This window comes from Streptomyces sp. NBC_01267 (assembly GCF_036241575.1).
GTDB lineage: Bacteria > Actinomycetota > Actinomycetes > Streptomycetales > Streptomycetaceae > Streptomyces.
In genome coordinates this window covers 1,185,114-1,298,384 of record NZ_CP108455.1, presented here as the reverse complement: position 1 = coordinate 1,298,384, position 113,271 = coordinate 1,185,114, and the positions used below count along the sequence as shown (strand labels likewise).

Sequence of the window (113,271 nt, the reverse complement as noted above, 5' to 3'; positions counted from 1 at the left end):
TGACCGAGGACCTTTCGCCCGCTGAGCGATACGCAGCCGCCCGCGTCCGAGCTGCCGAGGAGGCCACTTCGCTGGCCCCCTTCCGTGGCATGTACGACTTCGAGCTCGACCCCTTCCAGATCGAGGCGTGCCAGGCCCTGGAGGCGGGCAAGGGCGTGCTCGTCGCGGCGCCCACCGGCTCCGGCAAGACGATCGTCGGCGAGTTCGCCGTGCACCTGGCCCTGGAGCAGGGCCGCAAGTGCTTCTACACCACGCCGATCAAGGCGCTCTCCAACCAGAAGTACGCGGATCTGGCCAAGCGTTACGGCGCGGACAAGGTCGGCCTGCTGACCGGCGACAACAGCGTGAACGCGGACGCCCCGGTGGTCGTCATGACCACCGAGGTCCTGCGGAACATGCTGTACGCGGGCTCGCAGGCGCTCCTCGGGCTCGGCCATGTGGTGATGGACGAGGTGCACTACCTCTCCGACCGCTTCCGCGGCGCGGTGTGGGAGGAAGTGATCATCCACCTCCCGGAGTCCGTGACCCTGGTCTCGCTCTCGGCGACCGTCTCCAACGCCGAGGAGTTCGGTGACTGGCTGGACACCGTCCGCGGCGACACCGAAGTGATCGTCTCCGAGCACCGGCCCGTGCCGCTCTGGCAGCACGTGCTGGCCGGGCGCCGGATGTACGACCTCTTCGAGGAGTCGACCGACCACGGCGGCCGGGGCGGCGCCAAGCGCGAGGTCAACCCGGATCTGCTGCGGATGGCCCGGCAGGAGAACCAGCGCACCTACAACCCGCGCGACCGCCGCCGCGGCAAGATGGTGCGCGAGGCGGACCGGGAGCGCGAGCGGCGCTCCCGCAGCCGGATCTGGACCCCGAGCAGGGCCGAGGTCATCGCACGGCTGGACGCCGAGGGGCTGCTGCCCGCGATCACCTTCATCTTCAGCCGGGCCGGCTGCGAGGCCGCCGTACAGCAGTGTCTGTACGCGGGACTGCGGCTCAACAGCGAGGAGGCGCGCACGACCGTGCGCGAGCTCGTCGAGGAGCGCACCGCCTCGATCCCCCGCGAGGACCTGCACGTCCTCGGCTACTACGAGTGGCTGGAGGGTCTGGAGCGGGGCATCGCCGCACACCACGCCGGGATGCTGCCGACCTTCAAGGAGGTCGTCGAGGAGCTCTTCGTACGCGGCCTGGTCAAGGCCGTGTTCGCGACGGAGACCCTGGCACTCGGCATCAACATGCCGGCCCGTTCGGTGGTGCTGGAGAAGCTGGTCAAATGGAACGGCGAGCAGCACGCCGACATCACCCCCGGTGAGTACACCCAGCTCACCGGCCGGGCCGGGCGGCGCGGCATCGATGTCGAGGGGCACGCGCTGGTGCTGTGGCAGCGCGGCATGGACCCGGGCGCGCTCGCGGGCCTGGCCGGTACCCGTACGTACCCGCTGCGCTCCAGCTTCCGGCCCTCCTACAACATGGCCGTGAACCTGGTGCAGCAGTTCGGACGGCACCGCTCGCGCGAACTGCTCGAAACCTCCTTCGCCCAGTTCCAGGCCGACAAGTCGGTCGTCGGCATCTCCAAGCAGGTGCAGAAGAACGAGGAGGGCATCGCGGGCTACCGCGAGGGCATGACCTGCCACCTCGGCGACTTCGAGGAGTACGCGCGGCTGCGCCGTGAGCTCAAGGACCGCGAGACCGAGCTGGCCAAGCAGGGCGCCGTGCAGCGCCGGGCCGCCGCCGCGGACTCGCTGGAGAAGCTGAAGCCCGGCGATGTGATCCATGTGCCGACCGGCAAGTTCGCGGGTCTCGCCCTCGTCCTCGACCCGGGACTGCCGGCCGGGCGGGCCAACGGGCACCGCGGCTTCGAGACGTTCGACGGGCCGAGGCCGCTGGTACTCACCGCCGAGCGGCAGGTCAAGCGGCTGGCCCCGATGGACTTCCCGGTTCCGGTCGAGTCGCTGGAGCGGATGCGCATCCCGAAGTCGTTCAACGCCAGGTCGCCCCAGTCCCGGCGGGATCTGGCGTCGGCGCTGCGTACCAAGGCCGGGCACATCGTGCCCGAGCGGCACCGCAAGCAGCGTGCCGCGGCGGCCGACGACCGGGAGATCGCCCGGCTGCGGTCCGAGCTGCGCGCGCACCCCTGCCACGGCTGCGACGAGCGCGAGGACCACGCCCGCTGGGCCGAGCGCTACCACCGGCTCCGGCGCGACACCCAGCAGCTGGAGCGCCGGATCGAGGGCCGGACGAACACCATCGCCCGTACCTTCGACCGGATCTACGCGTTGCTGACCGAGCTGGACTATCTGCGCGGCGACGAGGCGACGGTGCACGGCAAGCGGCTCGCCAGGCTCTACGGAGAGCTGGACCTGCTGGCCTCGGAGTGCCTGCGGGCCGGTGTCTGGGAGGGGCTCAGCCCCGCGGAACTGGCCGCGTGCGCCTCGGCGTTGGTCTTCGAGGCCCGCCAGTCCGACGACGCGGTCGCGCCCAAGGTGCCGTCGGGGGCGGCGAAGACCGCGCTGGGCGAGATGGTCCACATCTGGGGCAGGCTCGATGCCCTGGAGGAGGACTTCAAGATCAACCAGACGGAGGGCGTCGGCCAGCGCGAGCCCGACCTCGGCTTCGCCTGGGCCGCCTACCAGTGGGCGTCCGGCAAGGGACTCGACGAGGTGCTGCGCGACGCCGAGATGCCCGCAGGCGACTTCGTGCGCTGGTGCAAGCAGGTCATCGACGTCCTGGGGCAGATCGCGGCAGCGGCGCCGGGCGAGGGCAGCACGGTCTCGCGGAACGCCCGCAAGGCGGTCGACGCGGTGCGCCGGGGCGTGGTGGCGTACAGCTCGGTGGGCTGACCGCCCGGGTGAGCGGTGAGTGTGCGGCCCCCGCCGGGAATTCCCGGCGGGGGCCGCTCTCCTGTCAGGGGCGGCCCGCGGCCCACTCCTCGTACGACGTCCAGGCCAGCAGCGTGCGACCGCTCTCGAAGCGGTGCTCCTTCCCGGTCACCGGATCGGTGAACTCCAGTACCCGCGAGAGCAGTTGGAGGGGGCGGGTGAAGTCGTCCGGCGGGGGATCGGTGACCACCGGGTAGAACGGGTCTCCGAGCAGCGGAACACCCAGCGCGTTCATGTGGACCCGCAGCTGGTGCGTCCGGCCGGTGACCGGGGTGAGACGGTAGCGCCCGAGTCCCCCGGTGTGCGCCAGGAGTTCCACCCGGGTCTCGCTGTTGGGCTCGCCGGGTGTCTCGAAGGCGGCGACGATCCCCGGTACCTTCTCGATCCGGCTGCGCGAGGTGTGCGGCAGGACCAGCGCGGGCCGGTAGGGCGCGACCGCCTCGTACTCCTTGCGTACCTTCCGGTCCCGGAACAGCGTCTGGTACGCGCCGCGTTCCCCTGGCTGTACACAGAACAGCACCAGCCCCGCGGTCAGCCGGTCCAGCCGGTGGGCGGGGCTGAGCGCGGGCAGCCCGAGGTCGTGGCGGAGCCGGGCCAGCGCGGTCTGGGTGACATGGCTGCCCCGGGGGGTGGTGGCGAGGAAGTGCGGCTTGTCGGCGACGAGGATGTGGTCGTCCCGGTAGCGGACGTCGATGGGGTACGGGACGGGCACCTCGTCGGGGAAGTCCCGGTGGAACCAGACCGAGGTGCCGGGTGCGTACGGGGTGGCCGCGCCGACCGGCCCGTCGGCGCCGACGAACGCACCCTCGCGCAGCATCGCGTCGACCGCCGCGGCCCCGCCCGGCAGCCGCTCCACCAGGTGGTCGCGCACGGTCGCCCACGCGCCGTCGAGCGGGAGCCTCAGCCGGACCGGATCGATTCCCTCGCGCTGCGGCAGCGGCGCCGGGGGCCGGGATGTCTTGCGTCTCATCGTGCTCAAGGGTACGAGGGAGCGAGGGGGCGACCGCCGGCCGGACCGGTTCTCTGCCGTAGCGCCTGATCGCCGTACCGGGTGCGCGCGGGCCGCCGCACGGAAGCGCGGCGGCCCGGAGCGTTCGGTGCACGGCACCCGAAGGATCAGGTCGGATCAGGTGTTACTTCGGCATCAGCACCGTGTCGACGATGTAGACGGTGGCGTTGGACGTCGGGACGTTGCCGCAGACGACGCTCGACACGTCGTTGACCTTGTACGACACACCGGAGCCCGCCGTGGTGAGCGTGCCCTTCTCCAGGGTCGGGTACGAGCCGTTCTCCAGCTGCTTCGGCGCGAGCTTCCGGCCCACCACGTGGTAGGTGAGGATCTTGGTCAGCATCGCCTTGTCAGCCAGCACCTTGTCCAGCTGGGCCTTCGGGATCTTGTCGAAGGCATCGTTGGTCGGCGCGAACACGGTGATGTTCTGGGCGTTGTTGAGCGTGTCGACCAGACCGGCCTTCTTGACGGCGGTCACCAGGGTGGACAGCGCCGGGTTGTGCGAAGCGGCGGTCGCGACCGGGTCCTGGGCCATGCCGTTGAAGCTGCCCGCACCGCTCTTCGGCACGGTGGCACAGCCCGGCCCGAAGGGCTTGCTGGTGTCCATGGCGTCGGACTTGGGCGCCGAAGCCGAACTGGCGGGCTTGCTGTCCGACTTGTCCTTGGAGCTGTCCTTCGAGCTGTCGCTGGAACAGGCGGACAGCGCCAGCGGCAGCACGACCGCACCCGCGACGACGAGGGCGACACGGGGGAAGCGGAAGGTGTTCATGAAGGTCTCCTTGAAGGGGTTTACGTACAGCGGCCGAAGGGGTCGGGGCACCACGGCGTGAGCCGCCGCGACGCGGGGCGTCGCGCGACCGGTGATCTGTCCGCCCGGGGCGGCCTCAGCTCTCCGAAGTGCACTCACGACGGCTATTCGGGGCCGGTGTGCCCGCGGATTGGTCCGGACGGGCCCCTCATCCGATCGAGTGAGGGACCAATCCCCAGGGGCAGTGGCCCCGAATGCCTGGTGAGGGGCGGTGCCCGAAATGACTTCCGGAGGGAGCGGCATGGCGGACCAGAGGCGTCGGACGGCAGTGGTGGGAAGCGGAATCGCGGGGCTGACCGCCGCGCACGTCCTGCGGCGCGCACACGAGGTCTCGCTGTACGAGGCGGACGACCGGCTCGGCGGTCACGCCCACACCCACGACCTGGCGTCGGCCGACGGCCGGGTGTACCAGGTCGACTCCGGGTTCATCGTCCACAACGAGCGCACCTATCCGCTGCTGCTCCGGCTCTTCGCCGAACTCGGCGTCACCACCCAGGAGTCGGAGATGAGCATGTCCGTACGGTGCGAGGGGTGCGGACTCGAATACGCCGGTGCGCGCGGCCTGCCGGGCCTCCTCGCCCAGCCGCGCAACCTCTTCCGCGCCCGCTATCTGCGGATGCTCGCCGAGGTGCCCCGCTTCCACCGCAGGGCCCGGCAGGTGCTCGCCGCGCCCGGCAGCGCCGGGCGGCTGACACTGGGCGAGTTCCTCGCCCGCGGTGACTTCTCCCCGTACTTCGTCTCGCACTTCATGACGCCGCTCGTCTCGGCCGTCTGGTCCTGCGACCCCACCACCGCGCTGGGCCACCCCGCGGTCCCGCTCTTCCGCTTCCTGGCGCACCACGGCATGCTCGCGGTGACCGGATCCCCCACCTGGCGCACGGTCACCGGCGGCTCGCGTACCTACGTCGAGCGGGTCGGCAAGGAACTCACCGCACTGCACACCTCGACCCCGGTCCGCAGCGTGCGCCGTACCGAGGACGGTGTCGAACTCACCACGGACGGCGGGAGCACCGCGCGGTACGACTCGGTGGTCATAGCCGTGCACCCCGACCAGGCGCTCCGGATACTGGCCGACCCCACCGCGCGGGAGACCGAACTGCTCGGCGCCTTCCGCTACTCGCGCAACCCCACCCTGCTGCACACGGACACCTCGGTGCTGCCCCGCAGCCCCGGGGCCCGCGCCTCCTGGAACTACCTGATGCCGCAGTGCTCCAGCGGCGCCGACCGCGTGCAGGTCAGCTACGACATGAACCGCCTCCAGCGCCTCGACGCCCCCGAGACCTATCTGGTCACCCTGAACGGCTCCGACCTGATCGACGAGGCCCAGGTGCTCGACCGCATGGTGTACGAACACCCGGTCCAGACCGTCCAATCGGTGGCCGCGCAGCGCCTGTTGCCCGAGCTGAACGGCCCGGTCACCGCATACGCCGGGGCCTACCACGGCGCGGGGTTCCACGAGGACGGCTGCCGCTCGGGCGCCGAGGCGGCGGCAGCGCTGGGGGTGATGTGGTGAACGCCGTCTATCCGTCCACGATCACCCACGTGCGGACCGCGCCCGTGCGGCACACCCTGCACCACCACACCTACATGTGGCTGATCGACCCCGACCGGCCGCCCCGGCTGCCGTACCCGCTGCGTCCGCTCGCCCGGTTCGAGGGCCGCGACCACTTCGGCGGCGGTGACCGGACCATCAGGGCGGGTCTGGACAGGTTCCTGGCCGCCCGGGGAGTCGACCTCACCGGTGGCAGCGTGCTGATGCTCGCGCACGCGCGGGTCCTGGGACACGTCTTCAACCCGCTCACCGTCTACTGGTGCCGCGACGCCGACGGCCGGCCGCTCTGCGTCGTCGCCGAGGTGCACAACACCTACGGGGAACGGCACTGCTATCTGCTCCGTCCCGACACCGCGGGGCGGGACGTGGTGGAGAAGGAGTTCTACGTCTCGCCGTTCTTCCCGGTGGACGGCGACTACCGGATGCGACTGCCCGAGCCCGACGACCGGTTGAACCTCACGGTCCAGCTGGAACGGAACGGCACCCGCCCCTTCACGGCGACCGTGCGCGGCGAGCGCAGGCCCGCCACCACCGCCGTCCTGCTGCTGGCGGCGCTCCGCCATCCGTGGTCCACCATGGCCGTCTCCCTCGCGATCCGGGTACACGGCATATGGCTCTATCTGCGGGGGCTGCCCGTCCGGCCCCGTCCCCGTCACCAGTCCCAGGAGGGCGTGAAGTGAGTGTGTCCGTCTCCCCGGCGTCTCCCGGATCACCCGGATCACCCGGGTCCGCGACCACCCCGCCGACCTGCCCGCGTGCGGCGGTCGACGCCGTCCGCTGGCCCGATGTGGCGCGGCTGCCCCGCGCCTCGTGGCTCCGTACGGCCCTCGCTGAGCGGATCGTCCGGCGGGCACTGTCCGGGCTCGAACTCCGGGTGCGTCTCGGGACCACCGAAACATTGGGGCTCGGCGGTCCGGTACTCGACGTGCACGAGCCGAAGGCGTTCTTCCGGCGGATCGGCGCGGGCGGCCTGATCGGCTTCGGCGAGTCCTACATGGCGGGCGAGTGGTCGGCCACCGACCTGGTGGGTGTGCTGACCGTGCTGGCCGACCGGGCCGCGAGCCTGATCCCCGCGCCGCTGCAGAAGCTGCGCGCCCTCTGGGCCAGGAAACAGCCCGCCGCACAGCGCAACACCCCCGAGGGGTCACGGGAGAACATCCGTCACCACTACGACCTCTCGAACGACCTGTTCGCCCTCTTCCTCGACGAGACGCTCTCGTACTCCTCCGCGCTCTTCCGCGGTTTCCCCGCCGACCGGTCCCTGCTGGCCGCCGCCCAGCACCGCAAGATCGACCGGCTGCTCGACGAGGCACGGGTCGGCCCCGGCACCCGGCTCCTGGAGATCGGCACCGGATGGGGCGAGCTGGCCGTCCGGGCCGCCGGACGCGGCGCCCGGGTGCACACCGTGACGCTCTCCCAGGAGCAGCGGCAGCTGGCCGTGGAGCGGATCCGCGATGCGGGTTTCGAGGACCGGGTCACCGTCGAACTCCTCGACTACCGCCGGGTCGTCGGGGAGTACGACGCGGTCGTGAGCGTCGAGATGATCGAAGCCGTGGGCGCCGAGTTCTGGCCGGAGTACTTCATGATCCTGGACCGGCTCCTCGCGCCGGACGGCCGCATCGCCCTCCAGGCGATCACCATGCCGCACGAGCGGATGCTCGCCAGCAAGAACACCTTCACCTGGATCCAGAAGTACGTCTTCCCCGGCGGACTGCTGCCCTCGTCCGAGGCGATCGAGCAGATCACCACGGAACGCACGGCGCTGCGCGTCCGGGGGCGCGAGGGCTTCGGGCCGCACTACGCGGAAACCCTCAGGCTCTGGCGCGAACGCTTCGAGGAACAGGCCCCGGAGGTCGGCGCCCTCGGCTTCGACCAGACCTTCCGGCGGCTCTGGACCTTCTATCTCGCCTACTCCGAAGCGGGTTTCCGATCCGGCTATCTCGATGTGCAGCAACTGCTGCTGACCAAGGAGACCTCCCGATGACGCGCCTTCAGACGCGGACCGGCGCTGCTCAGCAGCTGTTCCCGCTCGCCGAACAACTACTCGGCGGGCGGCTCCCGCTGCGCCTGCGCGCCTGGGACGGCACCACCGCGGGTCCCGCGGGCGCGCCCCTGGTCGTCCTGCGCTCGCGCCGGGCACTGCGGCGGCTCGTCTGGCAGCCCGACGAACTCGGCCTGGCCCAGGCATACATCACCGGTGAGCTCGACATCGAGGGCGATCTCGCCGACGGGCTGCGTACGGTGTGGGGCGCGGTACGCACCCGTGGGCTGCGCCCGCCGCAGCTCACCGTCGGCGACCGGGCCCGCGCCGTACGCACCGCGCTCCGCCTCGGGGCGCTCGGCCCGCGCCCCGCCGCACCGGCCGCCGAGGCCCGGCTGCGCGGTGCCCTGCACAGCAAGGCCCGGGACCGGGCGGCCATCAGCCACCACTACGACCTCTCCAACGACTTCTACGCGCTGCTGCTCGACGGGACGATGGCGTACTCCTGCGGGTACTGGACGAGCGACGACCCCGGATACGGTCCGGCCGACGCCCAGCGCGACAAGCTGGAACTCATCTGCCGCAAGCTTCAACTGGAGCCCGGATCACGGCTGCTGGACATCGGCTGCGGCTGGGGATCGCTCACCCTGTACGCCGCGCAGGAGTACAAGGCGAGGGTCACCGCCGTCACCCTCGCCCGGGAGCAGGCGGAGCACGTCAGGCGCCAGGTCGAGGAACGGGGACTGACCGAGCTGGTCGAGGTACGCCACTGCGACTACCGCGACATCCACGGAGGCGACTACGACGCGGTGTCCACGGTCGAGATGGGCGAACACGTCGGCGACGCCGAGTACCCCGGCTTCGCCGCCACGCTGTACGGGATGCTCCGTCCGGAGGGCCGGGTACTGGTCCAGCAGATGTCCCGGGGCGCTGTCGCACCCGGCGGCGGCGCGTTCATCGAGGCGTACATCGCGCCTGACATGCACATGCGCCCGCTCGGAGAGACGGTCTCGCTGCTGGAGGGCGCGGGGCTCGAAGTGCGGCACGTGGAGTCCCTTCGTGAGCACTACGTCCGGACGGTCGCCGCCTGGCAGGACACCCTGGAGAAGCGCTGGGAGGAATTCCGCGCGCTGGTCGGTGAGGAGACCGCCCGGGTCTGGCGGCTGTACCTGGCGGGCGGCCGACTGGCCTTCGAGGAACGCAGAATGGGCGTCGACCAACTCCTCGCGGTACGGCCCGGGGACGGCGGCCGCAGCGGGATGCCCGCCACCCCGGGGGAGTGGTACGAGAGGGCCCGGCGGTGAACGGCTACCCGTGGGGGGCGTTCGGCCAGGGCGTCGGCGCCGCCGCGGCCACCGCGCTCACCGTCATGCTCCTCACCTTCGCCCTCGCCGTCGCCAGGGGACTGCACCGGATCGTCGACATCGCCTGGGGCGCGGCCTTCGCGGCGGTGGCGCTCGTCGCGTACGCCGTGTCGGCGGGGGAGGGCGACGGCGTACGGCGGCTCCTGGTGACCGTGCTGACCGTCGTGTGGGGGCTGCGGCTCGCCGTGCACATCGCCCTCCGCGGGCGCGGCCACGGCGAGGACGCCCGGTACGAGGCGATGCTCGCCAGGGCGCCGGGCCACCGGAACCTCTACGCGCTGCGTATGGTCTATCTGCTCCAGGGCCTGCTGGTCCTGCTGGTCTCGCTGCCGGTGCAGGCCGCGATGTACCTGCCGGGGAAGCTGGGGCCCGCCGGCTACGCCGGGTGCGTGCTCTGGCTGACCGGTCTGCTCTTCGAAGCGGTGGGGGACCGGCAGCTGGCCCGGTTCAAGGCCGATCCCGCGAACCGTGGCCGGATCATGGACCGCGGCCTCTGGTCCTGGACCAGGCACCCCAACTACTTCGGTGACTTCTGTGTCTGGTGGGGGCTTTTCCTGATCGTCTGTGACGACCCGGTGGTGGCCGCCGTGACCGTGGTCAGCCCGCTGGTCATGAGTTTCCTGCTGATCGGCGGCAGCGGAAAACGGCTCCTGGAGCGGCACATGGCCGACCGGCCCGGCTTCGCCGCGTACACGGCGCGTACCAGCGGCTTCTTCCCACTCCCGCCGAAGCGGAGCTGAGATCACGGACCACGGGGGGCCTGCCCGGCCGACCGGGCAGGCCCCCCGTGCCGTACGTTCCCGGGCTCAGGCGGAGAACGTCATCAGCGCGAGGGGAGCGGTGGTCGGGGCCGCCGAACCGCCCGCCGGTTCGACCGTGAGGCCCATGCCCTGCGCGGAGTCCACCGGGCCGTCGAGGACCGTCCCGGCCGCGGCGGAAGCCGAATTCAGCAGACCGGCGGAGCGCATGGTGCCGTGGTCGTCGAACCAGAGCTGATACGTCTTGCCGCTCGGCGGTTTCGGCAGTCCGGATGCCAGGAACGCCGCCTTGTTCCTGCTGTGCGAGACCACGACCGTGCCGGTCGCGCCGCCCTTCAGCTTCCCCGTGGTGACCTTCGCGTCCGGGGCGGCGAGCACCGAGGCCAGCGCCTGGGCCTGCTGTTCGGACCGTGCCGCGCTGGTCCTCGCGTCGCCCGCCTCCTGGTGCTGCCACACCGCGATCCCGCCGAAGCCGACGGCGGCGGCCAGGCAGGCGGCCAGCGCGAAGCGCGACAGTGCGCGCCCACCGCGGGCGCCACCGCCACGCGAGTGCCGCCGCAACAGTGGCGCCTCCTGCCGCTCGGTGGCGATCCGCCGCATGACCTGTACTTTGAGAGCGGGGGGCGGGGTGACCGTGACGGCGAGTCCCAACCTGCCCGCGGTGGCGATCAGTTCGTCCACCTCCTGGGTGCAGGCCGGGCACGCCCGGAGGTGTTCCTCGAACGCGGCGCGCTCGTCCGGCTCCAGTGCGTGGAGCGCGTACGCGCCGGTGAGCGTGTGCAGATCCGCCGTCATCATGCGCTGACCCCCAGGCAGTCGCGCATCCGGATGAGTCCGTCGCGCAGTCGAGTCTTGATGGTGCCGAGTGGTACGGAGAGCAGCTCGGCCACTTCCCGGTAGGCGAGCCCCCGGTAGTACGCGAGCGTCACCGACTCGCGCTGCACCTCGGTGAGAGAGCCCATGCAGCGCCGTACCTGTTCCCGTTCCAGCCGGGCCTCCACCTGCTCGGTGACCTCGTCGAAGGCAGGTGTCCGGTCCAGCAGGGCGGCTTTGTGCTCGCGGTCCGACGCGGCCTGGGCGGAGCGCACCCGGTCGACCGCCCTGCGGTGGGCGAGCATCAGCACCCAGTTCATCGCGGAACCGCGGTCGGTACGGAAACGGGCCGCGGTGCGCCACACCTCCAGGAGTACTTCCTGGGCCACTTCCTCCGACTGGGCGGGGTCACGAAGCACCGTGCGCACCAGCCCGAGAACGGGGCCGCACACGGCGTCGTACAGACGCGAGAAGGCGTCCTGGTCCCCACGCGCGACCTGGGCGAGCAACTGCTGCAGATCAGGGCCGGCCGAGGCGGCTCCGCTGATGTGCACGGCTTCTTTCACGCGACGTTCCTCCATGGTGCGGACAGGGGGCATGTGGGTTCCCGGTCACTATTCGGAGCCGTGGACGGCACGGATTGGTCAGTTGTCCGCACAACTGACCAACGGGGGGCGGACTTCTGGCCGGACGGCCTCTCCACGGCCACGTGGGCCGAGCGGACACCTACCCTCCTCGGGCCTGCCGCCGACGGTCCGCGCCGGGAATTCCCCCGAAACGGAGAACCCCCGGCCGTCGTTGACGGCCGGGGGTTCGCGGGGGTTCTCTTCTCGTGACGAGGTCAGGCAGTCTGCTCCTGCTCGGCCTCCACCTGCGCGTTCCACTCCCGCTTGGCCGCCCGCCAGGTCTCGTCGTCCTGGCCGAGCCGCCAGTAACCGGAGATCGACAGCCGCTCGCGGGGCACTCCGTGGTCCATCCGCAGATGGCGCCGGAGCTCCTTCACACAGCCCGCCTCACCGTGCACGAAGGCGCTGACGTCACCGGCCGGGAAGTCCAGGCCGCGCACCGCCTCGACGAGCGCCTCACCGACCGGGCGGTCACCGCGGTGCAGCCAGGTGACCTCGACGCCCTCGGGGGTGAGGAACTTCTGCTCCTCCTCGGCGCCCGACACCTCGACGAAGGCATGCACCACCGCGCCCGCGGGCATCCGCTCCAGCGCGGCGGCGATGGCGGGCAGCGCGCTCTCGTCGCCCGCCAGCAGGTGCCAGTCGGCGGCCGGGTCCGGGGCGTACCCGCCACCGGGGCCCAGGAAGCGCACCGTCTCGCCGGTCCGGGCCCTGGCCGCCCACGGACCCGCCAGACCCGCGTCGCCGTGGACCACGAAGTCGACGGTCAGCTCGCGCAGCGCCGGGTCCCAGGCCCGCACCGTGTACGTCCGGGTGACCGGCCACTGCTCGCGCGGGAACTCCTCACGGATCCGGGCCATGTCGAACGGCTCCGGATAGCTCACGCCCTCGGGCGCGAACAGCACCTTGATGTAGTGGTCGGTGAACTCCGTTGCGTCGAACGTCTCCAGCCCCTCACCGCCGAGGACGAGACGCACCATGTGCGGAGTGATCCGCTCGACGCGCACCACCTGTGCCTCGCGGGCCTGCGGTGTCTTACGGGCCGGTTGTTCTGCCACGGACAGCTCCCTGATCAAGGTTTCTTAGGTTCACCTAAGTTAGCACCTCAGGGATGCAGAGTGGAGAGCAGCCGCTGGAGCGATCCACCCAGACCCCACCGGGCGGCGAGTTCGTCCAGGGCCGCAGGATCGCGCGGCTCGACGGGCAGCTCCGGGTCGAACGGGGGCAGCGGTACGTCGGAGGCGACCCGCACCACCGTCGGCGCCACCGCCACGTAGGGGCGGGACTCGTCGAGCTTCCGGCGCTGCGAGGGCGTCAGCCCGGACGCCGGATCGTCGACGGCGGCCATGATCCCGGCCAGATCACCGAACGCGTCGAGCAGCTTGGCGGCGGTCTTCTCGCCGATTCCCGGCACCCCGGGCAGCCCGTCGCTCGGATCGCCGCGCAGCAGCGCCAGATCCACGTACCCCCGGCCGTCCACCCCGTACTTCTCGCGCAGCAGCGCCTCATCGGTGAGCTGGAGGTTCCCGACGCCCTTCAGGGGATAGAGCACCCGCACACCGCGTGCGTCGTCCACCAGCTGGTAGAGGTCGCGGTCGCCGGTGACGATGTCCACCGGGCCCGTCGCCAGCCCGGCCAGGGTGCCGATGACGTCGTCCGCCTCGTACCCCTCCACGCCGACCCGGGCGATGCCCAGGGCGTCCAGCACCTGCTCGATCACCGGGACCTGCGGGGCCAGGGTGTCCGGGGTCTCCTCCTCGTCGGGCCCCTCCGCCGTCAGCTGCGCGACCCGGTGCGCCTTGTACGAAGGGATCAGGTCGACCCGCCACTGCGGGCGCCAGTCGGCGTCCATGCAGGCGACCAGATCGTCCGGCCGGTGGTCCTGCACCAGCCGGGCGATGAAGTCGAGCAGCCCGCGGACGGCATTGACCGGGGTGCCGTCCGGGGCCCGTACGGAGTCGGGGACCCCGAAGTAGGCCCGGTAGTAGAGGGAAGCGGAATCGAGGAGCATCAGGCGTCGCGTCACGCTCCGATGATGCCGTACCCCACCGACAGTCACCCGTGGTGAGCTGAGTCACTGATTTGTTTGGACCGCATAAGGGTGGGCAGGCGCCGCCACGGAGCGGAACCAGTAGCAGATTCAAGTATTGCGAGGGTGAAGCGGACAGATCCCGCGCCGCTCCACGACCTGTCGACACGGGGGTGACGGGTCGTTTTCGTTCCAACGCGTGAGGTATATGTGTCCAGGCTGCAAGCCGACCGCTTGTACAAAGTGTTCGGCAGACGACCCGATGAAGCCGTGCGGAAACTCGAGAACGGCACCGGCCGCGATGAGCTGCGCGGTGAAGGGACGACTGCTGCGGTGATCGACGCATCCTTCACCGTCGAACCGGGCCAGATCTTCGTCGTGATGGGGCTCTCCGGATCCGGCAAGTCCACGTTGCTGCGCATGCTCAACGGGCTGCTGGAGCCGACCTCCGGCCGGGTGCTCTTCGACGGTGAGGACCTGACCGCGCTGAGCGACCGCGAGCTGCGGGCGGTGCGTTCGAAGAAGATCAGCATGGTCTTCCAGCACTTCGCGCTCTTCCCGCACCGCAGTGTGCTGGAGAACGCGGGCTACGGCCTCGAAGTACAGGGAGTGCCTCGCGCGGAACGCGAGAAGCGGGCGGCCGAGGCCCTGGAACTGACGGGTCTCGCCGGCTGGGAGAACTCCTGGCCCGACGAGCTGTCCGGCGGTATGCAGCAGCGCGTGGGTCTGGCCCGTGCGCTCGCCACCGACGCGGACCTGCTGCTGATGGACGAGTCCTTCAGCGCGCTCGACCCGCTGATCCGCCGTGACATGCAGGACCAGCTGCTCGAACTCCAGAAGCGGCTGAAGAAGACCATCGTCTTCATCACCCACGACCTCAACGAGGCCATGCGTCTCGGCGACGGCATCGCGGTCATGCGGGACGGTGAGATCGTCCAGCTCGGCACCGCCGAGGACATCCTCATCACGCCAGCCAACGACTACGTCGCCTCGTTCACCAAGGACGTGGACCGCACCCGGGTCCTCACCGCCGCGGCGATGATGACCGACACCCACCGCCCCGACGCGGCGGAGTGCGGCTGCGAGACGGTCACCCCCGACACGACCTTCGCCGACCTGTGCGGCGTGAGCGCGCGCGTACCGCACCCGGTGGCCGTGAAGAACGCCCAGGGCAAGGTCGTCGGAGTCGTCCCCCAGTCCCGGCTCATAGGCTTCCTCGGCGAATACGCCGAGGCCCCCCTGGCTTGCGACGCAGCTCCCGAGAACAAGGCGGTCGCAAGTGCCTAGGTTCCATTTCGGCAACGGGGTCGAAAGCCTCGTCCACTGGTTCCAGAACCACGTGGGCTGGCTCTTCGACTTCATCAACAGTGTGCTCACGCACCTGTACGACGGTGTCAACACCGTACTGAGCGGCGGTGAACCCCTGCTGATGGCGGGCATCTTCACCGTCCTCGCCTTCTGGCTGCGCGGTCTGCTGCCCGCGGTGCTCACCTTCGTCGGCTTCGCCCTGATCGACTCACTTGCCCTGTGGGACGAGGCGATGGCCACGCTGTCACTGGTGATCGTCGCGGCGGTCATCACGATCGTGATCGCGGTACCGCTGGGCATCTGGGCGGCGCGCAACAAGAGGGTCGGGGCCACGGTCCGCCCGGTGCTCGACGTCATGCAGACGATGCCCGCCTTCGTCTACCTGATCCCGGGCGTCATGTTCTTCGGCGTCGGGGTCACTCCCGGCGTGATCGCCACGATCGTCTTCGCCATGCCCCCGGGCGTACGGATGACCGAGCTCGGCATCCGGCAGGTGGACGGCGAACTGGTCGAGGCGGCCGAGGCGTTCGGCACCGCCCCGCGCGACATCCTGCGACGCGTGCAGCTTCCCCTCGCCCTGCCGACGATCATGGCCGGTGTCAACCAGGTCATCATGCTGGCGCTGTCGATGGTGGTCATCGGCGGTATGGCCGGTGCGGGCGGTCTCGGTGAGAAGGTCTACGGCGCCATCACCCAGCTCCAGGTCGGTCTCGCCGCCGAGAGCGGTGTGGCCGTGGTCATCCTGGCCATCTACCTGGACCGGATGACCGGAGCCCTCAACCAGCGGGTCTCCCCGCTCGGCCGCCGAGCCGCCGCCAAGGCGCAGGCCATGGCGCAGCGGTGGAGCTTCACGCACTACCGGCCCGGCACCACGGTCGCCGTGATCGGCGTCGTGATCCTCGGGCTCGTCGCGGGCGGCATGAACCTCGGTTCGTCCTCCGACAGCAAGAGCTCGTCACAGGCGAGCACGGACGTCGGCAAGGGCAAGAAGATCAACATGGGCTACATCCCCTGGGACGAGGGCATCGCCTCCACGTTCCTGTGGAAGGAGCTCCTGGAGGAGCGCGGCTACACGACCGACGTCAAGCAGCTCGACGCCGGCCCGCTCTACTCCGGGGTGGCCCGCGGTGACATCGACTTCCAGACCGACTCCTGGCTGCCGACGACCCACGCGGACTACTGGAACAAGTACAAGTCGCAGCTGGAGGACATGGGCCAGTGGTACGGGCCGACGTCGCTGGAGCTGACGGTGCCCTCGTACGTGAAGGGCATCAAGTCCCTCGCCGATCTCAAGGGCAAGGGCAAGGAGTTCAAGGGCAAGATCATCGGCATCGAGTCCAGCGCAGGAATGATGGGCACCCTCAACAAGAGTGTCCTGAAGGCGTACGGGCTGGAGGGCGAGTACAAGGTCGTCTCGTCGAGCACCTCGTCGATGCTGGCCCAGCTGGACCGCTCCATCAAGAAGAAGGAGCCGGTGGTCGTCACGCTGTGGTCGCCGCACTGGGCGTACGGCAAGTACGACCTGACGAAGCTCAAGGACCCGAAGGGCGCCTGGGGCAAGGGCGACCTGATCCACACCGTCGCGCACAAGGGCTTCGACAAGAAGGACCCGACGGTCGCCAAGTGGCTGAAGGACTTCAAGCTCACCGAGAAGCAGCTCACCGGCCTGGAGAACGCCATCCAGGGGGCCGGTGAAGGCCACGAGCAGGACGGCGTGCGCACCTGGCTGAAGCAGAACCCCGGTGTGGTCGACAAGCTCGCCCCCGTCCCGGGCGGCACGCACACCCAGCAGGGCAAGGACGCGGGCAAGTCCGTCAACCTCGGGTTCTTCCCGTGGGACGAGGCCATCGCGAGCACGTATCTCTGGGACAACATCCTGGAGGACCGCGGGTACAAGCCCAGCGTCAAGCAGCTCGACCCGGGCCCGTTGTACACCGCGCTCGCGCAGGGCCAGATGGATGTCCAGTTCGACTCCTGGCTGCCCACGACGCACCAGCAGTACTGGGACAGATACAAGGACAACCTCACCGACATCGGGTCCTGGTACGGGCCCACGTCGCTGGAGCTGTCCGTGCCCTCGTACGTGAAGGGCGTCACGTCCCTCGCGGATCTGAAGGGCAAGGGCAAGGAGTTCAACGGCAAGATCATCGGCATCGAGTCCAGCGCCGGTGAAATGGGCCTGCTGAACAAGAAGGTGCTCAAGGCCTACGGGCTGCAGGGCGAGTACAAGGTCGTCTCGTCGAGCACCTCGTCGATGCTGGCCCAGCTGGACCGCTCCATCAAGAAGAAGGAGCCGGTGGTCGTCGTGCTGTGGTCGCCGCACTGGGCGTACGGCAAGTACGACCTGACGAAGCTCAAGGACCCGAAGGGCGCCTGGGGCAAGAGCGACTCGATCCACACCGTCGCCCGCAAGGACTTCGGCAAGGATCTGCCCGAACTGAACGGCTGGCTGGAGAAGTTCAAGCTCAGCGAGGACCAGCTCAACTCCCTCGAAGTGGCGATCCAGGACGGCGGTCCGGGCAACGAGAAGAAGTCCGCCCGCACATGGCTGACCGCACACCCCGAGATGGAGGACCAGCTGGCCCCCGTCGGCGGCTGATCCGTCAGCGCTCCGTGAGGGGGTGGTCAACGCCGGTGGCGTCGACCACCCCCTCGCTGCTGTCTGCCCGCGGTGCGCCGGGCCGGGCGGCCCGTACCCGCAGGTCGGTGCACCGGATCCGGCCCGGTGGCGGCGGGCCGGGGGGTCTGCGCGCAGATGTGCGGATGAAAGGTTGTGCGACGCAGGTGTGACAGGAGTGCCCAGCGGTGGGCCGAAGCTGCGTAAGGTGCTTGCAGCAGACACCACTGGCGATACGGCAAGGGGAGGGTATCCGGGAGATGGACAAGGACGAGAAGGAAACACTCCGGGTGGGCGCCGCGGTTCGCAGGCGCCGCCGTGCTCTGGGGCTCACCCTCGCCAAGGTCTCGGCGCGCAGCGGACTCTCCGTGCCCTTCCTCAGCCAGATCGAGAACGAGCGGGCCCGGCCGAGCGTGCGCTCGCTCCAGCGGGTCGCCGAGGCACTGGAGTCCACGGCGAAGGAACTGCTCGCCGACTCCGACGCGGCCCGCACCGTCGACATCGTCCGCGCGGTGACCGCCCCCGGGGCCGTGCCGGATCCCGAGCCGCAGATCCGGCCGCTGGTGCGCGGACACCACCAGTTGCACGCCATGGAGTTCACCGGCGAGCAGGACACCGGGCGGGAGTTCCAGCACCGCAACGACGAGGTGCTGTACGTCGCCGAGGGCGCGGCCGACGTGGAGGCCGAAGGGCGGGCCTACCGCCTGGAGCGCGGCGACACCCTGTTCCTGTCGGGCGGCGTGCGTCACCGCTGGCGTGCCACCGCCCCCGAGACCCGGATCGTGGTCGTCGCCGTGGCCGAACACGTCGACGCGACCGCCGAACAGCGGTACTGAGCGGTCCCGATGCGCGTCGTCTCGCTCGTCCCCTCCCTGACCGAGACCGTCGCCGTCAGTGCTCCCGAGGTTCTGGCCGGCGCGACCGACTGGTGCAGCCACCCCGCGGACCTGGACGTCACGCGGATCGGGGGCACCAAGAATCCAGATGTGCGGGCGATCGTCCGGCTGCGGCCCGACCTGGTGCTCGCCAACGAGGAGGAGAACCGGGCCGTCGACCTCGACGCGCTGCGGGCGTCCGGCCTGCGGGTCCTGGTCACCGAAGTGCGGGGCCTGCCCCAGGCGTTCAGCGAACTGGAGCGGGTGCTCGCGGCCTGCGGTCTCGGCCGTCCCGGCTGGCTCGACGCGGCGCGGGCCTCCTGGGCCGGGGTCGTCCCGTACCGGCGCCGCACCGCGATCGTGCCGATCTGGCGCAGGCCCTGGATGGTCCTCGGCAGGGACACCTTCGCCGGGGATCTGCTGGCCAGGCTCGGGGTGCACCAGGTGTACGCGGAGCACCCCGAGCGGTATCCGAGGATCGCCCTCGGCGAGCTGACGGCCTCGGGCGCCGATCTCGTCGTCCTGCCCGACGAGCCCTACCGCTTCACCGCCGACGACGGCCCCGAAGCCTTCCCCGGTCTCCCCTCGGCGCTCGTCAGCGGGCGCCATCTCACCTGGTACGGGCCCTCGTTGGCCGAGGCCCCCGCGGTGCTGGGAGCGGCGCTCCGCTGACCGGCCCCGGCCTCGGGATCAGGCGTGCGCCCGGCCTCGGGATCAGGCGTGCGCCTGGGCGTACGGCAGGAAGTCGTCCAGCATGACGACCCACCCCTCCGTACGGAAGAGCCGCGTTCCCTCGTCGGCCAGCTCCGGATCCTTCGACGCACGGTCCACCCAGGTCTGCGGATCGGGACCCAGCAGTTCGTGCAGCCGCGGGGACGCCGCCAGTAGTTCGGCGAGCAGCGCCGCCTGCTCCGGTGGCGCCGGGCGGGGCTGGCCGTCCGGCCCCGCCAGCACACCCATGGCACTCGCGTAGAGGTGGACGTCAGCCACCGGCAGACCGTTGGGAAGCTCTGCCGGGAAATCCCCCGACGGCAGCAAGACCCTTTGGTAGTAAGGGAGTTCGGTCTCGTCCACGGCAGCCATCTGATCGTCGTCCAGCCAGGTGACGACCAGCGAGAGGACCGAGTCCCGGTCGATGTACGGCGCGGTGGCGACGTAACCGGCGGGGTAGATGTGGGCGCAGCAACCGATGGCGATGCCTTCGATCCGCACCGGAACCATCGGGACGGTCCCCGAGATCCCACGGCTCAGCAGTTTGTTGCTGAGCTGCGCGGGAGAGGCGTTGGAGCCGACCGAGACGGCGGGGTGGCGCTCCCGCAGCAGGGGCAGGCCCTGGCCGGACAGGTACGTGTCCAGGGGGACCGGTCCGCTCCGCGCGGCGACGTTCCAGGTCTCCACCGGGCCTGGGCCCGGGGCGAGCCCGAGCAAGGTGCGCCCGTCGAGGAGCGAGGGCTCCGGAATGGGCAGTCCTGGATAGCTGAGCGGCTCCTTTGCCGGTACGACAGCGAGCCCGAGTGCTTCGAGTGAACGGTCCTGCACAGCGCTTCCCTTCGCCGACGACACCCTCCGCCTGCTGAGCTTGCCACAGGTGGGCCGTGCGCAGGTGAACGCCGGGCGAGACAGTGGGAGCCCGGCCGCCCGTCACTGGTTAGGATTCCGCTGCAACAGGTCAACTGGCCCAGGGGGAAAGCGGTTTGCTGATGCTGACACGTGCGATGGTGACCGGTCGGGGACATCCCCGGTTCCGTACTTCGCTGCGCTGGTGGATCGCCGAACGCACGGTCCTGGGACTCTTCGTCATCGCTTTCGGCTGTCTCGTCCTGCTCTCGGCGGCCATCGCGGTGGGCCTGACCCTCACGCTGGACTCGCCGCGCGGTCTGGGGGCGCGGATGGGCGATGTGCACCAGCTGGCGGACCTGACGCTGCACTCGCTGCGGGCCTGCGTCGGCACCGACAACATCGACCCGCAGGACGGCAACAGCGCCCACGAGGTGCTGTCCACCATCGCCTCGGTCGTCGGCGCCGTGGTGCCCGCGACACTGGTCGGCGTCGTCTTCATCAAGATGTTCTCCGTACGGCCCTTCGTCTGGCGGGACCGGGTGAGCGTCAGCTACGCGCACCAGGCGGACGCCCAGAACTTCGCCGAGCAGCATGTCGGCAGCGACCACCGGATACTCGCCGTACGGTTCTACAACCGGATGGAGAACCTCGCCATCATCGATCTCTCGGCCCGTGTCTACCTCTGGTACCTGCGCCCTTCGCCGCACGACGGCACCCCGGTCTTCTACAAGCAGCAGCTCCATGTGCTGGACCAGCACGGCCGGCAGGCCCAGGAACGCACCTGGTTCATCATGGACCGGGGGTCGCCGCTCACCGTGTGGATACCGGTGGAGGCGGCCGTGCCCGACCTGCCCATCAGGGAGATCCAGGGGAACCGGCTCGACGGCGCGCAGTCGGTACGGATGCTGGTGCGGCTCACGGCCAAGGCGGCGGGGCTGGGCACGGAGGTCTTCGGGGAGCGCTGGTTCGACCTGGACGGGGACGATTTCGAGCTGGGCCGGTTCGCCCCCATCAGACCGGACGTGCACGCGGACATAAAGACCTGGGAGGGTTGGCGGACCTTCGACTCCCTGCTGGGGGCGGGTGATCCGCTGGTCGGCGAGCGCGGCACGGATCTGCCGCCGCTGTTCGTGGAGAAGGTGACGAAGCCGCCGAAGGCCCTCTACCCGGGGCGCCGGTTCACCGGCCGCCGCCGAAGGACCGCTGCCCCGGCCCCGGGTTCCGGGCGCTGAACACAGGAGTGACCGGATGACCTCTTCGACCCCGCCCGGCTGGTACCCGGACGCCGGCCTGCCCGCCACCGAACGGTGGTGGGACGGCACGGCCTGGACCGCGCACACCCGCCCGCGGGACCTGGCGCCGCAGCAGTTCGGACCGCCGCCGGCGCCCGCCCCGCCCGTACCCCCGCGGGGCGGCAGCGGTCCACGGACCGCCGTACTGGCCGCCGTCGGGGCCGTCCTGGTCGCCGCGGTCGTGGCCGGGGCGGTGGTCGTGGGCCGGGGCGGCGGGGACGACCGGCCGAGGACCGCGACCAGCGGTCCCGCCCGTACCCCCACGTCCGACGCGTCCGACGGGTCCGACGGCAAGGGCACCCCGACGAGCAGCGCGCCGCCGGCTGCCGACCCCTCGCTGCTCGTCGACGAACTCGACGGCATCACGCTGCCGGTCCCGGACGGCTGGGAGAAGCCGTCGAGCACGGTCGAGGACGTGACGACCATGCGGACCGAGCACTCCTACGACTGCCCCGGCGACTCGGCCTCGTTCTGCTATCACGCCACGGTGACCTCGCGTACCGCCACGCAGACCGAACTCACCTCCGCCGAGGCCGTCGCCAAGGCGGACATCAAGGACGCCGCCAACAGTTCGTACGACCGGGACCTCGTCGGAAACCGGAACTACGACGGCATCACCTCGCACACGCAGCTCGCGTCGAAGTCCCTGTCCGTCGCGGGCCGCACCGGCTATCTGGTGCGCTGGCGGGTCAGAACCAGTGCGGGGCCCGGCGGTTACGTCGAGACGGTCGCCTTCCCCTCGCCCCTCGGCACCGAATCGATGGTCGTCGTCCGCCTCGCCTTCGACGCCGGGGCGGCCGGACCGCCGCTCGGCACCATGGACACGATCACCCGCGGGATCCGTCCCATCGGGGACGCCACCAGCGGCGGTGTCGGCAGCAGCATCGGCCGGTGACCGCCGCGAGGTGACGCACCGCCGGACAGGTCCTACAGGAAGGTGTGGCCCTCGCCGCGGTACGTCGGCACCGTCGCACTCACCCGGTCGCCCTCCACCAGCTGAAGGGCGTCGAAGCGCTCGCACAGCTCCCCGGCCTTCGCGTGCCGGAACCACACCTTGTCGCCGATGAGCAGATCGTCGGCCGGGGAGCCGAGCAGCGGGGTCTGCACCTCACCGGGGCCCTCCTGCGCGTCGTAACGCAGCCCCTCGGGGAGATACGGAACGGGCAGCCGGTCCGCTCCCGCCGCCCCCGAAGCGGGATAGCCGCCGCCGAGTACCGTCACCACGCCGACGCCCGGCCGCCGTACGACAGGCAGTGCGAAGAGCGCCGCCGGACGGCCGGTGAACGACGTGTAGTTGTCGAAGAGGCGCGGCACGTACAGCCCGGAACCCGCGGCGATCTCGGTCACCGCGTCCTCCGCCGCCGTGTGCTGGACGCTTCCCGTGCCGCCGCCGTTGACGAACTCCAGGTCCGGCGCCACCGCCCGCACCGCGCGCACCACGGCCGCACGCCGGGCCGCCAGTTCCCTGCGGGCCGCCGACTGCATCAGCCGGATCGCCCGGGAGCGCAGCGGCCGTCCCGCGAGCGAGTCACCGACCCCGGCCACATGGCCCTCGTACGCCATCAGGCCCACCAGCCGGAACCCGGGACGGCGCGCCACCGACCGTGCCAGCTCGGCGAGTTGGGCGGGTTCGCGCAGCGGGGACCTGAGTGCCCCGACCCGCACCCGCCCGCCGAGCATGCGCAGCGAGGTGTCCAGTTCCAGACAGACCCGGATCTCCTCACGGCCGCCCGCCCGCGCCGCGTCGATCAGTGTCAGCTGCGCCGGGTCGTCGACCATCACCGTCACGGCGGCGGCGAGTTTCGGATCGGCCGCGAGCTCGGCGTATCCGGCACGGTCGGCCGACGGGTAGGCGAGCAGGACGTCGTCGAAGCCGGAGCGGGCCAGCCACAGCGACTCGGCCAGCGTGAAGGACATCAGCCCGGCGAAACCGTCCCGCTCCAACACCCGGTCGAGGAGGGCCCGGCAGCGTACGGACTTGCTGGCCACCCGGATCGGTTTGCCTGCGGCGCGGCGTACCAGATCGTCGGCATTCGCGTCGAAGGCCTCGACGTCGACGATCGCCAGCGGGGCGTCGAGATGTGCGGTTGCCCGGTCGTACCGGGTCCGGTCTGCAGCACGGGGCGTCATGGCCGAAGCCTGCCAGACATGATTACCGGAGGGTAAGGGCTGTCCCGCCGGAAATTGCGGGACACCCCTTCAGCCGGACCTTTTGGGCAGATGCCTCGTGCGTACCTTCCGGTGCCCACCGGGGCGGTGCCAGCCCGTAGAGTGACGAACGGACCCGCCGGGAAGGCGCGTCGGCGGTGTCGCGCGCGAGGCACCCGCACCACGACCGGCAGACGCACTGGGGGGCGGATGAGCACCGAAGCGCGACGTGCGCCCTTCCCGTCCTTCCCTCCGCGCCCGCCCGAACCACCGTCCTCGTCCGGCCCGGCGGAGGCCCCGGTCGAGACGACCACCCGGCTGCGCCCCGTCGTCGATGCTCCGGCCGATGAGCCCCCCGCTGCGGAATCGTCCGCCGGGAACCCGCCGGTCGCACCCGGGAGCCCCGTGGAGCCCGGGGCCGCCGAGGCTCAGGTCGCCGCCGCCCCGGCCGTACAGCCTCCGGCCCGCCCGCCCGTCCCACCGCGGCCCGCCGCCCCGCCGCCCACCCGCCGCAGGCCGGTCGGGGCGGTCGACCTCACACCGCGCCCCGGCGCGGGCCGCCCCACGGTGTACGCCCCGCCCCGTCCCGACGCCGCGGAGACCCCGTCGGAGACGACCACCCGGCTGCGGCCCGTGGCGGCGCGGCACCCGGCCAGGACCGCGGCCGTCGCGGCCTGCGCGGTGCTGGGACTCGGGCTGATCGGCGGAGCGGTCGCCGGGAGCGTGCTCAGCGGGAGCACCGCGGCGGCCGACTCCCGTACCGGATTCACCGAGTCGCGCGGCCTGTGGCACAGCACCCCGGTCGACACCCTCTTCCCGCGCACCATCGAGGGACACGGCGCGGGCCCCGGCGGCGCCGACCGTACCTGGACCCGGCTGGCCGTCGCACCGGACGCCGACTGCGCGGGCGGACTGGACCCGTTGCTGCTCAGGGCGCTCCAACCGGTCGGCTGCGTCCGGCTGTTGCGCGCCACCTACACCGACGCGACCAGCAGCAGCGTGACCACGGTCGGCATGCTCTTCACCGAGGCCGACCCCGCCGCCATGACGGCCCTGCACCAGCGATTCGTCACGGAACGGCTCGGCGGGCGCACCGATCTGATGCCCCGCACCTACCCCGTGAAGTCCACCGTCGCCGCGGACTTCGGCGACGCTCAGCGGGCGAGCTGGGCGGTGAGCGTCCTCACCGACGCGCCGGTCGTCGTCTACGCGGTCTCGGGCTTCGCCGACGGACGTACCGTCACCGACCCGGAGCCCGCCGACGAGGCCGTGCAGGAATCCCGTACAACAGCCGCCGCCCAGGCCGGACTCGGCTACGAGGCCAAGGGCATCGAGGAGCGCGTCGAGCGCGCGCTGCGGAAGAACGCCACCGCCACCGGGAAACCCTGATGCGCCGCCGGGAAACCGTGACGCGCCGCCACCGGGAGGCCCCGGTGCGCCGCCGCCGAGAAGCCCTGACGAGTCGCCGCCACGGAGAATCCTGATGAGACGCCAAGGACCCACCGCAGTCACGGCCGCGCTGGCCGCCGCGGCCTTCGCCGTACTGCCCGCCGCACCCGCGCGCGCCGACTCCATCCGCGCCCAGCAGTGGGAACTGGACGCCATGCACACCCAGCAGGCCTGGCGGACGACCAAGGGCAAGGGCATCACGGTCGCCGTCCTGGACACCGGCGTCGACGCCACCAACCCCGACCTCGCGGGACAGGTACTGCCCGCCAAGGACCTGATCGGTTTCGGGGCGGGGCCCGGCGACCGGTCCTGGGCCCGGCACGGCACCGCCATGGCCGGGATCATCGCGGGCCACGGCCACGGCCCGGACGACAGCGAAGGCGTCCTGGGCATCGCCCCCGAGGCACGCATCCTGCCGGTCCGGGTCATCCTCGAAGGCAGCGACCCGGCCATCAAGAAGGCCCGTGAGTCCCGCGGCGGCGCCCTCGCCGACGGCATCCGCTGGGCGGCCGACCACCACGCCGACGTCATCAACCTCTCGCTCGGCGACGACAGCGCGTCCGCCCGCCCGGAAGCGGGCCAGGACGACGCCATCCAGTACGCCCTCTCCAAGGGCGCGGTCGTGGTCGCGTCGGCGGGCAACGGCGGGGAGAAGGGCGACCACATCTCCTACCCGGCCGCCTACCCGGGAGTGATCGCGGTGGCGGCCGTCGACCGGTACGGCACGCACGCCTCGTTCTCCACCCGCCGCTGGTACGCCACCGTGAGCGCCCCGGGGGTCGACGTGGTGATCGCCGACCCCGACCACAAGTACTACGAGGGCTGGGGCACCAGCGCCGCCTCGGCTTTCGTCTCCGGAGCGGTCGCGCTGGTACGCGCCGCGCACCCGGATCTGACCCCCGCCCAGATCAAGAAGCTGCTCACGGACACCGCCCGCAGCGCTCCCCGGGGCGGGCGCGACGACGCCCACGGCTACGGCATCATCGACCCGGCGGCAGCGCTCAGGGCTGCGGCGCGGAAGGCGCCCGACAGCATCCGTACGGACTCCGCCGCCTACGGGAGGAAGTACTTCGGCCCCGGCCCGGAATCCGCGTCCGGCGACGACGGTCCGGCGGGCTGGCTCGTGCCGCTCGCGGGCAGCGTGGGCGTACTGCTGCTGGCGGCCGGCGTGGTGCTGTGGCGCGGCGGTCCCGGCGGAGCGGGAAGGGTGCGCGGCGCGGGCTTCAGCCGTTATCGCCGACGGCCGTGACGGCGGCCGTGCCGCACTCCCGACCACCGGGACACCGGCGGCCCGGGTGGCCTGCCCCGGCGATCAGACAGCCGCGGCCCCCTGAACGAACCGCAGCCCCGTGAAGCAGCCGCGGCCCCGGCGGCTAGGCTCGGGGCGTGGCGCTCAAGAACATTCCGGACCCCGGATTCTCCGAAGACGACGGCACCGCCGACCCCGGGCTGGCCGCGGCGCTCGCCGCCTGGTCGCAGGACAGGGCGGCGGAGCCCCAGGTGCTGGAGGCCCTGAAGGGCGCCCGGCTGCTGGTCCCGGTCGTGGCGATCCTGGGGGAGGCGGAGACCGGCGAGGACGGGCTGCGCCGCGAGAAGTCCAGCGACATGGCGGTCCCCACGCTCCAGGCCGGTGACCGCAGGGCGCTCCCCGCCTTCACCTCGACCGAGTCGCTGGCCCGCTGGGACCCGCAGGCCCGGCCGGTCGCCGTACCGCTGCACCAGGCGCTCCAGGCCGCCGCCCACGAGCGGGCCGACACCCTGCTGCTCGACCTGGCGGGGCCCGTCCCGTACGAGCTGACGGGTCCGGCGCTGCTGGCCCTGGCCGAGGGCCGCACCAGCGCGGACCCGCTCGACGACCCGGCCGTCGTGGAAGCGGTACGGGGTGTGGTCGCCGCACATCCCGGCGTACTCCGCGCCCACCTCGGCCCCGGCCGGGCCGACGGCACGCTGGCCCTGGTGCTGACGCCGGGCACGGAGCAGGCGGCGGCGGGCGCCGTCGCGACGGCGCTGGCGGCCGACGAGGTGCTGCGGGCACGGCTGGTGCGCGGGCTGGATCTGGCACTGCTGCCGGCCGACGCGCCCGCGCCCAACGCCCCGCTCTTCGCGCGCTGACCCGGGGCCCGCTCCGACCTTGACGGGTGGCGCCCGCTCCGGCCTTGACGGGCGGAGATACGGCCCCGACAGGCAGAGACGCCTCACTCGACGAATAATTGCGGAGAAATCCGACAATCTTCGTGAGGTGTGAGGTATGGAGACGGAGACGCGGAGGATAGGCGCGGAGTTCCTGGGAACTCTGCTGCTGGTGTTCGTCGCCGTGGGCGCCGCGGTTCTCGCCGCCGAGTACATCGGCGCCTTCGGTATCGCGCTCACCTTCGGATTCACCATGCTGGCGCTGTCCTACTCGCTGGGCGCGATCTCGGGCTGCCACATCAACCCGGCCGTGACGATGGGCATGCTGGTGGCCGGGCGGATGAAGGTGCGCACGGCGGTGGAGTACTGGGTGGCGCAGCTGGCCGGCGGCATCGTCGGCGCGGCGCTCCTCTTCCTGCTCGCCAAGCAGGTGCCGGGGCTCAAGACCCACGGGCTGTTCGGCAGCAACGGCTACGACAGCCGCTCGGCCGTGCACCTCAACCTGGGCGGCGCCTTCCTGGTGGAAGTGGCGCTCACCTTCGTGTTCGTCTTCGTCGTGCTGGCCGTCACGCACAAGGTGGCGGTCACGGGCTTCGACGGGCTCCCCATCGGCCTGGCGCTCGGCGCCGTCCACCTGGTCGGCATCCCGCTGACCGGCACCTCGGTGAACCCGGCGCGGAGTCTGGGTCCGGCCATCTTCGCCGGAAGTCCCGCGCTCTCCCAGGTGTGGCTGTTCATCGTCGCCCCGCTGATCGGCGGGGCGCTCGCGGCGCTCGTCCACCGGTTCACCCACCCCGCGGGATTCACCGGCCACGACGAGGAGTCCCCGTCCCCGGCGGGCGGGGCCCCGGCCGGGGAAGCCCTCGCCGGGGAGGCTCCGGCCGGTCCGCGCGGGACCCTGTGGCCCCGGCGCGGCTCCCGGCCGCAGTCGTAAGAAGGAACCGGGTCGGTCCCTCAGCCGTAGACCGGCCCGGTGTACTTCTCGCCGGGGCCCTGGCCGGGCTCGTCGGGTACGACCGACGCCTCGCGGAACGCCAACTGGAGCGACTTCAGGCCGTCGCGCAGCGGAGCCGCGTGGAAGGAGCTGATCTCCGTGGCGCTGGCCGTCACCAGTCCGGCCAGCGCCTGGATCAGCTTCCGCGCCTCGTCCAGGTCCTTGTGCTTCTCGCCGTCCTCGGCGAGGCCGAGGTTGACGGCTGCCGAGCTCATCAGATGCACTGCGACCGTCGTGATCACCTCGACCGCGGGGACGTCCGCGATGTCGCGGGTCATGGAGTCGAAGCCGGGGGCTTCTTCGGGGGTAGGGGTCGCGTCGCTCATGACGCACACGATATGCGGTGGCGTCCCGGCCCCCGCGCGGAGGCCGGGGGAGCGCGGGATTGGCCCGGATACGGGCGAGCTGCTAACCTTGTGTAACGACCGGCCGGACACCTATGTGCTCGGCCCACAAGTGGAGGCTCCGATCTCCCACCTGACTGTCCTCCGGGACGGCGGGTCACCGGTCAGGCGGCGCCCATCGTTCCGTACGGACGATGGAAGCCACCCGATGTGCGCCCCGCGGTTGACGCGGCGGTGCTCCGGTATGTGAGGAGCTCCCGCCTGTGTCCCGTCCGGGGCGTTTTTCATGTTCCAGTGCGGTTGGTCTGTCGATACAGACGTTACGCGGCTGTCTGCCAGAGAGCCGTGTGGTGCTACCGAGGAGGATCCATCAGCGCCGAGCCCCGCATCAACGACCGGATTCGCGTTCCCGAGGTGCGACTTGTCGGACCCAGTGGCGAGCAGGTCGGCATCGTGCCGCTTGCCAAGGCCCTGGAGCTGGCACAGGAGTACGACCTCGACCTGGTCGAGGTCGCGGCGACCGCCCGTCCGCCCGTGTGCAAGCTCATGGATTACGGGAAGTTCAAGTACGAGTCGGCCATGAAGGCCCGTGAGGCGCGCAAGAACCAGGCGCACACGGTCATCAAGGAGATGAAGCTCCGGCCGAAGATCGACCCGCACGACTACGACACCAAAAAGGGTCACGTCGTGCGCTTCCTCAAGCAGGGCGACAAGGTCAAGATCACGATCATGTTCCGTGGCCGTGAGCAGTCCCGTCCCGAACTGGGCTTCCGGCTGCTCCAGCGTCTCGCTTCGGACGTCGAGGACCTCGGGTTCATCGAGTCGAACCCGAAGCAGGACGGCCGAAACATGATCATGGTTCTTGGCCCGCACAAGAAGAAGACCGAGGCCATGGCCGAGGCGCGCGAGGCTCAGGCCGCCCGCAAGGCGGAGCGCCAGGGCTACGCGACCGAGGGGTCCGCGGACGAGGCCACCGAGGCTCCGGCCGAGGCGGAGGCCGAAGCACCGGCCGAGACCACCTCCGAAGCGTGACCAGGGGGGCCGCCACCCAGGCGGCCCCGGGGTTCCGCCCGGAACACATACCAACGATCTGACGCTCCTGGCTGCCGGTGCCCGCACCGGGGGAGCGTCACTGACGAGGAGAGAACGGCGCGATGCCGAAGAACAAGACGCACAGCGGTGCCAGCAAGCGCTTCAAGATCACCGGCTCCGGCAAGGTGCTCCGTGAGCGCGCCGGCAAGCGCCACCTGCTTGAGCACAAGTCGTCCAAGAAGACGCGTTCGCTGACCGGCACCGTCGTGGTGGCCCCGGCCGACGCCAAGAAGATCAAGAAGCTTCTCGGCAAGTGATGTCGCAGCCCCCGGTGACCGTCGGGGGCGCGATATCGGGACCGGGACCAATTCGTTTCCGGGCCGTGTGAGTTCACCCACGGCCCCGCTACAAGGAGTCAACTAGTGGCACGCGTCAAGCGGGCAGTCAACGCCCACAAGAAGCGCCGGGCAATTCTCGAAGCGGCCAAGGGCTACCGCGGTCAGCGTTCGCGCCTGTACCGCAAGGCCAAGGAGCAGGTCACCCACTCCCTGGTCTACAACTACAACGACCGCAAGAAGCGCAAGGGCGACTTCCGTCAGCTGTGGATCCAGCGCATCAACGCCGCTGCCCGCCAGAACGGCATGACGTACAACCGCCTCATCCAGGGTCTGAAGGCCGCCAACATCGAGGTGGACCGCAAGATCCTCGCCGAGCTGGCCGTCAACGACACCAACGCGTTCGCCGCGCTGGTCGAGGTCGCGCAGAAGGCGCTCCCGAGCGACGTCAACGCGCCGAAGACCGCTGCCTGATCCAGGCAAGCTCTTCAACGGAGGACCCGCAGGCGGACACCGCCTGCGGGTCCGCTGTGTTCCACACTCCGGACGCACCGCCGTCCGGACGCTCCGCAGTTCCGTACGTACGTAAGGTGAAACGCCGACCATGGGCACCCCCGCCGAGCTGATCTCCCCGCGTTCCCCGCGCGTCGCCGCCGCCAAGCGGCTCGCCCGGCGCAACTTCCGTACCAAGGAACGCCGGTTCATCGCCGAGGGGCCGCAGGCCGTGCGTGAGGCGGTCCGGCACCGGGTGGGCGGCGAGCCGACCCTGACCGAGCTGTTCACCACCGTCGAGGCCGCCGAACGGTACGAGTCCATCGTCGAGGCGGCCCGGTCCGGCGGCGCACGGATCCATCTCGCCGCCGACGAGGTGCTCGCCGAACTCTCCCAGACCGTCACCCCGCAGGGCCTCGTCGGCGTCTGCCGCTTCCTGGACTCGCCGTTCGAGGAGATCCTCGCCGCGCGCCCCAGGCTGGTGGCGGTCCTCGCGAACGTCCGCGACCCGGGGAACGCCGGGACGGTGCTGCGCTGCGCGGACGCCGCCGGGGCCGACGCCGTTGTCCTCACCGACGCCTCCGTCGACCTGTACAACCCCAAGTCCGTCCGGGCGTCGGTCGGTTCGCACTTCCATCTGCCGGTCGCGGTGGGCGTCCCCGTCGAGCAGGCCGTCGCCGGGCTGAAGGCCGCGGGCGTACGGATCCTCGCGGCCGACGGCGCGGGCGACGACGACCTGGACGCCGAACTCGACGCGGGCACCATGGGCGGGCCGAGCGCCTGGGTGTTCGGCAACGAGGCGTGGGGGCTGCCCGAGGAGACCAGGGCGCTCGCCGACGCCGTGGTCCGCGTCCCCATCCACGGCAGGGCGGAGAGCCTCAACCTCGCGACGGCCGCCGCCGTGTGCCTCTACGCGTCCGCCCGTGCGCAGCGTGCTGCGGGAGGGTGCCGCTCCGTCACCTCCAGCTAGTAGGGTGGCCAACTCGGGGGCCCACTGCGCTATTCGGAGAGGTGGGATACGGGGATGGCCGTCTCAGCGGACAGTACGTCGGCGCACGGACACGGATCGCCACCGGACGGGTACGGCGGACCGGGCGAGGTACAGGCGTACCAGGGCGTGGCCCCGGACGACCTGCCCGACGGCCTCGTCGTCGCCGACGAGAACGGCCGGGTCGTCTGCTTCAACACCGCCGCCGCACGGATCACCGCCGTACCGAAGGAAGCCGCACTCGGCTCCCCGCTGGAGCAGGCGCTGCCCCTGGAGGACCTCAAGGGCCGCCGCTGGTGGACGCTGACCGATCCGTACGGCGGACTCGCCATCCGGCACGGACAGCCCGAGCGCAATCTGCTCCTGCCCGGCGGCCGGGAGGTGCTGGTCTCCGCACGCTACATACGGGAGCACCCCACCGGGCCCGTGCGGCGGCTGGTGATCTCGCTCCGGGGCACCGAGGCCCGGCGGCGCACCGAGCGCAGCCACGCCGAGCTGATAGCCACCGTCGCGCACGAACTGCGCTCCCCGCTGACCTCGGTCAAAGGCTTCACCGCGACCCTGCTCGCCAAATGGGAGCGCTTCACCGACGCCCAGAAGCGGCTCATGCTGGAGACCGTCGACGCCGACGCCAACCGCGTGACCCGGCTGATCGCCGAGCTGCTCGACATCTCCCGCATCGACTCGGGCCGCCTGGAGCTGCGCCGCCAGCCGGTGGACATCGGCGCCGCAGTGGACCGGCACATCCAGGCACACACCGCGTCCGGACAGGACCCCGACCGGTTCGTGGTCCGCATCCAGCAGCCGCTGCCCGATCTGTGGGCGGACCCGGACAAGGTCGACCAGGTGCTGGGCAACCTGCTGGAAAACGCGGTGCGCCACGGCGAGGGAACCGTCACCATCGAGGTGGCGCCGGCCGCCGCGAAGGACGACGAGAAGGGAACGGGTGTCACCGTGACCGACGAAGGCCCCGGTATCCCCGAGGAGTCGATGAGCCGTGTCTTCACCCGGTTCTGGCGGGGCAGCAAACGCGGTGGGACCGGGCTCGGCCTGTACATCGTCAAGGGCATCATCGAGGCGCACGGCGGGACGATCACCGTGGGCCGCGGGCCCGGCGGCGGCGCCGAATTCCGATTTATCCTGCCCGTGGGTACTCCGGCCCACCTGAAATAGGGACCCGTCGCACGGCATCACGCCGGGGCGACGGGAGAGCCGGAACGGACCGCGGGCTTCTTCGCCCCCCTGAGACCTCTAGACTCGACCTTTGGCACGTTTGCGTCCTTGACGTCGCTGTCGGCGAGGTGGTCGCCTCAGCCAGCCAATCGGAAGTACGGGAAGAGATGTCGGCACCGAACAAGTCGTACGACCCAGTTGAGGTCGAGGCACTGAAACCGGAAGAGATCGAGCGCATGCGGAGCGAGGCGCTCGCCGCCTTCGCCGCCGCGGGCGACCTCGACGCGCTCGCACACGCGAAGACGGCGCACACCGGCGGCACCTCGCCGCTGGCGCTCGCCAACCGCGAGATCGGTGCGCTGCCGCCCCAGGCCAAGGCCGAGGCGGGCAAGCGCGTGGGCATGGCGCGCGGCGCGGTGAACAAGGCCCTCGCGGCCCGCCAGGCCGAGCTGGAGACCGAGCGCGACGAGCGCGTCCTGGTCGAGGAGGCAGTGGACGTCACACTGCCCCACGACCGCACGCCCGCCGGCGCCCGCCACCCGCTGACCACGTTCATGGAGCGGGTCGCGGACATCTTCGTCGCCATGGGGTACGAGGTCGCCGAGGGCCCGGAGGTCGAGGCGGAGTGGTTCAACTTCGACGCCCTGAACTTCACCCCGGACCACCCGGCCCGGCAGATGCAGGACACCTTCTTCGTCCAGGGCCCGGAGGGCACCGAGGGCGACGAGTCCGGTGTCGTGCTGCGCACCCACACCTCGCCCGTCCAGGCCCGTACGCTGCTCGACCGTGAGCCGCCCGTCTACGTCGTCTGCCCGGGGCGGGTCTACCGCACCGACGAGCTGGACGCCACGCACACCCCGGTCTTCCACCAGATCGAGCTGCTCGCCGTGGACGAGGGCCTGACCATGGCCGACCTCAAGGGCACCCTGGACCACATGGTGCAGTCGCTCTTCGGCCAGGACATGACCACCCGGCTGCGCCCGAACTACTTCCCGTTCACCGAGCCGTCCGCCGAGATGGACATGCAGTGCTACGTCTGCCGCGGCGCGTCGGTGGGCAACCCCGACCGCCCGTGCCGTACCTGCTCCAGCGAGGGCTGGATCGAGCTGGGCGGCTGCGGGATGGTCAACCCCAAGGTGCTGACCGCCTGTGGCGTCGACCCCGGGAAGTACAGCGGATTCGCCTTCGGGTTCGGCATCGAACGGATGCTGATGTTCCGCCACAACGTCGAAGACATGCGAGACATGGTCGAGGGTGACATCCGTTTCACCCGGCCGTTCGGGATGGAGATCTGATGCGGGTCCCGCTTTCCTGGCTGCGGGAGTACGTCGATCTCCCCGCCACCGAGACCGGCCGTGACGTACAGGCCAAGCTCATCGGCGTCGGTCTGGAGGTCGAGACGGTCGAGCAGATCGGCGCCGGCCTCAAGGGCCCGCTGGTCGTCGGCAAGGTCCTCACCATCGAGGAGCTGGAGGGCTTCAAGAAGCCGATCCGGTTCTGCACCGTCGACGTCGGCACGGCCAACGGCACCGGCGAGCCGCAGGAGATCGTCTGCGGCGCCCGGAACTTCGCCGTCGGCGACAAGGTCGTCGTGGTCCTGCCGGGCGCGGTCCTGCCCGGTGACTTCGCCATCGCCGCGCGCAAGACGTACGGCAAGACCTCGCACGGCATGATCTGCTCCGGCGACGAGCTGGGCATGGGCGACGACGGCTCGCACGGCATCATCGTGCTGCCGCCCGAGCACGAGGTCGGCACCGACGCCATCGCGCTGCTCGAACTGGTCGACGAGGTCCTGGACATCGCCGTCACCCCGGACCGCGGGTACGCCCTGTCGATCCGCGGCGTGGCCCGGGAGACCGCCACCGCCTACGGCCTGCCGCTGAGCGACCCGGCGCTGCTGGACGTGCCCGCGCCGAACGCGGACGGATACCCGGTGCGGATCGCCGCCCCCGACGGCTGCGACCGCTTCACCGCGCGTACGGTCGTCGGTCTCGACCCCGAGGCCCGTTCCCCGATCTGGCTGCAGCGCCGTCTGCAGAAGGCCGGGATGCGCCCGATCTCGCTCGCCGTCGACATCACCAACTACGTGATGCTGGAGCTCGGCCAGCCGCTGCACGCCTACGACCGGACCCGGATCGACGGGCCGATCGGGGTGCGCAGGGCGGAGCCCGGCGAGAAGTTCACCACGCTCGACGGCGTCGCACGCGTCCTCGACGCGGGCGACCTCGTCATCACCGACAACCGCGGCCCCATCGGCCTGGCCGGGGTGATGGGCGGCGCCAACACCGAGATCGCCGACGCGCAGCCCGACCCCGCCACCGGACAGGTCCGGGGCACCACCGAGGTCGTCATCGAGGCCGCGCACTTCGACGCGCTCTCCATCTCGCGCACCGCCCGCCGTCAGAAGCTGGCCTCCGAGGCGTCCAAGCGCTTCGAGCGGGGCGTCGACCCGGAGGCCGCCTCGGCAGCCGCCCAGCGGACCGTCGACCTCCTCGTGCTGCTCGCGGGCGGCACCGCGGAGCCCGGCGTCACCGAGATCATCGCGCCGTCCGCGCCGCGCACCATCTCGATGCCCGCCGACCACCCCGACCGGGTGGCCGGCGTCGCCTACGGCCGCGAGACCGTCGTACGCCGCCTCCAGCAGGTCGGCTGTGACGTCTACGGGCAGGACGAACTGGTCGTCACCGTGCCGTCCTGGCGCCCCGACCTCGCCTACCCCAACGACCTGGCCGAAGAGGTCATCCGCCTGGAGGGGTACGAGAACCTCCCCTCGACGCTGCCCAGGCCCCCGGCGGGCCGCGGGCTGACCGCGCGGCAGCGGCTGCACCGCAGGGTCGGCCGCGCGCTGGCCGGTGTCGGCTTCGTCGAGGCACTGAGCTACCCGTTCCTCGGCGACGCGGCGTTCGACCAGCTCGGCCTGGCCGCCGACGACCCCCGCCGTGACACGGTCAAGCTGGTCAACCCGCTCTCCGACGAGGAGCCCGCGCTGCGCACCACGCTGCTGCCGGGTCTGCTCGGCGCGCTGCGGCGCAACACCGGACGCGGCTCGCACGACCTCGCGCTCTTCGAGACCGGCCTGGTCTTCGTCCCCCGGCCCGCAGAGAACGACGGCCAGGGCGTGCCCGCGCGGCTGCCCGTCGACCGCAGGCCCACGGACGAGGAGATCGCCGGGCTCGACGCCGCACTGCCGCACCAGCCGCGCCGCATCGCCGCCGTTCTGACCGGTGCGCGCGAGCAGTCCGGCTGGTGGGGCAAGGGCCGCCCGGCCGACTGGGCGGACGCCGTCGAGGCGGCCCGTACCGTCGCCCGCGAGGCCGGTGTCGAGCTGACCGTCCGCGGTGACCGCAACGAGCCGTGGCACCCCGGCCGTTGCGCCGCGCTGTACGTCACCGTGGACGGCGAGGACGTACTCGCCGGTCACGCGGGCGAACTGCACCCGCGCGTCATCAAGGCGTTCCATCTCCCGGAGCGCACCTGCGCGATGGAGATCGAGCTGGATGTGCTGGAGCGGGCGACCACCGTGCTCGTCGCGCCCCGGATCTCCGTCTTCCCGGTGGCGACCCAGGACGTCGCGCTGATCGTCCCGGCGGGTGTGCCTGCCGCCGACGTCGAGGCGGCGCTGCGCGAGGGCGCGGGTGAACTCCTCGAGTCGCTGCGGCTGTTCGACGTCTTCACCGGTGACCAGATCGGTGCGGGCAAGAAGTCCCTGGCGTACGCGCTGCGCTTCCGCGCGGCGGACCGCACGCTCACCGTGGACGAGGCGACGACCGCGCGGGACGCGGCTGTCGCACTCGCCACGGAGCGGACCGGGGCGGTGCTGCGCGGGGCGTAGGTCCTGCCGGGCCACCGTGCCGGTCGGCGGAGGTGGCGCAGAGCGATCTGCTGAGGGGCGTGTCCGGACCACCGGACACGCCCCTCACTCGTCCGGGTCAGGAGTACGGGTAGAAGCCCGACCCCGTCTTACGGCCGAGCCGTCCGGCGTCCACCATCCGCTGGAGCAGCGGGGGAGCGGCGTACAGCGGCTCCTTGTACTCGGCGTACATCGAGTCCGCGACCGAAGCGACCGTGTCCAGGCCGATCAGGTCGGAGAGCTTCAGCGGACCCATCGGATGGGCGCAGCCCATCTCCATGCCGTTGTCGATGTCCTCGCGGCTCGCGATGCCCGACTCGAACATCCGGATCGCGGAGAGCAGATACGGGATGAGGAGCGCGTTGACCACGAAACCGGAGCGGTCCTGGGCGCGGATCGCGTGCTTGCCGAGCACGTCCTGCACCAGCGCCTCGGAGCGCCGGACGGTCTCGTCGGAGGTGGTCAGCGCCGGGATCAGCTCGACGAGCTGCTGCACGGGGGCCGGGTTGAAGAAGTGGATGCCCATGACCTGGTCCGGCCTGGACGTCGCGACGGCCAGCTTCACCAGCGGGATGGAGGAGGTGTTGGAGGCCAGGATGGCGTCCTGGCTGGTCACGACCTGGTCGAGGACCTGGAAGATCTCGGTCTTGACCTGCTCGTTCTCCACGACGGCCTCGATGACGAGATCGCGGTCGGCGAACTCCCCGAGGTCGGTGGTGAAGCTCAGCCGGCCGAGCGTCGCGTCGCGCTCCTCCTCGGTGATCTTGCCGCGCTCCGCGGCCTTCGAGAGGGAGTTGTGGAGCCGGGTGCGGCCTATCTCCAGAGCCTCACCGGTGGTCTCGGCGACCTTCACCTCCAGGCCGCTACGGGCGCAGACCTCTGCAATACCCGCGCCCATCTGGCCGCAGCCCACCACTCCGACGCGTTCGATGTCGGTCACATCCAGCCTTTCGCAGATCGTCGCGGGCGAGTTCCCCGTATGCTCCCGGCGCCCGCCCGGCCCCCAGACGTTACCTCTGACCGGTGGGTGGTCTGGGGGCCGGGTTAACAGTCGCTCACTGGACAAATCGCAACATCAGGGTCTATCCGGTCTTTACTCGCTGGGTGACCGCGATGCACACGAGGACCGCGACGGCCGCCACCGGAGCGGCGACCGGCAGCTGTTCGCCGAGCAGGAGGACCGAGGAGACCAGGGTCAGCAGCGGCTGTGCGAGCTGGAGCTGGCTGGCCTTGGCGACCCCGATCTCCGCCATCGCCCGGTACCAGACGATCAGGCCCAGGAACTGCGATCCGGCCGCCAGCCAGAGCAGTCCGGCGATGCTGTGCCCGGTGAGACGGACCGGCTCGACGGCCAGCGTCACGGCCGCGACGGGCAGGGCCAGGGGCAGGCACAGCACCAGTGCCCAGCCGATCACCCGCCAGCCCGGCATCTCCCTGGCCAGCCGGCCGCCCTCGGAGTAGCCCGCGGCGCAGATCAGCAGGGCCCCGAAGAGATACATGTCACCAGTGGACAGTGCCCCGCCGGACTGCTGCACGGTGAAGGCGATCACCACGGCGGCCCCGGCGAGCGCGGCGATCCAGAAGGTGCGGGAGGGCCGGGCCCCGGTCCGTACGGCGGAGTACGTGGCTGTGGTGAGCGGCAGCAGCCCCACCACCACGGCGGCGTGGGAGGTCGTGGAGGTCTGCAGTGCCAGCGTGGTGAGCAGCGGGAAGCCCACGACCACCCCGCTGGCCACCACGGCGAGACCGGCCCACTGGCGGCGCTCGGGCAGCGGGGCGCGCAGTGCGAGCAGGCAACCGCCCGCGATCAGTGCGGCGAGCGCGCAGCGCACGGAGACGAGCGACCAGGGCCCGAAGCCTTCGAGCCCCCAGGCCGTCGCGGGGAACGTCAGTGAGAAGGAGGCGACGGCCAGCACGCCGAGCAGCGTTCCGCTTCTGCTGACTGCTATCGACGTCTCGGGAGTAGCGCTATCCTGTGCTGTCATGAATCAGCGTAGCAGTGTGGCCGAACTGGTGGCATCGTTGAAGGCGGAGCTGAACCGCTATCCGATTGGTGGAAAGCTGCCGTCCAGTCGGGCCATGGTCGAGACCCATCGGGTGAGTCCCGTGACGGTCTCCCGCGCGCTTGCCCAGCTGGCAGCCGAAGGGCTCGTCGTGACCCGTCCGGGCGCGGGAGTGTTCCGCGCGCAGCCGCGTAACGACACCCAGGCCCCCGGCGACACCTCCTGGCAGGAGGTCGCGCTCAGCGCGGACGGGGCCACGGACGCGGCCCCCCGCGCGGTCGACGCCTCCGGCGTGCTGGTCACACTCGCGGCTCCGCCCTCGGGCGTCATCGAGTTCAACAGCGGCTATCTGCACTCCTCGCTCCGGCCGGAACGGGCCATGGCCGCCGCCCTCGCACGCGCGGGCCGCAGGCCGGGAGCGTGGGGGCGACCACCCGTGGACGGCATCCCCGAACTGCGCGAGTGGTTCGCCCGTGGCATCGGCGGGCCGGTCACGGAGGCCGAGGTGCTCGTCACCGCGGGCGGCCAGAGCGCGCTCACCACCGCACTGCGCGCCCTCGCTCCGCCGGGCGCCCCCGTCCTCGTCGAGTCACCCACCTATCCCGGCATGCTGGCCATCGCCCGTGCGGCGGGGCTGCGTCCGGTCCCGGTGCCGGTGGACCCCGACGGCGTACGCCCGGAGCTGCTCGCCGCGGCCTTCCGGGCCACCGGGGCCCGCGTCTTCGTCTGCCAGCCGCTCTTCCAGAACCCGACCGGCGCGGTGCTCAGCGCCGAGCGCCGGCCCGAGGTACTGCGCATCGCCCGCGAGGCGGGGGCGTTCGTCGTCGAGGACGACTTCGTCCGCCGGCTGGTGCACGAGGACGCGGGGCCGCTGCCGAAACCGCTGGCCACCGACGACCAGGACGGCGTGGTCGTCCACGTCTGCTCACTCACCAAGGCCACGTCGCCCAGCCTGCGGGTGGGCGCACTCGCCGCTCGCGGTCCCGTACTGGAACGGCTGCGCTCCATCCAGATCGTCGAGAGCTTCTTCGTCCCCCGCCCCCTCCAGGAGGCCACCGTCGAGCTGGTCGGCTCGCCCGCCTGGAACCGTCATCTGCGCTCTGTGGCCATGGAGTTGAGGGACCGGAGGGACACGCTCACCGCGGCGCTCCGCGGCAGCCTCCCCGAACTGGAACTCCCGCACGTACCCACCGGCGGCTACCACCTCTGGCTGCGGCTGCCCGACAGGTCGGACGAGGGCGCCGTCGTCTCCGCGGCTCTCCGCGCGGGCGTCGCCGTCGCACCGGGCCGCCCCTACTTCCCGGCCGAGCCGCCGGCCCCGCACCTGCGGCTGAGCTTCGCCGGGGTGGCGAGCCGGGGTGAGATCACCGAGGGGGTACGGCGGTTGCGCACGGCCTGCGACGAGGCGCTCGGCTGACGGCACACCGGGGCCGCGGTACGGGACGGGCGCCGTCCGCCCGCTCCCGGACTCCGGCCGGTGGTTCGGGTCAGGACTCTTGACCTGCCCGGGTTTCAGTCGCACGATCGCGGCCATGAGCGTTCGCGTCACGCTGGTCACCGCTGCGCGCAGTTCCTCCCGGCTCGCCGAGCGGTTCGACGACGACCGGCCACTCGATCAGACGGGCTGGCACGAGGTGCAGCTCTCCGCGAGTGCCCTGGTGCCGCTCGCGGCGGCCGAACTGCGGTACTGCTCGCCCACCGCCCGCAGTCGTGCCACCGGCGACGCGCTCGGGTTCGCGCCGCTGCTGCAACCCGCGCTGAGCGACTGCGACATGGGCCGCTGGCGGGGGTTCACCCTGGCGGAGGTGGCGGCGCGCGAACCGGCGGCGGTCGACGCCTGGCTCGCCGACCCGCGCTCGGCCCCGCACGGCGGCGAGTCGCTGCTGCGCTTCATCTCGCGGATAGGGGGCTGGCTGGAGACCAGGCCCGCCTGCGACGGTTCGATCGTCGCGGTCGCGGAGCCGTCCGTCGTCCGGGCCGCCCTGGTCTACGCGCTCAAGGCCCCGCCGTCGACGTACTGGAACGTCGATGTCCGGCCGCTGTCCACCGTGACGTTGACCGGACTGCCGGGCCGCTGGAGTCTGCGGCTGGAGACCGGCGTTCGCTGAGAGCGCGAGGGGCCGGAACAGCTCGACGCGGCCGACGGAATTGTGCAGGATCAAGGGCGTGGGGGCCGTCACTCATCGGCGAGCGCCGGCCCATCGAGTCGGGTGTGCGGTACGGGGCTGCGAGGCGGGGGAGACCATGGGCGACCATTTCCAGACGGTCATCGATGTCGAGGCGACGCAGGAGGAAGCCGAACGGCTCGCCCCCCGGCTGGTCGACTGGCTCGTCGAACAGGGCATCGTCACCCGCGAACTCACCCGCGACGGCATGTACAGCATGGGCACCGATGTCGGCCATCTGCCGGGCCCGCACTGGGCGCGAGCGGTCTCCGACGCGTCGGACGAGCCGGACGCGCCGGGGCCGGTGGCGGTGATCGTCGGCCGGAACCAGTACTGCGGCGGTCAGGGCGCCTCCGAGGCGGTGTCGGCCGTCTGTCCACGCTGCGCGCGGGAGATCAGGTTCATCGACTACCAGAGCCTCGTCCACGCAGTGGACGAGGACGCCTGGCGGCCCTTCTGCCAGGGCATCGAGGCCTGGCGGGCGACCGGGCACGCCGGTGTCAGCTGCCCCTCCTGCGTGAAGCCGATCCCGATGACGGAGTGGCTCTGGGCCCCCGGCTTCGCGCTGGGCAGTCTGGCCGTCGACTTCTGGAACTGGCCCCGGCTCAGCCGGGAGTTCGTCGCGGAAGCCGAGCGGCAGACGGGGCACCGGATCGAGGAGCTGACAGGGAAGTTCTGAGCGGCGGTCAACTGCCCGGAACGGGCCGGTCCGAGGAACTGCGGGCGGAGCGCGGGTACGGTGCCACGGGCGTGTTCAGGACCGAGGGGCGGACGGCGGCCGGTCAGTCCGTCGTACCGGTGGTGGTGTCGTTCCCCGCGGAGCCGTTGATGTGGCGCTGCTGCGCCGCGGTGAGCGCGCGGACGACGAAGATGCCTGCCGCCGCCGCGCCGATGACAGCCGCGTCGGCGACCAGGAGCATGGGTACGTCCGTGTAGGTGCGGGCGATGACCTGGTCCGTGGAGCCCGTGTACATCAGGCCCACCCCGCTCAGCGTCCCGGCGAGCCACAGGCCCCACCACCAGTTCACGGCGCGCGGCAGCCGCTCTCCCGGGGCGCACCGGCGGTGGATGTCGGCGACGATCCCGCGGGGCACCCACAGGTTCGCGACGGGCACGATCCAGCCCGCGTACACCCACGGCAAGGCGTAGCGCGGCGGTTTCCCCGAGAGGGTACGGGCGTTGTCCCGGGCGTTGAGCAGCCAGGCCAGGAACGCGATCACGCAGAGCGCCGTGGCTGCGTCTCCCAGGCGGCTGACCAGGTGGTAACTGTCCTCCAGGGCGGTCAGCGGGCGGTGTCGGCCGTCGCCCTGGTCCGGCGGCCCGGCGGCAGGCACCCCGGACGCGGCGAGCCGAAGCTGCCACAGCGCTCGGACCAGCCAGGTGGCACCCGAGAGGGCGAAGGCGGCGACGGCACAGTGGGCGGCGCCCCGGACAGGGCGCAGGGCGGGCGGCGCTATGGGATCGTTCACCCCGCCATCCTTCCACGGACGACCACGTACACCGGCCGTGCCACCGAACGCCTCCACCGGTGCGAACTCCGTCTGTCGGCAAGGGAGATGCGCGAGGTCATGCTGAGGGAGCCTGACCCCCGCAACCGCTGTCTCTTCACACGCGCCCGCGTCGACCACGCCACCTCCGTACAACCGGCACCGGCTGTGACCGGACGTGGAGTAAACGCGCCGCCTCCCGTGTTGTGACGGCGACGACGGCGGGGTGGCCCGCGGTCCACCGCAGGGAGGGGACGGGAGCCGATGAGCCTTCGTCAGTACGAGTACGCCCTGGCCATTGCCGAGGAGGGTTCGGTGACCGCGGCGGCGGAGCGGCTGCACGTCGCCCAGCCGTCGGTGTCCCAGCAGATCCGCGGCCTGGAGCGGGAACTCGGCGTGAAGCTGTTCGCCCGCACACCGACCGGGCTGGTGCCCACGGTGGTCGGCCGCGCGTTCCTGCGGGAGGCTGAGGTCGCGGTGAGCGCGTCGCGGCGGGCGAGGGCGACGGCGCGGGCCGGTGCCGATGACGTGGTGGGCGAGCTGGTGGTCGCGGTGCAGATGGGCTTCGGCACGCGGCAACTGCCGGGCGCGCTGAGCGCGTTGCGCCGCCGCTTCCCGCGGCTGGAGGTCACGGTCTTCGAGGAGCCGAGCTCCGCCGAGCTGGAGCGGCTGTGCCGCCGGGGCGTGCTGGACCTCGCCCTGATGGCGGCGTGCGAGCGGAGCCCCGCCGACGCCCACCACCTCGGTGACGAGGAATTCGTCGTGGTGCTGGGCGCCGGGCACCGGCTGCTCGCCGCGGACCGGGTCCCACTGCGCGAGCTGGAGGGGGAGCCGTGGGTGAGGTTCGACCGCGACAGCGCGCTCGACGGCGTACTGCTGAACGTGCTGCGGAACAACGATCCGACCCCGACCACGGCCGCCCGCGTCTCCCAGACGGCGACGGCCGTGCGCTGGGCCGCCCACGGGCTGGGGGCGACGCTCGTCCCGGCCTCCGCGGTGCCCCAGGGCCACGAGCACCTCGCCCGCCCGGTGCTCCCGGTCGTGGCCCAGCCCGTCATCGCCGTGGTCCGGCAGGGCGCGGGCCCGGCGGAGACGGCCCTGCTCGAACTCCTTCGTCAGGAGAGCTGGTCCGAGTCCGCTTTCTCCTCACCGGTTTCCTGACGGCGCCGACGACGGACGACGGACGACAGACGGACGCGCGGGCGCCCGCGTCATTCTTTCTCCCGGCTGTGAGGAGAACGGAATTCCGGCATTCCGGTATTCCGGAATACCGTGCGTGTCAGCCCCTGGGGAATTCACCGCCGTCCACGACGAGATTGCTCGCCGTCAGCCAGCTCGCCCGGTCGGACAGGAGGAACAGCACCGCGTGCGCAATGTCCTCGGGCAGGCCGTCGCGGCCCAGCGGCGTGGTGTCGTCGGCATTGGTCCGGGCCGGCGCCCCGCCCGTGCGCGCGGACACCTCCGCCCACTGCTCCCGCGTCGCTTCGCCTCCGGGGGTGGCGGTCCTGCCGGGAGACACGGTGTTGACCCGGATTCCGAACGGGGCCAGCTCCAGGGCCAGTCCCTGGCTGTAGGTCTCCAGTGCGGCCTTCGCCGCCACGTAGTGCAGGAACGGTCCCAGCGGGGTGAGGACGGCGGCCGAGGAGACGTGCACGATCCTCCCCGAACGCCGTTCCCGCATCCCCGGTGTCAGCAGCGAGTCCAACCGCACCGACGCCAGGAAGTTCAGGTCCAGCGCGTCCTGCCACTCCTCGTCGGGGATGGCCGAGGCGCCTTCGTGAGGTCGGGCCCCGCCCGCGTTGTGGACCAGGATGTCCACCCCGCCGAGCACCTCCTGCGCGGCTGCGGCGAGCGCCTCCACTCCGGCCCGTGTCCGTACGTCGGCCTCCACGAAGGCGGCCCCCTCCGGCGCCGAGCTCGTCGCCGACCTGGCGGTCGTGAGTACCTCGGCACCCGCGTCCAGGAGCTGGCGCACGACGGCCGCTCCGATTCCGCGTGTACCACCTGTGACCAGGGCCCGCTTTCCCGCGAGTTCGCGCGTTCCCGATCCGTTCTCGATCGTGGTCATGCCACCGGTCCTCTCGATTGCGCCATTGCCCGCTCGACGGAAGAAGGATCGAAGTGCGCATCGCGCGAATCCTCGGAGAATTCGCGGTGAGCACTTCGTCGAGCGGTTTCACGGGATTCACGGTAGGTCCGGAAAAGAACGAGAGGCAAAGACGAAATGTCAGCAGGTCCTATAGGGAACCCCTATGGCGAAGGGTTCTGCCGCTCTGGTCAGCCGTGCTCGGGCTCCACCGGCAGCCACAGTTCGGCGTCGGCGTGGGTCTTTTCCGGCGACAGGCGGGTGCGCAGGATCTCAGGGCCGGTACGGGTGCGGTACGGGTTCGACGGGAACCACTCGGTGAACACGTCCCGCCACAGCTCCTGGATGGCCTGCGGCGCCGGCCCGGAGGTGGTGAAGACCGCCCAGGTGCCGGCCGGGACGGCCGATGCGGTCGTGCCCTCCGGGGCGCCCGCGGAGGTGATCACACCGTGGTGGTAGTCGAGTTCGGTGCCCTCGGCGCGGCTGGGGTCCAGGTCGTCGCAGACCGCGACGATGCCGTGCGGCTCCTGGTCCGACAGTTCCTCCAGGCGCTCCAGAGTCTGCGGCTCGATCCCTCGGACGAAGTCCGTGATCGCCTGGTTCGGCCCCGCATGCACCAGCGGTACCCGGGTCTTGAGCCCGACGACGGCGAAGTCCGCCTTGTCCACGACGCGGTACCGCAGGGTGCTGCTCCCTTCGATGGTGAGGCGGAAGGACATCCGGGACCGGGAGTTGAGCGCGGCGCCGGTACGCCGGGCCTCGCCCGGTCCGATGCCGTGCATGGCACGGAACGCCCGCGCGAACGCCTCGCCGGAGCTGTACCCGTAGCGCACCGCGATCTCCAGCAGCGTCTCGCGCCCCGCCAGTACTTCGGCGCCCGCGAGGGTGAGCCGACGGCGCCGGATGTACTCCGACAGCGGTATGCCCGCGAGCGCGGAGAACATCCGACGCAGGTGGTACTCCGAGGTGGCCGCGATGCGTGCCAGTTCCTTCACCTCGATGTCCTGGTCGAGATGGCTCTCGATGTGCTCCATGGCCTGGTTCAGCCGCTCCAGCATGCCCGGCCTCCTTCTTCCTGACGGCCACCTCGCTGGGCAGCGATGACGTAGGTCCACTGGCTACCCGGCGCTGCAGCCCGCGCCGTCCCCGTCCGGACCCGGGGTGTCCTGTCCCAGGCCCCGGCGGATCGCGATCTCCACGGGGGAGTACGCGCTGTCGGCCCGCTCCAGCTCGTACGGCGCGGCCGGCATCAGCGGCGGCTGAGCCATGAAACGGGGCCGCACCCCGTGGTGCGGTTGCGCCGCGTGCACCAGGAACGGATGACACAGGAAGACGTCGCCAGGAGACCCCGTGGCGAGGGTAAGCGGCCGGTGCTCGGACGCCGCCACCAGACCGGGCGCGAGGGTCAGCCCGCTCGCCCCGTCCTCCCCGTACTTCTCCAGCACCTTCGGCACGTCGAGGTGTGAGCCGACCCGGATCCGGGTCGGAGCGTCCTCCTCGCCGACTTCGCTGAACAGGAACAGCATCAGCAGCGACCGCCCCCGGGATCGCAGATTGGTGAAGTACCAGCTCTCGCCCTCCGGCAGATAGCTCCCCTCGATGTGCCAGCCCGCGTCGTCCGGCTCCTCCTCGTGCGGGAAGCGCAGCGGGAACGTGCCCAGTGAGTAGCGCGGTTCCCAGCGCCCCGCGCCGACGAGCAGGTCGTACGCGCGCTGCAGGAACGGGGAGTTGGGCGCGGCGGCGAACGGCCCCTGCGCCATGCCGGCCACCCAGTGCACGGGCTGCGTCCATGTCGCTGGATCGTCCGGGTCGCAGCCCGTCTCCCGCCACAGCAGCCGCGCGCAGTCAGCGGCCACGCGCGGTGCGACGGCGCCCTCCAACTTCACGAAGCCGTCGCGGAGGAAGCGGGTTACCAAGGTCGTGTCATCCATGCCCCCATCGTGCAGCGACATCGGTCCCGATCACCCGACTTTCTCCGCACCGCCTTTGTCGGGTGCTCGCCGAGCCCGTTGTCGGCCCTCCGGGACCCGGCTGACCATGACCGAAGCCGGTCAAGTCGGGGGCGCGCGAGGTACGTACGTGCCTTTTGGGGCAACGTGCCGTTAGGGGTGTCGCGGACGCACTCGGCGTCCAGGCCGGAAGGATGCTCGATGCCCACGAAGCGCGTTGCCCGCCGTCTGCTGGTGCTGACAGCCACGGCGGCTGCCGGTACAGGTGCCTTGAGCGTTCCGGCGGTCGCGAGCACGAACGTTCTGGCGGCCGGCAATGCCGCTCACGACACCACGATGATCAACAAGGATCGTGACATCACGGCGGTCGGCGTGACGGCTCACGGCAGCGGGGTGGGCAACGGCCTGGTCCAACTGCCGGTGAACAGCCCTGAGAACCGCGGTGGTGGGGGCAGCCTGCTCTTCTCGGATCGTGGGCTGAAGACCGAGGTCACCGCAGTGGTCTGGGAGCGATGAGCTACCGGCGGTTGAAAGAGCACGTGGCCAGGGCCTGGATGCCGGCCCTGGTCAGGATGCGCCCCCGGCAGGGTGCCTCTGCGGCCGGTCTGGCGTCCGATGCCGTGTCCGGTGCGGTGCACGGTAGCGATCCGGTCAACGGTTACCAGGTGCTGGAGCAGGTGGTGCGGCTGCCGGTCAGCACGTGGCGGTACCACTGGGACCCGCCACACGTACGCCATCTGGGCCCGATGGCGCAGGACTGGTGGAAAGCGTTCGGAGTCGGTGAGAACGACCGGACGATCTGCTGCACCGATGCCAACGGAGTGGCCGTCGTCGCGATCCAGGCACTGCACCGGGAACTGACCGAGCTGCGAAACGAGGTCGCGGCCCTACGAGCCCAGAGTCCACCGGCACACCACCCCAGCGGTCCCGGAGCCGCCGACCCGGGATGAAGGGCCGCCCCGGGGCAGGAGCTGACGTGCGTACCAGCGAAATCCGCCGAGCCCCGGTCCCGGGACCCACGTGATCCGTGGTCAGCTGGGAGATCCGGATCCGCACCCGTCCGTGGCGGCGGATGTGCCCGGTTTCCGTCCACGATGTCCGGGCGGGTGGGTCGCTGCGGTCAGCCGCGCACCGCAGTCAGGCACTCGTCGGGAAAGGATCGTCTCCTCGGCCCAGGACGTCCCGCTCCGACTCGGCCGCTCGGTCACCACGACGCCGCCTTCTCCGCCGCGACCTTTGCATAAAAGTGCATAGCTGCGTATAGTCATGCCATCGACGAGGAGGATTCCGATGGCGGTACGTGCAGCAGTGGCAGGGGCAAGCGGATACGCCGGCGGGGAACTGCTCCGTCTGCTGCTGGTCCACCCGGAGGTCGAGATCGGGGCCCTCACCGGCAACTCCAACGCGGGACAGCCGCTCGGCGCGCTGCAGCCGCATCTGCGTCCGCTCGCCGACCGGGTGCTCCAGCCGACCACCGCCGATGTGCTCGCCGGTCATGACGTCGTCTTCCTCGCGCTGCCGCACGGACAGTCCGCCGCCGTCGCCGAGCAGCTCGGCGACGAGGTCCTTGTCGTCGACATGGGCGCCGACTTCCGGCTGAAGGACGCGGGCGACTGGGAGAAGTTCTACGGCTCCCCGCACGCCGGGACCTGGCCGTACGGTCTGCCCGAGCTGCCCGGTGGCCGTGCCGCGCTCGCGGGGTCCCGGCGCATCGCCGTACCCGGGTGCTATCCGACGGCCGTGTCCCTCGCCCTCTTCCCGGCGTACGCGGCCGGCCTGGCCGAGCCCGAAGCGGTGATCGTGGCAGCTTCCGGCACCTCCGGTGCGGGCAAGGCCGCCAAGCCGCATCTGCTCGGCTCGGAGGTGATGGGCTCGATGTCCCCGTACGGCGTCGGCGGCGTCCACCGGCACACCCCGGAGATGATCCAGAACCTCAGCGCGGCGGCGGGCGAGCCGGTCACGGTCTCGTTCACGCCGACCCTCGCGCCCATGCCCCGCGGCATCCTCGCCACCTGCACCGCGAAGCTGAAGCCCGGCGTGGGCGCCGACGCGCTCCGCGCGGCGTACGTGAAGGCGTTCGCGGACGAGCCGTTCGTCGACCTGCTCCCCGAGGGGCAGTGGCCGTCGACGGCCGCCGTGTACGGCTCCAACGCCGTGCAGATCCAGCTCGCGTACGACGAGGCGGCCGGGCGCGCCGTCGTCATCAGCGCCATCGACAATCTCGCCAAGGGCACCGCGGGCGGCGCCCTGCAGAGCATGAACATTGCCCTCGGACTTCCCGAGGACACAGGTCTTTCCACGATCGGAGTGGCACCGTGAGCGTCACGGCAGCGAAGGGATTCACGGCGGCGGGTATCGCCGCCGGAATCAAGGAGAGCGGCAATCCGGATCTGGCCCTCGTGGTCAACAACGGGCCCCGACTGGCCGCTGCGGGCGTCTTCACCTCCAACCGCGTCAAGGCCGCACCGGTCCTCTGGTCCGAGCAGGTGCTCAAGGGCGGCGCCGTCGGCGCGGTCGTCCTCAACTCCGGTGGTGCCAACGCCTGTACGGGCCCCAAGGGGTTCCAGGACACCCACGCCACCGCGGAGAAGGCCGCCGAGGTCCTCGGCGGGAACGCGGGCGAGGTGGCCGTCGCGTCGACCGGCCTCATCGGGCTGCTGCTGCCCATGGACAAGCTCCTGCCGGGCATCGAGAAGGCCGCCACCGAACTCTCCGCGCACGGCGGCGAGAAGGCGGCCATCGCCATCAAGACCACCGACACCGTCCACAAGACGGCCGTCGCGGGCGGCGTGGGCTGGAGCGTCGGCGGAATGGCCAAGGGCGCGGGCATGCTCGCCCCCGGGCTCGCCACCATGCTGGTCGTCCTCACCACCGACGCCGACCTGGAGAGCGCGGTCCTGGACCGGGCGCTGCGCGACGCCACCCGGCAGACCTTCGACCGGATCGACTCCGACGGCTGCATGTCGACCAACGACACGGTGCTGCTGCTCGCCTCCGGCGCCTCCGAAGTGGTGCCCGGGTACGAGGAGTTCGCCCAGGCTGTCCGCACGGTCTGCGACGACCTCGCCCGTCAGCTGATCGGTGACGCGGAAGGGGCCAGCAAGGACATCCGCATCGAGGTCGTCAACGCCGCGACCGAGGACGACGCGGTCGAGGTGGGCCGCTCCATCGCCCGTAACAATCTGCTCAAGTGCGCCATCCACGGCGAGGACCCGAACTGGGGCCGGGTGCTGTCCGCGATCGGTACCACCGGGGCTGCCTTCGAGCCCGATGAGCTCAATGTCGCCATCAACGGCGTCTGGGTCTGCAAGAAGGGCTGTGTCGGCGAGGACCGTGATCTCGTCGACATGCGCTACCGCGAGGTGAAGATCACCGCCGATCTCGCCGCGGGCAGTGCGTCCGCCGTGATCTGGGCCAACGACCTCACCGCCGACTACGTCCACGAGAACAGCGCGTACAGCTCATGAGTACCCGTAAGCACACCGCGCTGCCCAAGGCCCAGACCCTCATCGAGGCGCTGCCCTGGCTGACCCGCCACCACGGCAAGACCGTCGTCATCAAGTTCGGCGGCAACGCCATGGTCGACGAGGAGCTGAAGTCCGCCTTCGCCCAGGACGTCGTCTTCCTGCGGCACGCCGGGCTCAAGCCGGTCGTCGTGCACGGTGGCGGTCCGCAGATCAGCGCGCAGCTCGACCGGCACGGCCTGGTCAGCGAGTTCAAGGCCGGACTGCGGGTGACCACCCCCGAGGCGATGGACGTCGTACGGATGGTCCTCGCCGGTCAGGTCCAGCGCGAACTCGTCGGGCTGCTCAACCAGCACGGCCCGCTCGCCGTCGGGATGACCGGCGAGGACGCGAACACGATCACCGCGGTCCAGCACTTCCCGCAGATCGACGGGGAGCCCGTGGACATCGGCCGGGTCGGTGAGATCACCGAGATCAACATCGGTGCGATCGAGGCCCTCCTCGACGACGGCCGGATCCCGGTCGTCTCCTCCATCGCGCGCAGCGCCGACGACAACCACGTCTTCAACGTGAACGCCGACACCGCCGCCGCCGCACTGGCCGCCGCGCTGAACGCGGAGACGCTGATGGTGCTCACCGATGTCGAGGGGCTGTACGAGGACTGGCCGAACAGCGACGAGGTGATCAGCAGGCTCACGGCGAAGGAGCTGGAGAAGCTGCTGCCCGAGCTGGCCAGCGGCATGGTCCCCAAGATGCAGGGCTGCCTGTTCGCCGTGCGCAACGGCGTCACCACCGCCCGGGTGATCGACGGACGGGTCCAGCACTCGATCCTGCTGGAGATCTTCACCGACGAGGGCATCGGCACGATGGTCGTGCCGGACGCAGAAGGCGCAGAAGCCGCAAAAGTCACCGAACGCACCGTCACCGAGGGGGAGTCATGAGCAACCAGGATCTCGCGCAGCGCTGGCAGGGCGCTCTGATGGACAACTACGGCACCCCGAAACTCTCCCTGGTGCGCGGCGCGGGTGCCAGGGTCTGGGATGCCGACGGCACGGCGTACACCGACTTCGTCGGCGGCATCGCGGTCAACGCGCTCGGCCACGCCCACCCCGCGGTCGTCGACGCGGTCTCCCGGCAGATCGCCTCGCTCGGCCATGTCTCCAACCTCTACATCGCCGAACCGCCGGTCGCCCTCGCGGAGCGGCTGCTCCAGCTCTTCGGCCGCCCCGGCCGCGTGTACTTCGCCAACTCGGGCGCCGAGGCCAACGAAGCCGCCTTCAAGATCGGCCGGCTCACCGGGCGTACCCACATGGTCGCCACCCAGGGCGCCTTCCACGGCCGCACCATGGGCGCGCTCTCGCTGACCGGCCAGCCCGGCAAGCAGAACGGCTTCGAGCCGCTGCCCGGCGTGGTCACCCATGTTCCGTACGGTGACGTGGAAGCGCTGCGCGCGGTCGTCACCGAGAACACCGCCTTCGTGATCATCGAGCCGGTCCAGGGGGAGAACGGCGTCGTCGTCCCGCCCAAGGGCTATCTCCAGGCCGCCCGCGCGATCACCCGCGCCACCGGCACCCTGCTGGTGCTCGACGAGGTCCAGACCGGGGTCGGGCGCACCGGCAGCTGGTTCGAGCACCAGGCGCACGACGGCGTCGACCCCGATGTCGTCACGCTCGCCAAGGGACTGGGCGGCGGGCTGCCGCTGGGCGCCGCTGTGGCGTTCGGCCCGGCGGCCGATCTGCTCCACCCCGGGCAGCACGGTTCGACGTTCGGCGGCAACCCCGTCGCCTGCGCCGCCGGACTCGCGGTGCTCGACACGATCGCCGCCGACGGAATCCTCGACAACGTGAAGCGGATGGGGGAGCGGCTGCGGAGCGGAATCGAGGCCCTGGGACACCCGTTGGTCGGGCAGGTCCGTGGTGCCGGACTGCTGCTGGGTATCGTGCTCACCGAGTCCCGCGCGCACCAGGTGCAGAAGGCGGCTCAGGACGCCGGCTTCCTGGTGAACGTGACCGGTCCCGATGTCGTACGACTGATGCCCCCACTGATCATCGGCGACGACGAGGTGGACGCGTTCCTCCAGGCGCTGCCCGGCGTTCTCGACCAGGCCAACGGGGAAGAGCGATCCGCAGAATGAGGCAAGGATGACCGAGGCGCAGGAAACCGAGCACGGTGGGCCGTCAGTCCCGCAGACCCGCACGGCCCGCCACCGCCGGATCGTGGACATCCTCAACCGGCAGCCGGTCCGCTCGCAGAGCCAGCTCGCCAAGCTGCTCGCCGACGACGGGCTGAGCGTCACGCAGGCGACGCTCTCCCGGGACCTCGACGAGCTGGGCGCGGTGAAGATCCGCAACACCGGCGGCGAGCTGATCTACGCGGTGCCCAGCGAGGGCGGTTACCGCACGCCGCAGGCCCCGCTCGGCGAGTCCGCCAAGGAGGAGCGGATGCGCAGGCTCTCCTCCGAGCTGCTGATCTCGGCGGAGGCCTCGGCCAATCTGGTGGTGCTGCGGACGCCTCCGGGCGCGGCCCAGTTCCTCGCCTCGGCCATCGACCAGGCCGAACTGCACGACATCCTCGGCACGATCGCCGGTGACGACACGCTGATGCTGATCAGCCGCGACCCGGCGGGCGGGCAGGCGCTCGCGGACCATCTGCTGCGGCTGGCGCAGAACCCGCGGTAGCGACCCCCGGATCTTTCACGTGCGCACATCCGGGCCATACATCGGACCTGTACCGGCTGCCGGTGCGGCCCCGTTCGGTTCCGGTCCCCGTCCGATGGCTGCGGAACCTGCGCAGTCATCGGACTATTGACCCCTGCTCGACCGACGGGCTACCGTCCCGTCGAGTGCTGTCCGCATGTGCGAACGCCGTTCACAGGGGCGGCTGGGGAGTCGTGCGCGCCGCCGGACGGCACTGCTGTCGTCCCGGTCGTCGCCCGCTTCTCCCGGCGCTCCTTCGTACCCGACGAAATGGAGTCCCCACCCGTGAGCGCGCCCGTGGACACCACCTGGTTCACCCACGACCGGTTCGGCATGTTCGTCCACTGGGGGCTGTACGCACTCCCGGCCCGGCACGAGTGGGTCAAGAACCGGGAGAAGCTGACCGACGAGCAGTACCAGGTCTACTTCGACCACTTCGACCCCGACCGCTACGACCCGGCCGAGTGGGCCAGAACCGCCAGGGCCGCCGGTATGCGGTACGTCGTCCTCACCACCAAGCACCACGACGGTTTCTGCCTCTGGGACAGCGCGCTGACCGACTACCAGGTCACCAGGACCCCGTACGGCCGTGACCTGCTCGGCCCGTTCGTCGACGCCTGCCGTGCCGAGGGGCTGAAGGTCGGGTTCTACTACTCGCTGATCGACTGGCATCACCCCTCCTTCCCCGTCGACGGCACCCATCCGCGCCGTGACGACGCCGCCTACATCGAGGCCGCGGCCGACCGGGACATCCGGGTGTACCAGGAGTACCTGCACGGCCAGGTACGGGAGTTGCTCACCTCCTACGGAACCATCGACTACCTGTTCTTCGACTTCTCCTACGCCGACCGCGACGAATGGTGGGGCGGCAAGGGGCCCGACGACTGGGACTCGCGCGCGCTGCTCGACCTCGTACGGGAACTCCAGCCCGGCATCCTCGTCAACGACCGGACCGGACTCCCGGGGGACTTCGTCACTCCGGAGCAGTACCAGCCCGCGGGGCCGATGAGCGCGGGCGGCCGGCCGGTGGTCTGGGAGGCCTGCCAGACGCTGAACGGGAGTTGGGGCTACGACCGGGACAATCTGGACGACAAGAGCGCCGACCTGCTCGTACGGATGCTGGTCGACGGTGTGTCCAAGGACGGCAATCTGCTGCTCAACGTGGGCCCGACCGGGCGGGGCGACATCGATCCGGGGGCGCGGGCCGTACTCGCCGACATCGGGCGGTGGATGGACCTGCACGAACGGTCCGTCCGTGGGTGCGGGCCCGCTTCGTACACCCCGCCGCCCGACTGCAGGTACACCCGGCGCGGGGACCGGCTGTACCTGCACCTGTTCTCCTGGCCGCTGAGCCATGTGCATCTGCCCGGACTCGCAGGCCGGGTCCGGTACGCCCAACTGCTCAACGACGCGTCCGAGATCGTCCGGGTCCGGACGGACCCCGACCTGCCCGCCCACAACGCCCGGATGGGCGGCCAGCCCGCGGACACACTGACCCTGGAGCTGCCGGTACGGCGGCCCGACGCCCTGGTACCGGTCATCGAGCTCTTCCTCATGCCGTCCGCGTAACAGCACGGCGGCACAACTGCACAGCGACACACCCGCAGAGCGACTCGCAGACACAACGGCAGATCAGCGCAATCATCGGCACGTCCGTCCGCTCAGCACTCTGGAGGCGCCATGCACCGCCGCACGTTCCTCACGGGGACCGCACTCGGAGCAGCCCTGACCGCCCTGCCGTCGACCGCGCGGGCGGCGACGCCCGTCACGTCGCTGGCCGCCCTGCAGACCGCGATCGACGCTGCCGCACCCGGCGCGGTGATCACGCTGGCCGACGGCACCTACACGGTGCCGAGCGGTCAGCCGGTCACGTTCAAGGACAAGCACGGCACCGAGGCCGCGCCCATCACCGTCGTCGCGCAGTCCCGGGGCGGCGCGGTCCTCAAGGGGAAGCAGAGCTTCGCCTTCCAGAACTCCGACAACATCACCCTCAGCGGCTTCTCGTTCCGGCAGAGCGAGACGCTGGACGTGCCCCCGGACTGCACCCGGATCCGGCTGACCCGTAACGACTTCCAGCTCGCCGACATCGAGGGCGTGCACTGGGTCATGGTGCGGGCCGACTACAGCAAGGTCGACCGCAACCACTTCCACGGCAAGTCCACGCTTGGCATCTTCCTCGGCATCGAGGGGGCCGGCACGGACGGGATGGCCCAGCACGTCCAGGTCCTGAAGAACTACTTCTCCGACCACTCCTACGCCGGGGACAACGGCGGCGAGCCGATCCGCCTCGGCGTCAGCCCGCGCGCGCTCAGCAGCGCCCACGCGGTCATCGAGCAGAACCTGTTCGAGCGGACCAACGGCGATCCCGAGGCCATCTCGGTCAAGTCGTCGGACAACGTCGTACGGCACAACACCCTCCGCGACAGCCGGGGCGGCATCGTCCTGCGCCACGGCAACGGCACCCAGGTGGACAGCAACTGGCTCCTCGGCGGCCAGGAGGGCGTACGCATCTACGGCAACGACCACCTGATCGTGAACAACTACCTGTCCGGTCTCACCGGCCGGGCGCTGGTGATCGGCAGCGGCACGGAACGCGACCATCTGCCCGGTGAACCCGCCGACTCCCGGCGCGGGAACGACGCTCCGGACCGCGTGGTCATCGTGTACAACACGCTGCTGGACAACGCCGACGGGATCTCGGGCGAGAGCCAGCGCCCCGAGGAGCCCAGGGACGTCGTCGTGGCGGACAACCTACTGGTGGGCGGGGCCGGGAAGCTGGTGGCGATGGCGAAGACCGTCCGGTTCACCTGGCAGAGCAACATCCTGTTCGGCGCCGCGGCCGACGGCAACATCCCTGCCACGGGCTTCACCCGTGTCGACCCGAAGCTGGTGGCCGGCTCGGACGGCATCTCCCGGCTGTCGGCGGGCAGCCCCGCGATCGACGCGGCCACCCTGCAGCAGACGGTCGTCACCTACGACATCGAGGGCAACACGCGCGGCAAGGCCCCGGACATCGGCTGTGACGAGTACACGACCGAGGCGCCGGTGTACCGGCCGCTGACCCCGGCCGATGTCGGCCCCGACGCGGCCTGAACCGCCGGTACGCCCGCGGTCAGTAGCGGACGAGCGCGGTCGGACCCGAACGGGTCCCGATCGCGAGGTGTGGACGGCGTGCCGGGTCGGCCCAGGCCATGATCCGGTCCATCGCGGCTGCCGGCACGGACACACAGCCGGCGGTCGCGCCCTGCCCGTCGACGTGCAGGAAGATCCCGGCGCCCCGGCCCCGCACCGGCCGCGCGTAGTTGAAGCCGACGACGAAGGTGTGGGCGTACTGCGTGGGGTACGCGTCGAGCCGCTCCGCGTCCGCTGCACGGCAGTCGGCGGGCAGCGGCTCCACCCAGCGGTTGTAGGCGCGGGCCGCGTTGTCCTCGCACCACCACGAACGGGAGTTGACCCGCCGGTAGGGGTAGCGGCTGCCCTTCGGGGCGGCCTTGATCCCGAAGGCGTACGGCAGGTCGTACAGGCCGGTGGGCGTGGTGTCGGTGCCCTGCTTGCGCCGTGCCCCCTCGACCAGTCCCCCCGCGCCGAACCGGGCGGGGGCGGACCCGCTCGCCCGCCAGGTCCCGGACCGCAGGTCCCACCAGGTGAGGGTGCCCGTGGTGGAACTGGTACCCATGGCCTCGGCGGTGATCAGCTGGGTGCCGTCACCGGGATCCGCGAGGGCCGCCGCCGGGAGCGGCGGGGGTGCGAGGGACGGCCGAGGGGCGAGCGAGCCCGTCAGGGCGAGCAGAACCGAACCGGTCACCAGTGATCCGCGCATATTTCGGACCGTACGCCGGGACAACGGGTGCCACCCGGGCCACTGCTCCGTACGGCCCCGTGACCGCCCGTCGTGCTCAGCGGAGCTTGATCGCCCCGCCGTCGGCCATCAGCGTCTGGCCGGTCATGTAGCGGGAGTCGTCGCTCGCCAGGAACGCGATCACCGGGGCGACGTCCTGCCGCGGGTCGCCGAAGCGGCCGAGCGGGACCTTGGCGGCGGAGGTCGCGTACTGCTCGGGGTTGGCCTCGGCCCACTGCTCGACCCCGGCCGTCAGCGCCATCGGCGCGACGACATTGACCCGGATCGCGTCGGCGGCCCACTCGTTGGCCACCACCCGGCTGAGGCCGCGGATGGCCTCCTTCGCCGCCGCGTACGACGCCTGGTTCGGCTGCCCGTCCAGTCCGGCTCCCGAGGCGAAGTTGACCACCGAGCCCTGTGCCTTCCTCAGCTCGGGGTACGCGGCGAGCATGAAGTTACGGGTGGCGAAGAGACCGGTGTCCAGTGCGAGCTTCCAGTCGTCGTCGGTCTGCTGGATGAAGGGCCGCACCCGTGAGGCGCTGGCGTTGTTGACCAGGACGTCGAGCTTCCCGAAGCGGCTCACGGCGGTCTCCACGGCCAGGTCGGCCACGGCCCGGTCCGAGACGTCGCCGCGGAGGAAGGCGACCGAGTCCCCCAGTTCGGCCACGAGGGCGTCGCCCGCCGCCTGCTGGAGGTCGACCATCACGACCCGCGCGCCGCGTTCGACGAAAACCCGGGTGACGGCCTCGCCGATGCCGGAGGCTCCGCCCGTGACGACCGCGACCTTGTTCTGAAGTGTCATTGCCCTGTTCCTTCGGCTCTGGATTCCGGCCCCGATATGTATCGTACATGCAATGTGTGCCGTACATATCGCGGAGCAGTCGGAGCAGTCGGAGGAGTCGGAGGATCCACGGGGGGGGATCCGGGAGGGGATTCTCACCCCGCGTCCGCCAGGGGTGGCAACGGCAGCGGCAGCCCCGGGAGGCCGTCGATGCTCCGGGCGATGTGTTCCTTCTTCTCGAAGTACCGGCTCAGTGACGTGTCGTCCTCGCGCGCGAACCGTTTGGCGTGCAGGTCGCGGTCCTCGTCGTACGTCATGAACGGCACCGCGTAACCGCAGGTGTCCCGGATCAGCTCGGCCGTCACGACGACGATCGCGCGCAGGCCGTGCGGGGTGTGGTCGACGGGGAAGTGGCTCAGCAGCCCGGCGAACCGCGGGTCGTCACGGAAGACGGGCTCGCCCCGGCCGTGCACCCGCACGATGTTGGGCGGCCCCTGGAAGGCGCACCACATCAGGGTGATGCGGCCGTTCTCGCGGAGGTGGGCGACGGTCTCCGCGTTGCTGCCCGCGAAGTCCAGGTAGGCCACGGTGTGTTCGTCGACGACGGCGAACGAGCCGCTGACACCCTTGGGGGAGAGGTTGATCGTGCCGTCGCCGTCGAGGGGGGCGGTCGCCGTGAAGAAGATGTGCTGTTCCTCGATGAAGGTCCTGAGCCGTCCGTCTATGCGCTCGTACGTCTTTCCCATAGCGGCGATTATCGCCGCGCTCCGCTCCGTGCGGAACGTCATTTCGGCGGTGCTGCCCGCCTGCGCGCCCTTCATCGACGGCTTTGACAAAACATACGGACCACTGCATAGTTATGCCTAGCGATGAGTGCGCGACCGTACATGTCACCCACCCACTTGAGGAGCAGCCCAGTGAGCAGCAATACCGGTGACGTCCGGCTCTGGGGCGGCCGTTTCGCCGACGGTCCTGCCGAGGCGCTGGCCCAGCTGTCCGCGTCCGTCCACTTCGACTGGCGGCTCGCCCCGTACGACATCGCCGGATCCCGCGCCCACGCCCGCGCGCTGCACGAGGCGGGGCTGCTCACCGAGGACGAGCTGACCCGGATGCTCGACGGTCTCGACCGGCTCGAAGCGGACGTCGCCGACGGCTCGTTCACCGGCACCGTCGCCGACGAGGACGTTCACACCGCCCTGGAACGCGGACTCCTGGAGCGCCTCGGTCCCGACCTCGGCGGCAAACTGCGTGCGGGCCGGTCCCGCAACGACCAGATCGCGACCCTCTTCCGGATGTACCTCCGCGACCACGCCCGGATCATCGGCGGCCTGATCGCCGAACTCCAGGACGCGCTGGTCGGTCTTGCCGAAGCCCACCCGGACGTCGCGATGCCGGGACGTACCCACCTCCAGCACGCCCAGCCGGTCCTCTTCTCGCACCACGTGCTGGCCCATGCCCAGTCCCTGTCCCGGGACGCCGAGCGGCTGCGGCAGTGGGACGACCGTACGGCCGTGTCGCCCTACGGTTCGGGCGCGCTGGCCGGATCCTCGCTGGGGCTCGACCCGGAGGCGGTCGCCGCGGACCTCGGCTTCGAGCACGGCTCGGTGGGCAACTCCATGGACGGCACGGCCGCCCGTGACTTCGCGGCCGAGTTCGCCTTCATCACGGCGATGATCGGCGTCAACCTCTCGCGGATCGCGGAGGAGATCATCATCTGGAACACGAAGGAGTTCTCCTTCGTGACGCTGCACGACGCCTTCTCGACCGGGTCGTCGATCATGCCGCAGAAGAAGAACCCGGACATCGCGGAGCTGGCGCGCGGCAAGTCCGGGCGCCTGATCGGCAACCTGACCGGGCTGATGGCCACGCTCAAGGCCCTCCCGCTCGCGTACAACCGCGACCTCCAGGAGGACAAGGAGCCGGTCTTCGACTCCTGCGACCAGCTGGAGGTCCTGCTCCCGGCGTTCACCGGCATGATGGCGACGCTGACCGTGCACCGCGAGCGCCTGGAGGAGCTGGCCCCGGCCGGATTCTCGCTCGCCACCGACATCGCCGAGTGGCTGGTCAGGCAGGGCGTGCCGTTCCGGGTCGCGCACGAGGTGGCCGGTGAGTGCGTCAAGGAGTGCGAGCAGCACGGCATCGAGCTCGACCAGCTCACGGACGAGCAGTTCGCGAAGATCTCCGAGCACCTCACACCCGAGGTGCGTACGGTGCTGAACGTCCCGGGCGCCCTGGCGTCCCGCAACGGGCGCGGCGGCACGGCGCCGTCGGCCGTCGCCGTACAGCTCGTCGAGGTCAAGGCGAACCTGGTCGTCCAGCACGCCTGGGCCACGGCGAAGAAGTAGGGCTCTCGTCCGACCCCGGCTCCGCCCCCACCGGCGCCCGGCACCTTTCCACACAGGTGCCGGGCGCTGTCGTGCGTGATCGCGGGTACAGGTGTCAGGGACCGCACTCTCCGACCCGCGCAGGGAGACCCCGATGCCCTTCGCCCGCCTCACGGCAGCGACCACCCCCACGGCCCACATCGGACTCGGCCTCGCGGCCGTAGGCAGACCGGGGTACATCAACCTCGGTCGCGACCGCGATCTGCCGGCCGAACGCACCCCCGAGACCCTGCTCGCCCGTACGCATGAACTTCTGGACGCCGCCTACGCGCAGGGCGTCCGCTACTTCGATGTCGCGCGTTCCTACGGCCGCGCGGAAGCGTTCCTCGCCGAATGGCTGCGGGCCCGCCCCGCCGTCCAGGACGTGGTGATCGGCAGCAAGTGGGGCTACACCTACACCGCCGACTGGCGCACCGACGCCGACGTCCACGAGGTCAAGGACCACGGCCTCACCACCTTCGAACGGCAGCGCACCGAGACCGGCATGCTGCTGGGGGAGCGCCTCGACCTCTACCAGGTGCACTCGCTCACCGCGGACAGCCCGGCCCTCACCGACACGGGGCTGCACACCCGGCTGGCGGCGCTCGCCGCGGAGGGCGTGACGGTCGGCTTCTCCACGAGCGGCCCGGACCAGGCGGACACCGTCCGGGCCGCGCTCGCTGTCACCGTCGACGGGGAGCCCCTCTTCCGGGCGGTCCAGAGCACCTACAACCTGCTGGACACCGCGGTGGGCGAGGCCCTGGCGGAGGCTCATGAAGCGGGCCTGGGTGTGATCGTCAAGGAAGCGGTCGCCAACGGGCGCCTCGCGGGAGCAGCGGCGCCCGCCCTGCTGCGCGACATCGCGGAGGAGACCGGCGCGACCGCGGACGCCGTCGCCCTGGCCGCGATCCTGCGCCGTCCCTGGGTGGACGTGGTGCTCTCCGGCGCCGCGACCACGCTCCAGCTGTCGGCCAATCTGCACGCCGCGGTGGTCGACCTCGACGAGGAGCAGCTGGAGCGGCTGGCCGGGCTGCGGGAGGAGCCCTCCGCGTACTGGCAGCAGCGCGCGAAACTGCCCTGGAACTGAGCGGCCGGCCGCCCGTACGTGTGACGTGCGCGTACGGGCGGCCGGGCTCAGGACGGGTCGAACAGGGCGCTGACCGATTCCCCGTTGTGGATCCGCCGCATCGCCTCGGCCAGGGCCGGAGCGATGGAGAGGACCGTCAGCTTGTCGGTGTGCTCCGCGACCGGTATCGGCACGGTGTTCGTGCAGACGATCTCCAGTACGTCGGGCTGGTCCGAGAGCCGCTTGAGCGCCCCGGCGGCGAAGAGTCCGTGCGTACAGGCCACCCGGATCGAACGCGCCCCCAACTCGCGCAGCCGCTCCAGGAGTTCCAGTACCGTGCTGCCCTTGGCGATCTCGTCGTCCAGCACGATGACATCGCGCCCGGCGACCTCACCGATGACGGAACTGATGGCCACCCGGTCGTCCGCGAACCGCTGCTTGGCACCGGCGGCGACCTGGACCCCGAGCATCCGGGCGAACGCCGCGGCCTCCTTGGCGTTGCCGAGGTCGGGTGAGACGACGGTGGTGCGGGACAGGTCGTAGCCGCTGAAGTGCTCGGCCAGTTCCCGCAGGGCGTGCAGATGGTCCACGGGGACGGAGAAGAATCCGTGGACCTGGGGGGAGTGCAGGGTCAGGGCCAGGACCCGGCTCGCGCCGGAGTTCACCAGCAGATCGGCCACCAGGCGTCCGCCGATGGAGATCCGCGGCGCGTCCTTCTTGTCCGAACGGGCATAGGCGTAGTGCGGCATCACCACGGTGATCCGGCCCGCCGAGGCGCCGCGGGCCGCGTCGCACATCAGGAGAAGCTCGACGAGGTTCTCCTGCACCGGTGTGACCAGCGGCTGGATCAGGAAAACGTCCCGCTCGCGGCAGTTGGCCTGGAGCTGGACCTCCAGGCAGTCGTTGGCGAACCGGTTGATCCGCACCGGGCTCAGCGGGACCCCCAGATGTGTGGTGACCTCCGCTGCCAATTCGGGGTGGGCGCTACCGCTGAATACAGCGATGTCTCGCACGTACCGCTCCTCGTTCCGTCGAGTTCCGTCGAACCGGTATGTCGGTCACATCGTAGTGGCCGAGGACGAGGCGCGACGCGCCCAGTCGTATCGGATGAGACATTGATGTCTCATGTCGAGTATGGTCGTCTCATGACTGTCGACCGGGACCAGGTGCTGCGCACCGCCGCCGCCCTCCTCACCCGCAGGGCGACCGCCACGATGGATGAGGTGGCGCGCGCCGCCGGGATCGGCCGGGCCACCCTGCACCGGCACTTCGCCGGCCGGGACGCGCTGGTCAGAGCGCTGGAGGAGCTCGGTATCGCGGAGTTCGAGTCGGCGCTCGACGCGGCGAGGATAGACGAGGGACCGGCTGCCGCCGCGCTGCGCCGGTTCATCACGGAAGTCGAGTCGGCCGCCGGACTGCTCGCCTTCCTCGTCACCGAGAACGAGCTCTTCGAGGGCGAGGAGCTGAACGAGGGCTGGGCCAGGCTCGACGCCCGGGTCTCCGCCCTGTTCCGCCGGGGCCAGGAAGCCGGTGAGTTCCGGATCGACCTCACCCCCGCCTGGCTGACCGAGGCGCTGTACGGGCTCATCGGCAGCGGTGCCTGGGCCGTGCAGGACGGCCGGGTCGCGGCCAAGGACTTTTCGTACATGATCGCCGAGCTGCTGCTCGGCGGCGCACAGCGGAGTGTGGAGAAATGACCAGTACCGTCCGGCCCGCGAAGGACTCCGGGGCCGCCCCCAGCCGTAGCCGCTGGCTGGCCCTCGCCGTTCTCGTCCTCGCCGTGCTGCTGGTGGCCGTCGACGCCACCGTGCTCGGCCTCGCCACACCGTTCCTGAGCGAGGACCTCAAACCCTCGGGCACCCAACTGCTGTGGATCGGGGACATCTACTCGTTCGTCATCGCCGGCCTGCTGGTCTCGATGGGCAGCCTCGGCGACCGGATCGGCCGTAAGAAGCTGCTGCTCACCGGCGCTGTCGCCTTCGGCGGGGTCTCCGTGCTCAACGCCTATGCGAGCAGTCCGGAAATGATGATCGCCGCCAGGGCCCTGCTCGGCGTCGCCGGTGCGACGCTGATGCCCTCCACCCTCGCGCTGATCCGCAACATCTTCCACGACCCGAAGGAACGCAGCCTGGCCGTCGGGATCTGGGGCGCCGCCGCATCGGCGGGTACGGCCGTCGGCCCGGTGGTCGGCGGGTTCCTGCTGGAGAACTTCTGGTGGGGGTCGGTCTTCCTCATCAACCTGCCGGTGATGCTGGTGCTCGTCCTGGTCGGTATGAAGCTGCTGCCGGAGTCGCGCGACCCGGCCCCCGGCCCGTGGGACCTGGTCAGTGTGGCCCTCTCACTGGTCGGCGTGATGGCGGTGGTGTACGCGGTGAAGGAGGCGGCTGCCAACGGATTCCGCTGGGACATCCTGGCGTCCGCGATCGTCGGAGTACTCGCCCTGCTCTGGTTCGCGCGCCGCCAGCTGACCCTGAAGTCGCCGCTGCTCGACATGCGCCTGTTCCACCACCGCGGCTTCTCCGGCGCCGTGCTGGCCGACCTGCTGACCATTCTCGGACTGTCCGGTCTGGTCTTCTTCCTCTCGCAGTTCCTCCAATTGGTCCAGGGGCGTTCCCCGCTGGAGGCCGGGCTCATCGAACTCCCCGCCGCCGTAGGAGCGGTCGGCACGGGCCTGATGGCCGGACGCGTGGCGCGCAGGGCATCGGTACGGAGCGCGGTGGCCGGCGGTCTGGCGGCGGTGGCGGTGGCCCTCGCGGGCTGTGTGGCGGTCAGCGCGTCGACGGGGGTCGTGGCCCTGGGGCTGGCCCTGTTCTTCGGCGGCCTCGGAGCGGGTCTGGCCTTCACCGTGACCTCCGACGTCATCCTCTCCAGCGTCCCGAAGAACCAGGCGGGGGCGGCGTCCGCGGTGTCCGAGACCGCGTACGAACTGGGCGCGGCGCTCGGGATCGCCCTGCTCGGCTCGGTGGTCACCGGGATCTACCGGGGCTTCTCCATCCCGCACGGAGTCCCGTCCGGTGCCGCCACCGAGGCGCACGATTCGCTCGGCGGCGCCGTCGAGGCGGCGAAGACACTGCCGCACGACCAGGGCGCCGCCCTGCTCTCCTCCGCCCAGGAGGCCTTCACCCATGGCTTCCAGGCGGCGGCCGGAGTCGGCTCCGCCGTCCTGTTCGCCACAGCGGTGACGTCGTGGTTCCTGCTCAAGGGGCAGAAGCTCGACATCTGACGCGTACCGGCGCGCACATGACCGAGGGCCACCCGGAGCGTCCCGGGTGGCCCTCGGCCGAAAGTTCCTACGGTCAGGCGGCCTTGGCCTTCGTCGCGTACATGTCCACGTACTCCTGGCCCGACAGGCGCATGACCTCGGTCATCACCGAGTCCGTCACCGCGCGCAGTACATAGCGGTCGCGGTCCATGCCGTCGTAGCGGGAGAACTCCATCGGCTCACCGAAGCGGACCGTGACCTTCCCGGGCCGCGGCAGACCCGAGCCGCTCGGCTGGAGCTTGTCGGTGCCGATCATCGCGAACGGCACCACCGGCGCGCCCGTCATCAGCGTCAGACGCGCGATGCCCGTACGGCCGCGGTACAGCCGTCCGTCGGGGGAGCGGGTGCCCTCCGGGTAGATGGAGAACGCCTTGCCGTCCTCCAGCACCTGGCGGCCGGTCATCAGCGCGGCGACACCGCCGCGTCCACCGTCGCGGTCCACCGGAATCATCCCGACACCGGTGAAGAACCAGGCCATCAGACGGCCCTTCAGCCCCTTGCCCGTGACGTACTCGTCCTTGCCGATGAAGAACACCTGACGCTGCAGACAGATCGGCATGATCATCGAGTCGATGAACGTCAGATGGTTGCCGGCGAGGATGACCGGGCCCGTACCGGGGATGTTCTCGACGCCCTCCACCCGCGGGCGGAACATCAGACGCATGATCGGTCCGAGCACTGCCTTGATGAGCGCGAGTCGGGACAACGGTTCCTCCGGAGTCGTGGCTGGGCAGCCGCTATGAAGTATGTGCAGGTGAGTACGGTACTCGCGAGCTGTGTCCGCGCGCACATCGGGTTCATCGAACACATACGCAGTGTTGACGTATGTTCCCGCTGTGTTGCGCGGAGTTCCACCCCCGTGCGGGCCCCGGATGCCTACGATCAGGCACTTCAGAGTTGACAGGTGCGGGACATCACAGTCAGGAGTGCTCATGCGTCACAGCACGGAGACAGGACCCGGACGGCGGACGCTGCTCGGCGCGGCGGTGCTCGGTACGGCGGCTCTCGGTCTGTCCGGTACGGCGCGGGCCGACGCACGCGGCACCGGACACGGCACCTCGTACCAGGACCTGCCGGTGCCCACGGTCATCGGGCACCGCGGCACGGCCGGTTACCGCCCCGAGCACACCCTCGGCTCCTACCAGCACGCCCTCGACCTGGGCGCGCACATCGTCGAGCAGGATGTGGTGCCCACCAAGGACGGGCACCTCGTCTGCCGCCACGAGAACGACATCTCCGCGACCACGGACGTCTCCGCGCACCCCGAGTTCGCGGGACGCCGGACCACCAAGACCGTCGACGGCACGGCCATCAACGGCTGGTTCACCGAGGACTTCACGCTCGCCGAACTCAAGACGCTGCGCGCCAAGGAGCGCATCCCGGGCAACCGCCAGCACAACACCCTCTACGACGGCCGCTGGGACGTCCCCACCTTCGAGGAGGTGCTCCGGTGGGCGGCGGAGGAGGGCCGCAGGCGCGGAAAGCCGGTCTGGCTCTACACCGAGACCAAGCACCCCACCTACTTCCGCAAGCTCGGGCTCGGCCTGGAGGAGCGCCTCGTCGCACTCCTGCGCGCGTACGGCCGTGACCGCCGCGACTCCCCGCAGTTCCTCCAGTCGTTCGAACCGAGCTCCATCCAGCGCCTCTCCCGGCTCGTCACCACGCCGGGCATCGTGCTGCTCTCGGCCCCGGACAGCAGGCCCTGGGACTTCGTGGAGTCGGGCGACCGGCGGACCGTCGCCGACCTCCAGACCCCTGCGGGGCTGAAGTGGATCGCCTCCTACGCCCAGGGGATCGGCCCGACCCTCGACTCGGTCATCCCGAAGGACGCGGCAGGCAGGCTCACCGAGCCGACCACCCTGGTCCGGGACGCCCACGCGCGGGGCCTGCTGCTGCACCCGTACACGATGCGCAACGAGAACACCTTCCTGCCCGCGGACTTCCGGCGGGGCACCGACCCCAACGCCTACGGCGACGCCTTCGGCGCGTTCCGGACGTACTTCGCGACGGGCATCGACGGGGTCTTCACCGACAACGCGGACACCGCGCTGCTGGCCGCCGCCGACGTCCACCGGCGCTGAACGGATTTCCCGTACGGGTGAGATGCGGCCGCGAGGGCAACCGCGCCCTGTGACGGCCGCGTCCCGCCCGGCATGGATCTCGTCACCGAACTGAGCCCGCTGCTGGCGGCCGAGGCCGCGGCCGAAGCCGCCGCAGCCGGCGTGGACCCCGCCGATCTCGAACAGGCCGTCTGGGTACGCCTGCTGGAACAGTCCCCGGCCGAACCCAGGCGCTGGATGCGCTCGGCCGTACGGGCGGAGGCGCGCCGCGCCCGGCGCCGGGCCCGGCGGGAGACGCCGTACGGCATCGAGCCGACCGCGGACTCCGGGACGCACCCCGAACACCGGGCGCTGGCCGCCGAACGGCGCCGCGCCGTACGGGCCGCCGTCAGCCGGACACCGGGGCGCTGCCCCGAACTGCTGGGCGCGATGCTCTCGCCCGCCGACCCCACCTACCGGGAGATCGCAGGCGAGTTGGGTATGTCACAGGGCAGTCTGGGGCCGGTTCGTTCCCGTTGTCTGGGATGTCTGCGGAGAATGCTGACGGCGGAGATTGCGGCGCCCGTGCGGTGGGGAAAGGAGCGTTAGACATCGGGCGGACAAGTGAGCGGGAGGCATGCACACATGGGCATGAGCGTGACCATCTCGGGGGCAACTGCGCAGGACACCGAGCAGATCCTCAAGCTGCAGTATCTGTGCTACCAGGGCGAGGCCGAGCTCTACGGCGACTACTCCATCGAACCGCTCACCCAGACCCTGGACGCCCTGCGGGCCGAACTGGCCGACGGGTACGGGCTGGTGGCCCGCCTGGGAGACGAAGTGGTGGCGTCGGTACGCGGCGGGGTCGACGCCTCGGGCACGGTCCGGATCGCCAAACTGATCGTGCACCCGAGGATGCAGCGGCACGGCATCGGTGGCCGGCTGCTCACCGCCATCGAGAGGCAGTTCGCCTCCGAGGCCGCCGCCAAGCGCTTCCAGCTGTTCACCGGACAGCGCAGCGAGGGCAATCTGCGGCTGTACCGCAGCCATGGATACGTACCGGTGTCCACGGAGCGGGTCGGTCGCGCACTCACCGTGGTGACGCTGGAGAAGGAGGCCGGGGCGCGGGCGTACGTACAGAGCGCCTAGGACCTGCCGGGGAGATCCTGCCGGATCAGCGCCTGGCCCTGCGCAGCCACAGCATGCCCAGCACCGGCAGGATCACCGGGATGAAGAGGTAGCCCATCCCGTAGTCCGACCAGACCGTGGCGTCCGGGAACGCGTCCGGCGCGGCCAGTGTCCAGGTGCCGACGACGAGGACGAAGAGCAGCTCGGCGGCGCAGCAGACCAGCGCCGCCCGGCGTGCCTTCTCCCCGCCGCGGACCAGCGAGTAGGTGATGAAGCCGTACACCACGGCGGCGACGGCCGACAGCGAGTAGGCGAGCGGGGCCTTCCCGAAGTCCATGATCATCTGGACGATCGAGCGGGACGCCGCGGCGACCGTGAACACTCCGTAGAACCAGACGAGCACCCGGCCCGGCCCCGTGCCCAGCTCGTACCGGGGCTTCTCCTCGGCTGTGGTCATCGTCAGTTTCCCCAGATGTCGTAGAGCCGGACTTCCAGCACGGCCAGGACCACCGCGCCCGCGGCCACCGTCACCGGCCCCCAGCGGGTCCGTTCGGTCAGCGAGAGGAACCCGGCCGCGGGCACGGCGGCGAACGCGCCGATCAGATACGCGATGAAGATCGCCTTGCCCTGCTCCGGCTGCTCACCCCGCCCCAGTTGCACGATTCCGACGACCAGCTGTGCCAGTGCGAGGACCGACACCACGGCCATGCCGATGAAGTGCCAGTCCTTGGTGGGCTGGTCCCGGTAGGCGGCGTAGCCGCACCAGGCGGCGAGTGCGAGCGCGGCCACTGTGACCACGACCGTCAGGGCGACAAGCATGGAGCCGAGGGTATTACGGGGCGAACGGTCCGCCGCGCGCGCCCCCGGCTCCGGGGCCGGGACCAAGATCGTGGCCTTGGCCACAGCGCACGGGTGCCGCCGGGTGCCGCCCGACGCCGTGACCGTCCCGGCCGACATGGCATCGACGCAGGTCACAAGCGGTTCGACGGCGGTTTCGGCAGGCTCGGGACGACCGATCCACCGGCGTCCGGTATTCGGACAGCCGGAAGGGGGCGCTCCTCACGTCTGCTTTACTTGCCGCATGACCACGACGAGCAGCCGCACCTTTGCGACCGAGGCGATCACGACGCCCGGTGCTCGTTGTATGTGTCGAATGCGCGCTTTCTGAGGGTCCTTGCCCGCGCCCCGAAGCGGGACCGAGAGCCGAACCGTTCGAGTCCGGCCGTTCGAGTCCGTACGTTCCACCGTGGACGGCAGCGGACTCGCCCCGCGCGCAGCGCCTTCCGGTCACCACCGTTACGGCCGTGCCGCGCATCCAGACGAATGCCCCGTGCCGGCGGACACCGCGCCGCGCACTCGACAGTGACGGAAATTCTGTGATCACCACCACCGGCCTGACGAAGGTCTACGCCTCGCGCAGCCGTGAGGTCACCGCCCTGGACGGGGTCGATCTGCACGTACGGGAGGGCGAGGTGTTCGGCGTCGTAGGGCAGAGCGGCGCCGGGAAGTCCTCGCTCATCCGCTGCGTCAACCTCCTCGAGCGGCCCACCTCGGGCACCGTGAGCGTGGACGGTGTCGACCTCACCGCCCTCGCCGGACGCGGCTCCCGCGCAGGCCGTGAACTGCGCGCCGCCCGCAGCCGCATCGGCATGGTCTTCCAGCACTTCAACCTGCTGTCCTCGCGCACCGTGCAGGACAACGTCGAACTGCCGCTGGAGATCCTCGGAGTCACCGGCAGGACCCGCTCGCGCAAGGCGCTCGAACTGCTGGAACTGGTCGGGCTCGCCGACCGGGCGAAGTCCTATCCCGGGCAGCTCTCCGGCGGGCAGAAGCAGCGCGTCGGCATCGCCCGAGCGCTGGCGGGTGACCCGAAGGTCCTGCTGTCCGACGAGGCGACGTCCGCCCTCGACCCGGAGACCACCCGCTCGATCCTTCAGCTGCTGCGCGATCTCAACCGGCAGCTGGGTCTGACCGTCCTGCTCATCACGCACGAGATGGACGTCGTCAAGACGGTCTGCGACTCGGCCGCGCTGATGAAGCGGGGCCGGATCGTGGAGTCGGGAACCGTCGGCGAACTCCTCGCGACCCCCGGCTCCGAACTCGCCCACGAGCTGTTCCCGGTGGGCGGCGACCCCTCGGAACCGGGCCGCACGGTCATCGACATCACCTTCCACGGGGACAGCACCGCCCGCCCGGTCATCTCCCAGCTCTCCCGTACCTACAACATCGACATATCGATCCTGGGTGCAGCGATGGACACCGTCGGCGGTCACCAGATCGGCCGGATGCGCATCGAACTGCCCGGCTCGTTCGAGGAGAACGTCGTGCCCATCGGGTTCCTGCGCGAACAGGGCCTCCAGGTCGAAGTGGCCGGTGCCGAGATCCCCGTGCTCACCGAGGAGGGCGTCAAGTGAACTGGTCGGAAATGCAGCCGCTGCTCTCCCAGGGAACCACCGACACCCTCTACATGGTCCTGTGGGCCACGGTCGTCACGGTCCTCGTCGGGCTGCCGCTCGGGGTGCTCCTGGTCCTCACCGACAAGGGCGGGCTGCTCCAGAACCGCCCGGTCAACAAGATCGTCGGCGTGATCGTGAACATCGGGCGCTCCCTGCCGTTCATCATCCTGCTGATCGCGCTGATCCCGTTCACCACCTTCGTCGTCGGCACCTTCATCGGCCCGACGGCGATGATCGTGCCCCTCGCGATCGGCGCCATCCCCTTCTTCGCCCGGCTCGTCGAGACCGCCGTCCGCGAGGTCGACCACGGCCTCGTCGAAGCGGTCCAGTCGATGGGCGGCAGCGTGCCCACCATCGTCCGCAAGGTGCTGCTCCCGCAGTCGCTGCCGTCGCTGGTCTCCGGAGTCACCACCACCGTCATCGTCCTCATCGGGTACTCCGCGATGGCCGGAGCGGTCGGCGGCGAAGGGCTCGGCTCCAAGGCGATCACCTACGGCTACCAGCGCTTCGAGAACAACTTCATGATCGCGACAGTGATCGTGCTGGTCGTGCTCGTCACCCTGATCCAGCTGATCGGCGACGCGGCCGTACGTCTGCTGGCGCGCCGGGGGCGCACCTCCTCGTAGAACTTTCCTCCGCACAGAGCCCGCACTCCTTGTCCGGGCGACATCCCGCACCACCAGAAAGAGGCACTTTTCGTGCGTAACTCAGTCAAGATCTCCGTGTCCGCTGCCGCCGTCGCCGCCCTGGCCTTCGGTCTCACCGCCTGCGGCACCTCGTCCGACCCGTCCAGCAAGCCCGAGGGCGCCAAGGCGGACACCAGCAAGCCGCTGATCGTCGCGGCCTCCCCGGTCCCGCACGCCGACATCCTCGACTACGTCAAGACCCATCTGGCGGCCAAGGCCGGACTCAAGCTCCAGGTCAAGGAGTTCACCGACTACGTCCTGCCGAACAAGGCCACCGAGACCGGCCAGGTCGATGCGAACTTCTTCCAGCACAAGCCCTACCTCGACGACTTCAACAAGAAGAACGGCACCCACCTCGTGCCCGTCGTCGGCGTGCACCTGGAGCCGCTGGGGCTGTACTCGAAGAAGACCAAGGACCTGAAGTCCCTCACCTCGGGCAAGACGGTGGCCGTCCCCAACGACACGACCAACGAGGGCCGCGCGCTGAAGCTGCTCGCGGACAACGGGCTGATCACCCTCAAGCCCGGCGTGGGAAGTGACGCCGGGCTCTCGGACATCAAGGACAGCAAGGGCCTGAAGTTCAAGGAGCTGGAGGCGGCCACGCTGCCCCGCGCCCTGGACGACGTCGACGCCGCCGTGATCAACGGCAACTACGCGATCGACGCGAAGCTCACGCCCGCCAAGGACGCGCTCGCCCTGGAGAAGGCCGACGGCAACCCGTACGCCAACATCCTCGTGGTCAAGAAGGGGAGCGAGAAGGACCCGCGCGTGGTGAAGCTCGCCGAGCTCCTCAACTCCCCGCAGGTGAAGAAGTTCATCGACGACAAGTACCAGGGCGCGGTCATCCCCGCCTTCGGAGCCGTCAAGCCCTGACACCCGCACGGTTCTTGCGAGGCCCCGCGTACCCGTCCGGTACGCGGGGCCTCTCCGCGCGCACCCGGCCGTGCGGCGCCCGGCCGTCATGCTGCATGCTGTGGCTTTACGTCGGTCCCGGCCATGGAGCAGCGCATGACGACCACCTTCCCGGACATCTCCATCAGCACGGACCGGCTGGTGCTGCGCCCCTTCGAGGAGGCGGACATCCCGCCGCTGGCCGACATGATGAACGACGAGATGGTCACCGCGTGGACCTCGGCGCCCCACCCGTACCAGCACATCGACGGTGAACGGTGGGTCCGCAGGATCGCGCCCGCCGAGCGCACCACCGGGCGCGGCATCGTCCTCGCCGTCACCGAGTTCCTCACCCAGCGGCTCGTCGGGACGATCCATCTGCGCGCCACCAACTGGCGCACCCTCGCCACCGAGGTCCGCTATGTCACCGCCCCCTGGGCGCGCGGCGAGGGGTACGCCACCGAGGCGGTGCTCGCCGTCGCGCAGTGGCTCTTCCGGGACCAGAAGTTCGAACGCATCGAGTTGCGCACCCCCGCCGACAACACGGCGGCCCAGCAGGTCGCCCAGAAAGCCGGCTGCATCAGCGAGGGCGTCCTGCGCAACGCCTGGATAGCGCGGACCCGGACCGAGAACGGCACGGACGGCGGCTGGACCGACATCCGCACCGACCTCATCGTGTGGAGCCTGCTGCCCGAGGACCTGGACGGGATCGCCGACCAGCTGGCCGAGGCCAACGGGTACGGCACCTTCGACGACTGGAACTGACCCCCGCCTCTCGTCGGCCGCCGGCCGCAGCGGGTACTCTCGCGGTGCTCCCTCTCCCTACTCCACCTGCCCACCTGCCCACCTGCGCCGGTACGGGCAGCGCACCCGCACCGGTTCGAGTGACAACACCAGGAGACTGACGACGATGGCCGACCGGGTCACGGTGATCGGCTGGGACGGATCGCCCCTCACCGCAGCCGCCAGGTCCGCTCTCTCCGCGGCCACCCTGGTGGCCGGAGCCGCCCACCACCTCGCACTTCCGGAAGTGCCCGCCTCCGCCGAGCGGATCCGCCTGGGCAGCGTGAGTCTCGCCGCCCGCCGGATCGCCGGGCACCGTGGCAGCGCCGTTGTCCTCGCCGACGGAGACCCGGGCTTCCACGGCGTCGTACGCACCCTGCGTGCGCCCGAACACGGCCTGGAGGTCGAGGTAGTCCCCGCGGTCTCCTCCGTCGCCGCCGCTTTCGCCCGCGCCGGGATGCCGTGGGACGACGCGGAGGTCGTCGTCGCCCACCCGCGTACGCTCCGGCGCGCGGTCAATGTCTGCCGGGCGCACGGCAAGGTCGCCGTGCTCACCTCGCCCGGCGCCGGACCCGCGGAGCTGGCCCTGCTCCTCGAAGGCGTCCACCGCACCTTCGTCATCTGCGAGGAACTCGGCACCGAGCGCGAGCAGGTCACCGTGCTGACCTCCGACAAGGCGGCGGACCACACCTGGCGCGACCCGAATGTCGTCATCGTCATCGGCGGCAACGGAGCGGCCGAGGCCCCCGCCGTACGGGGCTGGGCGCTGCCGCCCGCGGAGTACGGAGAGGGCCTGAACGAGGGCGAGCACGCCGGGCTGCGCGCCGCCCAACTGGCCCGTCTCGGCCCGCGCACCGGCGACCTGGTCTGGGACATCGGCTCCGGCAGCGGGGCGCTCTCCGTCGAGGCGGCCCGCTTCGGCGCCGCGGTCATCGCCGTCGACGCCGACCCCGCCGCCTGCGCGCGCACCGACGCCGCCGCCCGCCGCTTCGGCGTGCGGCTCCAGATCATCCACGGACGCGCACCCCATGTCCTGGAGCGGCTTCCCGAGCCCGATGTCGTACGGATCGGGGGCGGCGGGGCAGCAGTTGTCACCGCCTGCGCCGACCGCAGGCCCGAGCGCATCGTGACGCACGCCGGTACCCGGGACGAGGCCGAGGCGCTCGGAGCCGCTCTGGCCGAGGGCGGATACCTCGTCGAATGCGCGTTGCTGCAGTCCGTGGATCTGGACACCCGGTCCTGGGCGGAACGCACGCGGTCGGTGGTCTTCCTGGTGTCCGGCCGCCGTCCGGAAAGTGGCCCCTGACCCTGCTGCGGGACGGCGCGGGGTAGGCTGGCCGACTGTTGTACCGCAGCTGGGGGTTCGGCGCTTCGTTCGCCAATGTCCGGAAAAGGGAACCGTTTTGGGGCCTGGTGTGGTACGGCGGCACCGGGGACGCGCAACGTGGCGCAGCCCACAGCGGACCGTGGCAGGAATCCCTGCACGGCGTCGAACGGCCGTGACCATACTGAGTGTCCGCAGGCCTTTCGTACCGCGCGGCGTGCCCGCTCGTTGTTCTCAGTACGGGCGACCCGGTAAAGGGCTGAAGGAGCACTATGGATGGGCGAGGGGTACGCATGACCGACACCGGCCAGGTCCCGGGCGAGGGACAGCCGGGGAACGCAGGCTTGGTGGAGCAGCCGGGCCTCCCCGCCCCCGGTGCTTACACCTACCTCGACCCCTCCGAGAATCCCACCGAGGACGACGATCTGCTGCTGATGCCCGGCGCACAGGGCGCGTGGAGCGAGCCGCAGCAGCCCCAGCAGCAGGCGCAGTTCCCGCCCGACGGGCAGTTCCAGCCGCAGTTCCACCCGCAGGCGGACACCGCGCCGCTCGCCGAACCCGGCGCCCACGAGGCAGGCGGGCGCGACTCCGGCTCGGTGGATCTCGGTGCGGTGAGGGCCCAGGCCGCCGCGCACGCGGCGCCGTCCGCCACCGCGACCCCGCCGCCGCGCAGGCCGCTGCACATGGGTCCGCCCGTGCCCGACGCCACCGGTGGTGTGGTCCGCTCGCTGGCCGACCGCGGTCCCACCGCGACGCCGGCGAACCCCGTTCCGGTACGTGAGGCCGGACCGCAGACTCTCGGTCCCGAGTACCTGGACTTCCCGCGCGACGAGGCGGAGGCGCTGCCCGGACCGCAGCTCGGCGCTATCCCGCCGCAGGCCGGGGTGGCGTGGACCTCGCAGCCGCAGCCGGTGCAGTCCCCCACACCTTCCGTTCCCGCCGCCCCGGCCCAGCCCGAGGCACCGGCCTTCCCCGAGCCGGTGGCCGCCCAGCCGGAGACCCCGGCCGCCGCACCGGTCGACGTAGCTGCCGATGTACCGGTGGACGTACCGGTCGACGCCGCGCAGGCCGCTGCCGCGCCGTACGCGCCGGCGCCCGGTCCGGTCGACGCCGGACAGCCCGCACCTGGCCGGTTCGTCCCGGTCGAGGGTTCGTTGCCGTCCGCTCCCCATCTCGCTCCGACGCCGGTGGCAGTGGTGACGGCCCCGGCCGAGCAGCCCGCGGCAGCGCAGCCCGAGCAGGCCCCTGCGGAGCCGCGGACCACCGAGGCGGCGCAGGTCGCAGAGGTCCCGCAGCCCGCTGAGGCTGCTGAGCCCGCAGTGGACGCCGTCGTGGCAGCAGTGGAACCGGCGGCCACGCCCGCGCCGGAACCCGCAGCCGAACCGGTCGTGGAAGCCGTGGCCGAGCCCGTCACGGTGCCCGCACCCGAGGCACAGCCGGAGCCGGTCCTCGAAACCTGGCCCGACCCGGCCGCAGTCGCAGCGGAAGCGGAGGTGGACGCGGAGCCCGCCGGTACACGGACGGTGGCACCCGAGAGCGTCCCCGCACCCGCACCCGAGAACGTCCCCGCACCCGAGAACGTCCCCGCACCCGAGAACGTCCCCGCACCCGAGAACGTCCCCGCACCCGAAGCCGTTCCGGCGCCCGAGGCCGCTCCCGTTCCTGACGCCGTTCCCATAGATGCCGGGGAGCAGCAGCCCGAGCCGGTCGCGGCGACGGTGCCCGCCCCCCGCCACGGTGGACCGGCCGGGCAGACGCCCGCCGAGGAGCTGACCGTGCCGGTCCCGGCCGAGGCCGAGGCACCGCAGGAGACCGCTTCCGTCCAGGAAGCCGCGCCCCCGACGGCCCCCGCCGCTGTCACCGAGCCGCCCACAGCGGCCGAGCCCCGGCCCGGGTCCGTGCCTCAGCCCGAGTCCGTAGCGACACCGGCCCCCGAGCCCCAGCAGGCGCCCGTCGAGGCCGAGTCCGCAGAGGCCGTCGCAGAGACCGGACCCACGGCGGAAACGGCAGAGGCACCGGAAGCCGCGGCAGACCCCGCCGAGCCGGTCACCCCCGCCGCCTCCGGGTACGACGACGCCGAACGCGAAGCCGTACTGCGCGTCATGCGTGAACGCCGCGACATCCGCAACGGCTTCCGCAGCGACCCCATCCCGCACGAGGTGCTGCTGCGCGTCCTCGAAGCCGCGCACACCGCGCCGAGCGTCGGCCACTCCCAGCCCTGGGACTTCGTGGTCATCCGTTCCGCAGAGACCCGGCGCTCCATGCACGAACTGGCGCAGCGCCAGCGCGACGCCTACGCCAAGTCCCTTCCCAAGGGCCGCGCCAAGCAGTTCAAGGAACTGAAGATCGAGGCCATCCTCGACACCCCGGTCAACATCGTCGTCACCGCCGACCCGACCCGCGGTGGCCGCCACACCCTCGGACGGCACACCCAGCCGCAGATGGCGCCGTACTCCTCGGCCCTCGCCGTCGAGAACCTCTGGCTCGCCGCCCGCGCCGAGGGCCTCGGCGTCGGCTGGGTCAGCTTCTTCGACGAGCGGGAGATGGTCCGCGCCCTGGGCCTGCCCGAGCACCTCGAAGTCGTCGCCTACCTCTGCGTGGGATACGTCGACGAGTTCCCCGAGGAGCCCGAACTGATGCAGGCGGGCTGGTCGAAGCGCCGCCCGCTGTCCTGGGTCGTCCACGAGGAGACGTACGGCCGCCGCGCCCTCCCCGGTGCGGAGCCGCACGACCTGCTCCAGGAGACGATCACCAATATCCGGCCGCTGGACGCCAAGGCGCTCGGCGAGGCCTGGGACCGCCAGAAGCGGATGACCAAGCCCGCCGGGGCACTCGGGATGCTGGAGATCATCTCCGCGCAGCTGAGCGGGCTGTCCCGGATGTGTCCGCCGCCGATCCCGGAGCCCGCGGCCGTCGCGGTCTTCGCCGGGGACCACGGGGTGTACGCCCAGGGCGTCACCGCCTGGCCGCAGGAAGTGACCTGCCAGATGGTCGCCAACTTCCTGGGCGGCGGAGCGGTCTGCAACGCCTTCGCCAATCAGGTCGGGGCCGAGGTCTGCGTCGTCGACGTGGGTGTCGCCGGGGAACTCCCGGCCACCCCGGGCCTGTTGCCCCGCAAGGTCCGAGCCGGCACCGCCGACTTCACCACCGGTCCCGCGATGACACGGGAAGAAGCGCTCGCCGCGATCGAGGTCGGCATCGAGACGGCCCGTGACCTGGTGGCCGCAGGCAACAAGGCGCTGCTCACCGGCGAGATGGGCATCGCCAACACCACCGTGTCGGCCGCCCTGATCTGCGTCTACACCGGCCAGGACCCGACCGAGGTCACCGGCCGCGGCACCGGCATCAACGACGAGATGCACGCCCGCAAGGTCGACGTCGTCCGCCGGGGTCTGGAACTCCACCAGCCCGACCCCGCCGACCCGATCGGCGTCCTCGCCGCGGTCGGCGGCCTCGAACACGCCGCGCTGGTCGGCTTCCTGCTCGGCGGCGCCTCGCTCCGCACCCCGGTGATCCTGGACGGAGTGAGCGCGGGGGCGGCTGCCCTGGTCGCCCGCGCGATCGCCCCCGAGGCGCTGGCGGCCTGCATCGCCGGCCACCGCAGCGCGGAGCCCGGCCATGTCGCCGCCCTCAACAAGCTGGGCCTGCGCCCGCTGGTCGACCTCGACCTGCGGCTCGGCGAGGGCACCGGCGCCCTGCTCGCCCTCCCCGTCGTCCAGAGCGCGGCCCGCGCGATGCACGAAGTGGCCACCTTCGACTCGGCGGGCGTCACGGAGAAGTAGCGCAGCACGCGCGGGAGGGGCCGGGGTCAGTGATCCCGGCCCCTCGCCTTCGCCCGAGGCCTCAGGAACGTAAGGTGTCCAAGGGGCCGAAACCCCGTTCCACCAGCCGCTTCACCGTCGTAGCGGCGTCGTCGCCCCACCTCCCCGCGCGAGGAGCCGCCACGCCATGGCCGAACACGCCGAGAACCCCGCCTACCCCGTAGGACTCCGTCTCTCCGGCAGGCGCGTCGTCGTCATCGGTGGCGGACAGGTCGCCCAACGGCGCCTCCCCGCGCTCATCGCGGCCGGAGCCGACATCCTTCTCGTCGCCCCGTCGGCGACCCCCTCCGTCGAGGCGATGGCCACCACCGGCGAGATCAGCTGGCAGCGGCGCCCGTACGAGGACGGTGACCTGGACGGCGCCTGGTACGCCCTGATCGCGACCGGTGACAAGGCGGCCAACGACCGCGCGTCCGCCGAGGCCGAGCGGAACAGGACCTGGTGCGTACGGAGCGACGACGCCGGAGCGGCCACCGCCTGGACCCCGGCCACCGGCCGCAGCGAGGGCGTCACCGTGGCCGTCCTCACCGGCCGCGACCCGCGCCGCTCGGCGGCCGTACGCGACGCCGTCGTGGAAGGCCTGCGTGACGGTACGCTCGCCGCCCCCCGCAACCGCGACCGCGCCGCGGGCGTCGCCCTGGTCGGCGGCGGCCCCGGCGACCCGGACCTGATCACGGTCCGCGGCCGGCGCCTCCTCGCCGAGGCCGACGTCGTCATCGCCGACCGGCTCGGACCGCGCGACCTCCTCGACGAACTGCCGCCGCACGTCGAGGTGATCGATGCCGCGAAGATCCCGTACGGCCGGTTCATGGCCCAGGAGGCCATCAACAACGCCCTCGTCGAACACGCCAGGGCGGGCAAGGCCGTCGTACGGCTCAAGGGCGGCGACCCCTTCGTCTTCGGGCGCGGCATGGAAGAGGCCCAGGCCCTCGCCGAGGCAGGCATCCCGTGCACCGTGGTGCCCGGCATCTCCAGCTCCATCAGCGTCCCCGGCGCCGCCGGAATCCCGGTCACCCACCGTGCCGTCGCCCATGAGTTCACCGTGGTCAGCGGCCATGTGGCGCCCGACGACGCGCGCTCCCTGGTCGACTGGCCGGCGCTCGCCAAGCTCCGCGGCACGCTGGTCGTCCTGATGGGCGTCGACAAGATCGGCGCCATCGCCGACACCCTGATCGCCCACGGAAAGGCCCCGGACACCCCGGTGGCACTGGTCCAGGAAGGGACCACGGCCACCCAGCGGCGGGTCGACGCGACACTCGCGACCGTGGGGGAGACGGCCAGGTCCGAAGGCGTACGGCCGCCCGCCGTCATCGTCATCGGCGCCGTTGTCGCCGTCGGACCGCACCACGACCGTCCGTGACCCGTTCCGTGCCCACCCGTTGGCACCCCACCCAGGACAAGGCAGTATCTCCCTGTGGCTGATCTCATCACCGTCGATGACCCCGAGGACCCGCGGCTGCGCGACTACACGGGCCTGACCGACGTCGAACTCCGGCGCAGGCGTGAGCCCGCCGAGGGCCTGTTCATCGCGGAAGGCGAAAAGGTCATCCGGCGGGCCAGGCTCGCCGGGTACGAAATGCGGTCCATGCTGCTGTCGGCGAAGTGGGTCGACGTCATGCGCGACGTCATCGACGAGGTCCCGGCCCCGGTGTACGCCGTCAGCCCCGACCTCGCCGAGCAGGTGACCGGCTACCACGTGCACCGCGGCGCACTGGCCTCCATGCAGCGCAAGCCGCTGCCGTCCTCGGACGAGCTGCTCGGGACGGCCCGCCGGATCGTCGTCATGGAGTCGGTCAACGACCACACCAACATCGGTGCGATCTTCCGCAGCGCGGCGGCCCTCGGCATGGACGCGGTGCTGCTCTCGCCGGACTGCGCGGACCCGCTGTACCGCCGCTCCGTCAAGGTCTCGATGGGCTCCGTCTTCGCCGTTCCCTACGCCCGGCTCGACACCTGGCCCCGAGGGCTGGAGTCGGTGCGGGAAGCGGGGTTCAAGCTGCTCGCGCTCACCCCGGACGAGAAGGCGTCGGTCATCGACGAGGCCGCCCCGCACCGCCTCGACCGGGTGGCACTGATGCTCGGCGCGGAGGGCGACGGTCTCTCCACCCAGGCGCTGGTCGCCGCCGACGAATGGGTGCGCATCCCCATGGCGCACGGCGTGGACTCGCTGAACGTCGGAGCCGCCGCCGCGGTGGCGTTCTACGCGGTGGCGACGGGCCGTCCGCAGAGCTGACCCGGCGGACCGCGGCGGCCCCGGTCAGAACTGCTGCGCGGCGGCGATCCCCAGCAGCACGATCAGCGTCACCACGACGAAGACGATCAGCCGCTGCCGCATCATCCGGGGGCTGGGCCCGGTCCGCCGCCCCGACGAGGTCGGACGGGCACCGGACTTGCCGGGACGGCTGCCCGCACCCGCCCCGGACCGGGTGGTGTTGCGCGACGACGGTACGGGCCGGGCGCCGCCCCGGGCCGACGAGGGGCGCGAAGCCTGCGGCCGGGACGGTGGCGGGCCGTCCGCGCGCCGCTGGGGCTGCAGCTCGGTCTGCGGCGCGGCGAGCCGCCCCGTCGGCCGGTCGGCCTCCGACTCCCGCCGCTGTGCGGGCGTCCGCCCCTCCGAGAGACCCTGGGCCTCACGGGCCGCGATCTCCTTGAGGCGCATGGAGAGTTGGAGGGTGGAGGGCCGGTCCTCGGGATCCTTGGCGAGGCAGGCCCGGACCAGCGGGGCGAGGGCGTCGTGCACGTCGTACAGATGCGGCTCCTCGTGCACCACCCGGTACAGCATCACCTCGGAACTGCCGTGCCCGAAGGGCGAGTCGGCGGTCGCCGCGTACGCGAGCGTGGCCCCCAGCGCGAAGACGTCCGTCGCGGGGGTGACCGCCGCGCCGCGCACCTGCTCGGGAGCGAGGAAGCCGGGTGAGCCGACCGCCGTACCGACATGGGTGAGCGTGCTCGCCCCGGTCGCCCAGGCGATGCCGAAGTCGATGATCCTGGGGCCCTTGGGCGAGAGCAGGATGTTCGAGGGCTTCAGGTCACGGTGTACGACACCGGCCTCGTGCACCGCCACCAGGCCCTCGGAGAGAGCCGCGCCGATGGAGGCCACTTCGGCCGCCGACAGCGGACCTTCCTCGGCCACCTTGTCGTGCAGCGAAGGCCCCGGGACGTACTGCGTCGCGAACCACGGGCGGTCGGCCTCCAGATCGGCGGCCACCAGCCGGGCCGTGCACCCGCCCCTGATCCGCCGCGCCGCGGAGACCTCACGGGCGAACCTCGACCGGAACTCCTGATCCTCCGCCAGGTCCGGCCGGATCACCTTCAGCGCCACCCGCTGCCCGCGCCGGTCGGAGCCGAGGTAGACCACCCCCATACCGCCCGCGCCCAGCCGCCGGTGAAGCCTGAACGAGCCGACGACACGCGGATCCTCGCGCCGGAGCCGCATCATCGCCATGTCCATCCCCGCTGCCCGGTCCGTCTGACGAGGCACAGCTTACGTACCTGTGGGGCGGTGCGCTCATAGGCCGCGCCCTCACGATCCGATCGATTGTCGCCACGGGGGCCGAAATCGTGAAGCGTGCTCAGGACGGCGCCGCTCGCGCCGCCTTGGCCGGGGCCGGATCTCAAAGCTCTCTCGGGGAAAGGGGATTGGGCGATCACAGGGTGTTCCGCACACGAGAACGGGACCATCGGCGACCCCCACCCGCACCGCCGACGAGACCGCAGACCGGGCAGCCCGCCGGAGGGCCACGGCGGGCCGTTCGACGGGGGCGGAAGTGAGTGAAGTCACCCGCTCCCACCGCCCGGAGCCGACTCGGGCACCCCTGTTGCTGCCGGAACCCCCATACCGGGTCCCCTCCGGGATGACCCGCAGGCGTCGGCCCGGGTCTCCACCCAGGGGAGTAGGAGCACGCGGGGCGGCTCATCCTCCTGTAGGCCCGGGATTCGATACGCGGGCATGACGCCCGGCCCGCTTCCCACCCCTAGATTTGAGGTCAAGCGGCGGGTGCAGCACTCGTCCCCCGAGGTCGGTCACTCGCCGCTTGCCAAGTCGACAGGAGAGGGATCATGGCGGACACGGCAACGCGGACGGTTCTCCGCACGCAGGGGCGCAGGGCGTACGCCGCGTTCGGTGTCCGCCGGTCCGGCACCCGCCACCCGCTGGTGGCGACCGCCATGGTCCTTCCCCTCGCGGCCCTGCTCATGTTCGCCTTCGGCGGCTGGCAAGCAGTGGTCACACAGGCGTCGTCCGTGGGCGTGATGCTGGGGCGCTGAGCGGCGCCCCGGGCCCGGGAGAGCGGTCCGGGCCAGGGACATCCGGCCAACAACCCCGTGGGGACGGGGGTGCGGCGGACGGCAGCGTTTGTCCGGTCAGCTGGGGAGCTGACCGGACATCGCGCTGTCCGGCCCCACGCCCCGTCCGGACTCCCGGCCCCGTACCCGGCCGGGCGGCACGTAGGCTCCCCGGCGAGGGGCCCGTCCTGACCTGGGGGAGAACGTGACCGCACCCGCTCTCGTACGCGCGCTGGGCGCCGCCGCCGAGGGCGCCGCCCACCCCCGCCATCGGTCCTCGCCGCATGTCCCGTGCCCCGACTGCGGCCGGAACGCCACCCTTCTCGCGGACCGGCCGGACGGCACGGTCGTCCGGCACGGCAGGGCCGTGGCCAAGGCCCACGCCCCTGACACGGACACAGCCGCACTCGCGGTACGGGTGGCGGCCGCCGCCCACCCCCTCCTCGCCGGCATCCTGCTGCCCCCGCTCGCGCCCCCCGCCGTCCACGCCGACGCCGGTCCCCTCACGGTCTGGCCCTACGGCGCCCCCGTCGACCCGACGGCCCCCGACGCGGCGCCCTGGGAGGAGGCCGCAGAGCTGCTCGCCCGGCTGCACACGGTGCCTCCCCACGCGCTTCCCGGCCCGCTGCCCCCGATGCGCGGCCCCGCGAAGGCGTCCCGCGCCCTGGCGAGGCTGCGGGCGGTCCCTCCCGGCCCGGCCGCCGAGCCCGTCCTGAAGGTGTGGCGCAACCTGCCGGCCTGGGCCCGCGGCGAAGCCCCCGCGCCCCGGAACACCCATCTCTGCCACGGCGATCTGCACCTGGGGCAGCTCGTCAGACATCCCGTGGCCCACGGGTCCTGGCAGCTGATCGACATCGACGACCTGGGGCTGGGTGACCCCGCCTGGGACCTGGCCCGTCCTGCGGCCTGGTACGCCGCGGGTCTGCTGGCGCCCGAGGCCTGGGGGCGGTTCCTGGCCGCCTACCGGTCGGCCGGTGGCCCCGCCGTACGCCCCGAGGGCGATCCCTGGACCGAACTCGACGTTCCCGCACGGGCGCTGACGGCGCAGACCGCCGCACTGGCACTGGCGAAGTCGGCCGCGGAATCCCGGTCCCTCGACGAGGCGGAGCGGCTGATGCTCGATTCCTGTGCCCGAATCGCCGCGCTCCCCCAGGAGTTGGCGGTGGGGGAGCCGTCGTAGGGTGAGGGCACTTGATCAAGACCGAGGAGTGGAGCCGAGCATGCAGTGTCCCAAGTGCCGTGCCCCGATGCACACGTACAACCGCAATGGCGTGCAGATAGAACAGTGCAGTGGCTGCCGGGGGATATTCCTCGACTACGGCGAACTGGAGTCGCTGACCCAGCTGGAGTCCCAGTGGGGCCAGCAGCCGCCCCCGCCCCCTGCCCCGCAGGCGTACCCCCCGCCGCAGGCGCCCGTCTGGGGAGCGCCGCAGCACGGCGGCGGCCACTACGAGGGACATCACGGCGGTCATCACGGCCACCGGAACAGGGGCTTCGGCCACATGCTCTTCTCTTCCTGACCAGCAGAAGAGCGAGAACGACAGAACCCCCGGCCGATGAACAGCCGGGGGTTCCGATCCGGTGCGCGATACTGGGATTGAACCAGTGACCTCTTCCGTGTCAGGGAAGCGCTCTCCCGCTGAGCTAATCGCGCGGGACAATCTGCGAGTACTGCGTGCTGCCGGTGCTTTCACACCTTACTGCGTGCGCGATACTGGGATTGAACCAGTGACCTCTTCCGTGTCAGGGAAGCGCTCTCCCGCTGAGCTAATCGCGCGGGTACGGACATCCCACCGTAGTGGGAGATCCAGTGGACGATACTGGGATTGAACCAGTGACCTCTTCCGTGTCAGGGAAGCGCTCTCCCGCTGAGCTAATCGTCCTTGGAGGTGGAGACGGGATTTGAACCCGTGTAGACGGCTTTGCAGGCCGTTGCCTCGCCTCTCGGCCACTCCACCAGGAGTGCGGGGGTTCGGGAAGATCCCCCGGTTCCTACGAGCGGACGACCAGGTTCGAACTGGCGACCTCAACCTTGGCAAGGTTGCGCTCTACCAACTGAGCTACGTCCGCTTGTCTGTTCCGGGGCGCTTGTGCGTCCCGGTGACGTGTTGAACTCTAGCGGATTCCCGGGCCAGCACAAAAACGCGTTTGCGCAGCGTGCTGCGGTGCGTTTGCTCCGGAGCGGCTCGCCGGTGGCCCGTCCTAGACTCGCTGGTGTGCACCGCCTCTTCCCGATGGCCCGCTTCGGCGGCCGTGTCGCCTGTGACCTGCGCGATGTCACCAGCGACCCCGCAGCGCTGGACTCCACAGGCTTCTGGGCGGTGGCCGCCGACTTCGAGGGGCGCCTGCGCTGTGCCCGCTTCGGGGACGTGCGTACGGAGCCGGTGCCCGCAGCGGTCCCCGGCCGGTGGCGCGGGCCGGCTGCCGGTGACTGGACGTCCTCGCTCGATCACGACGCATACACCTCAGGGGTCCGGCGCATCCGCGAGCACATCGCCGCCGGTGACGTCTACCAGGCCAATCTCTGCCGGGTACTGACCGCGCCGCTGCCCGACCCGGACACCGCGGACATCGACGCGCTGACCTCGCTGCTCGCCCGGGGCAACCCCGCGCCGTACGCCGGGACGATCCGGCTGCCCGCGCACGGGGTGGAGATAGCCACCGCGTCACCCGAGCTCTATCTGCGGCGCACCGGCCGGAGCGTCGAGTCCGGGCCGATCAAGGGCACGGGCCGCACCGCGGGGGACCTCCTGGAGAAGGACCACGCGGAGAACGTGATGATCGTGGACCTCGTGCGCAACGATCTCGGCCGGGTCTGCGCCACCGGCTCCGTCACCGTGCCGCAGCTCTGCGCCGTCGAGCCCCACCCCGGCCTCGTCCACCTGGTCTCCACGGTCCGCGGCGAACTCGGCGGCGGAACCGGCTGGGCGGAACTCCTCGCGGCCACCTTCCCGCCCGGATCGGTGACCGGAGCGCCCAAGTCGAGTGCCCTGGACATCATCGAGGCGCTGGAGACCGCACGCCGCGGACCGTACTGCGGGGGTATCGGCTGGGTCGACGCCGACCGTGGCACGGGCGAGCTGGCCGTCGGGATCCGTACGTTCTGGATCGACCGCACCGGTACCGGCACGCCGGTCCTGCGCTTCGGTACGGGCGCCGGGATCACCTGGGGCTCGGACCCCGAGCGGGAGTGGGACGAGACCGAGCTGAAGGCCTCCCGGCTGCTCGCGATAGCGTCGGGGGCGAACGAGGCGATCGGAAGGACCACTCCATGAAGATCTGGGTCAATGGCGGGCTCCAGGACTCCGGCACCGCTCTGGTGTCCGTGCTCGACCACGGCCTGACCGTGGGTGACGGCATCTTCGAGACGGTCAAGGCGACGGGGGGAGGCACCTTCGCGCTCACCCGCCACCTCGACCGGCTGACCCGCTCCGCGCGCGGCCTGGGACTGCCCGACCCGGACCTCGACGAGGTGCGCCGCGCCTGTGCGGCCGTACTGGAGGCCAATCCGATGCCGCTCGGCAGGCTGCGGATCACCTACACGGGAGGTCTCTCCCCGCTCGGCTCCGACCGTGGTGACGCCGGACCCACCCTGGTCGTCGCCCTCGGCGAGACGAAACGCCGCCCCGACACCACCGCCGCCGTCACCGTCCCCTGGACGCGCAACGAGCGCAGCGCGCTGGCCGGGCTCAAGACCACCTCGTACGCGGAGAACGTCGTCGCGCTCGCCCGCGCGCACGAACACGGCGCGACCGAGGCGCTGTTCGCCAACACCGTCGGCGCGCTCTGCGAGGGCACCGGCTCCAACGTCTTCGTCGTCGTCGACGGCGAACTGCACACACCGCGCCTGGCCTCCGGCTGTCTGGCGGGGATCACCCGGGCCCTGGCGGTCGAGTGGACCGGGGCGCACGAGAGCGATCTGCCGTTCGACGTGCTGGAGCGGGCCGAGGAGATCTTCCTGACCTCGACCCTCCGTGACGTGCAGGCCGTCCACCGGATCGACGGGCGCGAACTGACCGAGGTGCCGGGCCCGGTGACCACGAAGGCCATGCGGATCTGGGACGAGCGCGCCGCGGACCAGCTGGATCCGTAGCGGCCCCGCTCGCCGGCCGGTCCATGCCGTCAAACCGGGTGACATGGCGACCCCGAGGCGGGTAGAAACCCCGTGATGACCACCACCCTGCGGCCGACCGGGCCGCTCCAGCAGGGCGCCGACGGCGCCAAGTCCCGCTCCTACCAGGTATGCGTGAACAGTCGCCCGGTGGGCGCCGTCGACCTCCGTACGGACGCGGACTTCGGCCCCACCTGCGCCGTCATCGGCGGACTGCGGATCGACGAGGCCGACCGCGGGCGGGGCCGGGCCACCGTGGCCGCGCTCGCCGCCGAGGAGGTACTGCGGGGCTGGGGCTGCACCCAGGTAGAGGCCTCGGCGCCGGCCGACGACACCGCGGCTGTCCGGATGGCCGCCTCGCTCGGATACACCGAACGCAACAGCAACATGATCAAGAAGCTGCCGGAACAGCCGCCCGCGCTCCCTTCGGATGTCGAGGTCCGCCGGATGAGCGAGGACGAGTTCCGGGGCTGGCTGGCCCAGGCCATCGAGGGCTACGCACGATCCTGGACAGACCGGGGCGTCTCCGTGGAGCAGGCCCGCGCCAAGTCCGAGGCCGACCACCGCAAGCTGTTGCCCGACGGCCTTGCCACCCCGGGAACGATCATCGACGTGCTGCTCCACGAGGCAGTGGTGGTCGGGTCCATCTGGATCGCGGAGAGGGAAGTGGACCCCGGCCGACGGGGGAGCTTCATCTTCGACGTCGAGGTCGAAGAGGCGTACCGGGGCCGCGGGCACGGCCGTTCACTCATGCTGCTCGCCGAGCGCGAGGCGATGGCGGCCGGGATGCCGCTGATCAAACTCAACGTCTTCGCGGGCAACACCCCGGCTGTCCGGCTCTACGAGTCACTGGGCTACGAGACGGTCCGGCGCCACTACTTCAAACAACTCGTCTAGCATCCAGCACCTGTGTGGAGCGGAACTACTCACCGCCCGCCGCGAGCAGCCGGTCCGCGATCTCCTCGATCCGCTCGCGCAGCCCCTGCTGGCTCTTGCCGCCGTCCAGGCGCTCGCCGCCGATGACATAGGTCGGGGTGCCCGTGACGCCGATGGCCTTGCCCTCCGCCTGGTCGGCGTCCACGGTCAGCATGTGCCGGCCGTCGATCAGTACGGTGTCGAACTCGTCGGCGTCCAGGCCCAGTTCACCGGCGATCTCCAGCAGGAGGGGCTCGCCCTGCGCTGCGAGCTCCTCGGTGCGGGCGAGCACGGCTTCCGTGTACGGCCAGCCCTGCCCCTGCTCGTACGCCTCCTCAGCGGCCTGGGCGGCGGCGTAGGCGTGCTGGTGCTTTTCGAGGGGGAAGTGGCGCAGCCGCACGTCCAGCCGGTCGCCGTAGCGGGCCCGCAGGGCGCGTACGTCTTCCAGGGCGCTGCGGCAGTCGGGGCACTGGAGCTCGCACCAGACGTCCAGGACGACGGGGCGGGCGGGGGAGGAGTCGCTCATGCGTACAGTCTCCCAGCCCCGTGGCGGCCCGCCGAACCGGGACCTGAGGAGGATGCGCCCCCGAGATGTCCCTGAGGTCGCCCCCGGGCGTGGCTTCTGCACCGCACTCCGGTGCAGGATGGAGGGGAGAGAGCACCCGCACGGCTGGAGGAGACCGGATGATTGCCGAGACCGTCTGTTCCGCGGTGTCCGCGGCAGGGCTGGGTATCGCTGCGATCACGGCGTACCGCAAGCGTTTCCTGTCGGCGACGCGTATCGCCGCGTACTCCCTGGTCCCGGTGGGGCTGGTCCTCACAGGTGTCGTCGGCTGGGTCTCCGACATGGTGTTCAAGCCGTCGGTCTGGCTGGGCTTCGGCCTGCTCGGGGTCGCCTGGCTGCTCTTCGCGACCACCAGGGCGGTCGAGCGGCGCTCCGGCGGTACGCGCAAGGAACGCAAGGCGGCCAGGGAGGCGCAGCGCGAGGCGGTCGCCCCGGCGGCTTCGGCGCCCTCGCTGCCGGGGCGCGAGGTGGCGGCGCCGTCCCGGTCCACGGCGCGGCCCGCGACGGAGCCGAGCCCGCAGCCCGCGGCTCAGCCCCGGTCGGCGGCCCCCAAGGAGGACTTCTCCGACATCGAGGCGATCCTCAAGAAGCACGGCATCTGACGCGGCGCCCGTCCTGCGGGGCGGGGGCCCGGACCGGGCCGTACGGGCGCGGCCGTCTCCTGACGCCGCGGGCCGTGGCCAGTTCCGGTGTCGACGGTGAGCGCCTTGGCCGTGGCCTCCTGGACGTTCATCACGGACCGGATGACGGCCGGGATCTCGGCCTCGATGGTGTGGCACTGGTCGAGCATGAAGCTGACCCGGGCCGCGGGCTCCAAGCCGCCGTTGCGCACCCTGACGCCCAACTTGAAACAGTGGGGGTACGCGGTGCCCCGGTCGGGGACGTCGGTGGAGTAGAAGGCGGGCTCGAACAGCTTGTACTCCAGCAGCATGCGCTGGTCGGCACCGAGCCGTTCGTACACCGTGCTCAGCGCCGGAACGGGTCGTACGGGCGTCCAGCATCCTGCCGTACTGATATCCGGTCGGCACACAATTGGCCGGGATGTCACGGAATCCGGCGAACTGCCCAGCAGGGTATGCGTGTTGGCCAGCGAAATGACCTTGGTTGCGCGATCATCGGCCCGAGATGCTGGATACCTCCCGGGACGATGTCACCGTCCCCACCCCTGCCCCTGAGCCGCGTGGCTGTCTTTTCGCGCTCTCTCAACCACCCCTGATGATCTTCCTCGGGGTGATCGGCTGTCTGCTGCTGATGGCGGCCGTGCACGATCTGTTCCTGCTGTGAGGGCGAACGTCAGCCCGCGGCGGCCTTGCGCCTCGCGCGGTAGGCGGCGACATGTAGCCGGTTGCCGCAGGTACGGCTGTCGCAGTAGCGGCGCGAGCGATTGCGTGAGAGGTCGACGAAGGCGTGCCCGCAGTCCGGCGCCTCGCAGCGCCGCAGCCGCTCCTGCTCGCCCGCGACGACGATGAAGGCCAGGGCCATACCGCCGTCGGCCGCCAGGTGGTCGGCGACGGACGCGCCGGGCGCGAAGTAGTGGACATGCCACTCGTAGCCGTCGTGATCGGTGAGCTGCGGGGTGGTGCCGGCGGCGGCGACGAGCTGGTTGACGAGTGCGGCAGCGATGTGCGGGCCGGGTGCGGCGAACACATCGGCGAACCGCTGCCGAACGCCGATCACGGCCTTCCGGTCCTCCTCGCAGAGGCTTCCCACGCCGCTCAGGTCGTACTGCTGCACGAATGCGTACAGTCCCTCGATGGCCGCGAGCGGGTCGGTCTCGGCGCCCTCCGGTGCGGTGTTCACCAGAGCGACCACCACGTCGAGGGCGATCCGGGTGTCGTGGGGGATCAGCACGATGCACTCCCTGGCCGGCGGCGGGCCGGCGCCCGCCGATGCTGGCCGACTCTAGCCGCTCGGGTCAGGAGCGCATCGAGCGCCGCCCCGCGGTGGATTCCGCGGGAGCGGCGCTCGGTGCCTGCCGTATGTGGTTGTCTGCGCGGTGCCGTCGCCCCGAGTCGGACAGCACCGGGCGTCTCGCAGCCTGGCTCAGCTTTCGGCCAGGATGTGCGAGAGCTCCGTGTCGAGATCGAAATGGCGGTGTTCCGTGCCGGGTGGCACGGCGGCGTCGGTCCGCTTCAGGAACGACTCCAGGGCCCTCGCTGGGGCTTCGAGCAGGGCTTCTCCTTCCGGAGAGCTCAGGGCGATGCAGACGACGCCCTGACCGTGGCTGCGCGACGGCCAGACTCGGACGTCGCCGGTGCCGGTGGGCCTGTGCAGACCCTCTGCGAGGAGATCGCGGGCGAAGACCCACTCCACGGTCTCTTCGGCTCCGGTGTGGAAGGTGGCATGCACGGCATAAGGATCGGCCGTGTCATACCGCAGGCCCGCGGGTACAGGCAGTGATGACTCGCTCGACACAACGAGGCGCAGGTGCAGCTCGCAGCTGACCGTGGTGTTCATAAGCGCCAGGGCCTTTCGCTCAGTGTGCGCTCGGGGATTCGCACGTCGGCGAAATCGACATGCCACCTACGGTGCCGTTGTAAACCCCTCTGACCGTTTTGTGGCTCTTGAGGTCGCCTGTATGGCGGAGTGTGGATTTATCCCGTTACTCCATTGCAGTGACGACGCGTGATCCGGTACCGGTCCGGACTGCTCCACGGGGTGGATTCGTATGACTGCGGAGAGTGGTGAGCGGTGGGAGTCGCGCGGCTCGCCGTTCGCCGCGTCCTCGCGGCGGGAGATTCCGGGGGTCTGTCACGGGGTGCGGCCGGCGCCGCGACCGACCGGGTGCGGCGAGCTGACCGGCGACGACCGGGTGGTCCGACGGGGTGTGGCCATGCGGTAATGTTTTCCCTGCACCCGGGCGATTAGCTCAGTGGGAGAGCGCTTCGTTCACACCGAAGAGGTCACTGGTTCGAACCCAGTATCGCCCACCACCCGGACCGCTGGCCCGGAGGTTTTCCACCTCCGGGCCAGCGGCGTTTCCCGTGACCTTCTCCGTCGTCCGGTGCGGGCCTTCTCTGAACGTTTCAACACCCGCCGGATGATGCGAGCCCGGCCCGTGGGCCGCCGCTCAGCGCATGCGCGCCAGCCGGTCCCGCAGCCGGCGCGCGTCGCGCAGCCGCTGTTCGTACGTCGCGCCCACCCCCAGCAGCAGAAGCCCCGCCAGGGCCGGTGCCAGCCAGCGGGGGAGTGCGCCGAGGACCTGGCCGATGTACGGCGCCAGCTCGTGCAGGGCGTCCAGCGCCAGCACCGCGCCGCCGAGCACGAGCAAGGCCTGCAGTCTCAGCCGCGCACCGGTCAGGGTGACGGCCAGCGCGGACACCCCCAGCAGGAGCGGACGCGGCCAGTACGGGTCGTCCTGGACGGCGAAGAGGCTGGGCGCGAACATCGCCACCAGGCCCGGCCCGTAGGCGGTCCAGGACGAAGCCTGCGGATCGCGGCGACGGCGCAGCAGGCCGATCGCCAGCGCGGGCACGGCGACGGGCAGGGTGTACGCCTCCGGTACGGCGACCCCGGACGCCGAGAGCCGGATCCAGGTGGCCAGGACGAACAGGACGGGCGCCGCCGGGCCCACGGTGCGGCGCTCCGGGCGTACCGCGGTGCCCGCGACGATCACGGCGCACAGTGCCAGGACCGACGCGGCGGTCCCGGCGTCGCCCAGGGACAGCGCGATCGCCAGGAGGCCCGCGGCGGCCCCGGTGATCTCCACGGGCAGCGCGAGCGGGTGGTGGCGCAGCCGGGCGGCGAGCAGGGCAGCCGCGGCAGGAACCACCAGGACGAGCAACGACGTCCGGTGCAGGGGAAGTTCGAGGGCCGCGCCCGCCGCACCGGCCAGCCCGGTCGCGTACGCCACGGCCGCACAAGCAGCGACGGTCCTGACGAGCCGTCCGGTGGCCACCGCCGCAGCGACGGCGAAGAGGGCGAGAAGTATGCCGAGCACGGTGAACGTGGCGGGCCGGGCGGCGAGTGCCAGGAAGGTGACGGTGAGTGCCCCCGTCAGCGCGCAGGCGAGTGCCGAGGCGGTGAACGCGGCGCCCTCGGGCCCACCAGGTCCCGGACGGCCCGCGAGCGCGAGGCACGCCGCGGTCAGCGCCGTGTACAGCAGGACGGTCGCCGTATAGGGCAGCGCGAAGGCGACCGGCAGGACGAGGAGCGCCGCCCAGCCCAGGACGAGCGCGGAACAGGCGGCCCCGGTGCGCCATGTCCGCTCCGGTCCCGACCTGCGGCGGGCGAGGGCGAGGACCGCGGCGACGGTCAGCAGGGCCACCGGCGTCGCCGTCAGCCAGGGCCAGGCCCCGGACAGCTCCGCGGACCGGGGAGCCCCGGTCCAGGATCTGCCCGCCCAGGAGAGCGGTGTCACCACCGCGAGCAGGACCGGCGGCAGTACCCAGACGGTCACCGCGGCCTGCACCCCGGCCGAAGCGCCGGTCAGCCCCCGCACCACGGGTCGCGGGAGCCGGGTGCGTACGGCCGCCAACAGGGCAACGGCGCACAGCAGATGGACGACCGGCTCCCAGGTATCCGGGCAGACGGTCCGCGCCACCCCGCCGACCGCCGCGACGGCGGCCAGCCCGGCGACCGCGGCGGGAAGGGGCGAGGACATCCGCCGGGCGGCGAACAGTGTGAGGACGGCAGCCGCCAGCAGCAGCGCCCCCGGAGCCGCCGCGTCGGCCGCCGTGTCCGCGTCGAAGGACAGCAGCCCGGCGGTCAGCAGGGCCCCGGCGCCCGTCAGTCCGGCGCCGGCGCAGCCGCAGAGGCGCACCGCGGCGCCCTTGCCCCACCAGGCGATCGCTCCGCCCACGACAGCTGTCAGCAGCAGCGCCCAGCTCGTCGTCAGCGCACCTGCGCCGACCGCGACCGACCACAGCGGCAGCGGCAACTGGGCGGCGACCGCCGCGGCGGGCAGCGGCAGCCCGAGGCGGCCGAGGACTGAGCCGTACCCGGCCCAGAGGAGGGCCAGTACGGCCGCGGCGCCCGCGGCGAAAGCGGCCCCGCCGGTGTCCGCGGCGGCGACCCGGTGCCACGCGTACGCGTCGAGGACCGTCAGCGCCAGACCGAGCCCGGCCAGCGCTTCGGCCGTCGAGGCGAGACCGCGGCGCAGCAGCGGGACCGGGGACACCAGGGCCAGGGAGGTCAGCACGCCCAGGACGCCGGCCCGGCCTCCGATGCCCAGATGGCCCCAACTGACCACGGTGAACGCGATCGCCGCGATCGTGAGCAGCAGCCCGCCGAGCGCCAGCAGCAGATTCTGCACGCCCGGCGGCGAGGTCTCGGGGCGCGGCGCCGCCCAGGCGGACCGGGGGACCGCGGGGCTCGGCGGGGCCTGCGGCCGGGGGACCCGCGAGTGCAGGAGGCTGATCAGCCACGCCCTGCGGGCCAGCAACTGGGCTCTGCGTGCGTCGAGTTGCGCCAGCTCGTGGTCAAGGAACGCCAACTCCTCGGCCGGTGGCGGAACGTTCTCCATGGTCCAGGAGTGTGGTCCGGGAACACCCGGCACGTATGCGCCCGAATACTCAGGCCGCGCTGAGTAGGTACGTACTCCCGCGACGGGCGGGGACGCTGCCGCCCGGCGGTCCGCAGGAGTTTGAAGGAAGCCCGGCGGGCCCTGTATGGTTCAGTCCGTTCCCGGGCGATTAGCTCAGTGGGAGAGCGCTTCGTTCACACCGAAGAGGTCACTGGTTCGAACCCAGTATCGCCCACCGGGAAAGGCCGGTCCGTCATCGACGGACCGGCCTTTTGTATGCCGCGGCGGCCGGACGTGGTGGAGCGGGCTGTACCCCGGTCCGGGTGCGCGCACCATGGTCCGGCCGGATCCGGCTGCCTAGCGTGAGGGGTATTCCGACCCTCACGAAGGAGTCCTCCTATGACCTCCGTGTCCAAGTCCCTGCTGTGGCTGCTCCTGATCGCCGGCCTCGCGGGCAACGTCTTCCTGAACTTCGCCGTGGAGGACGGCCCGCTGCAGATCGTGCTGGGCGCGCTCTGCGGGGTGTGCGCCCTGGGGGCGATCGCCGGGCTCGTCGTCCGGCACAGGGCCCGCTGACGCCACCCCGGGTCGCACGGGGTCAGGCCACCACGGACAGTTCGGTCCGCAGCGGCCACCCGGGATCCACGGCCTCCGGGGTTCCCTGGCGGGTGAACCAGGCCTGGAGACCACGGGCCTGGGCCGCGTGCCAGCTCGTCTGGAGCGCGTGCAGTTCACCCGGCGTCAGCCGCTCCAGACGGGCGGCGAACCGGCGCCCTATCGCCCGTACCAGCTCCAGCGAGGCCGTCGCGTCCACCGCCGCGTCGTGGGCGCCGTCCAGCGGGATCTCGTACTGCTCGCACAGATCGGTCAGGGCGCGGTGGCCCTTGCGGTAGCGGTCCAGGTGCGTGTCGAGGACGCTCGGGTCCAGGACGCGCAGCGGTGACTCACCCAGGTACCGGTCCAGCGACGAGGCGCGGTGGCGCCTCAACTCCCGGTCCAGCAGGGTGAGATCGAAGGGGGCGTCCATGACGACCAGGGGGCGTCCCGCGGCGCACTGCTCGGCTATCCCCTTGGCTATCTCCGCGACCACGGGCGACGGCCAGCGGCCGTTGCGCTGCAGATGGAGATCGGTCAGCCCGTGTATCCCGGTGGCGCCCGCGGGCACCGGGACCCCCGGGTTCACCAGCCAGCGGGTGATGCGGGGCCGCCCTCCCGGGGCGTCCTGGAGGATCAGCGCGGCAGAGACGATGCGGTCCCTCTCGACGTCCACGCCCGTCGTCTCGGTGTCAAAAGCGGCCAGAGGTCCTTCGAACCAGCACGGCATGTCCCAACTCCTCGCGCTCACTCGGCAGATGGCGTGCGACAGCTGCACGATTCGGTGATACCCGGCTGTTTGCCGCATACGCCCGCCCGGGACGACCCGGGTGGGCCGCGCCCGCCCCGGGATCGCGCGGACGGCGAAGCCGCGATCGTGGCGCAGCTCACATCCGGCTGCGGATCGCACCGGCGCGCGCGGGTGGGGACGCACAACCGTTTCGCAAACCGCGCCCCGGGCTCGGTACGATTCAGACGCGCAGCGTTCCGCTGGCGCACCCCCTGAGTCAGGAGAGACCGGTGTCAGACGTCCGTGTGGTCATCCATCGCGATTCCGAGCGGGAAGAGCGCGTGGTGACGACGGGCACTACGGCAGCCGAGCTCTTCACCGGTGAGCGCAGCATCGTGGCGGCCCGGGTGGCCGGTGAGCTGAAGGACCTGTCGTACGCCGTGGCCGACGGCGACGAGGTCGAGCCCGTCGAGATCTCCTCCGAGGACGGCCTGGCCATCCTGCGCCACTCCACCGCGCACGTCATGGCCCAGGCCGTGCAGGAGCTCTTCCCCGACGCGAAGCTCGGCATCGGCCCGCCGATCAAGGACGGCTTCTACTACGACTTCGACGTCGAGCGGCCGTTCACCCCCGAGGACCTCAAGGTCATCGAGAAGAAGATGCAGGAGATCCAGAAGCGCGGCCAGCGCTTCTCGCGCCGGGTCACCACGGACGAGGCCGCCCGCGAGGAGCTGGCCTCCGAGCCGTACAAGCTGGAACTCATCGGCCTCAAGGGCTCCGGCGCGGTCGAGAACGCCGACGACGGCGCGAATGTCGAGGTGGGCGGCGGCGAGCTGACCATCTACGACAACCTCGACCCGAAGACCGGCGAACTGTGCTGGAAGGACCTCTGCCGGGGGCCGCACCTGCCGACCACCCGGAACATCCCGGCGTTCAAGCTGATGCGCAACGCCGCCGCCTACTGGCGCGGCAGCGAGAAGAACCCGATGCTCCAGCGCATCTACGGCACCGCGTGGCCGACCAAGGACGAGCTGAAGGCGCACCTGGAGTTCCTGGAGGAGGCCGCCAAGCGCGACCACCGCAAGCTCGGCAACGAGCTGGACCTCTTCTCCTTCCCCGACGAGATCGGCCCCGGTCTCGCGGTCTTCCACCCCAAGGGCGGCATCATCCGCCGGGCCATGGAGGACTACTCGCGGCGGCGCCACGAGGAGGAGGGCTACGAGTTCGTCTACAGCCCGCACGCGACCAAGGGCAAGCTCTTCGAGAAGTCCGGCCACCTGGACTGGTACGCCGACGGCATGTACCCGCCCATGCAGCTCGACGACGGGGTGGACTACTACCTCAAGCCGATGAACTGCCCGATGCACAACCTGATCTTCGACGCGCGCGGACGTTCCTACCGTGAACTGCCGCTGCGCCTCTTCGAGTTCGGCACGGTGTACCGGTACGAGAAGTCGGGTGTCGTCCACGGCCTGACCCGCTCGCGCGGCTTCACCCAGGACGACGCGCACATCTACTGCACCAGGGAGCAGATGGCGGAGGAGCTGGACAGGACGCTCACCTTCGTCCTGAACCTGCTGCGCGACTACGGCCTGACCGACTTCTACCTGGAGCTCTCCACCAAGGACCCGGAGAAGTTCGTCGGCTCGGACGAGGCGTGGGACGAGGCCACCGAGACGCTGCGCCAGGTCGCCGAGAAGCAGGGCCTGCCGCTGGTCCCGGACCCGGGCGGCGCCGCGTTCTACGGCCCGAAGATCTCGGTGCAGTGCAAGGACGCCATCGGCCGCACCTGGCAGATGTCGACCGTGCAGCTCGACTTCAACCTGCCGGAGCGCTTCGACCTGGAGTACACCGGCCCGGACGGCACCAAGCAGCGCCCGGTCATGATCCACCGTGCCCTGTTCGGTTCCATCGAGCGCTTCTTCGCGGTGCTCCTGGAGCACTACGCGGGCGCCTTCCCGGTCTGGCTGGCCCCGGTCCAGGCGGTCGGTATCCCGATCGGCGACGCACACATCCCGTACCTCCAGGAGTTCGCCGCCAAGGCGAAGGCCAAGGGGCTGCGGGTCGACGTGGACGCCTCGTCGGACCGGATGCAGAAGAAGATCCGCAACCAGCAGCGGGCCAAGGTGCCCTTCATGATCATCGCGGGTGATGAGGACATGGCCAACGGCGCCGTGTCGTTCCGCTACCGCGACGGATCGCAGGAGAACGGCATCCCGGTCGAGGACGCCATCGCCAAGATCCAGAAGGCCGTGGAGGACCGCGTCCAGGTCTGATCCGCGTCCGATCCGCGCCGTGCGGGAGGCCTCCGGAGAGCTACTGGCTCTCCGGAGGCCTCTTCTCGTCCTCCCGTGCGAACACCTGCAGCAGCCACGAGGAGAACGAACCGGTCACCGCTCCCAGCAGCGCGATACCGCACCCCATCATGGCCACGGCGATCACGCGTCCCCATGGCGTCACCGGGGTCACGTCGCCGTATCCGACCGTCGAGAGAGTGGCGGCGGCCCACCACACGGAGTCCCCGAAGGTACGGATGGTGGCGCCGGGTGCGGAGTGCTCGCAGTTGTAGACGGCGAGGGCGCCGGCGAAACCGAGCAGCAGGGCCGACAGGCCCGCATAGGAGATCACCCGGCCCTGGAGGCTCAGCCGCGGCTCCTCCCGCCTCTGCTGTACGGCGGTGTAGATCTTCACCAGACGCAGGGGCCGCAGCAAGGGCAGGATCAGCACCACCGTGTCCAGCCAGTGCGACCGCACGAAGCGCACGCCCTGGCGGCTCAGTACCAGCCGCACCGCGTAGTCCGCCGCGAAGACCAGCCAGGTCGCCAGGGTCAGGGCGAGGGCGAGGTCCCGCCAGACCGGGTCGGCTCCCCGCGCCAGTACGCGGACCGCGTAGCAGGCGAGAAAGAGCAGCGAGGCCGCGAACAGCGGCCCTTCCGTGCGCTGTTCCCAGCGGGGCAGCCGCCTGTCGGGCTCCGGGAGGTCCATCGGCACAGCATCGCCGCAGTGTCTGCCCCCGGTGCCCCGGCGACACGTTCCGAACGGGGGAAGCCATATGCTGCACTGCATGACGAGTGAGCCGGAGCAGCAGATCGGAGTGGGGACGCAGGACGCGTTCCAGCGCCTGTGGACGCCCCACCGGATGGCGTACATCCAGGGGGAGAACAAGCCGAGCGGGTCGGACTCGGGCGACTGTCCGTTCTGCTCGATCCCGTCGAAGTCGGACGAGGACGGGCTCGTCGTCGCGCGCGGGCAGCATGTGTACGCGGTGCTCAACCTCTACCCGTACAACGGCGGGCACCTCATGGTCGTGCCGTTCCGCCACGTCGCCGACTACACGGACCTGGACGCCGCGGAGACCGCCGAGCTGGCCGAGCTGACCAAGCGGGCGATGACCGCGCTGCGCACGGCTTCCGGTGCGCACGGGTTCAACATCGGTATGAACCAGGGGGAGTCCGCAGGGGCGGGCATCGCCGCGCACTTGCATCAGCACGTCGTGCCCCGCTGGGGTGGCGACACCAACTTCATGCCGGTCGTCGGGCACACCAAGGTGCTGCCGCAGCTGCTGGCCGACACCCGGGCGATGCTCGCCGCCGCCTGGCCGGAGTGAGCGGGCCCCGGGGCCGCTGAGGAAGCCCCGGGGTGCCGCAGCGCTCCGGCGGCGCGGTGTCAGGCGTCGTAGACGTCGGCCTTGCGCGGTGTCGGGTCCTGGACCAGTCCGCTGAGGACCATCGACCGGTTGGTGAAGGCGTCGGTGTTCACGCCGTGCTCGTCCAGGACGCGCATCGCCGCCGTGTGCACCGCGCGCAGTACGGGCGTGGCCGCGCGCATCGCGTCGTCGGCCATGAAGCGGTGCCGCCAGGGCTTGTCGGCCCAGGCGTGCCGCATACCGAACGGCTCGGGCAGGGTGATCTTCCCGCCGCAGAAGTCGAGGACGGGCGGGAACCAGGTCAGCGGGGCGCGGGCGGCGAGGCGGACCACCTCACGGGTCTCGACCAGCGGCAGGTTCACCTCCCGCGTCTCCCAGAACTTGACCGCCTTGTTGACCTGCTTGGTCTTGGCCGCGGGCTTGGTGGTGAACAGCGAGTGCACCGGGCCGAGCGCGTGGCCGGTGACCTCGATGCGCAGGGTCTCGTGGAGCACCGTGACGGTGATCATCATCGTGATCACCAACTGGCCGTCCCAGAGCGTGAACTGCACGCCCAGATAGTGGCGGTCACCGCTGCCGAACTGCTGCTCGTTGCAGATCCGCTGTATCTCGTGGCCCTTGATCTGGAAGGCCTCGACGTCCTCGCCGTCGGGCCTGCTCACCTCACCGGCGTTCTCCCCGACGGGGGCCACGATCCAGTGCTTGACGGAGGGGGCCGGGAAGCCGCCGGTGTGCAGCGGGCCGCGCTCCAGCATCCGCAGCCGGTCGTGGATCGCCCGGATGACGTCCCAGCTGCGGAATCCGTGGATCTCGGTGCCGGCCTCGCGGGGCACGAGCTCCTCGGCGAGCTGCCAACTGCCCCAGCGGGTGCCCATGCCGAGTATCCCCTTGGGCCCCGCGTAGAAGACCGAGTTGGACTGCTGCTCGGCGGTCAGCTTGGCCAGCGACTGGCGCAGCTGCTCGGCCGCCGTCTCGGTGGGGTTGCGCGGTACGGCCTCGGGGATCTTCGCGCCGACGCCGCCGCCGGAGAGCAGATTGTCCCAGCGCGCCCGCAGGTCCTTGGCCGTCGTCTCACAGATCCGCCGGGCACATACCCAGCCGATGACCGGAGCGACGAACATCGCCCTGAGGTACAGCGCCCCGATGCCGCCGAACGGCAGTTTCACCAGGAAGATGACCACGACCCCGCCGACAGCCACCAGCAGGGTGGTGCCCAGCGCGCCCGCGCGGCGGTTCTGGGCCCCGGCAAGGGTCCGCCGCAGCTGGAAGACGCCCAGCCAGAGCAGCAGCCCCGGCAGGAAGACCAGGCCGAACACGGCCATCACCACAGTGAGTTTGGTGTCGCGTTCCTTACGGATCCGGGTGGCCGCCAGGCAGTGCTCCACCACCGTCTGGGGCTCGGTCCCGAAGGACTGGATGAGCGCCTTGCGGGTGCCGCCGAGCATCCGTACCTGCACGGCGCGGGAGAAGGACTCGCCCAGATTCGGCTCGAAGAGCGAGAACTTGCCCTTCTTCACATCCGTCTTGTGCCACTCGCTGTTGGCTTTGAGTATGTCCTCGACCGGGCTGTCACGGTACGCAGCCGAGGCGAGGGCATGGGTCGCAGCGGTCTGACCCGCTGCCCCCTGGAGCGGGACCTGTGCTCCCGGAATGAAATCGAATCCGTCGTTCGCCACCGCTGCCCCCATCGCCGCACGCAACCGCTGCTGCGGCTGTTCCCCACTGCCGGGCCCCGCACACCTCCCGGACCCTGTCCACCTGGTGGGCCCGGTACACCTGCTGAGCTGGGACCACAGCGTATCGGGGACGCTCCCCGTCCGTCATGGGACAACGGAATACCCACCACCGCAAGGTGATTGAGTGCCTGTCACCGTCAACTACAAGCCGTTCTGCGACTGTTCGCGCATCCGGTCGGCGACCCGCTGCGGCATCGGTTCGTGCCGGGCGTACGACCGGCTGAACTGCCCGGCGCCGTGCGAGAGGGACCGCAGGTCGACCGCGTACCGCCCGATCTCGATCTCGGGCACCTCGGCCCGTACCAGCGTGCGTCCGGGGGCCGCCTGCTCGGTGCCGACCACCCGGCCGCGCCGTCCGGACAGATCGCTCATCACCGGGCCCACGAAGTCGTCAGGGACCAGCACCCGCACCGTGACCACCGGCTCCAGCAGATGGATCACGGCCTCCCGCGCCGCCTCCCGCAGGGCCAGTGCGCCCGCTGTCTGAAAAGCCGCGTCCGAGGAGTCCACGGAGTGGGCCTTGCCGTCCCGCAGGGTGATACGGATGTCCACGAGCGGATGGCCCGCCACGACACCCCGCGCGGCCTGGGCGCGCACCCCCTTCTCCACGGAGGGGATGAACGGGCGCGGAACCGAGCCGCCCACCACCTCGTCGACGAACTCGATCCCCGCCCCGGGCGGCAGCGGGTCGACCTCGATCTCGCAGATCGCGAACTGGCCGTGGCCCCCGGACTGCTTGACGTGCCTGCCGCGCCCGACGGCCCGCTCGCCGAAGGTCTCCCGCAGGGACACCCGGTACGGCACGGCGTCCACCCGGACCCCGTACCGGCTCTGCAGCCGCTCCAGCGCCACCTCCCGCTGGGCCTCTCCCAGACACCACAGCACCAGCTGACGGGTGTCCGGATTCTGTTCCAGGCGCATGGTCGGGTCCTCGGCGACCAGCCGGGCCAGCCCCTGCGAGAGCTTGTCCTCGTCCGCCTTGCCGTGCGCGGCGACGGCAAGCGGAAGCAGCGGGTCCGGCATGACCCAGGGCTCCATCACGAGCGGGTCGTCCTTCGCCGACAGGGTGTCACCGGTCTCGGCGCGGGTCAGCCTGGCCACACAGACGAGATCCCCCGCGATGCACTCACGCACCGGGTGCTGGTGCCTGCCGAACGGGACGGAGAGGGCGCCCACCCGCTCGTCGACGTCGTGGTCCTCGCGGTCCCCCTGGTCACGGCCGGACGCACCGTGGCCCGAGACGTGCACCGTCTCGTCGGGGCGGAGCGTGCCGGAGAAGACCCGCACCAGGCTGACCCGGCCCACGTACGGATCGGACGCCGTCCTGATCACCTCGGCGACCAGCGGCCCCCGGGGATCGCAGCCGACCGCGGGACGCGGGGCGCCGTCCGGGGTGGTCACCGCGGGGGCCTCGCGTTCCGGCGGGGTGGGAAATCCGCGGGTGACGAGGTCGAGCAGTTCGACCGTGCCGAGCCCCTGCCCGGCCCCGTCCGCAGCCGGCGCCGCAGCGAGCACCGGGTGGAAGACACCGCGGGCGACCGCCCGCTCCAGGTCGCCGATGAGCGTCTTGACGTCGATCTCCTCGCCGCCGAGATAGCGGTCCATGAGGGTTTCGTCCTCGCTCTCCGCGATGATCCCCTCGATCAGCCGGTTGCGGGCCGTCTCGATCAACGGCAGCCGGTCGTCGCCGGGCCGGGACTCCGTACGCGCTCCCGACGCGTAGTCGAACAGGCGCCGGGTGAGCAGCCCGGCCAGCCCGGTCACCGGGGCGTGCCCGTCGGGCCCCTGCGGCCCGTACAGCGGCAGATACAGGGGGAGTACGGCGTCGGGGTCGTCGTCGCCGAGCACCCGGCCGCACACCCGCGTCAGCTCGGCGTAGTCGGTGCGGGCCGTGTCCAGATGCGTGACGACGATGGCCCGCGGCATCCCGACGGCCGCGCACTCCTCCCACACCGCCCGGGTCGCACCGGCGATGTTCCCGGCGTCCTGGGCGGCCGACACGACGAAGAGGGCCGCGTCCGCCGCCCGCAGCCCGGCCCGCAGCTCACCCACGAAGTCGGCGTACCCGGGGGTGTCGAGCAGATTGATCTTGACGCCGTCCCATTCGACGGGAACCAGCGAGAGCTGCACCGACCGCTGCTGGCGGTGCTCGATCTCGTCGTGGTCGGAGACCGTCTGGCCGTCCTCGACGCGTCCGGCCCGGTTGACCGCCCCCGCGGTCAGTGCCAGGGCTTCGACCAGGGTGGTCTTGCCCGATCCGCTGTGGCCGACCAGCACCACGTTCCGTACGGACGTGGGGTGGCCGGCCGTGGTCGCCCGGCCGGCGGCCCCGGGATGTGCGCTCGCCTTGTCGCCCATGATGTGTGCCTCCCGGTCCGGAACGAGGGACGTTGCACGGTTGCACGGTGGGTCGGGACGCGGGCAGGACGAGCCGCAGTGCGCGGCGGCAACGGTGACGCCCGCGGTCATTCGAGCTTTCCACTCCGCTCACCGTGCGTCCATACGTGCGCCTCCCGCGGTGTCCGGGGGCCCGTGCGGAAGAGGGCCCGGCGGTGGAGGTCCGCGGTCCTGGCTACGATGGGCCAGCCGGTGGCCAACGGGGCCGCACGGCCCACCGACCCCTCGGGAAGGCCATGCTGAACAAGTACGCGCGTGCATTCTTCACGCGTGTCCTCACGCCGTTCGCCTCGTTCCTGCTCCGCATCGGGATCAGCCCCGACGCGGTGACTCTGATCGGCACGGCCGGAGTGATGGCGGGTGCACTGGTCTTTTTCCCCCGGGGAGAATTCTTCTGGGGCACGATCGTCATCACCCTCTTCGTCTTCTCCGACCTCGTCGACGGAAACATGGCGCGCCAGGCCGGGATTTCGAGCCGCTGGGGCGCATTCCTCGACTCGACCCTCGACCGGGTCGCGGACGGAGCGATCTTCTCCGGGTTCGCGCTCTGGTACGCGGGCACCGGCGACAACAACATGCTCTGCGCCGTCGCCCTCTTCTGCCTGGCCAGCGGCCAGGTGGTCTCGTACACCAAGGCCCGCGGCGAGTCCATCGGGCTCCCGGTCGCGGTGAACGGCCTGATCGAACGGGCCGAGCGGCTGGTCATCTCCCTCGTCGCCGCCGGTCTCGCCGGGCTGCACAAGTTCGGGGTGCCCGGCATCCAGATCCTGCTGCCGATCGCCCTGTGGATCGTGGCCGCGGGCAGCCTGATCACCCTGGTGCAGCGGGTCGTGACCGTACGCAGGGAGTCCGCCGAGGCCGATGCCGCGGCGGCCGAAGCCGCTGCCCGGGGCAGCGAGTCGGTATGAGGGAACGGCTGACGGACGCCCTGTACGGACTCGGCTGGGGCGCGGTCAAGAAGCTGCCCGAACCGGTAGCCACCCGCCTCGGCCGCCGGATCGCTGACTTCGCCTGGCGGCGGCGCGGCAAGAGCGTGCTGCGACTGGAGTCGAACCTGGCGCGCGTGGTGCCCGACGCGGGGCCCGAGCGGCTCGCCGAACTGTCCCGGGCCGGGATGCGCTCGTACATGCGGTACTGGATGGAGTCGTTCCGGCTGCCCGCGTGGAGCGAGCAGCGGGTGCGGACCGGTTTCGACGTCCAGGACGTCCACCACCTGACCGACGGGCTCGCGGCGGGGAAGGGCGTCGTCCTGGCGCTGCCCCACATGGGGAACTACGACCTCGCGGGCGCCTGGGTCACCACCGAGCTGGCGGTGCCGTTCACCACGGTCGCCGAACGGCTCAAGCCCGAGACGCTCTACGACCGGTTCGTCGCCTACCGCGAGGGACTCGGCATGGAGGTCCTGCCGCACACCGGCGGCTCGGCCTTCGGCACCCTGGCGCGGCGGCTGCGGGACGGCGGGCTGGTCTGTCTGGTCGCCGACCGCGACCTGTCCGCGTCGGGCGTCGAGGTGACGTTCTTCGGCGAGGCCACCCGGATGCCGGCCGGTCCGGCGCTGCTGGCCCAGCAGACGGGCGCGCTGCTGCTGCCGGTGACGCTCTGGTACGACGATTCGCCGGTGATGCGGGGCCGGGTCCATCCGCCCGTCGAGGTGCCGGAGACAGGTACCCGCCCCGAAAAGACGTCCGTGATGGCACAGGCGCTGGCTGATGCCTTCGCCACCGGAATCGCCGAGCACCCGGAGGACTGGCACATGCTGCAGCGCCTCTGGCTCGCCGACCTAGAGCGCCGTCAGGAGCCCTCGTGAAGATCGGCATCGTCTGCCCGTACTCCTGGGACGTGCCCGGCGGGGTCCAGTTCCACATCAGGGACCTCGCGGAGCACCTGATCGGCCTCGGCCACCAGGTGTCCGTTCTGGCCCCGGCGGACGACGAGACCCCGCTGCCGCCGTACGTGGTGTCCGCGGGGCGGGCCGTGCCCGTGCCGTACAACGGTTCGGTCGCCCGGCTCAACTTCGGCTTCCTCTCCGCCGCGCGGGTCAGGCGCTGGCTGCACGACGGCACCTTCGACGTGATCCACATCCACGAACCCACCTCGCCGTCGCTGGGCCTGCTCACCTGCTGGGCCGCACAGGGGCCGATCGTCGCCACCTTCCACACGTCCAACCCGCGCTCGCGGGCGATGATCGCCGCGTACCCGATCCTGCAACCCGCGCTGGAGAAGATCAGCGCGCGGATCGCGGTGAGCGAGTACGCGCGCAGGACCCTGGTCGAGCACCTGGGCGGCGACGCGGTCGTCATCCCCAACGGGGTCGACGTCGGATTCTTCGACCGTGCCGAACCCAGGCCCGAATGGCAGGGCGGCACCATCGGCTTCATCGGCCGGATCGACGAGCCGCGCAAGGGGCTGCCGGTGCTCATGCGGGCGCTGCCCGGGATCCTCGCCGAGCGTCCGGACACCCGGCTGCTCGTCGCGGGGCGCGGCGACGAGAAGGAAGCGGTGGCCACCCTGCCGGAGGAGATGCGCGAGCGCGTCGAATTCCTCGGCATGATCAGCGACGAGGACAAGGCACGGCTGCTGCGGAGCGTCGACGTCTATGTCGCGCCGAACACCGGCGGGGAGAGTTTCGGGATCATCCTCGTCGAGGCGATGTCGGCCGGAGCGCCCGTGCTGGCGAGCGACCTCGACGCCTTCGCCCAGGTCCTCGACCAGGGCGCGGCGGGCGAGCTGTTCGCCAACGAGGACGCGGAAGCGCTGGCCGCGGCCGCCGTACGGCTGCTGGGCGACGAATCACGCCGGGAAGAGCTGCGCAGGCGGGGCAGTACGCACGTCCGCCGCTTCGACTGGTCCACGGTCGGCGCGGACATCCTGGCGGTGTACGAGACGGTGACGGACGGCGCGGCCTCGGTCGACACCGATGAACGGGTCAGCCTGCGGGCGCGGTTCGGCCTCGCCCGCGACTGACGGGGCGCACGACGGCGCGGGACGTGGTGCCTGACAGCGCCGCGTACGCCGTCGGCCGGGAGCCGGGAGCCGGGGCCCGGGAGCCTGCGGTCGTCTCGCCCGGCGTCCGGGCCACCGCGGCCCGGTAGCCTTTCCGCCCGTGACCGTAACCCTCATCATCTGGATCGTCATCGCGTTCATCGCGGTCGGCATGTACCTGAGCTGGACCGCCGGACGGCTCGACCGGCTGCACGCGCGCATCGACGCCGCGCGGGCCGCCCTCGACGCCCAGCTGCTGCGCCGCGCCTCGGTCACCCAGGAGCTGGCCACCTCCGGTGTTCTCGACCCGGCGGCCTCGATCGTGCTCTACCAGGCCGCGCACGCCGCCCGGCAGTCCGAGGAGGAGCACCGCGAGGTGGCCGAGAGCGACCTCAGCCAGGCGCTGCGGGCCGTGTTCGGCGAGACGGCCCAGGTCGAGGCCGTACGGTCGGCGCCGGGCGGCGAGGAGGCGGCCGACGAACTGGCCGCGGCCGTGCGGCGGGTGCCGATGGCCAGGCGCTTCCACAACGACGCGGTCCGGGCGGCGCGCGCCCTGCGTACCCATCGCAAGGTCCGCTGGTTCCGGCTGGCCGGACACGCGCCGTTCCCGCTGGCGTTCGAGATGGACGACGCTCCGCCGGTGGCGCTGGCCGACCGGCCCGGGACGTAGGCCGGTCGGGGCGGTCCTCGCCGGCCCGGGGTGTCCGGCAAGGAACGCACGAGCGGAGCGGTACCGACAGGCCGCACCGCGGCGAGAACGATCCACCGGCTACTCATTGGCCCTTGCAGTGGACTGGTCCGCAGGAGTTTTCTCAGAGGTGCAAGAACCCTCTTCCCCCTGAGCGAGGTCACCCGTGTCCAGCACGCTTCCCACCACTTCCCAGACCGCCGCAACCCCGGCGACCGGTACCGCCCGCGTCAAGCGAGGCATGGCCGAGCAGCTCAAGGGCGGCGTGATCATGGACGTGGTCGACGCCGAGCAGGCGAAGATCGCCGAGGACGCGGGCGCCGTCGCCGTCATGGCGCTGGAGCGGGTGCCCGCGGACATCCGCAAGGACGGCGGCGTGGCCCGGATGTCCGACCCCAACATGATCGAGGAGATCATCGGGGCCGTCTCCATCCCCGTCATGGCCAAGTCGCGGATCGGCCACTTCGTCGAGGCCCAGGTGCTCCAGTCGCTGGGTGTGGACTACATCGACGAGTCCGAGGTCCTCACCCCGGCCGACGAGGTCAACCACAGCGACAAGTTCGCCTTCACCACCCCGTTCGTCTGCGGTGCCACCAACCTCGGTGAGGCGCTGCGCCGGATCGCCGAGGGCGCGGCCATGATCCGCTCCAAGGGCGAGGCCGGCACCGGAAACGTCGTCGAGGCCGTCCGCCACCTCCGCCAGATCAAGAACGAGATCGCCCGGCTGCGCGGCTACGACAACAACGAGCTGTACGCCGCGGCGAAGGACCTGCGCGCCCCCTACGAGCTGGTCAAGGAGGTCGCCGAGCTCGGCAAGCTGCCCGTGGTCCTCTTCTCCGCCGGTGGTGTGGCCACCCCGGCCGACGCCGCGCTGATGCGCCAGCTCGGCGCCGAGGGCGTCTTCGTCGGCTCCGGCATCTTCAAGTCCGGCGACCCGGCCAAGCGTGCCGCCGCCATCGTGAAGGCCACCACCTTCTACGACGACCCGAAGGTCATCGCGGACGCGTCCCGCAACCTCGGTGAGGCCATGGTCGGCATCAACTGCGACACCCTCCCCGAGACCGAGCGCTACGCGAACCGGGGCTGGTGATGACGACCCCGCTCATCGGTGTCCTCGCCCTCCAGGGCGACGTACGGGAACACCTGACCGCCCTGGCCGTGGCAGACGCCCAGGCCAGGCCGGTCCGGCGCCCCGAGGAGCTCGCGGACCTCGACGGCCTGGTCATCCCGGGTGGTGAGTCCACCACCATGTCCAAACTGGCCGGTCTCTTCGGCATGCTGGAGCCGCTGCGCGAGCGCATCGGGTCAGGGCTGCCGGTGTACGGCACCTGTGCGGGCCTGATCATGCTCGCCGACAAGATCCTCGACCCCCGCTCGGGCCAGGAGACCTTCGGCGGGATCGACATGATCGTCAGGCGCAACGCGTTCGGGCGTCAGAACGAGTCCTTCGAGGCCGCCGTCGCAATACCCGAGATCGACGGCGGTCCCGTCGAGGGCGTCTTCATCCGGGCCCCCTGGGTGGAGTCGGTCGGCGCCGGGGTCCAGGTGCTCGCGGAGCACGGCGGGCACATCGTCGCGGTGCGCCAGGGCCGTGCGCTGGCGACGTCGTTCCACCCGGAACTGACCGGGGACCACCGGCTGCACCAGTACTTCACGGACATGGTGCGCGACGCCCGGTGACCGGCGCCCGGTAGGATCTCTCGCGTTCGTCCAGGAAACGGTTACGCGAAGGAGACAGGCAGATGTCCGGCCACTCTAAATGGGCTACGACGAAGCACAAGAAGGCCGTGGTTGATGCCAAGCGCGGCAAGCTCTTCGCGAAGCTGATCAAGAACATCGAGGTTGCCGCCCGGACCGGTGGCGTCGATCCGGAAGGCAACCCGACGCTCGTCGATGCCATCCAGAAGGCGAAGAAGAGTTCCGTCCCCAACAAGAACATCGACTCCGCGGTCAAGCGCGGCGGTGGTCTTGAGGCGGGCGGCGTCGACTACCAGACGATCATGTACGAGGGATACGGCCCCAACGGTGTCGCGGTGCTCATCGAGTGCCTCACCGACAACCGCAACCGTGCCGCGTCCGACGTCCGGGTCGCGATGACCCGCAACGGCGGCTCGATGGCCGACCCGGGTTCCGTCTCGTACCTCTTCAACCGCAAGGGGGTCGTCATGGTCCCCAAGGGCGTCCTCGCCGAGGACGACGTCCTCGGCGCGGTCCTGGAGGCGGGCGCCGAGGAGGTCAACGACCTGGGTGAGTCGTACGAGGTCGTCAGTGAGGCCACCGACATGGTCGCGGTCCGCACCGCGCTCCAGGAGGCCGGTATCGACTACGACTCGGCCGAGGCCAACTTCATGCCGACCATGCAGGTCGAGCTGGATGAAGAGGGCGCGCGCAAGATCTTCAAGCTGATCGACGCGCTGGAGGACAGCGACGACGTGCAGAACGTCTTCGCCAACTTCGACGTCTCGGACGAGGTCATGGAGAGCCTTGACGCCTGACCGCCTTTGACGGTTTCTGCGGAATGCAGTACACGCTGGAGGGGTTCGTCCGGAGTAGCCCGGACGAACCCCTCCAGGTTTTTATCCCTCGATGCTCTTGACGGAGCCGGCGTGCCCTATGTGGCCCTTGCCGCCTGACTCGACGGTGGCCGAACGCATGGAGTCCACCGTGCCTTCGTGCCACCAGATGCCAATGGCCGCCGAGTGATTGCAGACGTTGTGGCAGTAAACGGTGGTCGTCGAGACGCCGTCGCCCCACGACCAGTTGAAGCATCCGCTCCTACCGGTGTGCTTTCCCATCGGTTGTATGGCCGTTGTCCGGGTAGGTGCTGCGGGTCCTGTCCCGGCGACGGTGACGGAGGCCGCTACGGCCGCCTCGGCAATGGTGCGCATTAGTCCCCGATCACATTGCTGTGATTGTTACGCGTTCGGTGCCCGGTGAAATTATTGAATTTCCAGCGGTCGAGTTTTCCGGGCTGACTTTCGGTGTCTCTTTCTTGTTCGCGGGCCGCAGGTGACGGGAATCTGCGGCCCCGTGGTTTCCGGTACGGGGTCGCAGGGCGGGCGATGTCGGAGGCAGCCGCTAACCTGCGACAACAGGCTGACGACGACGGTGGGGTGGAGCGCGGTGCGGGTGCTTGGCGTGGATCCGGGGCTGACCAGATGTGGCGTCGGCGTGGTCGACGGCGTCGCTGGCCGCCCCCTGAAGATGCTGGGTGTGGGCGTTGTCCGGACACCCGCCGACGCCGATCTCGGCGCCCGGCTGGTGGAGATCGAGCGCGGCGTGGAACGGTGGCTGGACGAGTACCGTCCCGAGGTCGTAGCGGTGGAGAGAGTGTTCAGCCAGCACAACGTCCGTACGGTCATGGGCACCGCACAGGCCAGCGCGGTCGCGATGCTCTGCGCGTCCCGCCGCGGCATCCCCGTCGCCCTGCACACGCCCAGCGAGGTCAAGGCGGCCGTCTCCGGCAGTGGACGGGCCGACAAGGCCCAGGTCGGGGCGATGGTGACCCGGCTGCTGCGGCTCGACGCACCACCGAAACCCGCCGACGCCGCGGACGCCCTCGCCCTCGCCATCTGTCACATCTGGCGGGCCCCCGCCCAGAACCGGCTCCAGCAGGCCGTAGCCGCTCACCGCACGCTGAAAGGCCGTACCGCATGATCGCTTTCGTTTCCGGCCCGGTGGCCGCTCTGGCCCCGACCACCGCCGTCCTGGAGGTCGGCGGTGTCGGCATGGCCGTCCAGTGCACACCGAACACGCTCTCCGCCCTGCGTATCGGCCAGCAGGCGAAGCTCGCCACCTCCCTCGTCGTCCGGGAGGACTCGCTCACGCTCTACGGCTTCGCCGACGACGACGAACGCCAGGTCTTCGAGCTCCTCCAGACCGCGAGCGGCGTCGGCCCCCGGCTCGCGCAGGCCATGCTCGCCGTGCACTCGCCCGACGCCCTGCGGCTCGCGGTCTCCACCGGCGACGAGAAGTCCCTGACCGCCGTGCCCGGCATCGGCAAGAAGGGCGCGCAGAAGCTGCTCCTGGAGCTCAAGGACCGTCTCGGCGCCCCCCTCGGCACCGGCGCGCACCTCGCCGCGCAGCGCTCGGCCCCCGGCCCCGCGCCCTGGAGCGAGCAACTGCACGCGGCGCTGGTCGGCCTCGGTTACGCGCCCCGCGATGCCGAGGACGCCGTCGCCGCCGTCACACCGCAGGCCGAGGCCACCGCCGAGCCCCAGGTCGGCGTGCTCCTCAAGGCCGCCCTGCAGACCCTCAACCGCGCCCGCTGATCGAGAGACCCGCCATGCTGCCGCCTCAGAACGAGTGGGACGAGTCCGCTCCCGATGCCGAAGACCGTCTGGTGGGTGCCTCCGCCGACGGCGAGGATCAGGCGGTCGAAGCCGCGCTCCGTCCCAAGGATCTCGAAGAGTTCGTGGGCCAGGAAAAGGTCAGACAGCAGCTCGACCTCGTCCTCCGGGCGGCCAGGCAGCGTGGTGCGACCGCCGACCACGTCCTGCTCTCCGGCGCTCCCGGCCTCGGGAAGACCACTCTTTCGATGATCATCGCAGCCGAGATGGGCGCCCCGATCCGCATCACATCGGGCCCCGCGATCCAGCACGCGGGAGATCTCGCCGCGATCCTCTCGTCCCTCCAGGAGGGCGAGGTGCTCTTCCTCGACGAGATCCACCGGATGTCCAGGCCCGCCGAGGAAATGCTCTACATGGCGATGGAGGACTTCCGGGTCGACGTCATCGTCGGCAAGGGCCCGGGAGCCACCGCCATCCCGCTGGAGCTGCCGCCCTTCACCCTCGTCGGCGCCACCACCAGGGCCGGACTGCTGCCGCCCCCGCTGCGCGACCGCTTCGGCTTCACCGGACACATGGAGTTCTACGAACCCGCCGAGCTGGAACGGGTCATCCACCGCTCCGCGCGTCTGCTGGACGTCGAGATCGACGAGAAGGGCGCGGCGGAGATCGCCGGACGCTCCCGGGGCACCCCGCGTATCGCCAACCGGCTGCTGCGCCGCGTCCGCGACTACGCCCAGGTCAAGACTGACGGAGTGATCACCCGGGAGGTGGCAGGCGCGGCCCTCGCGGTGTACGAGGTTGACGCCAGGGGGCTGGACCGTCTCGACCGGGCGGTACTCCAGGCCCTGCTCAAACTGTTCGGGGGCGGGCCTGTGGGACTTTCCACACTCGCCGTCGCCGTCGGGGAGGAGCGCGAGACGGTCGAGGAGGTCGCTGAACCCTTCCTCGTACGCGAAGGACTGCTCGCCCGCACCCCTCGGGGCCGTGTTGCCACGCCTGCGGCCTGGGCGCACCTCGGGCTGGTGCCACCACAGGGTACTGCGGGCAATTCCGTAGGAAAGGGACAAGCGGGCCTGTTCGGGGCGTGACTGTGTGCGGGGGTGCCCGCAGCGGAACCCCGGTGCCATGCTGGGCGTTGTTCCAATGATGCGGACTCGCCTAGACTCCGCCGATGCCGCCCTTCCAGGTCGGCATGCCCCGCCCCCGAAGATCAGGCCGCGATCCAGCGCGGTCGTGCGAAGGAAGTTCCCTCCCGTGAGTCTCGTGACCCTCCTCCCCTTCATCGTGCTCATCGGGGCCATGTTCCTGATGACCCGGTCTGCCAAGCGCAAGCAGCAGGCGGCCGCATCGATGCGTAATGAGATGCAGCCCGGCACCGGCGTCCGGACGATCGGGGGCATGTACGCCACCGTCAAGGAGATCCACGACGACTCGGTCCTCCTGGAGATCGCGCCCGGCGTCCACGCCGTCTACGGCAAGAACGCGATCGGAGCCGTCCTCGAGGACGAGGAGTACAACCGCATCGTCCACGGTGACACCCCCGTCGTTCCCGACGACGCCTCCTCGCTGACCGGGCTCGACGAGTCCGCGGACGAGAAGGTCGACCTCGGCAAGCACGAGGCGTCGGACGATGCCGCCGAGGACGACGCGGCCGACGTCAAGCCCGACGTCAAGTCCGACGACAAGGCTGATGGCGAGGGCGAAACGAAGTAGCACGTCCGGGGACCGTGCACTGGTTCAGCGGAGCAGGTCCCCACATCACTTCGTGGCCGCCCACAGCGCATACCCGGCGCGGGCGGTAGGACAGGGAGAATCGACAAGGTGGCAGCACCCAACAAGGGCCGAAGGCAGACGGGAGCTCAGGGCAAGCCCGGGCGTTCCCTGGCCCTGATCCTGATCGCCATGGTTGCGCTCGTCGGCGGGATGTTCTGGTCGAAGCAGGTCACGCCGCGTCTCGGTATCGACCTCGCCGGCGGTACGAGCATCACGCTCAAGGCCCAGAGCCAGCCCGGCAAGCCCAACGCGATCAACCAGAAGAACATGGACACGGCGGTCAGCATCATCGAGCGCCGGGTCAACGGACTCGGTGTCTCGGAGGCCGAGGTCCAGACCCAGGGCAAAGACCACATCATCGTCAACATCCCCAAGGGGACGAACGAGAAGCAGGCCAGGCAGCAGGTCGGTACCACCGCCCAGCTGTACTTCCGGCCGGTGGTGACGGTCGCCGCGGGGACACCGACGTCGACCAAGCCCTCTGCCACTCCCTCGCCGAAGGCGTCATCGACCGCCAAGGACAAGACGGGCTCGAAGGCCACTCCGTCCTCGACGGCGACTCCCCAGGGCCGTGCGGTCACCGACGCGCTCAAGGCCGGGCCCACCCCGTCCGCCTCCACCCCGGCCGCTCCGCAGGCCACGCCCACCCCGTCGGCCGCCGACACCGCAGCCGCCGCCAAGCTGGAGAAGCAGTTCGCGGCGCTCGACTGCACCACCAAGGCGGGCCGCGCGAAGGCCGGCGGCGAAAACGTCAAGCCCACCGACCCGACCGTGGCCTGCAGCGACCAGGGTGACGCGAAGTACATCCTCGGCCCGGCCGCCGTGGACGGCACCGACGTCGACGGCGCGAAGGCCGTCATCGACCAGCAGCGCGGCCAGTGGATCGTCCAGATGGACTTCACGGGCAAGGGCTCGAAGAAGTTCCAGACGATCACCAGCAAGCTCTCGCAGCAGCAGTCCCCGCAGAACCAGTTCGCGATCGCGCTGGACGGGCAGGTCGTGTCGGCCCCCAGCGTCAGCTCTACGCTCAGCGGCAGCGCCGAGATCTCCGGCAGCTTCACCCAGCAGTCCGCCCAGGACCTCGCCAACGTGCTCTCCTACGGCGCGCTTCCGCTCTCCTTCAAGGAGGAGACGGTCACGACCGTGACGGCGGCGCTCGGTGGCGAGCAGCTCCAGGCGGGCCTCATCGCCGGTGCCATCGGCCTGGCGCTGGTCATCGTCTACCTGATCGCGTACTACCGCGGTCTCGCGTTCATCGCGATCCTCAGCCTGCTGGTCTCCGCGATCCTGACCTACACACTCATGGCACTGCTCGGCAAGGGCATCGGCTTCGCCCTCAACCTGCCCGCGGTGTGTGGTGCGATCGTTGCGATCGGTATCACCGCGGACTCGTTCATCGTCTACTTCGAACGGATCCGCGACGAGATCCGGGAGGGCCGCACACTCCGGCCGGCCGTCGAGCGCGCCTGGCCGCGTGCCCGGCGCACCATCCTGGTCTCCGACTTCGTGTCGTTCCTGGCCGCCGCCGTGCTGTACATCGTGACGGTCGGCAAGGTCCAGGGCTTCGCCTTCACCCTCGGCTTGACCACGCTGCTCGACGTCGCTGTGGTGTTCCTGTTCACCAAGCCGGTGATGACGCTGCTGGCCCGCAAGAAGTTCTTCGCGAGCGGCCACCCCTGGTCCGGCCTCGATCCGAAGCGACTGGGGGCCAAACCTCCGCTACGCCGCTCCCGCAGTACCGTGTCCGCTTCTGTTTCCTCCTCCGCTTCCACCGACTCGAAGGAGGCGTGAGATGTCGCGACTCGGCAGCATGGGCGCCCGGCTCTACCGCGGCGAGGTCGGCTACGACTTCGTGGCCAAGCGGAAGATCTGGTACGGGATCTCGATCCTGATCACCATCACGGCCATCGTCGGCCTGGCGGTGCGCGGTCTGAACCTGGGCATCGAGTTCCAGGGCGGTGCGGTCTTCACCACCACCCAGAGCACCAGCGTCTCCGTGACGCACGCCCAGGACGCGGCGGAGAAGATCTCCGGTCACGACGCGACCGTCCAGAAGCTCGGCAACGGCGGTCTGCGGATCCAGGTCTCCGGTATCGACACGGGCACGGCCGACAAGATCCACGGCTCGCTCGCCAAGGAACTGAAGCTCCCGGTCGACAAGATCGCCGCCGATGTGGTCGGTCCCAGCTGGGGTGAGACGATCGCCGCTAAGGCCTGGCAAGGCCTGGCGATCTTCATGGTCCTGGTGGTGATCTATCTGGCCATCGCCTTCGAATGGCGGATGGCCATCGCCGCCCTGGTCGCCCTGATCCACGACCTCACCATCACGGTCGGTGTGTACGCGCTCGTCGGGTTCGAGGTCACCCAGGGCACCGTGATCGGTCTGCTGACCATCCTCGGATACTCGCTCTACGA

The 113,271-nt window shown here is 71.0% G+C and carries 106 protein-coding genes, 7 tRNA genes and 1 pseudogene (2 of these 114 running past the window's edge); 77 read left to right on the top strand and 37 right to left on the bottom strand.

Annotation, left to right across the window (positions count from 1 at the left end; translation table 11 throughout):
* On the top strand, window positions 1-2,828 hold the 3' portion of the coding sequence (locus tag OG709_RS06050) for a DEAD/DEAH box helicase (RefSeq protein ID WP_250303304.1). The gene continues 1 nt to the left of window position 1, outside the view; only the last 2,828 of its 2,829 coding nucleotides appear in the window; the start codon is cut by the window's left edge — 2 of its three bases fall inside, at window positions 1-2; it ends in the stop codon at window positions 2,826-2,828.
* Window positions 2,829-2,892: 64 nt separating this feature from the next.
* On the opposite strand, the gene OG709_RS06045 is transcribed toward OG709_RS06050, so the two are convergent.
* Window positions 2,893-3,837, bottom strand: coding sequence for an RluA family pseudouridine synthase (locus OG709_RS06045; protein WP_266643886.1), 945 nt, complete (start codon window positions 3,835-3,837; stop codon window positions 2,893-2,895).
* A gap of 163 nt (window positions 3,838-4,000) precedes the next feature.
* The gene (locus tag OG709_RS06040; protein WP_266643888.1) at window positions 4,001-4,645 is read right to left on the bottom strand and encodes a fasciclin domain-containing protein; all 645 of its coding nucleotides are present in this window, start codon (window positions 4,643-4,645) and stop codon (window positions 4,001-4,003) included.
* A 280-nt stretch (window positions 4,646-4,925) separates the two neighbouring features.
* Between OG709_RS06040 and OG709_RS06035 the strand changes: the two genes are divergently transcribed.
* From OG709_RS06035 to OG709_RS06015, 5 genes are read left to right on the top strand one after another with little or no spacing between them, the layout of a single operon-like run.
* Window positions 4,926-6,197, top strand: a complete 1,272-nt coding sequence (locus tag OG709_RS06035) for an NAD(P)/FAD-dependent oxidoreductase (protein ID WP_329165151.1) — start codon at window positions 4,926-4,928, stop codon at window positions 6,195-6,197.
* On the top strand, window positions 6,191-6,916 hold the full coding sequence (locus tag OG709_RS06030) for a DUF1365 domain-containing protein (RefSeq protein WP_329165149.1): 726 nt from the start codon (window positions 6,191-6,193) through the stop codon (window positions 6,914-6,916). Before OG709_RS06035 ends, OG709_RS06030 begins: the two co-directional genes overlap by 7 nt.
* Entirely contained in the window at window positions 6,913-8,220 is a 1,308-nt protein-coding gene (locus tag OG709_RS06025) for a class I SAM-dependent methyltransferase (protein ID WP_401277238.1), read from the top strand. The genes OG709_RS06030 and OG709_RS06025 overlap by 4 nt, the downstream gene beginning before the upstream one ends.
* Window positions 8,217-9,521, top strand: a complete 1,305-nt coding sequence (locus OG709_RS06020) for a cyclopropane-fatty-acyl-phospholipid synthase family protein (protein WP_329165147.1) — start codon at window positions 8,217-8,219, stop codon at window positions 9,519-9,521. The genes OG709_RS06025 and OG709_RS06020 overlap by 4 nt, the downstream gene beginning before the upstream one ends.
* Entirely contained in the window at window positions 9,518-10,321 is an 804-nt protein-coding gene (locus OG709_RS06015; protein ID WP_266643892.1) for a DUF1295 domain-containing protein, read from the top strand. Before OG709_RS06020 ends, OG709_RS06015 begins: the two co-directional genes overlap by 4 nt.
* A 66-nt stretch (window positions 10,322-10,387) precedes the next feature.
* On the opposite strand, the gene OG709_RS06010 is transcribed toward OG709_RS06015, so the two are convergent.
* From OG709_RS06010 to OG709_RS05995, 4 genes are all read right to left on the bottom strand, one after another.
* On the bottom strand, window positions 10,388-11,137 hold the full coding sequence (locus tag OG709_RS06010; RefSeq protein WP_250303311.1) for an anti-sigma factor: 750 nt from the start codon (window positions 11,135-11,137) through the stop codon (window positions 10,388-10,390).
* Window positions 11,134-11,718, bottom strand: coding sequence for a sigma-70 family RNA polymerase sigma factor (locus OG709_RS06005; RefSeq protein ID WP_250303312.1), 585 nt, complete (start codon window positions 11,716-11,718; stop codon window positions 11,134-11,136). The genes OG709_RS06010 and OG709_RS06005 overlap by 4 nt, the downstream gene beginning before the upstream one ends.
* A gap of 275 nt (window positions 11,719-11,993) precedes the next feature.
* Window positions 11,994-12,836, bottom strand: coding sequence for a siderophore-interacting protein (locus OG709_RS06000; protein WP_250303313.1), 843 nt, complete (start codon window positions 12,834-12,836; stop codon window positions 11,994-11,996).
* 47 nt (window positions 12,837-12,883) lie between these two features.
* Complete coding sequence (locus OG709_RS05995) at window positions 12,884-13,789, bottom strand: 5'-3' exonuclease (protein WP_250303638.1); 906 nt, start codon at window positions 13,787-13,789, stop codon at window positions 12,884-12,886.
* Window positions 13,790-14,017: 228 nt separating this feature from the next.
* Between OG709_RS05995 and OG709_RS05990 the strand changes: the two genes are divergently transcribed.
* From OG709_RS05990 to OG709_RS05975, 4 genes are all read left to right on the top strand, one after another.
* The gene (locus OG709_RS05990; RefSeq protein ID WP_250303314.1) at window positions 14,018-15,094 is read left to right on the top strand and encodes a quaternary amine ABC transporter ATP-binding protein; all 1,077 of its coding nucleotides are present in this window, start codon (window positions 14,018-14,020) and stop codon (window positions 15,092-15,094) included.
* Window positions 15,087-17,714, top strand: a complete 2,628-nt coding sequence (locus OG709_RS05985) for an ABC transporter permease/substrate binding protein (RefSeq protein ID WP_329165143.1) — start codon at window positions 15,087-15,089, stop codon at window positions 17,712-17,714. Before OG709_RS05990 ends, OG709_RS05985 begins: the two co-directional genes overlap by 8 nt.
* A 278-nt stretch (window positions 17,715-17,992) precedes the next feature.
* The gene (locus OG709_RS05980) at window positions 17,993-18,568 is read left to right on the top strand and encodes a helix-turn-helix domain-containing protein (RefSeq protein ID WP_250303316.1); all 576 of its coding nucleotides are present in this window, start codon (window positions 17,993-17,995) and stop codon (window positions 18,566-18,568) included.
* Between the two features lie 9 nt (window positions 18,569-18,577).
* Window positions 18,578-19,279: a helical backbone metal receptor gene (locus OG709_RS05975; RefSeq protein WP_250303317.1), complete on the top strand. Its 702-nt coding sequence runs from the start codon at window positions 18,578-18,580 to the stop codon at window positions 19,277-19,279.
* A 42-nt stretch (window positions 19,280-19,321) separates the two neighbouring features.
* On the opposite strand, the gene OG709_RS05970 is transcribed toward OG709_RS05975, so the two are convergent.
* Window positions 19,322-20,146, bottom strand: coding sequence for a hypothetical protein (locus OG709_RS05970; RefSeq protein ID WP_250303318.1), 825 nt, complete (start codon window positions 20,144-20,146; stop codon window positions 19,322-19,324).
* A 161-nt stretch (window positions 20,147-20,307) separates the two neighbouring features.
* Between OG709_RS05970 and OG709_RS05965 the strand changes: the two genes are divergently transcribed.
* Both OG709_RS05965 and OG709_RS05960 read left to right on the top strand, forming a co-directional pair.
* Entirely contained in the window at window positions 20,308-21,399 is a 1,092-nt protein-coding gene (locus OG709_RS05965) for a hypothetical protein (protein ID WP_250303319.1), read from the top strand.
* Between the two features lie 16 nt (window positions 21,400-21,415).
* Entirely contained in the window at window positions 21,416-22,354 is a 939-nt protein-coding gene (locus OG709_RS05960) for a DUF2510 domain-containing protein (RefSeq protein WP_329165137.1), read from the top strand.
* A gap of 32 nt (window positions 22,355-22,386) precedes the next feature.
* Here the strand turns inward: OG709_RS05960 and OG709_RS05955 are convergent, their stop codons facing one another.
* On the bottom strand, window positions 22,387-23,589 hold the full coding sequence (locus OG709_RS05955) for an amino acid deaminase/aldolase (protein ID WP_266643896.1): 1,203 nt from the start codon (window positions 23,587-23,589) through the stop codon (window positions 22,387-22,389).
* A 228-nt stretch (window positions 23,590-23,817) separates the two neighbouring features.
* Between OG709_RS05955 and OG709_RS05950 the strand changes: the two genes are divergently transcribed.
* The 4 genes from OG709_RS05950 (at window position 23,818) to OG709_RS05935 (ending at window position 28,120) form a co-directional block, all read left to right on the top strand.
* Window positions 23,818-24,996 carry a hypothetical protein gene (locus tag OG709_RS05950; protein WP_329165135.1) on the top strand — a complete coding sequence of 393 codons (1,179 nt, stop codon included), beginning with the start codon at window positions 23,818-23,820 and terminating at the stop codon, window positions 24,994-24,996.
* A 94-nt stretch (window positions 24,997-25,090) separates the two neighbouring features.
* The gene (gene mycP / locus OG709_RS05945) at window positions 25,091-26,305 is read left to right on the top strand and encodes a type VII secretion-associated serine protease mycosin (protein WP_329165133.1); all 1,215 of its coding nucleotides are present in this window, start codon (window positions 25,091-25,093) and stop codon (window positions 26,303-26,305) included.
* Window positions 26,306-26,442: 137 nt separating this feature from the next.
* Complete coding sequence (locus tag OG709_RS05940; RefSeq protein ID WP_250303324.1) at window positions 26,443-27,168, top strand: SseB family protein; 726 nt, start codon at window positions 26,443-26,445, stop codon at window positions 27,166-27,168.
* 136 nt (window positions 27,169-27,304) lie between these two features.
* On the top strand, window positions 27,305-28,120 hold the full coding sequence (locus OG709_RS05935) for an MIP family channel protein (protein WP_266643900.1): 816 nt from the start codon (window positions 27,305-27,307) through the stop codon (window positions 28,118-28,120).
* 20 nt (window positions 28,121-28,140) lie between these two features.
* Here OG709_RS05935 and OG709_RS05930 read toward each other — a convergent pair whose 3' ends face one another.
* Complete coding sequence (locus OG709_RS05930; RefSeq protein WP_250303326.1) at window positions 28,141-28,506, bottom strand: DUF1844 domain-containing protein; 366 nt, start codon at window positions 28,504-28,506, stop codon at window positions 28,141-28,143.
* A 363-nt stretch (window positions 28,507-28,869) separates the two neighbouring features.
* On the opposite strand from OG709_RS05930, the gene infC reads away from it, so the two are divergent.
* The 7 genes from infC to pheT all read left to right on the top strand — a co-directional run bounded on the left by infC (window position 28,870) and on the right by pheT (window position 36,376).
* A complete protein-coding gene (gene infC / locus OG709_RS05925) occupies window positions 28,870-29,556 on the top strand; it encodes a translation initiation factor IF-3 (RefSeq protein WP_266643902.1) in 687 nt (228 codons plus the stop codon).
* A 122-nt stretch (window positions 29,557-29,678) separates the two neighbouring features.
* Complete coding sequence (gene rpmI, locus OG709_RS05920) at window positions 29,679-29,873, top strand: 50S ribosomal protein L35 (RefSeq protein WP_003970213.1); 195 nt, start codon at window positions 29,679-29,681, stop codon at window positions 29,871-29,873.
* Window positions 29,874-29,978: 105 nt separating this feature from the next.
* Entirely contained in the window at window positions 29,979-30,365 is a 387-nt protein-coding gene (gene rplT, locus OG709_RS05915; RefSeq protein ID WP_250303328.1) for a 50S ribosomal protein L20, read from the top strand.
* 130 nt (window positions 30,366-30,495) lie between these two features.
* A complete protein-coding gene (locus tag OG709_RS05910) occupies window positions 30,496-31,353 on the top strand; it encodes a TrmH family RNA methyltransferase (RefSeq protein WP_250303329.1) in 858 nt (285 codons plus the stop codon).
* 54 nt (window positions 31,354-31,407) lie between these two features.
* Window positions 31,408-32,544: a sensor histidine kinase gene (locus OG709_RS05905; RefSeq protein WP_250303330.1), complete on the top strand. Its 1,137-nt coding sequence runs from the start codon at window positions 31,408-31,410 to the stop codon at window positions 32,542-32,544.
* Window positions 32,545-32,711: 167 nt separating this feature from the next.
* Window positions 32,712-33,839: a phenylalanine--tRNA ligase subunit alpha gene (gene pheS / locus OG709_RS05900; protein ID WP_250303331.1), complete on the top strand. Its 1,128-nt coding sequence runs from the start codon at window positions 32,712-32,714 to the stop codon at window positions 33,837-33,839.
* A complete protein-coding gene (pheT, locus tag OG709_RS05895; protein WP_250303332.1) occupies window positions 33,839-36,376 on the top strand; it encodes a phenylalanine--tRNA ligase subunit beta in 2,538 nt (845 codons plus the stop codon). The genes pheS and pheT overlap by 1 nt, the downstream gene beginning before the upstream one ends.
* A gap of 97 nt (window positions 36,377-36,473) precedes the next feature.
* Here pheT and OG709_RS05890 read toward each other — a convergent pair whose 3' ends face one another.
* Both OG709_RS05890 and OG709_RS05885 read right to left on the bottom strand, forming a co-directional pair.
* Window positions 36,474-37,334, bottom strand: a complete 861-nt coding sequence (locus OG709_RS05890) for a 3-hydroxybutyryl-CoA dehydrogenase (protein ID WP_250303333.1) — start codon at window positions 37,332-37,334, stop codon at window positions 36,474-36,476.
* Window positions 37,335-37,476: 142 nt separating this feature from the next.
* The gene (locus OG709_RS05885; protein WP_250303334.1) at window positions 37,477-38,379 is read right to left on the bottom strand and encodes a DMT family transporter; all 903 of its coding nucleotides are present in this window, start codon (window positions 38,377-38,379) and stop codon (window positions 37,477-37,479) included.
* Between OG709_RS05885 and OG709_RS05880 the strand changes: the two genes are divergently transcribed.
* From OG709_RS05880 to OG709_RS05870, 3 genes are all read left to right on the top strand, one after another.
* The gene (locus tag OG709_RS05880) at window positions 38,378-39,814 is read left to right on the top strand and encodes an aminotransferase-like domain-containing protein (RefSeq protein WP_266643906.1); all 1,437 of its coding nucleotides are present in this window, start codon (window positions 38,378-38,380) and stop codon (window positions 39,812-39,814) included. The two genes, OG709_RS05885 and OG709_RS05880, sit on opposite strands and share 2 nt — an antisense overlap.
* Before the next feature lie 115 nt (window positions 39,815-39,929).
* Window positions 39,930-40,505 (top strand): histidine phosphatase family protein, encoded by a 576-nt coding sequence (locus OG709_RS05875; protein ID WP_250303336.1) that lies wholly within the window; start codon window positions 39,930-39,932, stop codon window positions 40,503-40,505.
* Between the two features lie 136 nt (window positions 40,506-40,641).
* Window positions 40,642-41,241, top strand: a complete 600-nt coding sequence (locus tag OG709_RS05870) for a hypothetical protein (protein ID WP_250303337.1) — start codon at window positions 40,642-40,644, stop codon at window positions 41,239-41,241.
* A gap of 103 nt (window positions 41,242-41,344) precedes the next feature.
* Here the strand turns inward: OG709_RS05870 and OG709_RS05865 are convergent, their stop codons facing one another.
* The gene (locus tag OG709_RS05865; protein ID WP_329165125.1) at window positions 41,345-42,031 is read right to left on the bottom strand and encodes a DUF4328 domain-containing protein; all 687 of its coding nucleotides are present in this window, start codon (window positions 42,029-42,031) and stop codon (window positions 41,345-41,347) included.
* A gap of 282 nt (window positions 42,032-42,313) precedes the next feature.
* On the opposite strand from OG709_RS05865, the gene OG709_RS05860 reads away from it, so the two are divergent.
* Complete coding sequence (locus OG709_RS05860; protein WP_329165123.1) at window positions 42,314-43,210, top strand: LysR family transcriptional regulator; 897 nt, start codon at window positions 42,314-42,316, stop codon at window positions 43,208-43,210.
* Window positions 43,211-43,328: 118 nt separating this feature from the next.
* Here the strand turns inward: OG709_RS05860 and OG709_RS05855 are convergent, their stop codons facing one another.
* The 3 genes from OG709_RS05855 to OG709_RS05845 all read right to left on the bottom strand — a co-directional run bounded on the left by OG709_RS05855 (window position 43,329) and on the right by OG709_RS05845 (window position 46,066).
* Window positions 43,329-44,117, bottom strand: coding sequence for an SDR family oxidoreductase (locus OG709_RS05855; RefSeq protein WP_329165121.1), 789 nt, complete (start codon window positions 44,115-44,117; stop codon window positions 43,329-43,331).
* A gap of 209 nt (window positions 44,118-44,326) precedes the next feature.
* The gene (locus OG709_RS05850; RefSeq protein ID WP_266643911.1) at window positions 44,327-45,193 is read right to left on the bottom strand and encodes an AraC family transcriptional regulator; all 867 of its coding nucleotides are present in this window, start codon (window positions 45,191-45,193) and stop codon (window positions 44,327-44,329) included.
* 60 nt (window positions 45,194-45,253) lie between these two features.
* Window positions 45,254-46,066 (bottom strand): phytanoyl-CoA dioxygenase family protein, encoded by an 813-nt coding sequence (locus OG709_RS05845; protein WP_250303342.1) that lies wholly within the window; start codon window positions 46,064-46,066, stop codon window positions 45,254-45,256.
* 219 nt (window positions 46,067-46,285) lie between these two features.
* Between OG709_RS05845 and OG709_RS05840 the strand changes: the two genes are divergently transcribed.
* The 9 genes from OG709_RS05840 (at window position 46,286) to OG709_RS05800 (ending at window position 55,337) form a co-directional block, all read left to right on the top strand.
* Entirely contained in the window at window positions 46,286-46,600 is a 315-nt protein-coding gene (locus OG709_RS05840) for a hypothetical protein (RefSeq protein WP_250303343.1), read from the top strand.
* A gap of 11 nt (window positions 46,601-46,611) precedes the next feature.
* Complete coding sequence (locus OG709_RS05835; protein WP_250303344.1) at window positions 46,612-47,034, top strand: tail fiber domain-containing protein; 423 nt, start codon at window positions 46,612-46,614, stop codon at window positions 47,032-47,034.
* 340 nt (window positions 47,035-47,374) lie between these two features.
* The gene (argC, locus tag OG709_RS05830; protein ID WP_266643914.1) at window positions 47,375-48,403 is read left to right on the top strand and encodes an N-acetyl-gamma-glutamyl-phosphate reductase; all 1,029 of its coding nucleotides are present in this window, start codon (window positions 47,375-47,377) and stop codon (window positions 48,401-48,403) included.
* Entirely contained in the window at window positions 48,400-49,551 is a 1,152-nt protein-coding gene (gene argJ / locus OG709_RS05825; RefSeq protein WP_250303346.1) for a bifunctional glutamate N-acetyltransferase/amino-acid acetyltransferase ArgJ, read from the top strand. The genes argC and argJ overlap by 4 nt, the downstream gene beginning before the upstream one ends.
* Window positions 49,548-50,489: an acetylglutamate kinase gene (gene argB / locus OG709_RS05820; RefSeq protein ID WP_329165116.1), complete on the top strand. Its 942-nt coding sequence runs from the start codon at window positions 49,548-49,550 to the stop codon at window positions 50,487-50,489. The genes argJ and argB overlap by 4 nt, the downstream gene beginning before the upstream one ends.
* Window positions 50,486-51,682 carry an acetylornithine transaminase gene (locus tag OG709_RS05815; protein ID WP_250303348.1) on the top strand — a complete coding sequence of 399 codons (1,197 nt, stop codon included), beginning with the start codon at window positions 50,486-50,488 and terminating at the stop codon, window positions 51,680-51,682. Before argB ends, OG709_RS05815 begins: the two co-directional genes overlap by 4 nt.
* Before the next feature lie 7 nt (window positions 51,683-51,689).
* Window positions 51,690-52,226, top strand: a complete 537-nt coding sequence (locus OG709_RS05810) for an arginine repressor (RefSeq protein WP_250303349.1) — start codon at window positions 51,690-51,692, stop codon at window positions 52,224-52,226.
* A 288-nt stretch (window positions 52,227-52,514) separates the two neighbouring features.
* Window positions 52,515-53,813 (top strand): alpha-L-fucosidase, encoded by a 1,299-nt coding sequence (locus tag OG709_RS05805; RefSeq protein WP_329169061.1) that lies wholly within the window; start codon window positions 52,515-52,517, stop codon window positions 53,811-53,813.
* A 111-nt stretch (window positions 53,814-53,924) separates the two neighbouring features.
* Window positions 53,925-55,337, top strand: coding sequence for a polysaccharide lyase 6 family protein (locus OG709_RS05800; RefSeq protein ID WP_329165113.1), 1,413 nt, complete (start codon window positions 53,925-53,927; stop codon window positions 55,335-55,337).
* A 19-nt stretch (window positions 55,338-55,356) separates the two neighbouring features.
* Here the strand turns inward: OG709_RS05800 and OG709_RS05795 are convergent, their stop codons facing one another.
* The 3 genes from OG709_RS05795 to OG709_RS05785 form a co-directional block, all read right to left on the bottom strand.
* Window positions 55,357-56,064: a L,D-transpeptidase family protein gene (locus tag OG709_RS05795; RefSeq protein ID WP_329165111.1), complete on the bottom strand. Its 708-nt coding sequence runs from the start codon at window positions 56,062-56,064 to the stop codon at window positions 55,357-55,359.
* Window positions 56,065-56,140: 76 nt separating this feature from the next.
* The gene (locus OG709_RS05790) at window positions 56,141-56,884 is read right to left on the bottom strand and encodes an SDR family NAD(P)-dependent oxidoreductase (RefSeq protein ID WP_250303355.1); all 744 of its coding nucleotides are present in this window, start codon (window positions 56,882-56,884) and stop codon (window positions 56,141-56,143) included.
* Window positions 56,885-57,018: 134 nt separating this feature from the next.
* Window positions 57,019-57,609, bottom strand: coding sequence for a pyridoxamine 5'-phosphate oxidase family protein (locus OG709_RS05785; protein ID WP_250303357.1), 591 nt, complete (start codon window positions 57,607-57,609; stop codon window positions 57,019-57,021).
* Window positions 57,610-57,780: 171 nt separating this feature from the next.
* On the opposite strand from OG709_RS05785, the gene argH reads away from it, so the two are divergent.
* Together argH and OG709_RS05775 are read left to right on the top strand one after the other, a co-directional pair.
* Window positions 57,781-59,208, top strand: coding sequence for an argininosuccinate lyase (argH, locus tag OG709_RS05780; protein ID WP_326695200.1), 1,428 nt, complete (start codon window positions 57,781-57,783; stop codon window positions 59,206-59,208).
* A 133-nt stretch (window positions 59,209-59,341) separates the two neighbouring features.
* The gene (locus OG709_RS05775; protein WP_250303360.1) at window positions 59,342-60,313 is read left to right on the top strand and encodes an aldo/keto reductase; all 972 of its coding nucleotides are present in this window, start codon (window positions 59,342-59,344) and stop codon (window positions 60,311-60,313) included.
* Window positions 60,314-60,360: 47 nt separating this feature from the next.
* On the opposite strand, the gene OG709_RS05770 is transcribed toward OG709_RS05775, so the two are convergent.
* Window positions 60,361-61,305 carry a ribose-phosphate diphosphokinase gene (locus OG709_RS05770; protein WP_250303362.1) on the bottom strand — a complete coding sequence of 315 codons (945 nt, stop codon included), beginning with the start codon at window positions 61,303-61,305 and terminating at the stop codon, window positions 60,361-60,363.
* A 132-nt stretch (window positions 61,306-61,437) separates the two neighbouring features.
* Between OG709_RS05770 and OG709_RS05765 the strand changes: the two genes are divergently transcribed.
* Both OG709_RS05765 and OG709_RS05760 read left to right on the top strand, forming a co-directional pair.
* Window positions 61,438-61,989 carry a TetR/AcrR family transcriptional regulator gene (locus OG709_RS05765; protein ID WP_250303363.1) on the top strand — a complete coding sequence of 184 codons (552 nt, stop codon included), beginning with the start codon at window positions 61,438-61,440 and terminating at the stop codon, window positions 61,987-61,989.
* Window positions 61,986-63,515, top strand: a complete 1,530-nt coding sequence (locus OG709_RS05760) for an MFS transporter (protein WP_250303364.1) — start codon at window positions 61,986-61,988, stop codon at window positions 63,513-63,515. Before OG709_RS05765 ends, OG709_RS05760 begins: the two co-directional genes overlap by 4 nt.
* A gap of 73 nt (window positions 63,516-63,588) precedes the next feature.
* Here the strand turns inward: OG709_RS05760 and OG709_RS05755 are convergent, their stop codons facing one another.
* Window positions 63,589-64,260: a lysophospholipid acyltransferase family protein gene (locus OG709_RS05755; RefSeq protein WP_250303365.1), complete on the bottom strand. Its 672-nt coding sequence runs from the start codon at window positions 64,258-64,260 to the stop codon at window positions 63,589-63,591.
* 226 nt (window positions 64,261-64,486) lie between these two features.
* Between OG709_RS05755 and OG709_RS05750 the strand changes: the two genes are divergently transcribed.
* The 3 genes from OG709_RS05750 to OG709_RS05740 all read left to right on the top strand — a co-directional run bounded on the left by OG709_RS05750 (window position 64,487) and on the right by OG709_RS05740 (window position 66,742).
* Entirely contained in the window at window positions 64,487-65,635 is a 1,149-nt protein-coding gene (locus OG709_RS05750; protein ID WP_266643923.1) for a glycerophosphodiester phosphodiesterase, read from the top strand.
* Window positions 65,636-65,707: 72 nt separating this feature from the next.
* The gene (locus OG709_RS05745) at window positions 65,708-66,202 is read left to right on the top strand and encodes a sigma-70 family RNA polymerase sigma factor (protein ID WP_250303367.1); all 495 of its coding nucleotides are present in this window, start codon (window positions 65,708-65,710) and stop codon (window positions 66,200-66,202) included.
* Window positions 66,203-66,238: 36 nt separating this feature from the next.
* Window positions 66,239-66,742 carry a GNAT family N-acetyltransferase gene (locus OG709_RS05740; protein WP_250303369.1) on the top strand — a complete coding sequence of 168 codons (504 nt, stop codon included), beginning with the start codon at window positions 66,239-66,241 and terminating at the stop codon, window positions 66,740-66,742.
* Window positions 66,743-66,767: 25 nt separating this feature from the next.
* Here the strand turns inward: OG709_RS05740 and OG709_RS05735 are convergent, their stop codons facing one another.
* Both OG709_RS05735 and OG709_RS05730 read right to left on the bottom strand, forming a co-directional pair.
* Window positions 66,768-67,178 (bottom strand): hypothetical protein, encoded by a 411-nt coding sequence (locus tag OG709_RS05735; protein WP_250303371.1) that lies wholly within the window; start codon window positions 67,176-67,178, stop codon window positions 66,768-66,770.
* A 2-nt stretch (window positions 67,179-67,180) separates the two neighbouring features.
* Entirely contained in the window at window positions 67,181-67,540 is a 360-nt protein-coding gene (locus OG709_RS05730; protein WP_329165104.1) for a hypothetical protein, read from the bottom strand.
* Between the two features lie 557 nt (window positions 67,541-68,097).
* Here OG709_RS05730 and OG709_RS05725 point away from each other — a divergent pair.
* The 8 genes from OG709_RS05725 (at window position 68,098) to OG709_RS05690 (ending at window position 78,915) form a co-directional block, all read left to right on the top strand.
* The gene (locus tag OG709_RS05725) at window positions 68,098-69,135 is read left to right on the top strand and encodes a methionine ABC transporter ATP-binding protein (RefSeq protein ID WP_329165103.1); all 1,038 of its coding nucleotides are present in this window, start codon (window positions 68,098-68,100) and stop codon (window positions 69,133-69,135) included.
* Window positions 69,132-69,803 (top strand): methionine ABC transporter permease, encoded by a 672-nt coding sequence (locus OG709_RS05720; RefSeq protein WP_250303375.1) that lies wholly within the window; start codon window positions 69,132-69,134, stop codon window positions 69,801-69,803. Before OG709_RS05725 ends, OG709_RS05720 begins: the two co-directional genes overlap by 4 nt.
* Before the next feature lie 72 nt (window positions 69,804-69,875).
* Window positions 69,876-70,736 carry a MetQ/NlpA family ABC transporter substrate-binding protein gene (locus OG709_RS05715; protein WP_250303377.1) on the top strand — a complete coding sequence of 287 codons (861 nt, stop codon included), beginning with the start codon at window positions 69,876-69,878 and terminating at the stop codon, window positions 70,734-70,736.
* 135 nt (window positions 70,737-70,871) lie between these two features.
* Window positions 70,872-71,519, top strand: a complete 648-nt coding sequence (locus OG709_RS05710) for a GNAT family N-acetyltransferase (protein WP_250303379.1) — start codon at window positions 70,872-70,874, stop codon at window positions 71,517-71,519.
* Window positions 71,520-71,664: 145 nt separating this feature from the next.
* Window positions 71,665-72,843, top strand: coding sequence for a precorrin-6y C5,15-methyltransferase (decarboxylating) subunit CbiE (gene cbiE, locus OG709_RS05705; RefSeq protein WP_250303380.1), 1,179 nt, complete (start codon window positions 71,665-71,667; stop codon window positions 72,841-72,843).
* Between the two features lie 311 nt (window positions 72,844-73,154).
* Entirely contained in the window at window positions 73,155-76,643 is a 3,489-nt protein-coding gene (gene cobT / locus OG709_RS05700; RefSeq protein WP_329165100.1) for a nicotinate-nucleotide--dimethylbenzimidazole phosphoribosyltransferase, read from the top strand.
* Window positions 76,644-76,809: 166 nt separating this feature from the next.
* Window positions 76,810-78,042, top strand: coding sequence for a uroporphyrinogen-III C-methyltransferase (gene cobA, locus OG709_RS05695; RefSeq protein WP_250303383.1), 1,233 nt, complete (start codon window positions 76,810-76,812; stop codon window positions 78,040-78,042).
* A 54-nt stretch (window positions 78,043-78,096) separates the two neighbouring features.
* Window positions 78,097-78,915 (top strand): TrmH family RNA methyltransferase, encoded by an 819-nt coding sequence (locus OG709_RS05690; protein WP_250303385.1) that lies wholly within the window; start codon window positions 78,097-78,099, stop codon window positions 78,913-78,915.
* A 24-nt stretch (window positions 78,916-78,939) separates the two neighbouring features.
* Here the strand turns inward: OG709_RS05690 and OG709_RS05685 are convergent, their stop codons facing one another.
* Entirely contained in the window at window positions 78,940-80,127 is a 1,188-nt protein-coding gene (locus OG709_RS05685; protein WP_266645121.1) for a serine/threonine-protein kinase, read from the bottom strand.
* Between the two features lie 614 nt (window positions 80,128-80,741).
* Between OG709_RS05685 and OG709_RS05680 the strand changes: the two genes are divergently transcribed.
* The 3 genes from OG709_RS05680 (at window position 80,742) to OG709_RS05670 (ending at window position 82,486) form a co-directional block, all read left to right on the top strand.
* Entirely contained in the window at window positions 80,742-80,948 is a 207-nt protein-coding gene (locus OG709_RS05680) for a hypothetical protein (RefSeq protein WP_250303389.1), read from the top strand.
* Window positions 80,949-81,171: 223 nt separating this feature from the next.
* The gene (locus tag OG709_RS05675; protein WP_329165096.1) at window positions 81,172-82,146 is read left to right on the top strand and encodes a phosphotransferase family protein; all 975 of its coding nucleotides are present in this window, start codon (window positions 81,172-81,174) and stop codon (window positions 82,144-82,146) included.
* A gap of 40 nt (window positions 82,147-82,186) precedes the next feature.
* Window positions 82,187-82,486 (top strand): TFIIB-type zinc ribbon-containing protein, encoded by a 300-nt coding sequence (locus OG709_RS05670; protein ID WP_250303392.1) that lies wholly within the window; start codon window positions 82,187-82,189, stop codon window positions 82,484-82,486.
* Between the two features lie 62 nt (window positions 82,487-82,548).
* Here OG709_RS05670 and OG709_RS05665 read toward each other — a convergent pair.
* From OG709_RS05665 to OG709_RS05645, 5 genes are all read right to left on the bottom strand, one after another.
* Window positions 82,549-82,620 (bottom strand) — tRNA-Val (locus tag OG709_RS05665).
* A gap of 51 nt (window positions 82,621-82,671) precedes the next feature.
* Window positions 82,672-82,743, bottom strand: a tRNA-Val gene (locus OG709_RS05660).
* 34 nt (window positions 82,744-82,777) lie between these two features.
* A tRNA-Val gene (locus tag OG709_RS05655) sits at window positions 82,778-82,849 on the bottom strand.
* Window position 82,850: 1 nt separating this feature from the next.
* A tRNA-Cys gene (locus tag OG709_RS05650) sits at window positions 82,851-82,924 on the bottom strand.
* 39 nt (window positions 82,925-82,963) lie between these two features.
* A tRNA-Gly gene (locus tag OG709_RS05645) sits at window positions 82,964-83,036 on the bottom strand.
* 146 nt (window positions 83,037-83,182) lie between these two features.
* Here OG709_RS05645 and OG709_RS05640 point away from each other — a divergent pair.
* The 3 genes from OG709_RS05640 to OG709_RS05630 all read left to right on the top strand — a co-directional run bounded on the left by OG709_RS05640 (window position 83,183) and on the right by OG709_RS05630 (window position 85,974).
* Window positions 83,183-84,241 carry a chorismate-binding protein gene (locus OG709_RS05640; protein ID WP_329165095.1) on the top strand — a complete coding sequence of 353 codons (1,059 nt, stop codon included), beginning with the start codon at window positions 83,183-83,185 and terminating at the stop codon, window positions 84,239-84,241.
* Entirely contained in the window at window positions 84,238-85,059 is an 822-nt protein-coding gene (locus tag OG709_RS05635) for an aminotransferase class IV (protein ID WP_250303396.1), read from the top strand. Before OG709_RS05640 ends, OG709_RS05635 begins: the two co-directional genes overlap by 4 nt.
* A gap of 75 nt (window positions 85,060-85,134) precedes the next feature.
* A complete protein-coding gene (locus OG709_RS05630) occupies window positions 85,135-85,974 on the top strand; it encodes a GNAT family N-acetyltransferase (protein WP_250303398.1) in 840 nt (279 codons plus the stop codon).
* Window positions 85,975-85,999: 25 nt separating this feature from the next.
* On the opposite strand, the gene OG709_RS05625 is transcribed toward OG709_RS05630, so the two are convergent.
* On the bottom strand, window positions 86,000-86,518 hold the full coding sequence (locus OG709_RS05625; protein ID WP_250303399.1) for a DsbA family protein: 519 nt from the start codon (window positions 86,516-86,518) through the stop codon (window positions 86,000-86,002).
* Window positions 86,519-86,676: 158 nt separating this feature from the next.
* Here OG709_RS05625 and OG709_RS05620 point away from each other — a divergent pair, with 158 nt between their 5' ends.
* Window positions 86,677-87,159 (top strand): hypothetical protein, encoded by a 483-nt coding sequence (locus OG709_RS05620; protein WP_329165091.1) that lies wholly within the window; start codon window positions 86,677-86,679, stop codon window positions 87,157-87,159.
* An 89-nt stretch (window positions 87,160-87,248) separates the two neighbouring features.
* Here OG709_RS05620 and OG709_RS05615 read toward each other — a convergent pair.
* A pseudogene (locus OG709_RS05615) lies at window positions 87,249-87,542 on the bottom strand (L-rhamnose isomerase); the annotation flags it as partial.
* A 140-nt stretch (window positions 87,543-87,682) separates the two neighbouring features.
* Here OG709_RS05615 and OG709_RS05610 point away from each other — a divergent pair.
* Window positions 87,683-87,841, top strand: a complete 159-nt coding sequence (locus OG709_RS05610) for a hypothetical protein (protein WP_250303403.1) — start codon at window positions 87,683-87,685, stop codon at window positions 87,839-87,841.
* 9 nt (window positions 87,842-87,850) lie between these two features.
* Here the strand turns inward: OG709_RS05610 and OG709_RS05605 are convergent, their stop codons facing one another.
* Window positions 87,851-88,408 (bottom strand): CGNR zinc finger domain-containing protein, encoded by a 558-nt coding sequence (locus OG709_RS05605; RefSeq protein WP_250303406.1) that lies wholly within the window; start codon window positions 88,406-88,408, stop codon window positions 87,851-87,853.
* Window positions 88,409-88,600: 192 nt separating this feature from the next.
* Entirely contained in the window at window positions 88,601-89,014 is a 414-nt protein-coding gene (locus tag OG709_RS05600; protein ID WP_003959770.1) for an SsgA family sporulation/cell division regulator, read from the bottom strand.
* Between the two features lie 401 nt (window positions 89,015-89,415).
* Between OG709_RS05600 and OG709_RS05595 the strand changes: the two genes are divergently transcribed.
* Window positions 89,416-89,490, top strand: a tRNA-Val gene (locus OG709_RS05595).
* 137 nt (window positions 89,491-89,627) lie between these two features.
* Here the strand turns inward: OG709_RS05595 and OG709_RS05590 are convergent.
* Window positions 89,628-92,021, bottom strand: a complete 2,394-nt coding sequence (locus tag OG709_RS05590) for an SCO7613 C-terminal domain-containing membrane protein (protein WP_329165089.1) — start codon at window positions 92,019-92,021, stop codon at window positions 89,628-89,630.
* A 163-nt stretch (window positions 92,022-92,184) separates the two neighbouring features.
* Here OG709_RS05590 and OG709_RS05585 point away from each other — a divergent pair.
* Both OG709_RS05585 and OG709_RS05580 read left to right on the top strand, forming a co-directional pair.
* Window positions 92,185-92,256: transfer RNA gene (locus OG709_RS05585), tRNA-Val, on the top strand.
* Between the two features lie 164 nt (window positions 92,257-92,420).
* On the top strand, window positions 92,421-92,597 hold the full coding sequence (locus OG709_RS05580; protein ID WP_250303412.1) for a hypothetical protein: 177 nt from the start codon (window positions 92,421-92,423) through the stop codon (window positions 92,595-92,597).
* Window positions 92,598-92,619: 22 nt separating this feature from the next.
* On the opposite strand, the gene OG709_RS05575 is transcribed toward OG709_RS05580, so the two are convergent.
* Window positions 92,620-93,345, bottom strand: a complete 726-nt coding sequence (locus OG709_RS05575; RefSeq protein ID WP_266643936.1) for a 3'-5' exonuclease — start codon at window positions 93,343-93,345, stop codon at window positions 92,620-92,622.
* 290 nt (window positions 93,346-93,635) lie between these two features.
* Here OG709_RS05575 and thrS point away from each other — a divergent pair, with 290 nt between their 5' ends.
* Window positions 93,636-95,621, top strand: coding sequence for a threonine--tRNA ligase (gene thrS, locus OG709_RS05570; protein ID WP_266643937.1), 1,986 nt, complete (start codon window positions 93,636-93,638; stop codon window positions 95,619-95,621).
* 40 nt (window positions 95,622-95,661) lie between these two features.
* Here the strand turns inward: thrS and OG709_RS05565 are convergent, their stop codons facing one another.
* Window positions 95,662-96,330 carry a potassium channel family protein gene (locus tag OG709_RS05565; protein ID WP_250303421.1) on the bottom strand — a complete coding sequence of 223 codons (669 nt, stop codon included), beginning with the start codon at window positions 96,328-96,330 and terminating at the stop codon, window positions 95,662-95,664.
* Between the two features lie 67 nt (window positions 96,331-96,397).
* Between OG709_RS05565 and OG709_RS05560 the strand changes: the two genes are divergently transcribed.
* A complete protein-coding gene (locus OG709_RS05560; protein WP_250303423.1) occupies window positions 96,398-96,952 on the top strand; it encodes an HIT family protein in 555 nt (184 codons plus the stop codon).
* Window positions 96,953-97,011: 59 nt separating this feature from the next.
* Here the strand turns inward: OG709_RS05560 and OG709_RS05555 are convergent, their stop codons facing one another.
* Both OG709_RS05555 and OG709_RS05550 read right to left on the bottom strand, forming a co-directional pair.
* Window positions 97,012-98,667 carry a hypothetical protein gene (locus OG709_RS05555; protein WP_329165085.1) on the bottom strand — a complete coding sequence of 552 codons (1,656 nt, stop codon included), beginning with the start codon at window positions 98,665-98,667 and terminating at the stop codon, window positions 97,012-97,014.
* Between the two features lie 201 nt (window positions 98,668-98,868).
* Window positions 98,869-101,085, bottom strand: a complete 2,217-nt coding sequence (locus tag OG709_RS05550; protein ID WP_329165083.1) for an elongation factor G-like protein EF-G2 — start codon at window positions 101,083-101,085, stop codon at window positions 98,869-98,871.
* Window positions 101,086-101,360: 275 nt separating this feature from the next.
* Here OG709_RS05550 and pgsA point away from each other — a divergent pair, with 275 nt between their 5' ends.
* From pgsA to secF, 13 genes are all read left to right on the top strand, one after another.
* Complete coding sequence (gene pgsA, locus OG709_RS05545) at window positions 101,361-102,032, top strand: phosphatidylinositol phosphate synthase (RefSeq protein ID WP_250303430.1); 672 nt, start codon at window positions 101,361-101,363, stop codon at window positions 102,030-102,032.
* A complete protein-coding gene (locus OG709_RS05540; protein ID WP_266643939.1) occupies window positions 102,029-102,931 on the top strand; it encodes a phosphatidylinositol mannoside acyltransferase in 903 nt (300 codons plus the stop codon). The genes pgsA and OG709_RS05540 overlap by 4 nt, the downstream gene beginning before the upstream one ends.
* Complete coding sequence (locus OG709_RS05535; protein WP_329165081.1) at window positions 102,928-104,088, top strand: glycosyltransferase family 4 protein; 1,161 nt, start codon at window positions 102,928-102,930, stop codon at window positions 104,086-104,088. The genes OG709_RS05540 and OG709_RS05535 overlap by 4 nt, the downstream gene beginning before the upstream one ends.
* A gap of 139 nt (window positions 104,089-104,227) precedes the next feature.
* Complete coding sequence (locus OG709_RS05530; protein ID WP_250303437.1) at window positions 104,228-104,776, top strand: hypothetical protein; 549 nt, start codon at window positions 104,228-104,230, stop codon at window positions 104,774-104,776.
* Window positions 104,777-104,960: 184 nt separating this feature from the next.
* The gene (gene pdxS / locus OG709_RS05525) at window positions 104,961-105,884 is read left to right on the top strand and encodes a pyridoxal 5'-phosphate synthase lyase subunit PdxS (RefSeq protein ID WP_266643943.1); all 924 of its coding nucleotides are present in this window, start codon (window positions 104,961-104,963) and stop codon (window positions 105,882-105,884) included.
* Window positions 105,884-106,474: a pyridoxal 5'-phosphate synthase glutaminase subunit PdxT gene (gene pdxT / locus OG709_RS05520; RefSeq protein ID WP_250303439.1), complete on the top strand. Its 591-nt coding sequence runs from the start codon at window positions 105,884-105,886 to the stop codon at window positions 106,472-106,474. Before pdxS ends, pdxT begins: the two co-directional genes overlap by 1 nt.
* A 62-nt stretch (window positions 106,475-106,536) precedes the next feature.
* Window positions 106,537-107,289, top strand: coding sequence for a YebC/PmpR family DNA-binding transcriptional regulator (locus OG709_RS05515; protein ID WP_250303441.1), 753 nt, complete (start codon window positions 106,537-106,539; stop codon window positions 107,287-107,289).
* 628 nt (window positions 107,290-107,917) lie between these two features.
* A complete protein-coding gene (gene ruvC, locus OG709_RS05510) occupies window positions 107,918-108,451 on the top strand; it encodes a crossover junction endodeoxyribonuclease RuvC (protein WP_250303443.1) in 534 nt (177 codons plus the stop codon).
* Window positions 108,448-109,065, top strand: coding sequence for a Holliday junction branch migration protein RuvA (gene ruvA, locus OG709_RS05505; RefSeq protein WP_266643947.1), 618 nt, complete (start codon window positions 108,448-108,450; stop codon window positions 109,063-109,065). The genes ruvC and ruvA overlap by 4 nt, the downstream gene beginning before the upstream one ends.
* Window positions 109,066-109,079: 14 nt before the next feature.
* The gene (gene ruvB, locus OG709_RS05500; protein ID WP_250303456.1) at window positions 109,080-110,171 is read left to right on the top strand and encodes a Holliday junction branch migration DNA helicase RuvB; all 1,092 of its coding nucleotides are present in this window, start codon (window positions 109,080-109,082) and stop codon (window positions 110,169-110,171) included.
* Window positions 110,172-110,337: 166 nt separating this feature from the next.
* Complete coding sequence (yajC, locus tag OG709_RS05495; RefSeq protein ID WP_250303464.1) at window positions 110,338-110,796, top strand: preprotein translocase subunit YajC; 459 nt, start codon at window positions 110,338-110,340, stop codon at window positions 110,794-110,796.
* A 108-nt stretch (window positions 110,797-110,904) separates the two neighbouring features.
* A complete protein-coding gene (secD, locus tag OG709_RS05490; RefSeq protein WP_329165073.1) occupies window positions 110,905-112,647 on the top strand; it encodes a protein translocase subunit SecD in 1,743 nt (580 codons plus the stop codon).
* A gap of 1 nt (window position 112,648) precedes the next feature.
* On the top strand, window positions 112,649-113,271 hold the 5' portion of the coding sequence (secF, locus tag OG709_RS05485; RefSeq protein WP_250303470.1) for a protein translocase subunit SecF. It continues 487 nt past the right edge of the window; only the first 623 of its 1,110 coding nucleotides appear in the window; it begins with the start codon at window positions 112,649-112,651; its stop codon lies off the right edge, out of view.

Bases quoted from the DNA above. Each gene is read 5' to 3' on its own strand.
- OG709_RS05515 (WP_250303441.1), top strand. From the start codon at position 106,537: ATGTCCGGCCACTCTAAATGGGCTACGACGAAGCACAAGAAGGCCGTG.
- OG709_RS05845 (WP_250303342.1), bottom strand. From the start codon at position 46,066: ATGGATGACACGACCTTGGTAACCCGCTTCCTCCGCGACGGCTTCGTG.
- OG709_RS05750 (WP_266643923.1), top strand. From the start codon at position 64,487: ATGCGTCACAGCACGGAGACAGGACCCGGACGGCGGACGCTGCTCGGC.
- OG709_RS05880 (WP_266643906.1), top strand. From the start codon at position 38,378: ATGAATCAGCGTAGCAGTGTGGCCGAACTGGTGGCATCGTTGAAGGCG.
- argC (WP_266643914.1), top strand. From the start codon at position 47,375: ATGGCGGTACGTGCAGCAGTGGCAGGGGCAAGCGGATACGCCGGCGGG.
- ruvB (WP_250303456.1), top strand. From the start codon at position 109,080: ATGCTGCCGCCTCAGAACGAGTGGGACGAGTCCGCTCCCGATGCCGAA.
- OG709_RS05930 (WP_250303326.1), bottom strand. From the start codon at position 28,506: ATGAGCGACGCGACCCCTACCCCCGAAGAAGCCCCCGGCTTCGACTCC.
- OG709_RS05965 (WP_250303319.1), top strand. From the start codon at position 20,308: ATGCTGACACGTGCGATGGTGACCGGTCGGGGACATCCCCGGTTCCGT.
- OG709_RS05905 (WP_250303330.1), top strand. From the start codon at position 31,408: ATGGCCGTCTCAGCGGACAGTACGTCGGCGCACGGACACGGATCGCCA.
- OG709_RS05810 (WP_250303349.1), top strand. From the start codon at position 51,690: ATGACCGAGGCGCAGGAAACCGAGCACGGTGGGCCGTCAGTCCCGCAG.
- OG709_RS05790 (WP_250303355.1), bottom strand. From the start codon at position 56,884: ATGACACTTCAGAACAAGGTCGCGGTCGTCACGGGCGGAGCCTCCGGC.
- OG709_RS05745 (WP_250303367.1), top strand. From the start codon at position 65,708: ATGGATCTCGTCACCGAACTGAGCCCGCTGCTGGCGGCCGAGGCCGCG.
- OG709_RS05775 (WP_250303360.1), top strand. From the start codon at position 59,342: ATGCCCTTCGCCCGCCTCACGGCAGCGACCACCCCCACGGCCCACATC.
- OG709_RS06045 (WP_266643886.1), bottom strand. From the start codon at position 3,837: ATGAGACGCAAGACATCCCGGCCCCCGGCGCCGCTGCCGCAGCGCGAG.
- mycP (WP_329165133.1), top strand. From the start codon at position 25,091: ATGAGACGCCAAGGACCCACCGCAGTCACGGCCGCGCTGGCCGCCGCG.
- OG709_RS05765 (WP_250303363.1), top strand. From the start codon at position 61,438: ATGACTGTCGACCGGGACCAGGTGCTGCGCACCGCCGCCGCCCTCCTC.
- argB (WP_329165116.1), top strand. From the start codon at position 49,548: ATGAGTACCCGTAAGCACACCGCGCTGCCCAAGGCCCAGACCCTCATC.
- OG709_RS05630 (WP_250303398.1), top strand. From the start codon at position 85,135: ATGACCACCACCCTGCGGCCGACCGGGCCGCTCCAGCAGGGCGCCGAC.
- OG709_RS05550 (WP_329165083.1), bottom strand. From the start codon at position 101,085: ATGGGCGACAAGGCGAGCGCACATCCCGGGGCCGCCGGCCGGGCGACC.
- OG709_RS05980 (WP_250303316.1), top strand. From the start codon at position 17,993: ATGGACAAGGACGAGAAGGAAACACTCCGGGTGGGCGCCGCGGTTCGC.
- OG709_RS05740 (WP_250303369.1), top strand. From the start codon at position 66,239: ATGGGCATGAGCGTGACCATCTCGGGGGCAACTGCGCAGGACACCGAG.
- OG709_RS05800 (WP_329165113.1), top strand. From the start codon at position 53,925: ATGCACCGCCGCACGTTCCTCACGGGGACCGCACTCGGAGCAGCCCTG.
- OG709_RS05795 (WP_329165111.1), bottom strand. From the start codon at position 56,064: ATGCGCGGATCACTGGTGACCGGTTCGGTTCTGCTCGCCCTGACGGGC.
- OG709_RS05620 (WP_329165091.1), top strand. From the start codon at position 86,677: ATGATTGCCGAGACCGTCTGTTCCGCGGTGTCCGCGGCAGGGCTGGGT.
- pgsA (WP_250303430.1), top strand. From the start codon at position 101,361: ATGCTGAACAAGTACGCGCGTGCATTCTTCACGCGTGTCCTCACGCCG.
- OG709_RS05870 (WP_250303337.1), top strand. From the start codon at position 40,642: ATGGGCGACCATTTCCAGACGGTCATCGATGTCGAGGCGACGCAGGAG.
- OG709_RS06020 (WP_329165147.1), top strand. From the start codon at position 8,217: ATGACGCGCCTTCAGACGCGGACCGGCGCTGCTCAGCAGCTGTTCCCG.
- OG709_RS05635 (WP_250303396.1), top strand. From the start codon at position 84,238: ATGAAGATCTGGGTCAATGGCGGGCTCCAGGACTCCGGCACCGCTCTG.
- OG709_RS05805 (WP_329169061.1), top strand. From the start codon at position 52,515: ATGGAGTCCCCACCCGTGAGCGCGCCCGTGGACACCACCTGGTTCACC.
- OG709_RS05935 (WP_266643900.1), top strand. From the start codon at position 27,305: ATGGAGACGGAGACGCGGAGGATAGGCGCGGAGTTCCTGGGAACTCTG.
- OG709_RS05590 (WP_329165089.1), bottom strand. From the start codon at position 92,021: ATGGAGAACGTTCCGCCACCGGCCGAGGAGTTGGCGTTCCTTGACCAC.
- OG709_RS05735 (WP_250303371.1), bottom strand. From the start codon at position 67,178: ATGACCACAGCCGAGGAGAAGCCCCGGTACGAGCTGGGCACGGGGCCG.
- cbiE (WP_250303380.1), top strand. From the start codon at position 71,665: ATGGCCGACCGGGTCACGGTGATCGGCTGGGACGGATCGCCCCTCACC.
- OG709_RS05815 (WP_250303348.1), top strand. From the start codon at position 50,486: ATGAGCAACCAGGATCTCGCGCAGCGCTGGCAGGGCGCTCTGATGGAC.
- OG709_RS05760 (WP_250303364.1), top strand. From the start codon at position 61,986: ATGACCAGTACCGTCCGGCCCGCGAAGGACTCCGGGGCCGCCCCCAGC.
- cobT (WP_329165100.1), top strand. From the start codon at position 73,155: ATGACCGACACCGGCCAGGTCCCGGGCGAGGGACAGCCGGGGAACGCA.
- OG709_RS05610 (WP_250303403.1), top strand. From the start codon at position 87,683: ATGCTGGATACCTCCCGGGACGATGTCACCGTCCCCACCCCTGCCCCT.
- OG709_RS05560 (WP_250303423.1), top strand. From the start codon at position 96,398: ATGCTGCACTGCATGACGAGTGAGCCGGAGCAGCAGATCGGAGTGGGG.
- OG709_RS05670 (WP_250303392.1), top strand. From the start codon at position 82,187: ATGCAGTGTCCCAAGTGCCGTGCCCCGATGCACACGTACAACCGCAAT.
- OG709_RS05730 (WP_329165104.1), bottom strand. From the start codon at position 67,540: ATGCTTGTCGCCCTGACGGTCGTGGTCACAGTGGCCGCGCTCGCACTC.
- rpmI (WP_003970213.1), top strand. From the start codon at position 29,679: ATGCCGAAGAACAAGACGCACAGCGGTGCCAGCAAGCGCTTCAAGATC.
- OG709_RS06035 (WP_329165151.1), top strand. From the start codon at position 4,926: ATGGCGGACCAGAGGCGTCGGACGGCAGTGGTGGGAAGCGGAATCGCG.
- OG709_RS05785 (WP_250303357.1), bottom strand. From the start codon at position 57,609: ATGGGAAAGACGTACGAGCGCATAGACGGACGGCTCAGGACCTTCATC.
- pheT (WP_250303332.1), top strand. From the start codon at position 33,839: ATGCGGGTCCCGCTTTCCTGGCTGCGGGAGTACGTCGATCTCCCCGCC.
- OG709_RS05885 (WP_250303334.1), bottom strand. From the start codon at position 38,379: ATGACAGCACAGGATAGCGCTACTCCCGAGACGTCGATAGCAGTCAGC.
- OG709_RS06040 (WP_266643888.1), bottom strand. From the start codon at position 4,645: ATGAACACCTTCCGCTTCCCCCGTGTCGCCCTCGTCGTCGCGGGTGCG.
- OG709_RS05910 (WP_250303329.1), top strand. From the start codon at position 30,496: ATGGGCACCCCCGCCGAGCTGATCTCCCCGCGTTCCCCGCGCGTCGCC.
- pheS (WP_250303331.1), top strand. From the start codon at position 32,712: ATGTCGGCACCGAACAAGTCGTACGACCCAGTTGAGGTCGAGGCACTG.
- OG709_RS05600 (WP_003959770.1), bottom strand. From the start codon at position 89,014: ATGAACACCACGGTCAGCTGCGAGCTGCACCTGCGCCTCGTTGTGTCG.
- OG709_RS05710 (WP_250303379.1), top strand. From the start codon at position 70,872: ATGACGACCACCTTCCCGGACATCTCCATCAGCACGGACCGGCTGGTG.
- OG709_RS05625 (WP_250303399.1), bottom strand. From the start codon at position 86,518: ATGAGCGACTCCTCCCCCGCCCGCCCCGTCGTCCTGGACGTCTGGTGC.
- OG709_RS05580 (WP_250303412.1), top strand. From the start codon at position 92,421: ATGACCTCCGTGTCCAAGTCCCTGCTGTGGCTGCTCCTGATCGCCGGC.
- OG709_RS05685 (WP_266645121.1), bottom strand. From the start codon at position 80,127: ATGGCGATGATGCGGCTCCGGCGCGAGGATCCGCGTGTCGTCGGCTCG.
- OG709_RS05860 (WP_329165123.1), top strand. From the start codon at position 42,314: ATGAGCCTTCGTCAGTACGAGTACGCCCTGGCCATTGCCGAGGAGGGT.
- OG709_RS05960 (WP_329165137.1), top strand. From the start codon at position 21,416: ATGACCTCTTCGACCCCGCCCGGCTGGTACCCGGACGCCGGCCTGCCC.
- OG709_RS05855 (WP_329165121.1), bottom strand. From the start codon at position 44,117: ATGACCACGATCGAGAACGGATCGGGAACGCGCGAACTCGCGGGAAAG.
- pdxT (WP_250303439.1), top strand. From the start codon at position 105,884: ATGACGACCCCGCTCATCGGTGTCCTCGCCCTCCAGGGCGACGTACGG.
- OG709_RS05975 (WP_250303317.1), top strand. From the start codon at position 18,578: ATGCGCGTCGTCTCGCTCGTCCCCTCCCTGACCGAGACCGTCGCCGTC.
- OG709_RS05995 (WP_250303638.1), bottom strand. From the start codon at position 13,789: ATGCTCCTCGATTCCGCTTCCCTCTACTACCGGGCCTACTTCGGGGTC.
- OG709_RS05850 (WP_266643911.1), bottom strand. From the start codon at position 45,193: ATGCTGGAGCGGCTGAACCAGGCCATGGAGCACATCGAGAGCCATCTC.
- OG709_RS05950 (WP_329165135.1), top strand. From the start codon at position 23,818: ATGAGCACCGAAGCGCGACGTGCGCCCTTCCCGTCCTTCCCTCCGCGC.
- cobA (WP_250303383.1), top strand. From the start codon at position 76,810: ATGGCCGAACACGCCGAGAACCCCGCCTACCCCGTAGGACTCCGTCTC.
- OG709_RS06010 (WP_250303311.1), bottom strand. From the start codon at position 11,137: ATGATGACGGCGGATCTGCACACGCTCACCGGCGCGTACGCGCTCCAC.
- OG709_RS05540 (WP_266643939.1), top strand. From the start codon at position 102,029: ATGAGGGAACGGCTGACGGACGCCCTGTACGGACTCGGCTGGGGCGCG.
- OG709_RS05575 (WP_266643936.1), bottom strand. From the start codon at position 93,345: ATGCCGTGCTGGTTCGAAGGACCTCTGGCCGCTTTTGACACCGAGACG.
- OG709_RS05840 (WP_250303343.1), top strand. From the start codon at position 46,286: ATGCCCACGAAGCGCGTTGCCCGCCGTCTGCTGGTGCTGACAGCCACG.
- OG709_RS05680 (WP_250303389.1), top strand. From the start codon at position 80,742: ATGGCGGACACGGCAACGCGGACGGTTCTCCGCACGCAGGGGCGCAGG.
- OG709_RS05955 (WP_266643896.1), bottom strand. From the start codon at position 23,589: ATGACGCCCCGTGCTGCAGACCGGACCCGGTACGACCGGGCAACCGCA.
- OG709_RS05565 (WP_250303421.1), bottom strand. From the start codon at position 96,330: ATGGACCTCCCGGAGCCCGACAGGCGGCTGCCCCGCTGGGAACAGCGC.
- OG709_RS05875 (WP_250303336.1), top strand. From the start codon at position 39,930: ATGAGCGTTCGCGTCACGCTGGTCACCGCTGCGCGCAGTTCCTCCCGG.
- ruvA (WP_266643947.1), top strand. From the start codon at position 108,448: ATGATCGCTTTCGTTTCCGGCCCGGTGGCCGCTCTGGCCCCGACCACC.